The organism is Streptomyces sp. NPDC017890 (assembly GCF_044328675.1).
GTDB lineage: Bacteria > Actinomycetota > Actinomycetes > Streptomycetales > Streptomycetaceae > Streptomyces.
The window spans coordinates 167,709-281,750 of record NZ_JBIRHU010000007.1; the positions used below are offsets into that span (position 1 = coordinate 167,709).

At 72.0% G+C, this 114,042-nt stretch carries 89 protein-coding genes, 1 tRNA gene and 6 pseudogenes (1 of these 96 cut by a window edge); 49 read left to right on the forward strand and 47 right to left on the reverse strand.

The window, feature by feature from the left end:
* Positions 1-109 precede the first annotated feature (109 nt).
* The 3 genes from ACH4F2_RS11565 to ACH4F2_RS11575 all read left to right on the forward strand — a co-directional run bounded on the left by ACH4F2_RS11565 (position 110) and on the right by ACH4F2_RS11575 (position 3,335).
* Positions 110-859 (forward strand): SDR family oxidoreductase, encoded by a 750-nt coding sequence (locus tag ACH4F2_RS11565; protein WP_398132505.1) that lies wholly within the window; start codon positions 110-112, stop codon positions 857-859.
* A 56-nt stretch (positions 860-915) separates the two neighbouring features.
* A complete protein-coding gene (locus ACH4F2_RS11570) occupies positions 916-1,518 on the forward strand; it encodes an NAD(P)H oxidoreductase (RefSeq protein ID WP_398132506.1) in 603 nt (200 codons plus the stop codon).
* 248 nt (positions 1,519-1,766) lie between these two features.
* Positions 1,767-3,335 (forward strand): MFS transporter, encoded by a 1,569-nt coding sequence (locus tag ACH4F2_RS11575; RefSeq protein WP_398132507.1) that lies wholly within the window; start codon positions 1,767-1,769, stop codon positions 3,333-3,335.
* A gap of 159 nt (positions 3,336-3,494) precedes the next feature.
* On the opposite strand, the gene ACH4F2_RS11580 is transcribed toward ACH4F2_RS11575, so the two are convergent.
* From ACH4F2_RS11580 to ACH4F2_RS11595, 4 genes are all read right to left on the reverse strand, one after another.
* A complete protein-coding gene (locus ACH4F2_RS11580; RefSeq protein WP_398132508.1) occupies positions 3,495-5,933 on the reverse strand; it encodes a right-handed parallel beta-helix repeat-containing protein in 2,439 nt (812 codons plus the stop codon).
* Positions 5,934-6,041: 108 nt separating this feature from the next.
* A complete protein-coding gene (locus tag ACH4F2_RS11585) occupies positions 6,042-6,647 on the reverse strand; it encodes a hypothetical protein (RefSeq protein WP_398132509.1) in 606 nt (201 codons plus the stop codon).
* Between the two features lie 203 nt (positions 6,648-6,850).
* The gene (locus tag ACH4F2_RS11590; protein ID WP_398132510.1) at positions 6,851-7,678 is read right to left on the reverse strand and encodes an MOSC domain-containing protein; all 828 of its coding nucleotides are present in this window, start codon (positions 7,676-7,678) and stop codon (positions 6,851-6,853) included.
* Between the two features lie 42 nt (positions 7,679-7,720).
* Complete coding sequence (locus ACH4F2_RS11595) at positions 7,721-8,161, reverse strand: DUF6643 family protein (RefSeq protein ID WP_398132511.1); 441 nt, start codon at positions 8,159-8,161, stop codon at positions 7,721-7,723.
* A 296-nt stretch (positions 8,162-8,457) separates the two neighbouring features.
* Between ACH4F2_RS11595 and ACH4F2_RS11600 the strand changes: the two genes are divergently transcribed.
* On the forward strand, positions 8,458-9,744 hold the full coding sequence (locus tag ACH4F2_RS11600; RefSeq protein WP_398132512.1) for a TerD family protein: 1,287 nt from the start codon (positions 8,458-8,460) through the stop codon (positions 9,742-9,744).
* Positions 9,745-9,765: 21 nt separating this feature from the next.
* Here ACH4F2_RS11600 and ACH4F2_RS11605 read toward each other — a convergent pair whose 3' ends face one another.
* Positions 9,766-10,974, reverse strand: coding sequence for a glycosyltransferase (locus ACH4F2_RS11605; RefSeq protein ID WP_398132513.1), 1,209 nt, complete (start codon positions 10,972-10,974; stop codon positions 9,766-9,768).
* A gap of 39 nt (positions 10,975-11,013) precedes the next feature.
* Here ACH4F2_RS11605 and ACH4F2_RS11610 point away from each other — a divergent pair, with 39 nt between their 5' ends.
* The 6 genes from ACH4F2_RS11610 (at position 11,014) to ACH4F2_RS11635 (ending at position 17,675) form a co-directional block, all read left to right on the forward strand.
* Positions 11,014-11,799, forward strand: a complete 786-nt coding sequence (locus tag ACH4F2_RS11610) for a glutamate racemase (RefSeq protein WP_398132602.1) — start codon at positions 11,014-11,016, stop codon at positions 11,797-11,799.
* A 79-nt stretch (positions 11,800-11,878) separates the two neighbouring features.
* The gene (locus tag ACH4F2_RS11615; RefSeq protein WP_398132514.1) at positions 11,879-12,421 is read left to right on the forward strand and encodes a hypothetical protein; all 543 of its coding nucleotides are present in this window, start codon (positions 11,879-11,881) and stop codon (positions 12,419-12,421) included.
* 137 nt (positions 12,422-12,558) lie between these two features.
* Entirely contained in the window at positions 12,559-14,172 is a 1,614-nt protein-coding gene (lnt, locus tag ACH4F2_RS11620) for an apolipoprotein N-acyltransferase (protein WP_398132515.1), read from the forward strand.
* Between the two features lie 68 nt (positions 14,173-14,240).
* Positions 14,241-14,720 carry an NUDIX hydrolase gene (locus ACH4F2_RS11625; RefSeq protein ID WP_398132516.1) on the forward strand — a complete coding sequence of 160 codons (480 nt, stop codon included), beginning with the start codon at positions 14,241-14,243 and terminating at the stop codon, positions 14,718-14,720.
* A gap of 54 nt (positions 14,721-14,774) precedes the next feature.
* A complete protein-coding gene (locus ACH4F2_RS11630; protein ID WP_398132517.1) occupies positions 14,775-15,575 on the forward strand; it encodes a 3-hydroxybutyrate dehydrogenase in 801 nt (266 codons plus the stop codon).
* A 99-nt stretch (positions 15,576-15,674) separates the two neighbouring features.
* Entirely contained in the window at positions 15,675-17,675 is a 2,001-nt protein-coding gene (locus ACH4F2_RS11635; protein ID WP_398132518.1) for a helix-turn-helix domain-containing protein, read from the forward strand.
* A gap of 45 nt (positions 17,676-17,720) precedes the next feature.
* Here the strand turns inward: ACH4F2_RS11635 and ACH4F2_RS11640 are convergent, their stop codons facing one another.
* Both ACH4F2_RS11640 and ACH4F2_RS11645 read right to left on the reverse strand, forming a co-directional pair.
* Positions 17,721-19,142 (reverse strand): MFS transporter, encoded by a 1,422-nt coding sequence (locus ACH4F2_RS11640; protein WP_398132519.1) that lies wholly within the window; start codon positions 19,140-19,142, stop codon positions 17,721-17,723.
* 1,108 nt (positions 19,143-20,250) lie between these two features.
* A complete protein-coding gene (locus ACH4F2_RS11645) occupies positions 20,251-21,975 on the reverse strand; it encodes a VanW family protein (protein ID WP_398132520.1) in 1,725 nt (574 codons plus the stop codon).
* Between the two features lie 137 nt (positions 21,976-22,112).
* On the opposite strand from ACH4F2_RS11645, the gene ACH4F2_RS11650 reads away from it, so the two are divergent.
* Positions 22,113-22,337, forward strand: coding sequence for a hypothetical protein (locus ACH4F2_RS11650; protein ID WP_398132521.1), 225 nt, complete (start codon positions 22,113-22,115; stop codon positions 22,335-22,337).
* A 123-nt stretch (positions 22,338-22,460) separates the two neighbouring features.
* On the opposite strand, the gene ACH4F2_RS11655 is transcribed toward ACH4F2_RS11650, so the two are convergent.
* Entirely contained in the window at positions 22,461-23,984 is a 1,524-nt protein-coding gene (locus ACH4F2_RS11655; RefSeq protein ID WP_398132522.1) for an alanine/glycine:cation symporter family protein, read from the reverse strand.
* A 616-nt stretch (positions 23,985-24,600) separates the two neighbouring features.
* Positions 24,601-24,987 carry a DUF1330 domain-containing protein gene (locus tag ACH4F2_RS11660; protein ID WP_398132523.1) on the reverse strand — a complete coding sequence of 129 codons (387 nt, stop codon included), beginning with the start codon at positions 24,985-24,987 and terminating at the stop codon, positions 24,601-24,603.
* 859 nt (positions 24,988-25,846) lie between these two features.
* Here ACH4F2_RS11660 and ACH4F2_RS11665 point away from each other — a divergent pair.
* Positions 25,847-28,894: an FAD-binding and (Fe-S)-binding domain-containing protein gene (locus ACH4F2_RS11665; protein WP_398132524.1), complete on the forward strand. Its 3,048-nt coding sequence runs from the start codon at positions 25,847-25,849 to the stop codon at positions 28,892-28,894.
* A 192-nt stretch (positions 28,895-29,086) separates the two neighbouring features.
* On the opposite strand, the gene ACH4F2_RS11670 is transcribed toward ACH4F2_RS11665, so the two are convergent.
* From ACH4F2_RS11670 to ACH4F2_RS11685, 4 genes are all read right to left on the reverse strand, one after another.
* Positions 29,087-30,223: an enolase C-terminal domain-like protein gene (locus ACH4F2_RS11670; RefSeq protein WP_398132525.1), complete on the reverse strand. Its 1,137-nt coding sequence runs from the start codon at positions 30,221-30,223 to the stop codon at positions 29,087-29,089.
* On the reverse strand, positions 30,220-32,064 hold the full coding sequence (locus ACH4F2_RS11675) for a thiamine pyrophosphate-requiring protein (protein ID WP_398132526.1): 1,845 nt from the start codon (positions 32,062-32,064) through the stop codon (positions 30,220-30,222). Before ACH4F2_RS11675 ends, ACH4F2_RS11670 begins: the two co-directional genes overlap by 4 nt.
* A gap of 137 nt (positions 32,065-32,201) precedes the next feature.
* On the reverse strand, positions 32,202-32,612 hold the full coding sequence (locus ACH4F2_RS11680) for a four-helix bundle copper-binding protein (RefSeq protein WP_398132527.1): 411 nt from the start codon (positions 32,610-32,612) through the stop codon (positions 32,202-32,204).
* A 488-nt stretch (positions 32,613-33,100) separates the two neighbouring features.
* Entirely contained in the window at positions 33,101-34,372 is a 1,272-nt protein-coding gene (locus tag ACH4F2_RS11685) for a cytochrome P450 (protein ID WP_398132528.1), read from the reverse strand.
* A gap of 307 nt (positions 34,373-34,679) precedes the next feature.
* On the opposite strand from ACH4F2_RS11685, the gene ACH4F2_RS11690 reads away from it, so the two are divergent.
* Positions 34,680-34,991, forward strand: a complete 312-nt coding sequence (locus ACH4F2_RS11690; RefSeq protein WP_398132529.1) for a hypothetical protein — start codon at positions 34,680-34,682, stop codon at positions 34,989-34,991.
* Positions 34,992-35,402: 411 nt separating this feature from the next.
* On the opposite strand, the gene ACH4F2_RS11695 is transcribed toward ACH4F2_RS11690, so the two are convergent.
* A complete protein-coding gene (locus ACH4F2_RS11695; protein WP_398132530.1) occupies positions 35,403-36,329 on the reverse strand; it encodes an oxidoreductase in 927 nt (308 codons plus the stop codon).
* Between the two features lie 321 nt (positions 36,330-36,650).
* Here ACH4F2_RS11695 and ACH4F2_RS11700 point away from each other — a divergent pair, with 321 nt between their 5' ends.
* Together ACH4F2_RS11700 and ACH4F2_RS11705 are read left to right on the forward strand one after the other, a co-directional pair.
* On the forward strand, positions 36,651-37,325 hold the full coding sequence (locus ACH4F2_RS11700; protein ID WP_398132531.1) for a TetR family transcriptional regulator: 675 nt from the start codon (positions 36,651-36,653) through the stop codon (positions 37,323-37,325).
* Positions 37,326-37,724: 399 nt separating this feature from the next.
* A complete protein-coding gene (locus ACH4F2_RS11705; protein ID WP_398132532.1) occupies positions 37,725-38,744 on the forward strand; it encodes a LacI family DNA-binding transcriptional regulator in 1,020 nt (339 codons plus the stop codon).
* Between the two features lie 163 nt (positions 38,745-38,907).
* Here the strand turns inward: ACH4F2_RS11705 and ACH4F2_RS11710 are convergent.
* Positions 38,908-39,024, reverse strand: a pseudogene (locus ACH4F2_RS11710) (beta-glucosidase); the annotation flags it as partial.
* Between the two features lie 104 nt (positions 39,025-39,128).
* Here ACH4F2_RS11710 and ACH4F2_RS11715 point away from each other — a divergent pair.
* The 5 genes and pseudogenes from ACH4F2_RS11715 (at position 39,129) to ACH4F2_RS11735 (ending at position 45,666) form a co-directional block, all read left to right on the forward strand.
* A complete protein-coding gene (locus tag ACH4F2_RS11715) occupies positions 39,129-39,821 on the forward strand; it encodes a transglycosylase SLT domain-containing protein (RefSeq protein WP_398132533.1) in 693 nt (230 codons plus the stop codon).
* A 16-nt stretch (positions 39,822-39,837) separates the two neighbouring features.
* A pseudogene (locus ACH4F2_RS11720) lies at positions 39,838-40,086 on the forward strand (peptidoglycan-binding protein); the annotation flags it as partial.
* A gap of 111 nt (positions 40,087-40,197) precedes the next feature.
* A pseudogene (locus tag ACH4F2_RS11725) lies at positions 40,198-40,485 on the forward strand (M23 family metallopeptidase); the annotation flags it as partial.
* A gap of 808 nt (positions 40,486-41,293) precedes the next feature.
* Positions 41,294-42,343, forward strand: a complete 1,050-nt coding sequence (locus ACH4F2_RS11730; protein ID WP_398132534.1) for a zinc-binding dehydrogenase — start codon at positions 41,294-41,296, stop codon at positions 42,341-42,343.
* Between the two features lie 269 nt (positions 42,344-42,612).
* Positions 42,613-45,666 (forward strand): amidohydrolase family protein, encoded by a 3,054-nt coding sequence (locus ACH4F2_RS11735; protein WP_398132535.1) that lies wholly within the window; start codon positions 42,613-42,615, stop codon positions 45,664-45,666.
* 93 nt (positions 45,667-45,759) lie between these two features.
* Here the strand turns inward: ACH4F2_RS11735 and ACH4F2_RS11740 are convergent, their stop codons facing one another.
* Positions 45,760-46,857, reverse strand: coding sequence for a LacI family DNA-binding transcriptional regulator (locus ACH4F2_RS11740; protein WP_398132536.1), 1,098 nt, complete (start codon positions 46,855-46,857; stop codon positions 45,760-45,762).
* A gap of 138 nt (positions 46,858-46,995) precedes the next feature.
* Here ACH4F2_RS11740 and ACH4F2_RS11745 point away from each other — a divergent pair, with 138 nt between their 5' ends.
* The 5 genes from ACH4F2_RS11745 to ACH4F2_RS11765 all read left to right on the forward strand — a co-directional run bounded on the left by ACH4F2_RS11745 (position 46,996) and on the right by ACH4F2_RS11765 (position 53,244).
* Complete coding sequence (locus tag ACH4F2_RS11745; RefSeq protein WP_398132537.1) at positions 46,996-48,300, forward strand: ABC transporter substrate-binding protein; 1,305 nt, start codon at positions 46,996-46,998, stop codon at positions 48,298-48,300.
* A gap of 10 nt (positions 48,301-48,310) precedes the next feature.
* Positions 48,311-49,267 carry a carbohydrate ABC transporter permease gene (locus tag ACH4F2_RS11750; RefSeq protein ID WP_398132538.1) on the forward strand — a complete coding sequence of 319 codons (957 nt, stop codon included), beginning with the start codon at positions 48,311-48,313 and terminating at the stop codon, positions 49,265-49,267.
* Complete coding sequence (locus tag ACH4F2_RS11755) at positions 49,264-50,082, forward strand: carbohydrate ABC transporter permease (protein WP_398132539.1); 819 nt, start codon at positions 49,264-49,266, stop codon at positions 50,080-50,082. Before ACH4F2_RS11750 ends, ACH4F2_RS11755 begins: the two co-directional genes overlap by 4 nt.
* Positions 50,079-52,460 (forward strand): glycoside hydrolase family 3 N-terminal domain-containing protein, encoded by a 2,382-nt coding sequence (locus ACH4F2_RS11760; protein ID WP_398132540.1) that lies wholly within the window; start codon positions 50,079-50,081, stop codon positions 52,458-52,460. The genes ACH4F2_RS11755 and ACH4F2_RS11760 overlap by 4 nt, the downstream gene beginning before the upstream one ends.
* A gap of 169 nt (positions 52,461-52,629) precedes the next feature.
* Positions 52,630-53,244, forward strand: a complete 615-nt coding sequence (locus ACH4F2_RS11765) for a DUF6629 family protein (RefSeq protein WP_398132541.1) — start codon at positions 52,630-52,632, stop codon at positions 53,242-53,244.
* Positions 53,245-53,266: 22 nt separating this feature from the next.
* Here the strand turns inward: ACH4F2_RS11765 and ACH4F2_RS11770 are convergent.
* Positions 53,267-53,480: pseudogene (locus ACH4F2_RS11770) on the reverse strand (helix-turn-helix domain-containing protein); the annotation flags it as partial.
* Positions 53,481-53,601: 121 nt separating this feature from the next.
* Between ACH4F2_RS11770 and argG the strand changes: the two are divergent.
* Positions 53,602-55,047: an argininosuccinate synthase gene (gene argG / locus ACH4F2_RS11775; protein ID WP_398132542.1), complete on the forward strand. Its 1,446-nt coding sequence runs from the start codon at positions 53,602-53,604 to the stop codon at positions 55,045-55,047.
* Positions 55,048-55,427: 380 nt separating this feature from the next.
* Positions 55,428-58,811 (forward strand): CARDB domain-containing protein, encoded by a 3,384-nt coding sequence (locus tag ACH4F2_RS11780; RefSeq protein WP_398132543.1) that lies wholly within the window; start codon positions 55,428-55,430, stop codon positions 58,809-58,811.
* Positions 58,812-58,899: 88 nt separating this feature from the next.
* Here ACH4F2_RS11780 and ACH4F2_RS11785 read toward each other — a convergent pair whose 3' ends face one another.
* Positions 58,900-61,140 (reverse strand): hypothetical protein, encoded by a 2,241-nt coding sequence (locus tag ACH4F2_RS11785; RefSeq protein WP_398132544.1) that lies wholly within the window; start codon positions 61,138-61,140, stop codon positions 58,900-58,902.
* Positions 61,141-61,321: 181 nt separating this feature from the next.
* On the opposite strand from ACH4F2_RS11785, the pseudogene ACH4F2_RS11790 reads away from it, so the two are divergent.
* Positions 61,322-61,456, forward strand: a pseudogene (locus ACH4F2_RS11790) (N-acetylmannosamine-6-phosphate 2-epimerase); the annotation flags it as partial.
* A 64-nt stretch (positions 61,457-61,520) separates the two neighbouring features.
* Here the strand turns inward: ACH4F2_RS11790 and ACH4F2_RS11795 are convergent.
* The 3 genes from ACH4F2_RS11795 to ACH4F2_RS11805 all read right to left on the reverse strand — a co-directional run bounded on the left by ACH4F2_RS11795 (position 61,521) and on the right by ACH4F2_RS11805 (position 64,252).
* Positions 61,521-62,966: a glyceraldehyde-3-phosphate dehydrogenase gene (locus tag ACH4F2_RS11795; RefSeq protein WP_398132545.1), complete on the reverse strand. Its 1,446-nt coding sequence runs from the start codon at positions 62,964-62,966 to the stop codon at positions 61,521-61,523.
* Between the two features lie 151 nt (positions 62,967-63,117).
* The gene (locus ACH4F2_RS11800; RefSeq protein WP_398132546.1) at positions 63,118-63,711 is read right to left on the reverse strand and encodes a hypothetical protein; all 594 of its coding nucleotides are present in this window, start codon (positions 63,709-63,711) and stop codon (positions 63,118-63,120) included.
* Positions 63,712-63,925: 214 nt separating this feature from the next.
* The gene (locus ACH4F2_RS11805; protein WP_398132547.1) at positions 63,926-64,252 is read right to left on the reverse strand and encodes a DUF2795 domain-containing protein; all 327 of its coding nucleotides are present in this window, start codon (positions 64,250-64,252) and stop codon (positions 63,926-63,928) included.
* 285 nt (positions 64,253-64,537) lie between these two features.
* Here ACH4F2_RS11805 and ACH4F2_RS11810 point away from each other — a divergent pair, with 285 nt between their 5' ends.
* Entirely contained in the window at positions 64,538-64,939 is a 402-nt protein-coding gene (locus ACH4F2_RS11810) for an SseB family protein (RefSeq protein ID WP_398132548.1), read from the forward strand.
* Here the strand turns inward: ACH4F2_RS11810 and ACH4F2_RS11815 are convergent.
* The 5 genes from ACH4F2_RS11815 to ACH4F2_RS11835 form a co-directional block, all read right to left on the reverse strand.
* Positions 64,936-65,343 carry a MarR family winged helix-turn-helix transcriptional regulator gene (locus ACH4F2_RS11815; RefSeq protein WP_398132549.1) on the reverse strand — a complete coding sequence of 136 codons (408 nt, stop codon included), beginning with the start codon at positions 65,341-65,343 and terminating at the stop codon, positions 64,936-64,938. The genes ACH4F2_RS11810 and ACH4F2_RS11815 overlap by 4 nt on opposite strands.
* Positions 65,344-65,481: 138 nt before the next feature.
* A complete protein-coding gene (locus tag ACH4F2_RS11820) occupies positions 65,482-66,513 on the reverse strand; it encodes a LacI family DNA-binding transcriptional regulator (protein WP_398132550.1) in 1,032 nt (343 codons plus the stop codon).
* Positions 66,510-67,415 (reverse strand): carbohydrate ABC transporter permease, encoded by a 906-nt coding sequence (locus ACH4F2_RS11825; RefSeq protein WP_398132551.1) that lies wholly within the window; start codon positions 67,413-67,415, stop codon positions 66,510-66,512. Before ACH4F2_RS11825 ends, ACH4F2_RS11820 begins: the two co-directional genes overlap by 4 nt.
* Positions 67,412-68,341, reverse strand: coding sequence for a carbohydrate ABC transporter permease (locus ACH4F2_RS11830; RefSeq protein ID WP_398132552.1), 930 nt, complete (start codon positions 68,339-68,341; stop codon positions 67,412-67,414). Before ACH4F2_RS11830 ends, ACH4F2_RS11825 begins: the two co-directional genes overlap by 4 nt.
* Complete coding sequence (locus ACH4F2_RS11835; RefSeq protein ID WP_398132553.1) at positions 68,338-69,654, reverse strand: ABC transporter substrate-binding protein; 1,317 nt, start codon at positions 69,652-69,654, stop codon at positions 68,338-68,340. Before ACH4F2_RS11835 ends, ACH4F2_RS11830 begins: the two co-directional genes overlap by 4 nt.
* A gap of 184 nt (positions 69,655-69,838) precedes the next feature.
* Here ACH4F2_RS11835 and ACH4F2_RS11840 point away from each other — a divergent pair, with 184 nt between their 5' ends.
* From ACH4F2_RS11840 to crcB (ACH4F2_RS11860), 5 genes are all read left to right on the forward strand, one after another.
* Positions 69,839-71,860 carry a beta-galactosidase gene (locus ACH4F2_RS11840; protein WP_398132554.1) on the forward strand — a complete coding sequence of 674 codons (2,022 nt, stop codon included), beginning with the start codon at positions 69,839-69,841 and terminating at the stop codon, positions 71,858-71,860.
* Between the two features lie 40 nt (positions 71,861-71,900).
* On the forward strand, positions 71,901-73,463 hold the full coding sequence (locus ACH4F2_RS11845) for an arabinogalactan endo-beta-1,4-galactanase (protein ID WP_398132555.1): 1,563 nt from the start codon (positions 71,901-71,903) through the stop codon (positions 73,461-73,463).
* A gap of 125 nt (positions 73,464-73,588) precedes the next feature.
* Positions 73,589-73,912, forward strand: coding sequence for an ArsR family transcriptional regulator (locus ACH4F2_RS11850; RefSeq protein ID WP_398132556.1), 324 nt, complete (start codon positions 73,589-73,591; stop codon positions 73,910-73,912).
* 156 nt (positions 73,913-74,068) lie between these two features.
* On the forward strand, positions 74,069-74,545 hold the full coding sequence (gene crcB / locus ACH4F2_RS11855; protein ID WP_398132557.1) for a fluoride efflux transporter CrcB: 477 nt from the start codon (positions 74,069-74,071) through the stop codon (positions 74,543-74,545).
* Positions 74,542-74,916 carry a fluoride efflux transporter CrcB gene (gene crcB, locus ACH4F2_RS11860; RefSeq protein ID WP_398132558.1) on the forward strand — a complete coding sequence of 125 codons (375 nt, stop codon included), beginning with the start codon at positions 74,542-74,544 and terminating at the stop codon, positions 74,914-74,916. The genes crcB (ACH4F2_RS11855) and crcB (ACH4F2_RS11860) overlap by 4 nt, the downstream gene beginning before the upstream one ends.
* Before the next feature lie 113 nt (positions 74,917-75,029).
* On the opposite strand, the gene ACH4F2_RS11865 is transcribed toward crcB (ACH4F2_RS11860), so the two are convergent.
* Positions 75,030-76,088 carry a fatty acid desaturase family protein gene (locus tag ACH4F2_RS11865; RefSeq protein WP_398132559.1) on the reverse strand — a complete coding sequence of 353 codons (1,059 nt, stop codon included), beginning with the start codon at positions 76,086-76,088 and terminating at the stop codon, positions 75,030-75,032.
* Between the two features lie 136 nt (positions 76,089-76,224).
* Between ACH4F2_RS11865 and ACH4F2_RS11870 the strand changes: the two genes are divergently transcribed.
* A complete protein-coding gene (locus tag ACH4F2_RS11870; RefSeq protein ID WP_398132560.1) occupies positions 76,225-77,157 on the forward strand; it encodes a glutaminase in 933 nt (310 codons plus the stop codon).
* Between the two features lie 18 nt (positions 77,158-77,175).
* Here ACH4F2_RS11870 and ACH4F2_RS11875 read toward each other — a convergent pair whose 3' ends face one another.
* The 3 genes from ACH4F2_RS11875 to ACH4F2_RS11885 all read right to left on the reverse strand — a co-directional run bounded on the left by ACH4F2_RS11875 (position 77,176) and on the right by ACH4F2_RS11885 (position 80,387).
* Positions 77,176-78,360, reverse strand: a complete 1,185-nt coding sequence (locus tag ACH4F2_RS11875; protein WP_398132561.1) for a D-alanyl-D-alanine carboxypeptidase family protein — start codon at positions 78,358-78,360, stop codon at positions 77,176-77,178.
* Between the two features lie 122 nt (positions 78,361-78,482).
* Positions 78,483-79,622: a transcription termination factor Rho gene (rho, locus tag ACH4F2_RS11880; protein WP_398132562.1), complete on the reverse strand. Its 1,140-nt coding sequence runs from the start codon at positions 79,620-79,622 to the stop codon at positions 78,483-78,485.
* Positions 79,623-79,985: 363 nt separating this feature from the next.
* A complete protein-coding gene (locus ACH4F2_RS11885) occupies positions 79,986-80,387 on the reverse strand; it encodes a nuclear transport factor 2 family protein (RefSeq protein WP_398132563.1) in 402 nt (133 codons plus the stop codon).
* 79 nt (positions 80,388-80,466) lie between these two features.
* Here ACH4F2_RS11885 and ACH4F2_RS11890 point away from each other — a divergent pair, with 79 nt between their 5' ends.
* Both ACH4F2_RS11890 and ACH4F2_RS11895 read left to right on the forward strand, forming a co-directional pair.
* Positions 80,467-81,054, forward strand: a complete 588-nt coding sequence (locus ACH4F2_RS11890) for a PadR family transcriptional regulator (RefSeq protein ID WP_398132564.1) — start codon at positions 80,467-80,469, stop codon at positions 81,052-81,054.
* A 4-nt stretch (positions 81,055-81,058) separates the two neighbouring features.
* On the forward strand, positions 81,059-81,784 hold the full coding sequence (locus ACH4F2_RS11895) for a methyltransferase domain-containing protein (protein WP_398132565.1): 726 nt from the start codon (positions 81,059-81,061) through the stop codon (positions 81,782-81,784).
* Between the two features lie 18 nt (positions 81,785-81,802).
* Here the strand turns inward: ACH4F2_RS11895 and ACH4F2_RS11900 are convergent, their stop codons facing one another.
* From ACH4F2_RS11900 to ACH4F2_RS11930, 7 genes are all read right to left on the reverse strand, one after another.
* The gene (locus tag ACH4F2_RS11900) at positions 81,803-82,546 is read right to left on the reverse strand and encodes a GntR family transcriptional regulator (protein WP_398132566.1); all 744 of its coding nucleotides are present in this window, start codon (positions 82,544-82,546) and stop codon (positions 81,803-81,805) included.
* A gap of 143 nt (positions 82,547-82,689) precedes the next feature.
* Positions 82,690-83,856: a serine hydrolase domain-containing protein gene (locus ACH4F2_RS11905; protein WP_398132567.1), complete on the reverse strand. Its 1,167-nt coding sequence runs from the start codon at positions 83,854-83,856 to the stop codon at positions 82,690-82,692.
* Between the two features lie 114 nt (positions 83,857-83,970).
* Positions 83,971-84,939 (reverse strand): acetylxylan esterase, encoded by a 969-nt coding sequence (locus ACH4F2_RS11910; protein ID WP_398132568.1) that lies wholly within the window; start codon positions 84,937-84,939, stop codon positions 83,971-83,973.
* Positions 84,940-85,175: 236 nt separating this feature from the next.
* Entirely contained in the window at positions 85,176-85,760 is a 585-nt protein-coding gene (locus ACH4F2_RS11915) for a hypothetical protein (RefSeq protein ID WP_398132569.1), read from the reverse strand.
* 336 nt (positions 85,761-86,096) lie between these two features.
* The gene (locus ACH4F2_RS11920; RefSeq protein ID WP_398132570.1) at positions 86,097-86,873 is read right to left on the reverse strand and encodes a ferredoxin reductase; all 777 of its coding nucleotides are present in this window, start codon (positions 86,871-86,873) and stop codon (positions 86,097-86,099) included.
* Entirely contained in the window at positions 86,866-87,471 is a 606-nt protein-coding gene (locus ACH4F2_RS11925) for a sulfite oxidase-like oxidoreductase (protein WP_398132571.1), read from the reverse strand. Before ACH4F2_RS11925 ends, ACH4F2_RS11920 begins: the two co-directional genes overlap by 8 nt.
* A 92-nt stretch (positions 87,472-87,563) precedes the next feature.
* Complete coding sequence (locus ACH4F2_RS11930; protein ID WP_398132572.1) at positions 87,564-88,058, reverse strand: MarR family winged helix-turn-helix transcriptional regulator; 495 nt, start codon at positions 88,056-88,058, stop codon at positions 87,564-87,566.
* 137 nt (positions 88,059-88,195) lie between these two features.
* Here ACH4F2_RS11930 and ACH4F2_RS11935 point away from each other — a divergent pair, with 137 nt between their 5' ends.
* Entirely contained in the window at positions 88,196-89,263 is a 1,068-nt protein-coding gene (locus tag ACH4F2_RS11935) for a hypothetical protein (protein ID WP_398132573.1), read from the forward strand.
* Positions 89,264-89,435: 172 nt separating this feature from the next.
* On the forward strand, positions 89,436-90,257 hold the full coding sequence (locus tag ACH4F2_RS11940; RefSeq protein ID WP_398132574.1) for a putative protein N(5)-glutamine methyltransferase: 822 nt from the start codon (positions 89,436-89,438) through the stop codon (positions 90,255-90,257).
* 14 nt (positions 90,258-90,271) lie between these two features.
* Here the strand turns inward: ACH4F2_RS11940 and ACH4F2_RS11945 are convergent, their stop codons facing one another.
* A complete protein-coding gene (locus ACH4F2_RS11945) occupies positions 90,272-92,380 on the reverse strand; it encodes a SpoIIE family protein phosphatase (RefSeq protein WP_398132575.1) in 2,109 nt (702 codons plus the stop codon).
* Between the two features lie 256 nt (positions 92,381-92,636).
* Between ACH4F2_RS11945 and ACH4F2_RS11950 the strand changes: the two genes are divergently transcribed.
* The 4 genes from ACH4F2_RS11950 (at position 92,637) to ACH4F2_RS11965 (ending at position 96,734) form a co-directional block, all read left to right on the forward strand.
* Positions 92,637-93,518: a hypothetical protein gene (locus ACH4F2_RS11950; protein WP_398132576.1), complete on the forward strand. Its 882-nt coding sequence runs from the start codon at positions 92,637-92,639 to the stop codon at positions 93,516-93,518.
* Between the two features lie 103 nt (positions 93,519-93,621).
* The gene (locus ACH4F2_RS11955) at positions 93,622-93,990 is read left to right on the forward strand and encodes a hypothetical protein (protein ID WP_398132577.1); all 369 of its coding nucleotides are present in this window, start codon (positions 93,622-93,624) and stop codon (positions 93,988-93,990) included.
* Between the two features lie 113 nt (positions 93,991-94,103).
* Positions 94,104-96,119 (forward strand): FAD-dependent oxidoreductase, encoded by a 2,016-nt coding sequence (locus ACH4F2_RS11960; RefSeq protein WP_398132578.1) that lies wholly within the window; start codon positions 94,104-94,106, stop codon positions 96,117-96,119.
* Between the two features lie 63 nt (positions 96,120-96,182).
* Positions 96,183-96,734, forward strand: coding sequence for a PadR family transcriptional regulator (locus ACH4F2_RS11965; RefSeq protein WP_398132579.1), 552 nt, complete (start codon positions 96,183-96,185; stop codon positions 96,732-96,734).
* Between the two features lie 22 nt (positions 96,735-96,756).
* Here ACH4F2_RS11965 and ACH4F2_RS11970 read toward each other — a convergent pair whose 3' ends face one another.
* The gene (locus ACH4F2_RS11970; protein WP_398132580.1) at positions 96,757-97,308 is read right to left on the reverse strand and encodes a hypothetical protein; all 552 of its coding nucleotides are present in this window, start codon (positions 97,306-97,308) and stop codon (positions 96,757-96,759) included.
* Positions 97,309-97,476: 168 nt separating this feature from the next.
* Positions 97,477-98,481 (reverse strand): fibronectin type III domain-containing protein, encoded by a 1,005-nt coding sequence (locus tag ACH4F2_RS11975; RefSeq protein ID WP_398132581.1) that lies wholly within the window; start codon positions 98,479-98,481, stop codon positions 97,477-97,479.
* A 494-nt stretch (positions 98,482-98,975) separates the two neighbouring features.
* On the opposite strand from ACH4F2_RS11975, the gene ACH4F2_RS11980 reads away from it, so the two are divergent.
* Positions 98,976-99,821, forward strand: coding sequence for a glycoside hydrolase family 75 protein (locus tag ACH4F2_RS11980; RefSeq protein ID WP_398132582.1), 846 nt, complete (start codon positions 98,976-98,978; stop codon positions 99,819-99,821).
* A gap of 178 nt (positions 99,822-99,999) precedes the next feature.
* Here the strand turns inward: ACH4F2_RS11980 and ACH4F2_RS11985 are convergent, their stop codons facing one another.
* On the reverse strand, positions 100,000-100,959 hold the full coding sequence (locus ACH4F2_RS11985) for a bile acid:sodium symporter family protein (protein ID WP_398132583.1): 960 nt from the start codon (positions 100,957-100,959) through the stop codon (positions 100,000-100,002).
* A gap of 549 nt (positions 100,960-101,508) precedes the next feature.
* Between ACH4F2_RS11985 and ACH4F2_RS11990 the strand changes: the two genes are divergently transcribed.
* Positions 101,509-101,582, forward strand: a tRNA-Pro gene (locus tag ACH4F2_RS11990).
* 509 nt (positions 101,583-102,091) lie between these two features.
* Here the strand turns inward: ACH4F2_RS11990 and ACH4F2_RS11995 are convergent.
* The gene (locus tag ACH4F2_RS11995; RefSeq protein ID WP_398132584.1) at positions 102,092-103,171 is read right to left on the reverse strand and encodes a hypothetical protein; all 1,080 of its coding nucleotides are present in this window, start codon (positions 103,169-103,171) and stop codon (positions 102,092-102,094) included.
* 71 nt (positions 103,172-103,242) lie between these two features.
* Between ACH4F2_RS11995 and ACH4F2_RS12000 the strand changes: the two genes are divergently transcribed.
* A complete protein-coding gene (locus ACH4F2_RS12000) occupies positions 103,243-105,063 on the forward strand; it encodes a LuxR C-terminal-related transcriptional regulator (RefSeq protein WP_398132585.1) in 1,821 nt (606 codons plus the stop codon).
* A 19-nt stretch (positions 105,064-105,082) separates the two neighbouring features.
* Here ACH4F2_RS12000 and ACH4F2_RS12005 read toward each other — a convergent pair whose 3' ends face one another.
* Positions 105,083-108,070 (reverse strand): CHAT domain-containing protein, encoded by a 2,988-nt coding sequence (locus tag ACH4F2_RS12005; protein WP_398132603.1) that lies wholly within the window; start codon positions 108,068-108,070, stop codon positions 105,083-105,085.
* Between the two features lie 194 nt (positions 108,071-108,264).
* On the opposite strand from ACH4F2_RS12005, the gene ACH4F2_RS12010 reads away from it, so the two are divergent.
* From ACH4F2_RS12010 to ACH4F2_RS12020, 3 genes are read left to right on the forward strand one after another with little or no spacing between them, the layout of a single operon-like run.
* Complete coding sequence (locus tag ACH4F2_RS12010; protein ID WP_398132586.1) at positions 108,265-109,698, forward strand: S8/S53 family peptidase; 1,434 nt, start codon at positions 108,265-108,267, stop codon at positions 109,696-109,698.
* An 8-nt stretch (positions 109,699-109,706) separates the two neighbouring features.
* Complete coding sequence (locus ACH4F2_RS12015; RefSeq protein WP_398132587.1) at positions 109,707-110,345, forward strand: RNA polymerase sigma factor; 639 nt, start codon at positions 109,707-109,709, stop codon at positions 110,343-110,345.
* Positions 110,342-110,836 (forward strand): hypothetical protein, encoded by a 495-nt coding sequence (locus ACH4F2_RS12020; RefSeq protein WP_398132588.1) that lies wholly within the window; start codon positions 110,342-110,344, stop codon positions 110,834-110,836. The genes ACH4F2_RS12015 and ACH4F2_RS12020 overlap by 4 nt, the downstream gene beginning before the upstream one ends.
* Before the next feature lie 9 nt (positions 110,837-110,845).
* Here the strand turns inward: ACH4F2_RS12020 and ACH4F2_RS12025 are convergent, their stop codons facing one another.
* From ACH4F2_RS12025 to ACH4F2_RS12040, 4 genes and pseudogenes are all read right to left on the reverse strand, one after another.
* Positions 110,846-110,980, reverse strand: coding sequence for a hypothetical protein (locus ACH4F2_RS12025; protein ID WP_398132589.1), 135 nt, complete (start codon positions 110,978-110,980; stop codon positions 110,846-110,848).
* Between the two features lie 25 nt (positions 110,981-111,005).
* Positions 111,006-111,364 (reverse strand): annotated as a pseudogene (locus tag ACH4F2_RS12030) (cytochrome P450); the annotation flags it as partial.
* Positions 111,365-111,500: 136 nt separating this feature from the next.
* Positions 111,501-112,298, reverse strand: a complete 798-nt coding sequence (locus ACH4F2_RS12035) for an N-formylglutamate amidohydrolase (RefSeq protein WP_398132590.1) — start codon at positions 112,296-112,298, stop codon at positions 111,501-111,503.
* 97 nt (positions 112,299-112,395) lie between these two features.
* Positions 112,396-114,042: the 3' portion of an NADP-dependent isocitrate dehydrogenase gene (locus ACH4F2_RS12040; protein ID WP_398132591.1), read on the reverse strand. 573 nt of this gene lie beyond the right edge of the window; only the last 1,647 of its 2,220 coding nucleotides appear in the window; its start codon lies beyond the right edge, outside the window — the gene reads right to left on this strand; it ends in the stop codon at positions 112,396-112,398.

Consider the following 114,042-nt stretch of genomic DNA (forward strand, 5'->3'; position numbering starts at 1 on the left):
CCGGTTCCGAACAGAGCCATAACACCGTCCGAGCCCGATCCGATGCACCGCGTCCCACAGTGTTCCCCACAAGCCACGAGGCACCGAGCCCTTCGAAAGGACCCCCATCATGAACGCGCTCAACGGCAAGACCGCTCTCGTCACCGGCGCCAGCCGCGGCATCGGCCGGGCCATCGCCCAGCGCCTGGCCGCCGAGGGCGCCCGCGTCGGCGTCCACTACGCCACCAACGAAACGGCGGCCAAGGAGACCGTGGCCGGCATCGAGGCGGCCGGCGGCACCGCCTTCGCGATCCGGGCCGAACTGGGCGTCCCCGGTGACGCGGAGGCCCTGTGGCGGGCGTTCGACGAGCACGCCGACGGCGTCGACATCCTGGTCAACAACGCGGGCATCGCCGGCCCCGGCCTGATCCACGAGGTCACCGAGGCCGACTACGACAAGGTCTTCGCCATCAACGCCAAGGCGCCCTTCTTCATCATCCAGAAGGGCCTGGAGCGGCTGCGCGACGGCGGCCGCGTCATCAACATCTCCTCCGGCGTCACCAAGGTCGCCTTCCCCGGCATGACCTCCTACGCCGCCTCCAAGGGGGCCGTGGAGGTACTGACCCTCACCCTGGCACAGACCCTCGGCCCCCGTGGCATCACCGTCAACGCCGTCTCTCCCGGCACCATCGAGACCGACATCCACCCCTGGATGGCCGACCCCGCCGCCAAGGCACACGCCGCGGGCTTCTCCGTCTTCAACCGCGTCGGTCAGCCCGACGACGTCGCCGATGTCGTCTCCTTCCTGGCCTCGGACGACTCCCGCTGGGTGACCGGTCAGAACATCGACGTCAGCGGAGGCAGCGGCCTCGGCATCTGACCTCCGTCGGCACACTCCCGCCCACCGCGCCCCACCCAAGGAGATCGGAGACTCCCATGCGTCACACCCTGCTGGTCCTGGCCCACCCCCGGTCCGACTCGCTGACCGCCCAGGTCGCCGGACATCTGCAGCTGCGCATCAAGGACGCGGGCGACACCCTGGACCTCCTCGACCTGTACGCGGAGGGATTCGACCCGCGGCTGACACCCGTCGACGAACCGGACTGGGAGGACCGGGAGAAGCGGTACTCGCCCGAGGTCCACGCCCACATGGACCGTCTCGCCGCCGCGGACGACATCCTCGTCGTCTTCCCGGTGTGGTGGTACGCACCGCCGGCCGTCGTCAAGGGCTGGATCGACCGGGTGTGGAACTACGGGTTCGCGTACGGTCGCAGCAGGCCCCGGCTCGCCGGGAAACGGATGCTCTGGCTGGGCCTCGCGGGCGGCACCGACGGGGATTACGGGCGGACCGGCCTCGCCGGCGCACTGGACCTCCAACTGCGGGTGGGTGTATCGGAGTTCTGCGGGGTCGCCGAGTCGTCGGTGCGACTGCTGCACGGCACCGAGCTCTCCGGCGTCCCCCAGGCACTGCGGCCCGCACGAGTGGGCGAGGTACTCGAGGCCGCCGACGCCGCGCTGGACGAGCACCTGCCGCGCTGACGCCCACATCGGTCGGCCCACCCCCCTGAACGAGCCCCGTTCGCCGCGCCCCGGCGACCAGATGCCCGGCATGCTCCACCACTGCGCGAAGCGCCGCGGTCACCCCGGTAACCCCCCGGGTGGCCGCGGCGTTCGTCGTTCCCACGCCCCCGACCGGAGATCGGGGGCCAGGGGCGCCCCAGGATCCCCGAACACCACCGCAACACGGTCCGAGCCGAATCCGAAGCGCCGCCCCGCACAGTCGTCCCATGACTTCACCGACCACATCTCAGGCCCCCGGCAGGACAACCGGCACCGGCACCCGGCAATGGCTCGGGCTCGCCCTTCTCCTGCTCCCCGTGACCCTCATGACCGCAGACCTCGGAGTGCTGTGGCTGGCCACGCCGTACCTCACCGCCGATCTACAGCCCAGCGGTGCCGAAGTGCTCTGGATCACCGACATCTACGGCTTCCTGACGGCCGGCACCCTGGTCATCATGGGCACACTCGGTGACCGCATCGGCCGCCGCAGGCTGCTGATGATCGGCTCGGCCGGATTCGTCCTGGCGTCGCTGGTCGCCGCGTACGCCCCGAGCCCGGAGGTGCTGATCGGCGCCCGCGCGGTGCTCGGCATCGCCGGTGCGGCCGTGCTTCCCTCCACGCTCGCCCTGATCAGCCACATGTTCGCCGACCCGCGCCGGCGCGCGACCGCCATCGCGATGTGGGTGACCGCGCTTTCGGTCGGTCTGGCAGTCGGACCGGTGGTCGGCGGGGTGATGCTGGCGAACTGGTGGTGGGGTTCGGTCTTCCTGATGGGTGTGCCCGTCATGCTGCTGGCGCTGGTCGCGGCCCCGATGCTGCTGCCCGAGTACCGTGATCCGACCCCGGGACGGCTGGACCTGATGAGCGTCGCACTGTTCCTGCTGGCCGTCCTGCCGGTGGTGTACGCGATCAAGAGCCTGGCCTCGGCCGCCTCCCCCTGGGAGCCCGCCGTCGCCTTCGCGGCCGGTGGGGTCGGCATCGTCGCGTTCGTGCGCCGGCAGAACCAGCTGGCCGCACCGCTGCTGGACCTGCGGCTCTTCCGCGACCGGGCCTTCACCGGCGCGCTGCTCGCCCTGCTGCTGGGGATGACCGCCCTCAACGGTGTCGAGTACCTCGTCCCGCAGTACCTGCAGGCCGTGGCGGGCCAGTCGCCGCTGGAGGCAGGACTGTGGCTGCTGCCCGGAGCGGCCGGCCTGATCGCGGGCTCCCAGCTGACCCCGGTCCTCGCCCGCAGGTTCCGCCCGGCGTACGTCCTGATCGGCGGCCTGCTGCTGTCCCTCATCGGATACGCCGCCATCGCCCTGGCCGAAGGGGTCCTGACCGTCTCGCTCGGACTCGCCGTGATCATGTTCGGAGTCGCCCCGATCAGCGTCCTGGGCACGACCCTGGCGGTCGGCTCGGCACCGGCCGAGAAGGCGGGTGCCGCCGCGGCGACCGGCCAGACGGCCTACGACCTCGGCCTCGCCCTCGGTATCGCCGTCACGGGCACGGTCGCGGCCGCGGTCTACCGTGGCGAGATGCCCCACGAGGCGCCCGCCGCGGCCAAGGACACCGTGGGTGCCGCGATCGCCACCGCGGAACGCCTGCCCGACGGCGCCCCTCTCCTGGCCGCCGCGAAGGACGCCTTCACCGCCGGGCTCCAGACGGCAGCCACCGCGAGCGCGGCTTTCGCCCTGCTGACGGCGGTCCTGGTGGCGGCACTGCTGCGCCACGTCCCTCCGGTCGGCGAGGTAGCCCCCGACGCGACACGGCAGCCGGACACGGAGGACGCGCGACTGGCCGCGTCGACCCACTGAGGTCGCGTGACGGGAGCGGTCCGCCCGACGATGACGATGCCCGCTCGCCGGACTGTACCGGCCTGCCGCGGTGAGCCGTTCGACGACGACGTCGAACGGCTCACCGCGCCGTTCGTCGTCGTGAGCCGCTTGACGGGCCGAAGGGGAGTCCGGCGCCGGCTACGGCAGCTCCGGCAGGTCCTCGGCGTAGAGCAGCGTCAGGTCGTCCGTGCTGGGGTCGGACAGCTGGGCGACCCGGCTCGCGTGCCGTTCCACCATCGCCTCGAAGGTCTGGCGGGCGGTGCGGCCGTTGCCGAAGGCCGGGCCCTTGGGGATCGCCGTGAAGTACTTTGTCAGCGCCTCGGCCGCGCCCGGCGCCAGCCGGTACTCGTGCTCGTCGGCCTGCTGCCCCACGATCCGCAGCAGCTCCTCTGGGCCGTAGTCGCCGAAGGTGATGGTCCGTGAGAACCGGGACGCCACTCCGGGGTTGACGGACAGGAAACGCTCCATCTCCGCCGTGTACCCCGCGACGATCACCACGACCGCGTCCCGCTGGTCCTCCATCAGCTTCACCAGCGTGTCGATGGCCTCCTTGCCGAAGTCCCGGCCCGCGTCCTCGGGGGACAGCGCGTAGGCCTCGTCGATGAACAGCACGCCGCCGTGCGCCCGCTGGAACGCCTCCTGGGTACGGATCGCCGTGGAGCCGATGTGCTCGCCGACCAGGTCCACCCGCGACACCTCGACGAGGTGGCCCTTGTCCAGGACGCCGAGCGACGCGAGTATCTCCCCGTAGAGGCGGGCGACCGTCGTCTTGCCGGTGCCCGGGGAGCCGGTGAAGACCAGGTGTCGCTTGACCGACGCGGCCTTCAGGCCCGCCTGCTGCCGGCGCCGGCCCACCTCGATCATGTCGGTTAGGGCCCGCACCTCGCGCTTGACGCTGTCCAGGCCGACCAGCGCGTCCAGTTCGCCGAGGACGGCCTTCGAGGTACGCGTCGGTTCCTGCGGCCCGCCGCCAGCGACCAGCGGCTCCTGCTCGGTGCTGCGCTGCCCGGGGATGGAGCCCAGCAGGCCGGGGGAGTGGCTGACCGTCTGCACGACCGGTTCCGGCGCGGCAGGCGGCGTCAGACCACCGCTCTCGTCGCTGGTGCAGTCCTCGACGAGCGGGCCGGAGTCGTAGGCCGTGTCCGGGCCGCCGTCCGCGAACTCGTAACCGCCGCGCGCGCAGCGCTCCGTACGGCACTTCCGCAGCGTCGTACGGCAGCCGTCGATCACATGGAAGCCGTAGCCGGCGCTGCCGGTCACGCGGCAGTTCAGGAAGCTGCCGCGGCCTCCGGCCGACACGTAGACGCCCGCCTCCGAGGGGGAGTCGACCGTGCAGCGTTCGATGGTGGGGTCGGCGCCCTTGGTGACGATCACGCCGGTGCGGTTGCCGTCCAGGGTGCAGTTGTTCAGGGTGCCGCCGCTGCCGTGGTCGCGGAACCACGCGCCCGTGGCCGCGTCCCGGATGCGGCAGTCGTCGAGCTGCGCGGTGGCGCCGTCGCTCACGGACACGGCCGTGTTGCGCACCTGGGACAGATCACTGTCGACGACGTCCGCGCGGGATCCGCGGTCCAGTACGAACAACGCGTCAGGGACGTCGTGCACCCGGCAGGAGTCGAGCACCGCCGTCGCGCCGTCACTGACCCAGACCGCCGGGTAGTCGCCCGTGCTGTCGAAGATCTCGCACTGGTTGGCGTCCACCCGCGTGCCCGGATCCCACACCGACAGGCCGTTGCGCCCGAACTGCCGCACGGTGGTGCGGGTCAGGGTGAGGACGGAGCGGGAACGCAGGTCGACCGCGTTCTCGGGGATCTCGTGGATGCGGCAGTCGGCGAGCGTGAGCACCGCGTCCGTGTCGAGCGTGACGCCGTCGCCGGTGGTGCGGTGCACGTCGCAGTCGGTCATATGAGCGGTGGCCCGGCCGGTGACCTGCACGCCGCTGCCCCGCACCTCGTAGACCTCGCAGCCCACGGCCTCCAGCGCGGAGCCCTCGCCCGTCGCCGTCAGGCCGGAACCCGCGGCGTGGTGGATCCGGCAGCGCTCCAGCCGCGGGTGCGCGCCGGAGCGCACCGCGACGCCCGCCTGACCGGCAGAGACGACCTCGCACTCCTCGAACACACCACCCCCGCCGTCGAGGACGGCGATGCCGACACCGGCGGGATTGTCGACGCTGCAACGCCGCACCGTCGGCCGGGCGCTGCCGCGCACCTCTATCCCGGACGCGGAACGCGTGACCACCCGCAGTCCCAGCAGCTCCGGTGTGCCCTCCTCGACGAGTACCGCGGGCGCCGCCGCGTCCTGGCCCTCCACGTGCAGTTCCTGCACCACCGCCGAGGCGCGCACGGTCAACGGGACGCCGTCGACGGGCGCGATCCGCACGGAACCCTGGGCGCCCTCCGGGCCGCGCAGGGTCACCGCCCGCTGGACGACGAGGTTCTCCCGGTAGGTCCCGGGGGCGATGGTGAGGACGTCACCGTCGGCCGCGGCCTCCAGGGCGGCGGCGAGCGATGCGTACTCACCCGTGCGGCGCCGCCACCGCGAGGTGCCGGTGTGCGTCACCTGGACCGTGCCCTGTGCCATGGCGTTGCTGTGCCCCCACCTCGTCGTACGCGGGTCGTCGCCGATTCGGTTCGGCCGGTCCACCGTAGCGTGCGCACAGGTGGTGAGTTGACCGGAGGCGGAAGCCCGTCAGCTGCCCGCGCCGGTCCTGCCCCAGTCCGGGCCGGCCCGGTCCCACTCCTGCTCCAGGCGGGCGTACCGGCGGCGGACCATGCGCCACACGACGATCCGCCGGGCGGTCTCGACCAGGGCGGCGGCCGCCACGGCGGCGCCAAACCCGGCGAGCGCGGCGTGCGTCGTCGCGGTCCCGGAGTCCAGCGGTCGGGCCACCGTCCGGCCCCGCGCGTCCGTCCATATCGCGAAACGGTCGCCGGTGTCCGGATCGTCGACGCTTGTCATGAGGGGCCCCTCGTGGCGCGAGCCGTCCGGCGCCGTCCAGCCGGCGAGGACACGGCTGCGCAGGTCCCCGGCGGACGCGCCCTCGGGGTCGACGGTCAGCGGGGGACGCTCCAGCGCACGGACCACCGTGGCCGTGACGCGGTGCCGGGACTGGTGCTGCTCGCGCACCGACCGCTGCAGGGCGTCCTGCGCGGCACCGCCCACGAGCGTGCCGATCAGCGGGGCCAGGGACAGGATCAGCAGCAGTCCCGCCAGTGCCACCCAGGCCTCGGCCAGGTCGGTCGCGCGGCACAGGGCATTGTGCCGCCAGCGCCACAGCCCGCTGATCGCCCGCACGATCCGCACTCCCTCCCCGCTTCGCACCGCCCCCGGTCGAGCCGTTCACACGCGGGCCGGCCATGGAGAGAGCGCCGCTCGGCCTCGCCCCGGCTCGCCGCCGGTTGTCTCATGAACGTCTCGTCAAGGATCAACGCGCGGGCCGCGGGCCGGGTTCCCCGGTCCCCGCCGGTGTCCGGAACCCGCCCCGGGAGAGCGGCACGTCACTCGACGATCCGCACCGGGTCGCCGACCCGGACCGTGCCGCGGCCGGCCGGGACCAGGTTCTGCCCGAAGACCAGCTTGCCGTCGACGCGGCGGTGCCTTCCGAGGCTGTGCAGGGGCTCCCTGCCGCGCCCGGCGGTGCCCTGGTCGGTCGTCGTCACGACGCACCGCCCGCACGGTTTGACGACCCGGAAGGCGACCTCGCCGACGATGATGCGGGACCAGCCGTCCTCGGCCCACGGGCCGGTGCCGGAAACGACCACGTTCGGCCGGAAGCGGTTCATGGGCAGCGGGCCCTCGTCCGGGTGCTCGCCCTCGGCGATCAGGGAGTTGAGGGCGTCGAGAGAGGCCGTCGTCGTGAGCAGCAGCGGGAAGCCGTCGGCGAACGAGACGGTCTCGCCCGGCAGCGCGTACCGCGGGTCCACGGGCCGGCGCGTGGCGGGATCGTCCAGGTACACCAGCCGTACGTCCACTCCGAGGAAGGCGCTGCACCAGGCGTGCGCGGCCTCGTCCGCCGCGGGGAGCGCCTCCACCTTGTCGCGGAAGATCTGCACCACGACGGTGCCCGGCCCGTGCGGGACCGGCACCGTGAGCGGTTCCCGGCCGGGCGCGGACAGCCGGACGCCGCCGCCGGGCATGAGCTCGGCGGCGGCCAGGGCGAGGCGCGGCTGCTGGCGTTGTGTGACGACCCTTCCCCCGTCGTCGATCAGCATCCAGCGGCGGTCTCCGGCCAGCCCCCAGGGCTCCACGACGGCTTCCCGGAGCGGCAGGCTCCGGGTCGCCTTGACCGGATGGACGTGAATCGACTGCAGTCGCGCGTTCCCCATGAGGTCATCGTGCCAGGTGGCACCGACAACCCCGAGGGCGGCTCAGTAGCCGCGGTACTGCTGCTGGTTGTACGGGTCCTGATACGGCGCCGGGGCCGGCCGGGGGGCCGTGGGGCGCATCGCCTCGTACCCCGCGGGGCCGGGCGCGGCCGGGCGTGGCTGCTGCGGCTGCTGGGGTCCGGGATACCCGCGTGGCGCGGTCGCCTGGTGCGGGATGTAGGGGGCGGGGGCCTGCTGCAGCGGGGCGGGCTGCGGCGCCTGCTGCGGGTAGCCGTAGGAGGGCTGGGAGGGGCCCGCCGGGAGGGCGGGCAGCGCCGAGGGAAGCGCGGGCAGGTGGCTGCCCGGCGCGTCGTAGGCGGCGGGGACCCGGATCGGGGCGATCTGCGGGGTGCCCCGCTCGGCCACGAGCGAGTCGTAGATCGGAGTGTCCGGGAAGGAGGCGGAGTAGTAGCCGCCGCCATAAGTGGAGCGGGGGGAGGTCATGGAACATAAGTTAAGCCCACGATGTGCTGGTTGGGGAGACCGATAAGAGTGTTGTTTTCCGTGTCCGCGGTGACCAGGGATCCCCAATGCGAGCGAACTTGGCAAAATGGGGCGTCACGACACGCGTTCTTGGGGTAAAAGCCGAGTTCCGGGCGGGTTACCTGCGGTTGTCCGGACGTCTTCCCGCACTCCTTGCGAGGGGCGGACGGCGGGGGAATAGGTTGGGCGCGGACAACTCGGCCGGCCGTCGGGGGCAGGGCCCGGCTCGGTGACACGTGATGGGGGCGGACATGTCAATGTCGAAAGGATCGAACACTCCGGTGCCCACGACGGCGCTGCGGGTGGAACTGGGCTGGCGATCCGGCGTCGGCGTGCCCGACGCGGACGCGTCGGCCCTGCTCCTGGTGGGCGGGAAGGTCCGCTCCGACGCGGACTTCGTCTTCTACAACCAGCCGGCGCACTCCTCCGGCGCGGTCCGCCACGAGGGAAAGCGGGATGCCGGTGGCCGGGTGACCGACAGCCTGCTCGTCGATCTCGCGCGCGTGGAGCCCGCGATCGAGACCGTGATCCTCGCCGCGTCCTCGGACGGCGGACCGTTCGGGCGGATCCCCGATCTGTACATCGAGGTCCGCGACGCCGCGCAGAACACCGTGGCGGCCCGCTTCGACAACCCGGGCGCAACCGTCGAGACGGCCTTCGTGCTCGGCGAGTTCTACCGCCGCCAGGGCGCATGGAAGTTCCGTGCCGTCGGCCAGGGCTACGACAGCGGGCTGGAGGGCCTGGCCACGGACTACGGCATCTCGGTGGACGAGCCGCAGCAGGCGCCCCCGCCGGCACCGGCCGCCCCCACGGTCACCACGCCCCCGCCGGCACCCCCGGCCCCTCCCGTGCCCCAGCCGGCCGCCGCCCCGCCGCCCCCTCCGGCGGCTCCCTCCGCCGAACCGGTCCGCCTGACCAAGGTCACGCTCACCAAAGCGGCACCCTCCGTCTCGCTGACCAAGCAGGGCGGTACGTCGGGCGCCATGCGCGTCAACCTCAACTGGCAGGTGCGCAAGCAGTTCTCCGGCTGGGCCCGCAAGCTCGGCCGCCCGGTCGCCATGCACGACGACCTCGACCTCGACCTGTGCTGCCTGTACGAACTCACCGACGGCAGCAAGGGCGTCGTCCAAGCCCTCGGCAACGCCTTCGGGTCCCTGCACCAGCCGCCGTTCATCCACCTCGACGGCGACGACCGCACCGGCGCGGTGACGACCGGCGAGAACCTCACCGTCAACCTCGACCACAAGCAGCACTTCCGGCGCGTCCTCGTCTTCGTCACCATCTACGAGGGGGCGCGCTCCTTCGCCGACCTGCACGCCACGGTCACCCTCCAGCCGCAGTACGGCGCCCCGATCGACTTCTCGCTCGACGAGTGCACGGTCCCCTCGACGGTGTGCGCCCTGGCGCTGATCACCAACACCGGCAGCGACCTGGTCGTCCAGCGCGAGGCCCGCTACCTGGTCCCGGAACGCGGCGTGAGCCCGCAGCGGACGGTCGACCACGCCTACGGATGGGGCATGAACTGGACCCCCGGCCGCAAGTGAACCCCCTCCGGGCGCGGGCGCTCAGCCCTCCTCGGGCACGGCGCCCGGACGGGCGTAGGTGCGGCCCTTCCAGGCCGCACCGCGCCCCCGGTAGTGCTGCACCGCCGAGTCGACCGTCATCAGGAGGTACAGGAACGCGGTGAACGGCAGCAGCGGAGCGAGCCACAACGGCTGCCGGTAGTAGCGCAGCATCGGCACGTAGGTCCCCGCCATCACCAGCCACGCGGCGGCGCCCAGCACGGCCGTCGCCGTGCTCCCCGTCACCGCCCCCGCGACCACCGCCACCGGTGGCACGAGGTACACCAGGGCCAGGCCGGCGACCGTTCCGGCGAGCACCAGGGGGTTGTGCCGCAGTTGGGCGTACGCGCTGCGCGAGACCATCCGCCACAGGTCGTGCAGCCGCGGATACGGACGCACACTGTCCACCCGGTCGGCCAGGCCCAGCCAGACGCGGCCGCCGCCGCCCTTGACCGCCCGGGCGAGGGCCACGTCGTCGATGACGGCGTGCCGGATGGCGTCCGGGATCCGCGCCCGCTCGGCGGCATCGGTGCGCAGCAGCACGCAGCCGCCCGCCGCTGCCGCCGTTCCCCCCTTTCCGTCGATCCACCGGAACGGGTACAGCTGCGCGAAGAAGTAGACGAACGCCGGCACCACGAGCCGCTCCCACACGCTCTCCACCCGCAGCCGGGCCATCTGCGAGACGATGTCGAAACCGCCGGTGCGGGCCGCCGCCACCAGCCGGCCCAGACTGTCCGGCGCGTGGGCGATGTCGGCGTCCGTGAGCAGCAGGTACTCGGGCTCACGCGCGCGTGCCAGGTCGATGCCGTGCCGCAGGGCCCACAGCTTGCCCGTCCAGCCGGCGGGCGGCTCCCCGGGCGACGCCACGGTGAGCGGCAGGCCTTCCTGTCGCCGGGCCAGCTCGCACGCCAGCTCACCCGTCCCGTCCGTGCTGCCGTCGTCGATCAGGAAGACCTCCGCCCGCCCCGGGTAGCTCTGCGCGAGCAGCGACGGAAGGCTCGCGGGCAGGACCGCCGCCTCGTCGCGCGCCGGTACGACCACGCAGACGGAGGGCCAGGCGGCGGGTTCCTCCCGGGCCGGCAGTCCGACGTCCGTACGCCAGAAGAAGCCCCGGGCGAGCAGCAGCCACAGCCAGGCGGCGAGTGACAGGGCGGACACGACGGTCACGGGGGAAGTCCACGCATCGGCGCTCACGTGCGCAGTCTGCCCCACGACACCGGCCCGCAGCGGCCCATCGACTATGGTGGCCGGGTGAAGATCGCGCTCATGGACTCCGGAATCGGTCTGCTGGCGGCCACCGCCGCGGTACGGCGCCTGCGACCGGACGCGGATCTCATCCTCTCCCTGGACCCCGACGGCATGCCCTGGGGCCCGCGCACCACCGAGGACCTGACCGGGCGGGCCCTCGCCGTGGCCGAGGCCGCCGCCGCGCACCGTCCGGACGCCCTGATCGTCGGCTGCAACACCGCCACCGTGCACGCGCTGCCCGCGCTGCGTGCCCGGTTCGAGTCCGCGCTGCCGGTCATCGGCACCGTCCCGGCGATCAAGCCCGCCGCGGCCGGCGGCGGCCCCGTGGCGATCTGGGCCACGCCCGCCACCACCGGCAGCCCCTACCAGCGCGGTCTCATCGAGGAGTTCGCCGGCGACGTGACGGTCACCGAAGTGCCGTGCCCGGGGCTCGCCGACGCCGTGGAGTACGCGGACGAGAGCGCGATCACCGCGGCCGTCGCCGCCGCGGCCGCCCTGACACCCGACACGGTGACCACCGTCGTCCTGGGCTGCACGCACTACGAACTGGTCGCCGAACGCATCCGTGCCGCCGTGCAGCGCCCCGGCGCCCCGCGCCTCGTCCTGCACGGCTCCGCCGGTGCGGTCGCCGCCCAGGCGCTGCGCCGGATCGGCGCCCGCCCCGATCCCGGGGCCCCGGACAAGGGCACCCTCACCGTGCTGTTGAGCGGGCGTGAGGGCACGCTGCCCGCGCCCGCGCTCGCCTACGACGAGGGCCGGCTCCTGCGAGCGGTCACGCCGGCCCGCTGACCGGCGGGCACGCCCGGTCGGCCCAGTCACCCTGCGCGACGAGGTACGCGCGCAGCGAAACGTGAGTAATCTCGTATGCATGAGGCATCGCCACGGCGAGACCACCCCCCAGCCGGACGTCTGGACGGGACGTGCCACCAACCGGGTCCAATGGCTGCTGGCACTCATCGGCGCCGCCTGCGTGGCGTTCGGCATCGCGCTGGCCGTCGAATCGGCCTGGGAGTCCGGCGTCGCCCCGCTGGCCATGGCGGTCGTCGGCTGCATCGCGGCGGGACTGCTCGTGCTCTTCGGCACGCTGGCGTTCGTACACGTCGCGCTGAGAGTCGACGAGGAGTGCCTCGAGGTGCGCTGTGGCCACATCGGCGTGCCCCGTCGCCGCATCCCCCTCTCCCACGTCGTGGGCGCCGAGTTCGCCCCGCACGTCACCCCGCGCCACTGGGGCGGCTGGGGCTACCGCTGGCGGCCGGAGAAGGGCACCGCGGTCGTCGTACGGCGGGGGGAGGGCGTCATCCTGCGTCTGTGGGACGGACACACCTTCACGATCACCGTGGACGACGCGGAAGCGGCCGTCCAGGTCATCAAGGACCGACTGAGGCCCAAGGCGCCGGGGCCGGCGCACTGAGCGCACTCGGGGGCACCGGACCGGGCCGGGCCGGGCCGGCGACCGCGGCTCCGCCACCTCGTAAACGGGCCCGTGGCCTCGCGGCGACCGCGGACCGTACTGTCGGCGGCGTGGTCACCCGCCGTACACTCCGGGGGGTGACAGCCACCGCAACCTCCGTCGGCGAGTCGGACCGGACGCAGCCGCAGACGACGCCCGCCCCGCGTGCCGCCGCGCGGCTCCTGCGCCTCCTCCCGGCCGCCGCTGCCGCCCTCTCCGGAGTGCTGCTCTACGTCAGCTTCCCGCCGCGCACCCTGTGGTGGCTGGCCCTGCCCGCCTTCGGTGTCTTCGGCTGGGTGCTGCGCGGCCGTGGCTGGAAAGCAGGCCTCGGCCTCGGCTACCTCTTCGGCCTCGGCTTCCTGCTGCCGCTGCTGGTATGGACCGGCGTGGAGGTCGGCCCCGGGCCCTGGCTCGCCCTGGCCGCGATCGAGGCGCTCTTCGTCGCGCTGGTCGGCGCGGGCGTCGCCGCGGTCTCCAAGCTGCCGGCCTGGCCCGTGTGGTCGGCGGCGCTGTGGACGGCGGGCGAGGCCGCACGCGCGCGCGTGCCGTTCGAAGGCTTCCCCTGGGGCAAGATCGCGTTCGGGCAGGCGGACGGCGTGTTCCTGCCGCTCGCCGCGGTCGGCGGCACGCCGGTACTCGGCTTCGCCGTCGTCCTGTGCGGCTTCGGCCTCCACGAGGCCGTGCGCCTGGCCCTCCGGGCGCGCCGCACCGACGAGGTACGGCGGAGCGCGGCGGCGGTGGCTCTCCTCAGCGTGGCCGTACCCGTCGTGGGCGCCGTGGCAGCCCGGCCGCTGGTCAGCGACAAGGCGGAGGACGGCACGGCGACCGTCGCCGTGATCCAGGGCAACGTGCCGCGCGCGGGCCTCGACTTCAACGCCCAGCGACGGGCCGTACTCGACCACCACGCGCGCGAGACGCAGCGCCTGGCCGCCGAGGTCAAGGCCGGCAGGGCCGACCAGCCCGACTTCGTGCTCTGGCCGGAGAACTCCTCGGACATCGACCCCTTCGCCAACGCCGACGCGCGCCTCGTCATCGACCGGGCCGCCAAGGCGATCGGCGTGCCCGTCTCGGTCGGCGGCGTCGTGGAACGCGACGGCAAACTGCTCAACGAGCAGATCCTGTGGGACCCGGACAAGGGCCCCGTGGACACCTACGACAAAAGGCAGATCCAGCCGTTCGGCGAGTACCTCCCGCTCCGCTCGCTCATCGGGGCCATCAACGACGAGTGGACCTCCATGGTCAGCCAGGACTTCAGCCGGGGCACCGAACCGGGAGTGTTCACCATGGCCGGCACCAAGGTCGGGCTCGTCACCTGCTACGAGGCCGCCTTCGACTGGGCGGTGCGCTCCGAGGTCACCGACGGCGCCCAGATGATCTCCGTACCCAGCAACAACGCGACGTTCGACCGCAGCGAGATGACCTACCAGCAGCTCGCCATGTCCCGCATCCGCGCGGTCGAGCACAGCCGGACCGTCACCGTGCCGGTGACCAGCGGCGTCAGCGCGATCATCATGCCGGACGGGAGGATCACCCAGAAGACCGGCATGTTCGTGGCGGACTCCCTGGTCCAGGAGGTGCCCCTGCGCTCCTCCGAGACGCCCGCCACCCGGCTGGGCGTGGCGCCCGAGATCGCGCTGGCGCTGGTCGCGGCCGCCGGGCTCGGCTGGGCCGTCGGTGCCGGTGTGCGCGGGCGACGCGCCCGGAGCGTGTAGCCGTACGCCCGCCGCACGCCCCGCGACACCGCCGGAAGTGACCCGAGGGGCCCGTTAGGGTCGTACGCATGGCTACTCCCGACTTCATCCGCGACCTGCGCGCCTCGGCCGGACACCAGCTGCTGTGGCTCCCCGGAGTCACCGCCGTCGTCTTCGACGACGAGGGCCGGGTGCTGCTCGGCCGGCGGTCCGACAACGGACGCTGGTCACTGATCGGCGGTATCCCGGAACCGGGAGAGCAGCCCGCCGCCTGCGCGGTGCGCGAGGTCGAGGAGGAGACGGCCGTACGGTGTGTCGTCGAGCGGGTGGTCCTCGTCCAGGCGCTGAACCCGGTCACGTACGACAACGGCGACGTCTGCCAGTACATGGACATCACCTTCCGCTGCCGGGCCGTCGGCGGCGAGGCCCGGGTCAACGACGACGAGTCGCTGGACGTGGGCTGGTTCGCGGTGGACGCGCTGCCGGACCTCAGGGACTTCGGGCAGGCCCGGGTCAAGCAGGCGCTGTCCGACGCCCCCACATGGTTCGACCCCACTGGTTCCGTCTGAAGTATGGGGCGTGCCCACATGGGGGCCGGGGCGGACGCTGCCTAGGGTCGGAACATGACCTCGCCCAGTGTCCTCCCGGCCCCCCACGCCCCCTCGCTCGACCTCGGCGGCCGTACCGCCCTCGTCACCGGCGCCGCCGGCGGCATCGGCCGTGCCTGTGCGCAGCGGCTGGCCGCCGCGGGAGCCGAGGTCAGGGCGGTCGACCGGGACGCCGCCGGGCTGGAGGCCCTCGCGGAGAGCTGCGGGGGCCTCGCGGGCAGCGTCGAACCCCACCTCCTGGACCTGACCGACCTGGACGCCGCCGAACTCGCGGCCGCCGGCACCGACGTCCTCGTCAACAACGCCGGGCTGCAACTGGTGCGGCCGATCGAGGACTTCCCGCCCGACGTCTTCCACACCGTGCTCACCGTGATGCTGGAAGCTCCCTTCCGCCTCATCCGCGGCGCCCTGCCCCACATGTACGGGCAGGGCTGGGGCCGCATCGTCAACATCTCCTCCGTCCACGGCCTGCGCGCCTCGGCCTACAAGGCGGCCTACGTCTCCGCCAAGCACGGACTGGAGGGCCTGTCCAAGACCGCCGCCCTCGAAGGCGCCGCCCACGGCGTCACCTCCAACTGCGTCAGCCCCTCCTACGTGCGCACCCCGCTCGTCGAGAAGCAGATCACCGACCAGGCCCGGGCGCACGGCATCCCCGAGGAGCAGGTGCTGACCGACGTACTGCTGCGGGACAGCGCCGTGCGGCGGCTCATCGAACCGGAGGAGGTCGCCGAGGCCGTGGCCTACCTGTGCGGTCCGCAGGCGTCCTTCGTCACCGGCACCTCACTCGTCCTGGACGGAGGCTGGACCGCGCACTGAGCAGGTCGGCGCCCCGCTCGCCGAGCCGGGCGGTGCCCCCGGTGGCCCGGTTTTCCACAGGGCTGCCGGGACGACCGTGCGATGGGGAATCCTGTGAGCATGTCCCGCGATCACGTGCAGTCCGCCGAGCGCTTCGCCCACGATGCCGCAGCATCGGCCGGGGATGCCGGAGTGTCACCCCGCGATGCCGGTGATGCCGTGGCGCCGGCACCCGCCGCCGTCGAGACGCCGTTCCTGGAGCTGCTCGCCCGGGGCGCGTCCGCGGACGCCTACGAGCAGCCGGTGCTGCTCGCCCGCGCCGAGTCAGGACCGGCCGAGCGGATCGCCGCGCTCGAACAGGCGAAGAACCTCGCCCTGCGCGTGCGCTCCGAACTGGAGGGCCGGCGCAGGCGCGAGGCCGAGCTGTCCGCCCTGTTCGAGACGGCCCACGACCTCGCCGGACTGCGCGACCTGGACGCCGTCCTGCGCGCGATCGTGCAGCGGGCCCGTTCACTGCTCGGCACCGACGTGGCCTACCTCAGCCTCAACGACCCGGCCCGCGGCGACACCTACATGCGCGTCACCGAGGGGTCGGTCGCGGCCCGCTTCCAGCAACTGCGGCTCGGCATGGGGGAGGGGCTCGGCGGCCTCGTCGCCCAGACCGCCCGCCCCTACGTCACCGACGACTACTTCAAGGACGCCCGCTTCCAGCACACCCGCACCATCGACGCGGGCGTGAACGACGAGGGCCTGGTCGCCATCCTCGGCGTACCCCTCATGCTCGGCCACCACGTCATCGGCGTGCTCTTCGCCGCGGACCGGCGCGCCCGCGTCTTCGAACGCGAACAGATCGCCCTGCTGGGCTCCTTCGCCGCTCTGGCGGCAGCCGCCATCGACACCGCGAACCTGCTCGCCGAGACCCGCTCGGCCCTCGCCGGCCTGGAACGGGCCAACGAGATCATCCGGGACCGCAGCGGCGTCATCGAGCGTGCCTCCGACGTCCACGACCGACTCGCCGAACTCGTCCTGCGCGGCGGCGGGGTCCACGACGTGGCCGCCGCCGTCTCCCAGGTCCTGGCCGGCACCGTCGAGTTCACCGAAGCCTCCTCGGCACCCGCACGTGCCCTGGAGGCGTCCCGCGCCGAGGGGCACGCGGTGCGACACGACGACGACTGGATCGCCGCCGTCGCCGCCGGCGACGAGCTGCTCGGCGCCCTCGTACTGCGCGGCCACCCCGGGCTCGACCCCGTCGACCAGCTCACCCTGGAACGCGCCGCGATGGTCACCTCCCTCCTCCTGCTCGCCCGGCGCTCAGCCGTCGAGGCCGAACAGCGCGTCCGCGGCGAGCTGCTGGACGACCTGCTCGACGCCCGCGACCGCGACCCGCGCCTGCTGGGCGACCGCGCCCGAATGCTGCGTGCCGACCTGGACGCCACCCACGTCGTACTCGCCGCCCGCCTCGACGCCACCGCACCCGACGCCGACCAGGAGGCGGAGGCGCGCCGACGCCTGTGGGCCGCCGCCTCCCACCTCGCCGCGACCCGGCACGGCCTGGCCGCCGCCCGGGACGGCGGCACCGTACTGCTGCTGCCCCTGACCGCCGGGGACGCTGCCGCGGACCTGGCCCGCCGTACCGCCCGGCACCTCGGCACGGCCGTCCACGAGGCCGTCACCGTCGGCGCCTCCGCCCCCGTGGAGGACCTGATCGCCCACCCGGGCACCGTGGCCGCGGCGTACACCGAGGCCCGGCGCTGCCTCGACGCGCTGCGCCTGCTGGGCCGCTCCGGGGACGGCGCCGCCGCCGAGGACTTCGGGTTCCTGGGCCTGCTGCTGGCCGGGGACCGGAACGTCGCCGGTTTCGTCGAACGCACCGTCGGCCAGGTCGTGTCCTACGACGAGCGGCGCGGCACCGAACTCGTGCGCACCCTCGACGCGTACTTCGCCTGCGGCATGAGTCCCGCCCGTACCAAGGACACCCTGCACGTCCACGTGAACACGGTCGCCCAGCGCCTGGACCGCGTCGGCCGCCTCCTCGGCGACGACTGGCAGAGCCCCGACCGCGCACTGGAGATACAACTGGCCCTCAGACTCCACCGGCTGTCGCTCCCGGCACAGCACTGACCCCCGCACGCACGGGCGTACGGGGGCCGGTGGCAGGGCGGATCATCAGGGGATGCGCGCGCCCGGCGCCCGGGAGGCACCCCCCTGCGCCTCCTCCCTGCCCATGTCCCCGTCCTCGACCCCGTTTCCGTTCCCGTTCCCGGAGGAGGGCATGACCTCGGTGAGGTCCCGGTGGCGGGTCTCCTTCGCCACACCCACGGCGATCAGCGTCAGCACGGCCGCGGCGATGACGTAGAGGGAGATCGGGACGGAGCTGTCGTACTCGGACAGCAGCGCGGTGGCGATCAGCGGGGCGGGGGCACCGGCCACGACGGAGGCGAACTGGGCGCCGATCGAGGCACCCGAGTAGCGCATCCGCGTCGCGAACATCTCGGAGAAGAAGGCCGCCTGGGGCGCGTACATCGCCCCGTGCAGCACCAGGCCCACGGTCACCGCGAGGAGCAGACTGCCGAAGTGCCCGGAGTCGATCAGCATGAAGAAGGGGAACATCCACAGCCCGACACCGGCCGCGCCCAGCAGATACACGGGACGGCGGCCGATCCGGTCCGACAGCGCGCCCCAGGCCGGGATCACCGCGAAGTGCACGGCCGAGGCGATCAGCACCGTGTTGAGCGCGGTCTGCTTGGAGACGTCGGCCGCGGTGGTGGCGTAGACGAGGATGAAGGCGGTGATGACGTAGTAGCTGATGTTCTCCGCCATCCGCGCGCCCATGGCGATCAGCACGTCGCGCCAGTGGTGCCGCAGCACGGAGACCAGCGGAAGCGCCCCGTCGTCCGCCTTGCGCGTCTCGGCCTGCGCCAACGCCTGCTTGAAGACCGGCGATTCGTCGACGGACAGCCGAATCCACAGACCGACCATGACCAGCACCCCGGAGAGCAGGAACGGTATTCGCCAGCCCCAGCTGTTGAACGCGGAGTCCGACAGCGTGGCCGTCAGCAACGACAGCACACCGGTCGCCAGCAACTGTCCCGCCGGCGCACCGGTCTGCGGCCACGACGCCCAGAACCCGCGCCGCCGCGCGTCTCCGTGCTCCGACACCAGCAGCACGGCTCCGCCCCACTCACCGCCGAGCGCGAAGCCCTGGACGAGCCGCAACACGGTCAGCAGCACGGGAGCGGCCGTGCCGATGGTCGCGTGCGTGGGCAGCAGTCCGATCGCGAAGGTCGCCCCGCCCATCATCAACAGGCTCAGTACCAGCAGCTTCTTGCGCCCGAGCCGGTCACCGTAGTGCCCGAAGACCAGCGCCCCCAGCGGACGTGCGGCGAACCCGACGGCGTATGTCAGGAACGACAGCAGAGTGCCGACCAGCGGGTCCGAGTCGGGGAAGAACAGCTCGTTGAAGACGAGGGCGGCGGCGGAGCCGTACAGGAAGAAGTCGTACCACTCGATGGTGGTGCCGATGAGGGACGCGGCGACGATGCGCTTGAGGTTGTTCGGGGCCGGTGGAGCGGTTGCGGGCGACGACATCGGCACCACTTCCTGGGCTGTGACGGGGACGTTTGCGTGTCGCCACACCGTAGGAATCCGCAGGTCAGGAGCACATGTGGCGGGACAACATAGTTCGAGGGTCGGCTATGCGCGCGGCCACCATGCCGGCTGATGGAAGGGCGAGTCAGGGTCCACGGTGGTGGTCGAAACGAGTGCCGTCCAGGACGCGTAGGCCGTACGCTGCATGAGCTCGTAACACGCTCTTGTGGACGCCGGTCGAGCCGTTGTGCCGCCCTGGCCCAATAGGGCGCTGGAGCACGCCCTTTGCGCTGGATGAAGTGGCCGTTCTCGTCGGCCGACCACCACAGGGGCCGGCAGAGCTGCTCGCGCGTGCAGCGATCAGGGCCCGCCATCCCGGGCTTTCGGGAACTTTGGTGCACCAACCGGCGATCTGCCGGCCGAGCGTGTGCGTCGGCAACTTCCATGAGTCGTCCGCTTCGTGCGCTCAGGTGGGATCAAGGGAGGACGGCTCCCATGCTTCGATCTCTTCGAGGTGAGCGTGGAGATGGCTTGCCTCCCCGGTGTTCCAGACAGGAGGTGCCGAGTCCCGGTAACCTCAACTGGACTCGAAAAGTCGTGTAGTTGCTGATTGAGACCGAGCGCCGCGCATGCTCGGGACGAGAGCCGCCCCCATCGCACGAGGGGACCGGGGCGGACCTTCCGGTCTTGCGTGTCGATCCCCTCTCTCGAAAGGCGCTACATGGAACTAGCGGGTTGGGTGACTGTCGCTGTGGCCTCGGTAGCGGGAGGTGTCGCCGTTCTTGGGCACCTCTTCGACCAAGTGCCGGCGCTGTCACAGAAGGTGATCACGGCCATTCGCTCTCTTCGCGCAGTGCGCGATGAAGTGAAGCGAAGCGGCAACAAGTGATCATTGGCCGCGCCGGGCGCATTCCCCTCACGTCCCGACGCGGCCGCATTCTCTGGCTCGACCCGAGATCATTCCTGTAGCCGGTGGTCACGAGGACAGTGGGCGTGAGCGAGGAATCTCTCGCGTGCGTGGTCTCTGGCATCCGTGGGTCGGTCGGGGGTGTACGGGCGAGCGAGGCCGGGATGATGTCTTGCCGGGCAAGCCGACGGGTCGCGTCCTTCAGGGCTGACGGGTGCCCGGCGTCTCTTCGCAGGTGATTTCGTTGCGCGGGGTGTAGTGGGTGCGGAACGGTTCCCGCTTCACTTCCCGTCCGTCGTTGTGGAAAACCCGCTCCACGGTGACGTCGAAGCCCTCGAGCGGGGTCTGCGGCACACACTGTTCGTCGGTGCTCACCTTCGTGTCCGGCTGCTGCACGTCGGTGCGCGGCCCCTTGACCGACGTGATCTCGTCGTACTTCTTCGTGCCGAGGAAGCTGACGGTCAGCGAGGTGTCGGTGGACTCGGCCTGGATGTAGATGGCCTTGCCGGAGTCGTTGGTGAACCTCAGATCGAGGCTGCCCCAGGCGACCGTCGCCTCGCGGCCCTCGGGGTAGCGCTCGATGTAGAAGGAGTGGGCGCCGTACTCGACGGGCTTGACGCCCGCGAAGAACATGGCGTTGAAGACCGTGGTGGCCACGGCGGAGACACCACCACCGGGAGCCTTCCTGTACTGGTCGTCGTAGATCATGATGCCGTCGACGAAGCCGTTGGCCTCGGTGCGCTCGCCGACGGTCCGGTTGAAGCTCCAGGTCTCGTTCGGCATGACGACGGAGCCGTTGATGAGCTCCACGGCCCGGCCGACGTTCGTCGTGCGGTAGGCGGCCGGCTCGAAATTGACGGTGAAGGAGGACATCTTCTCGGTGAGACCCAACCGGGCCGCGTTCTCGCGGGTGACCTCCGGCTGGATCTGCCGCGTGTCCACCGCGCCGGTGCGGGCGGTGCCCGACTCGGTGAGCAGGGGCAGGACGGTCTTGCCCAGGGCCTTGTCGGTGACCTCCACGGCGGGTGTGGCATCGGCGGTCACCACCGCCTTGTCACCCTGGAGTCCCAGCCGTGCGTTCCGGGGCGTGGTGGGGAGGCCGTTCAGGGCGCCGGCCACCGCGGGGGCGGCGCGCAGGCCCCTGCTGTCGAGCTCTGGAGTGAGCCTGCCGGCGTCGTCCGGCCGCATGGTCAGGTACTCGCCGAGCACGGCCGGGGAGAGCGTGAACCGCTTGCCGCCCGCGGTGAGCTTGACCGGTGCCGACATCGCAGGCTGCGCGAACTCGCGCACTGCCCGTCGCACCTCCTCCGCCGTGACCTTCGGCTTGGTCTCGCGTGCGGGCAGCACCGTGACCGAGTCCGCCGCGCCGCGCAGGAAGGGGGTGCGCAGTGAGCCGATCGCGGCGTCCACGTCCAGCGTGTATCCGGTGCGCGGCGCGGTCTGCTCGACACGGCCGTTGCCGAAGGAGACAGCGCCGTCGCGGACCTTCTGGTCGAGCGTCTTCGCCAGCTTCCCGAGGGCAGCATGGGCCTTGTCCTCATTGACCCGCAGGACCGGCTCGATGTCCCCGCCCGAGCGGAACAGCCCGCCGATCACACTGACCGGATCGGCGCCGGTGGACGTCGCCCGGTCCAGGGTTTCCCGGATGTCGAAGGCGAACCCCGCCTGTCGTGGATCGACCGTGCCCTTGCGGTCACCGACCTGTACGGCCAGCTTCCGCGGGCCGGCCTCCGTCAGGTGCTGCTCCAGCTTCCGGGTGGCTTCCTCACGGGTCAGGCCCCCGATGTCCATGCCGCGCACCGTCGTACCCGCCTCGATCTCACCGCCGGTGAGCAGCAGCCCGGCGAGGTACAGGCCGCCGATGCCGACGGTCAGCGCACTGCCCGCCAGGGCGACGGGCGGGAGAGAGGCTATCCGGGGGCGCATGGGTCTCCTGAACGATCGACGTGACGTGCACCTGATATCGCGGTACTGCGTGCGAGAGCAGTTGGTCAGGCTACGCACAACCGGGCCCCAAAGGGTACATCCAAGGTCACACCGGCTGTTTTGGATCATCAACCTGAGTGACGAGCCCGACGGCGTCCGGCATGCTCGGCGTCCGGCTCTTCCCGCGGACGGGCGGCCACTGCGGGGTCGCCCCTGCTCTGAGGGCTCGCACCACTCACAGCAGCACAGACGTGCCGATCGCCAGGATCTTCGACGTGGAGGACCTGACGGGAATTTTTGAGCCGGCGAGCACGCAGTCCCAGGTCCCCGGCCAGGAGGACGGACCTGTCCGCAGGCCGTGAACGCCTCGTTCGCCGGCCGCGACGCAGGTCCGGGAGACGGTCGGGTCACGGCGAACGGGCCCGTGCTCACCAAGGCGCGAGGTGAGTACGGGCCCGTTCGAGGAGCCGGTCCGCGTGAGGCGGTCAGACGGTGGTCTTCACCGACTCCTGGTCTTCGTCGTCGTCCCCGCTGTCCGCACCGGCGTTCCGGGTGCGGACGTACTCCAGGAACGTGTTGAGTTCGCGCTTGACGACGGGGGCGAGGAGGTAGAGGCCGATGATGTTGATGACGGCGAGGGAGAAGAGGACCGCGTCGGCCAGGTCGATCAGCGTCTGGAGGGTCAGCAAAGACCCCGCGATGGCGAAGACGGTGTAGAGGACCTTGTAGGTGATCTCGCTGGTCCGGCTGCGGCCGAAGAGGTACGTCCATGCCTTGAGGCCGTAGTAGCCCCAGGTGAGCACGGTGGAGATGGCGAACAGCATCACCGCGACGGTCAGGACGTACGGGAACCAGGGCAGCACCGTCTCGAAGGCGTCGGAGGTGATGGTGACGCCGCCGATGTCCTCGCCGAGACTGGCCGGGTTGGCGATGACGATGGTCAGCGCCGTCATGCTGCAGATGACGACGGTGTCGATGAAGGGCTCGAGCAGGGCGACCAGGCCCTCGCTCGCGGGGTGCTTGGTCTTGACCGCGGAGTGGGCGATCGGTGCGGAGCCGAGGCCGGCCTCGTTGGAGAAGGCGGCACGCTTGAAACCGATGATCAGCGCGCCGAGGACACCGCCGGCGACTCCCTCGGGGTTGAAGGCGCCCTCGATGATCGACGCGACGGCGTCCGGGACGGCGGTGACGTTGACCAGGATCACGACCAGGCAGGCGACGATGTAGATGCCGGCCATGGCCGGGACGAGCCTGCTGGTGACGTTGGCGATGGAGCGGATGCCGCCGAGGAGCACGATGCCGACCAGCGCGGCGACCAGGATGCCGAAGAACAGGGCACCGGCGGAGGAGCCGACGGCGCCGTCCTCGCCGCCGGCGACCGAGACCAGCTGCGCGTAGGACTGGTTGACCTGGAAGAGGTTGCCGCCGAACAGGCCGAAGAACAGGATCATGAAGGAGGCCAGGACCGCGAGGACCTTGCCGAGCGTCTTGCCGTTCTTGCCGAAGCGTTCGGCGAGTCCCTTGGGGAGGTAGTGCATCGGGCCACCGGACACGGTGCCGTCCGCGTGCACCTCGCGGTACTTCACGCCGAGGGTGACCTCGACGAACTTGGTGGCCATGCCGAGCAGGCCGCACAGGATCATCCAGAACGTGGCACCGGGGCCGCCGATGGAGACGGCGACGGCCACACCTGCGATGTTGCCGAGGCCGACCGTGCCGGAGACGGCGGCGGTCAGGGCCTGGAAGTGGTTGACCTCGCCGGGCGACCCCTTCTCGTCGTACTTCCCTCTCACGACATCGACGGCGAGCTTGAACTTGCGGACCTGGACGAGTCCGAACCAACTGGTGAAGACCAGGCCGGCGATGACGAGCCAGGCGACGATGAGGGGCAGGTCGGTCCCGCCGACGGGAACGGCGTAGAAGACGACCTCCCCGAGCCACTTGGCTATGGGTTCGAAGAATCCGCTGACTGCATCGTCGACGGACTGGGTGACGGAGTCGAGTGACACGGTGGCTACCTCGGTGACGCTGGTGTGGCGGGCGGGGGAGTCCGCCTGGGGGAGCGGTCTCTGGGCGAACGTCGTTGTCCGATGAGCGAACCAGGGCGCACGGTACGGTTTCGGACCGTGATCAGCCCGGGCTGTAGTGGGGGGTACAGGCCAACCCTCCACAGATCGATGGCCGGCCGATCACCTGCGGAGTTGCGCTGTTCTACCACGTCTTTGCTGAATCTTTAGTGACGTATCTCACGTCACGGTTCGTGACGGACGAAAATCCCAGCAGGTGAGACCGGACCGTTACCCGGCTGCCGGAAGCGTGCTGTGTGCACCTATGTGCGGGCAGGGGTGGGAGGGGTCGGCCGAGTCGGCCGGAGGGTCTCAGCGTTCCTCGGTGGGCCGGTCCAGGAGCCCGGCCCCGGGGATGGCGGTCTGCGGCGTGCAAGGGGGAGGCGTCCGTGGGATCGGCATGCGTAAGCTGGTGCATGCGCACCCGCCGTAGTCGAAGTGCGCGGTCAGGGTGTCCGGTACCCCGAATGCCTCCGGCTTCGAGGGCGAGGGTGATGGCGATGCCCGGCCCCTCGAGGCGGGGTGGTGTGGTGGTTCGAGCGGACCCGCTCGGCCTGCTTCAGGACGGTCGCGAGCCGGGCCGAGATGCCCAGGGCGCGGTCGGTTGGAGTACTGCCTCGGAGAGTGCGCGGGTCCGTAGCCCGGTGATCTGCTGGTATTCGGGATCGGTGACCATGCTGCTGAACGCCTCCCGGCTGGGGTAACGCACCAAAAGCACCGCGTCCCAAGTCTGGCCTTCCCCGGCCACGAGGGGCGTAGCGCCGTCGCCTGCGTACAGCAGTTCCCCTCCGTACCTGCTCAGGAGGACGGCTGCCCGGCGGGAGTATTCCTCGTAGGACGGCCGGCCGTCCGGCGTGAACCGCAGAAGGTTCAGCATGACGAACGGCCCATCCGGGCCATGCGTGGCGAAGGTGTCGAGAACCGCCTTGTCGGGGTCGACAGCCATGGGCTTCTCCTGTCGGTCGGCAGAGGGATGCGGGCCGCCCGCCCGCGCGGTCCGGTCGGCACGAGGTTAGGCGGTGACCGGCCCACTTGCATACCACCCGGTCGGTACGCCCTGGCTCTCGACGGCGACTCGTGCGCCTGTACGTCAGCAGGCCTCGCCGTCATCGTGGCGGGCGACGGCTCGGTCGCCCCGGGCTTGGGCGAAGCGGCCGGCACCGGAGCCGCCACCACGGCAGGCACGCAGGGGCCCAGGACGACGGACCAGGGCAGCCGGGGTGACCGGTCATGACCGCCGAGGCCGGCGAGAAGGCGCAGAAGACAGGCGACTTCTGCTGCGCGCACAGTTCGTAGAAGGTGCGGCGTCCGTCCGGAACGGCGACGACCGGGCGGCAGTCGCGCGGGCGCGCCAGGTGGTCCGACGGCCGGGGCCGTGAGACGCCGAGGGCGTCGGCGAGGAGCAGTGGCACGTTGCGGACGAAGTCGTCGACCGTGGTGCCGCGGTGGGACAGCGGCCGCAGCGGCGGGAGGGGACGCGGGCGGGCGAAGAGTGCGGGCCGGGCGTAAGTGCCGCCGAACGGGCCTCCCGGTTTGTGTGCGGGGAGCCCTGGATACACGGTCGGGGCAACGCGGTCGGTGAAGGAGAGGGGCGCCCTCGTGGGTCACGACGGAAACGTCGATGCCGTAGTGCGCATACCGCTGGCCGGCACACTGCCGGCGCCCGGCCCGGGCATGGCGGGACGCGGCCAGGACTGAGGTCGCGCGGCCCCCGTCATCCGGTGGACGGGCCGGCTGCCCCCGGCGTCAGCCGGTGGATACCGACGCATACCGACGCACCCCTCGTCACCCGTGGAGAGTTGTTCATGGACCTGGTCGATCTGCCTCTTCCCGTCGTCAGGCGTCCGCGGGAGCAACCCGATGCGAGCGCCCTGGAGCGGGACCTGCGGTCCCGCGTCGACGGGGAGGTGCGTTTCGACACGGGCACTCGCGCGACGTACTCGACCGACGCCTCCAACTACCGGCAGGTACCCATCGGCGTGGTCGTCCCCCGGACGGTCGAGGCGGCCCGGGAGGCGGTGGCGGTGTGCCGTGAGCACGGCGCGCCGCTGCTGTCGCGGGGTGGCGGCACCAGCCTCGCCGGCGAGTGCTGCAACACCGCCGTGGTCCTGGACTGGACCAAGTACTGCAACCGGCTGGTCTCCGTCGACGTGCGGAACCGTCGCTGCGTCGTCGAGCCGGGCATCGTGCTGGACGACCTGAACCGACAGCTGGCCGGCTACGGCCTGATGTACGGCCCCAAGCCGGCCACCCATCCCAACTGCACGATCGGCGGGATGATCGGCAACAACTCGTGCGGGTCGACAGCCCAGGCGTACGGCAAGGTCGTCGACAACCTGTACCGCCTCGAAGTCCTCACTTACGACGGCGTACGCATGTGGGTGGGCCGGACGGACGACGGCGAACTGCGACGGCTCACAGAGTCCGGCGGGCGCACCGCCGAGCTGTACCGCGGCTTGAAGGCCCTGCGCGACCAGTACGCCGGCCTCGTCCGTGAGCGCTACCCCGACATCCCGCGCCGGGTCTCCGGCTACAACCTGGACTCCCTCCTGCCCGAGCACGGATTCGATGTCGCCGGCCTGCTCACCGGCTCCGAGTCCACTCTCGTCACCGTCCTGCACGCGGAACTCGAACTCGTCCCCGTACCGAAGCACAGCGCGCTGGTCGTGCTCGGTTACGAGGACATCTGCCAGGCCGCCGACCACGTACCGGCAGTCCTCCGGCACGAGCCGGCGGCGCTGGAGGGCGTGGACCACCAATTGATCCACTTCCAGCAGGAGAAGCACCTCAACCCCGACGCGCTGAAGGAACTGCCCGACGGGCGCGCCTACTTGATGGTGCAGCTCAACGGCGACACCCGTGAGGAGGTGGAGAAGCGGGCCAGGGCGCTCATCGACGCCAAGCCCGACGACGTCGACCACACCTGGTACGACGACCCGCGCCACATCGGACAGTTGTGGAAGGTGCGCGAGTCCGGGCTCGGGGCGACCGCGCATGTTCCCGGCAAGCCGGACACGTGGGAGGGCTGGGAGGACTCGGCCGTGCCCGTGAGCAGCCTCGGCGACTACCTGCGCGACCTCAAGCGCCTGTACGAGGAGTTCGACTACGGACACCCGTCGGTGTACGGCCACTTCGGCCACGGCTGCGTCCATACCCGCATCCCCTTCGACCTGGAGTCCGAGGAAGGAATCGCCCGGATGCGGGCGTTCGTGGAACGCGCCGCCGACCTGGTCGTCTCCTACGGCGGATCGTTGTCCGGCGAGCACGGGGACGGCCAGTCCCGGGGCGAGCTGCTGGAGAAGATGTTCGGGCCGGAGCTGATCGAGGGCTTCGAGCGGCTGAAGGGCCTGTTCGACCCGGAGAATCGCATGAACCCGGGCAAGATCGTCGTTCCCTACCGCCTCGACCAGAACCTGCGGCTGGGAGCGGGGTATCTCCCCTGGGAACCGGATACCGTCTTCTCCTTCCCGCACGACGACGGCAAGTTCAGCAGGGCCGCCGCCCGCTGCGTCGGAGTGGGCAAGTGCCGTTCCTCGGAAGGCGGCGTGATGTGCCCCAGCTACCGGGCCACCCGCGAGGAGGAGCACTCCACCCGGGGCCGCGCCCGCCTGCTGTTCGAGATGGTCAACAACGACGGCGACTCCCCGGTGACGGACGGCTGGCGCTCTGACGAGGTGCACGACGCCCTCGATCTCTGCCTCGCCTGCAAGGGCTGCAAGACGGACTGCCCGGTCAACGTCGACATGGCCACCTACAAGGCCGAGTTCCTGCACCACCACTACAAGGGACGATTGCGGCCGCTCGCCCACTACTCGATGGGCTGGCTGCCCGCCGTCGCGCGAGCCGTCTCGCTCGCTCCCCGCACCGTCAACGCCATGGCGTCCGTGCCCTGGTTGGCGCGGGCGGGGAAGGCGCTGGGCGGGATGGCGCCGGAGCGGGACGTGCCGGTCTTCGCCGAGCAGCGCTTCACCGACTGGTGGCGTGAGCGGGGCGGGCCGCGCGGCGACGGGCAGCGGGGGGAGGTCGTGGTCTGGCCCGACACCTTCACCGACCACTTCCACCCTGCCGTCGGCCGCGCCGCCGTCGAGGTCCTGGAAGCGGCCGGCTTCCGGGTCAAGGTGCCCGATCGCGCGGTCTGCTGCGGGCTGACGTGGATTTCCACGGGGCAGTTGGGCGTTGCCCAACGGGTTCTGCGGCACACCCTCGATGTGCTCCGCGAGGATCTGCGCCGGGGCACCCCCGTCGTCGGTCTGGAACCGAGCTGCACCGCCGTCTTCCGCGCCGACGCCGTGGAACTGCTGCCGAAGGACCCGGACGTGGAGCGGTTGCGCGCCCGGACCAGGACGCTGGCCGAACTCCTCGTGGAGTGCGACTGGCGGCCGCCCCGGGTCGACGCCCGGGCGGTCGTCCAGCGCCACTGCCACCAGTACGCCGTCATGGGCTTCGACGCCGACCGCGAGATCCTCATGCGCGCCGGAGTCGACGCCGACGTCCTGGACGCCGGATGCTGCGGACTGGCCGGCAACTTCGGTTTCGAGAAGGGCCATTACGACGTGTCCATGGCCTGTGCCGAGGCCGGGTTGCTGCCCGCCGTACGACAGGCCGACGACTCCACCCTGGTGCTCGCCGACGGCTTCAGCTGCCGTACTCAGGTCGACCAAGCCGGCACTGGGCACGCCCCGCTGCACCTTGCGGAGATCCTCGCGGCCGGCCTGCATGGGAGGGAGCCCGTGGCCGACCGGCCCGTGCCCCCGGGGCGACGCGCACTGCTGCCGCTGGCCGGCGCGGGCGCAGCCCTGCTCGCGGCCGCCGTCGGAGTCCGGCGTGTCCGGGCGTCCCGTGTGACCTCATGAAGAGGGATGTGCGCCAGCGGGTGCCGGGTGCCGGGTGCCGGGTGCCGGTGGGGTCGGTGGAACTGGAACCGCCGTGGGGCGGATGTGCCGAAAGTCGCGGCGGACACGTGCCGGGGCAGCCCTTGCACCCGACTGCGGCTGGTCCGGCCACTCACCGGGGCGTAACCGCATCGTCGGTCGCGGCGGGCCGGATCATGCGATGCGGTAGGGGCCGGCGGCCGTCCGGTTCAGGGCGAGTCCGTGGCCCGGTTCGCCGGAGGCGCCGGGCGTGACGTTGCCGCCCCGCGGGTCGAGCGTGCCGTGGAACAGCATGTTCTCGATGCGGACATGGTCGTGGAACCACTCCAGGTGACGGGTGTTGGGCACGGCTGCGGCGACGTGGGCGTGCAGGTGCGGGGCGCAGTGGCCAGAGATGTGCAGCCCGAGCCCTTCGGCCACGGCGGCGGCGCGCAGCCAGACGGTGATGCCGCCGCAGCGGGTGACATCGGCCTGGAGGCAGTCGACGGCCCCCGAGGCCGCCATCCGGGCGAAGTACGGGAGGTCGTAACCGTACTCGCCCGCGGTGACGTCGGCGGCGACGGCGTCGCGCACTTCGCGCAGGCCGGTCAGGTCCTCGGAGGAGACGGGTTCCTCCAGCCAGGTGACGCCCGAGTCCGCCATGGCCGCTGCCACGCGTACGGCCTGCTTGCGGGTGTAGCCGCCGTTCGCGTCGACGTACAGTTCGGCGGTGTCGCCCACGGTACGGCGGGCCAGCGCAGTGCGGTGCAGGTCGCGGGCCTCCTGGCGGCCCCAGGACTCGGCGACCTTGATCTTCACCCGGTCGATGCCCCGGTCGGCCCAGCCGCGCAGTTGCTCTACGAGCTGGGCGTCGTCGTACGTGGTGAGGCCGCCGCTGCCGTACACCGCTACCTCGTTGCGGGCGGCGCCCAGCAGACGCACGAGCGGCAGGCCCAGGAGGCGGGCTTTGAGGTCCCACAGCGCGGTGTCGACGGCGGAGACGGCGCCGGCGGCGATGCCGGGCCGGCCGGCGTTGCGCAGGGCGCGGCTCATCCGGTCGTTGGCGGCGGGGACGTCGAACGCGTCGTGCCCGACGACGAGGTCCGCCAGCTCGTGCTCGACGACGGGGGCGGTGGTGGGCGAGCCGTAGGTGAAGCCGAGACCCGTCACGCCCGCCGCGACGGCCTCGACCAGCACTATCGTGGTCGTGTCCCAGGTCAGGGTCGCGTCACCGCCCGGCAGATCCGTGGGGATCCGGTAGACGGAGACGGCCAGGTTCTCCACGGCCGGGCTGCCGCGGGGAACCTGACCCGGTGATGCCGCCTGGGTCACTTGTTCCCTTCGGTGCTGTCGTGCGGGCCGGCGCCGGGGCGGTCGTCGCGGTGGCGGCTGCCGGGCAGCATCTCCTGGACCTTGGCCTTGAAGCCCTGCTTCACCATGGAACCGCGGTCGCTGTCCCCCTTGAGGATCGCCGTGGCCGCTGCCTCGATCTGGTCCAGCTCGGCGTGCGGTGGGATCGGCGGGACGGCCGGGTCGGTACGGAAGTCGATGACGAAGGGCCGGTCGGCGGCGAGGGCCTGGTCCCAGGCGGCCTCGACGTGCTTGGGTTTCTCCACGCGGACGCCGTCCAGGCCGAAGGAGCGCGCGATGTCGGCGTAGGGCAGGTCGGGGATGTGCTGGGACTCCTCGAACTGGGGGGCGCCGGACATGGCGCGCATCTCCCAGGTGACCTGGTTGAGGTCGCCGTTGTTGAGTACGGCGACGATCAGCCGCGGGTCGGACCACTCGTGGTAGTACTTCGCCGCGGTGACCAGCTCCATCATGCCGTTCATCTGCATGGCGCCGTCGCCGACCAGGGCGATGGCGGGCCGGTCGGGGTGGGCGAACTTGGCGCCGATGGCGTACGGCACGCCGGGTCCCATGGTGGCCAGGGTGCCGGACAGGGAGCCGCGCATCCGGCCGCGCAGCCGCAGATGGCGGGCGTACCAGTTGGCGGCGGAGCCGGAGTCCGCGCTGAGGATGGCGTCGTCGGGCAGCTTGCCGTCCAGGGCGTGGACGACGTACTCGGGATTGACCGGGTCGGCGCTGACGGCGGCGCGGCGCTGCATGACCTCCCACCAGCGGGCGACGTTCTTCTCGGTCTTCTCCCGCCAGGCCCGGTCCTCCTTGCGGTGCAGACGGGGCAGCAGCCGTTGCAGGGTCTCGCGGGCGTCGCCGACGAGGTTGACCTCGTTGGGGTAGCGCAGGCCGATCATGTGCGGGTCGATGTCGATCTGCACGGCCCGCGCCTGGTCCAGCTCCGGCATGAACTGCGTGTACGGGAAACTGGAGCCGATCATCAGCAGGGTGTCGCACTCCTGCATCAGCTCGTAGGAGGGGCGTGTGCCCAGCAGCCCGATGGAGCCGGTGACGTAGGGCAGGTCGTCGGGCAGGGCGTCCTTGCCGAGCAGGGCCTTGGCCACACCGGCGCCCAGTACGTCGGCCAGCCGCTCGACCTCGGCGCGGGCGCCTCGGGCGCCCTGTCCGATCAGGACGGCGACCTTCTCGCCGGAGTTGAGCACGTCGGCGGCCCGCTGGAGGTCCTCTTCGGCGGGAACGGGCGCGTAACGGCCCAGTCCGAGGCTGGAGGGCACCATCTTGAAGGAGTGCGTGGGCGGGCTGTAGTCCAGCTCCTGCACATCACCGGGCAGGATGATCGCCGTCACGGTGCGCTTGGCGTACGCGGTACGGAAGGCCCGGTCGATCAGGTTCGGCAGCTGCTCGGGGACCATGGCCGTCTCGCAGAAGTCCGAGGCGACGTCCTTGTAGAGGCTGGCCAGGTCCACTTCCTGCTGGTACGAGCCGCCCATCGCACTGCGGTTGGTCTGTCCGACCAGGGCCACGACGGGAACGTGGTCGAGCTTGGCGTCGTAGAGCCCGTTCAGCAGGTGGATCGCGCCGGGTCCGGACGTCGCCGCGCACACCCCGACCTTTCCGGAGAACTTCGCGTAACCGACGGCCTGGAAAGCGGCCATCTCCTCGTGCCGGGCCTGGACGAACTTGGGTTTGTTGTCCGCGCGTCCCCAGGCGGCCAGCAGCCCGTTGATGCCGTCTCCCGCGTAGGCGAAGACGTGGTCGACGCCCCAGTCACGCAACCGCTGGAGAATGTAGTCGGACACCTTCGTGCTGGCCATGCAAGCTCCGTTTCTGATCGCGATAGTGAACGGCTGTCCCCGGCGTCGGGACGCGTGGGGGCACGACATCCCATGGGTAACCGCCCGGCTGCACGGGAAACGTCGCCCCCGTGGGGCCCGGCTCGGTCGCGCGGGCGTCAGCCGAGGGAGGCGAGCAGGTCGTTGCACGCCTGTTCGCAGCGGCGGCACGCCTCGGCGCAGACGCGGCAGTGCTCGTGCCGCTCGGCGTGGCTCGCGCACTCGTCACCGCAGGCTTTGCAGACGGTGGCGCACGCCGTGAGGACGGCCCGGGTGATGTTGGCGTCGTAACCCGTGTGGCGGGTCAGGACGGCGGCCGTCGCGGCGCAGATGTCGGCGCAGTCGGCGTCGGTCCTGATGCACTTGGCCAGCCCGGCAACCATCTCCTCCGACAGGCAGGCGTCCGCGCACGCCGTGCACGCTTGAGCGCAGGCGACGCACTCCTCGATGCAGAGGGCGAGCTTGTCACGGTCCACACCGCCCAGGTCGGCGGGGTAAGCGGCGAGCATGTCCCGGATCACAGTGTTCATGCGGACTCCAGTGAGTGCGGTGGGGTTCGGAGCGCGGGTGGGCCCTGACCCTTGAGGCGTAACACCGGACAACTCTGGACAAACCCGTCCGCACGCGAAGGCCCCCGGGGCTGCGGGCCCTCCCCGTCGGAGAGTGGGCCCGGAGACGGTGTCTCCGGTCCTCGCCCGGGGCGTGGCGGTGGCTCCAGCAGGCCGGCGGCGACAGTGTGTTCCGGGCTTCCCGTCCTCATCAGCCACCAGCAGGCCCAGACCCCTCTCGACGAGGGCGACGGACGGACGCGGACAGTCCCCTCCCGAGGGGAACCCGCCGTGGCGGCGTACGAGGGCCCGGGCCGCGTGCTCCGGTTTCCGTTGCCCGGCGGGAGCGCACCGCCCCCTGACGGGCGCGGAGGGCGCAGTCGGCGGTATGGAGCGCACGACCGGCGTACCGCTGACCGGTCCGAGGGAAGGCCGCCGGCGGGAGGCTCACCCGCCCAACGGTGCGGAACTCACACGGGCGTCGGCGTGCGCTCGCTCGTCGTCCGCAGGTTCCGTACGGCGAAGCCGCTGCGCACTCGCGCCGGGATGCGCCGCAGGGAGATCCTCAGGTCCTGGTCGGGGACGGTGTGTTCGAGGCCGGCAAGACGAACTGCCAGAGCCTCGAGCAGCCCGATGGTCAGCCCTTCCCCGGGGCAGCGGTGACCGGTGCGTGGCTCGCCGCCGCCCTGCGGGACCAGTTCGTCACGCTCGACGGCGTGCTCGAGGAACCGCTCGGGGCGGAAGACGAACGGGTCACCCCACAGCTTCTCGTCATGGTTCTGGCCGAAGACGTCGAGCAGCACCATCCCGCCGGCCGGCAGCGAGACGCCACGCCAGGAAAGGTCGCGGACGGCGAGGCCGCCGAGGAACGGCACGAACGGGTAGAAACGGCGCACCTCGTGCACGAACGCGGCGGCGTAGGCAGTGCCGCCGCCGCGCAGCCGTTCCCGCTGGTTGGGCTGCAGATGCAGCGCGTGCGCCGTACAGGCGACGAACCAGCAGACCGCGACGGTGGGGCGGACGACGTTCAGCAGCTCGACGGCGGCCGTGTGCGGGGAGAGCAGTTCGCCGTCGGCCTCGCGGTGCTCGCACACAGCGGCGAGCACCGACCCGTCAGGGGCGGCTGCCCCGCCGGAGCGCACGCCCTCTACCAGCTGGGCGAAGCGCTGTTCCCGGCGGCTCCGGGCACGCCGCGCACGCCAGTGCCGGGGCCCGGCGGTGGCGAAGCCGTCGACCATGGCGACCAGGTCACGGGCGAGGTCCTCCGTTCCCCCGGCGCCGTCGTCGAGCGGCACGCCCGCCCAGCGGCACACGCCGCGGGTGAGCACCACGCTCGCCGCGTCGAACAGCACGACCTGCTCCGCCCCGCTCCACTCGCGGACCGCGTCGTCCCACGCGGCGGTCACATGTTCGACCAGGCCAGCGATCCGGTCGGGGTGCAGCAGCGGCAGGAAGAACTCCTTGCGGGCGCGGTGTGCTTCGCCGTCGAGCGTGTGGACGGCGTCATGACCGAACAAGGTGCTCAGCACAGGCCCCGGCAGGGCACCGTCGCGGCGTACGTTCTCCTCGTCGTAGAAGAACCGCACCGCTTCCGGCCCACGCACGACGAGCGCCGGCTTGCCCAGCACCCGAGTACGGGCCACGCCGTCGGGACGTTCGCGCAGCAAACCGGGCAACCAGTCGTACCCCTGGACGAGAGCCGGCAGGGAGCGGTCGATCAAGGGCGCGGTCGGCATCTGCATGGGCACCGGGTGCCCTCGCCCGGAGCCGGGACACGTGGTGGTCGATACACGAGGGGTGAACAGTGAGACGCCGGGGGCGTGGGTCGGCCGATCCCCCTGCGCGTGGGCTGAAGCGAGCGCTGTGCCTGCGCGCCGGTGACATCGTCACCGCCGATCGGAGCACGCCCCGAAGGGTGGGCGTTGTGGGAGACCTGGGCCGGTCACCGGTCACCCCGGTCGAGCTCGACGCCCACTGGCACTTCTGACGGACGATCGCCCGGCGGCAGCGCATCGGCGCCCTCCCCACCGACCGCACCGGGCTCGCCTCGTGGGCGACCGGTGGGGAGCGGGCCAAGTACGCACCGAGCCCGAGACCCGCAAGGGCTGGATCGCCACCCTGAGGGAGATCCAGAGCCGCAACCCCCAAGTCGTCGTCGCGTCCCACCGCAAGGCCGACGCCGTCAACGACGCCAGCCCGCTGGCCAAGACCATCGAGTATGTCGAGCTCGGCGACAAGCTGCTGAGCGCCGACCCACGCCCGAGCCTGGCCGATTTCGTCGCCCAGATGGTCGAGGCCGACCCGACCCGCGCCAATGTCACGACGCTGATCTACGGCGGCGCCGTCCAGGGCCTTAAGTGACACCACAACCGGGTCGCGTCGATCCGGGCGGGAGACGGGGATTGCCGACCTGAACGCGGCCGAAGGGAAGTGTGGTGCTTTCGCCGTGGCGGAGTCGCTGTGCCGGCGTCTGCTGGGTGCTGGTGGACCACCGGAACGAGGTGTGGAGCTCCCTCCGGGCGAATCCGGGATGTGTGATGAGCTGTGAGACTTGTTCGGGGCGAGCCCCACGGAACCCGTGGAGGGCTTGCCACGGGTCTCCGACCAGAGTGTGCGCGGTGAGGCGAGCGCCGAGGGCCCCCAGTACCCGCGGCGGACCCGCCGCGGCCCGTGGAATGAGCGGAGCGAGTAACTCTCATTCCTCATCGGTGAGTTCATGACGGCATGCCACGCCGCCGGAATCCGCCATCTGGCGGCCTGTGAAGACGGACCCTAGATGGCGGCCCCGGCTTCGAGGTCGAAGGGGACACCTGTGAGCTGCTCGCTCTTCGTCCACAGCCGCCTGCCCTCCGCGGGGTCATCGGCGCCTGTGGGGAGTTTGGCGGTTTTGGGGGTGCCGGAGGTCTGGTCCCGTCCGGCGGGGCCGATGAACGTGCCCGACTGGACGTACGGGCTGGTCGCCGCGTACAGGGAGGGCCAGGCGGCACCCTCGGCCGAGCCCATGAGCAGGCGTGCGGCGATCGGGGTGACCATGCGGCTCAGGGTGCCGTTGCCGTGCTGCTGCAGGCCGGTCATCGCCGACCCGGGGTGGACGACGAGCGCCTCGACGGGGCTGCTTGCGGTGCGGCGCGCGAGTTCGAGGGTGTAGACGACGTTGGCGCGCTTGGACTTGGCGTACGCGCCCATGGGGCGGTAGCTCTTTTCGCTCATCAGGTCGTCCAGCCTGCCCATCGGCCACCGCGCCGCGATGGCGCTGACGGTGACCACGCGCGGTGCGGACGAGCGACGCACGGCGGGCCAGACCTGGGCGTCGAAGGCGAAGTGGCCGAGGTGATTGGTGCCGACCGTCATCTCGAAGCCGTCGTGGGTGGTCCGACGCTCGGGCAGGTTCATCACGCCGGCGTTGTTGAAGAGCAGGTCGACCGTCTCGGTCTCGGCGATTCGGGTGGCCGCGTCGCGGACGCAGGAGAGGTCGGAGAGGTCGAGCACGAGCGTGTCCGTCCGGGCCTCGGGGGTCGCGGCGCGTATGGCCTCCGCGGCCTGGTCCAGCTTGGTCCGGCTGCGGCCGGCCAGGATGACGCGGGCCCCGTGCCGGGCGAGCGCGCGGGCGGTCTCGAGTCCGATCCCGCCGTTCCCGCCGGTGATCAGCGCGGTGCGGCCGGTCTGATCGGGGATGTCATCGGGAGTCCAGTGGTTCACCGTTGTCACGTTCCTCGGATTCGTTGGTGTGTGCTCGGTCGTGCGGGGCTCGGCTGCTTCGTGCTGCCGAGCTGGAAGGGCATGCCGGGGATGTCATCGGCGAAGGCGGCTTCGGCGACGACCTCGATGACGTCCAGGCGCATGCCGCTGGAGGCGCCGGCGGCCCTGGGTCGCCATGAACTCTCTGCTGCACAGGCGTCGGTCCTGGTGTGCAGCCCAGGACGCTGCCACCTTTTCAGACCAGTGGTCTGTTCGCCTGTGACCCAACGTAGAAGACCACCGGTCTGATGTCAAAGGACCGGCAGTTTGTAACCTGAGGGCATGACGAACTTCCAGCGCGCGCGCAGTGAGGAGCAGCGTGAGATACGGCGCCAGGCCATCCTCGACACCGCCGCCGCCATGCTCGAGGAGATGTCCATCGGCGAGATCAGCCTGAACGAGCTGAGCCGCCGCGTCGGACTGGCGAAGTCCAATGTGCTGCGCTACTTCGAATCGCGTGAGGCGATCCTGCTGGAGTTGCTCGACCGGGCCTGGCGGCAGTGGGCGGCCGACTTGCCTGCCCTCGTGCACGCCGGCATCGACCAGGACGCTCCGGTGAGCCGGCGTGCAGAGCAGTTCGCCGCAGTCATCGCGGGCTCCCTCGCCGGGCGCCGGGTCCTGTGTGACCTGCTGAGCGCGCAGGCGGGCGTACTGGAACACAACGTTTCCCCGCAGGTGGCCGCCCGCTACAAGCACGCGGCCGTGGCCAACGTCGCCGACATCGCGGCGTTGGCCCACCAGCACCTTCCTGAGCTGGGCGACAGCGCGCCGCAGTTGACCGCAGCCCTGATCATGGCCGTCGGCGCTGTGTGGACACACGCACGGCCCTCCCCGGCGATGCTCGCCGCCTACGAAGCCGACCCCTCACTCACCGCGTTCAAGCTGGACTTCGTGACTGCCCTGCAGGAGATGCTGGCCACGCTCACCGCGGGGACCATCGCCCGCGCCTCCGCCTGAGCCCGTCCGGGAAGCAACCTTGGGCCGGCCCCAACCGCGCCCGTCCGGGAAGCAACCGTGGGCCGGGCGCGGTGGCCGGAGCACGGCCATCCCTGAGAAGGCCTCGACACGAATCCGGTTGAGTCGGAGCATTTGATCGGTCCGACGTAGACCGTCGGGCCTGTCCTGTGCCGTGCGTTCCGGACGCCGGACGAACCGGCGAAGGTCTGCTGCTTGTTGTCTCTGTGGCCCGGCTTGTCGGCAGGTACTGGGCGATTTCGGTGCCGGCTCAGGCGAGGTCAGCCGGCCTGCGGCTCCAGTGCGTGTGAAGGACCGCGCCGACGGTGGACGGGCGGGGGCGCGCCGGAGGACTGTCTGCCGTCCTGTGTCCGTGGGAGCGCCCGGCATTAGAGTTCCCCCATGAACAGGCAGGCCCCGACGCTGGAGGATGTCGCGCGGGAGGCGGGGGTCTCCCGCGCCACCGTGTCGCGGGTCGTGAACGGCGTGCGCAACGTCGATCCCAGCATCCAGGACCTGGTCCGCAGCGCGATCGAACGGACGGGGTACACACCGAACCGCGCAGCGAGGACGTTGGTCACCCGGCGCACCGGAACCGTGGCCCTCATCGTCTCCGGCGCAGGCGACACCTTCGCGGGCCGCGTGTTCGCCGACCCGTTCTTCGGCCGTGTCGTCAACGGCGTCGTGGGGTATCTCCGGGCTCGCGCGATGCAACCGGTGCTGCTGTTCGCCGAGTCGGAGACGGCGAGGAAGCAGGTCGTCGACTACGTGCGGCAGGGCAGTGCGGACGGCGCGCTGGTGGTCTCCGTGCAACCGGACGACCCGCTGCCGGACATGCTCCTGGCGGCCTGTGTCCCCGCGGTGCTGTTCGCACGTACGGCCCGGACGACACCGGTCGGTTGCGTCGATCTGGACCACTACGCGGGGGGACGCCTGGCGGCAGAGCATCTCCTGGCTCGCGGCTGCCGCCGTATCGCGGCGATCAGCGCTCCGCCGGATCTCAGGGCCGGCCGGGAACGCCTCGCCGGGTTCCGCGACGCCCTGGCTCGCGCCGGGCACGACCGCCCTCCGGCGGCCGAGGGTTCCTTCACCCTCGACAGCGGGGCGACGGCCATGGCCGCACTGCTGCGGGACCACCCCGCGGTGGACGGCGTGTTCGCGGCCAACGACCTGATGGCCCAGGGCGCCTGCCAGGTCATGCGGGAACTGGGCAGGCGCATACCGGAGGACGTCGCCGTCGTCGGGTTCGACGACTCGAGCGTCGCCGTGACGTGCAGGCCACCGCTGACCACCGTGCGCCAGCCGGTGGAGGACATGGCGGCGGCCATGGCCAGGATGCTGGACGAGCAGGTCCAGGGCACCCGTACCGAACCTCGCACCCTGGTTTTCGCACCGGAACTGGTCGTACGCGAGTCCGCCTGACCCGGCGATCCTTCCGCAGGGCGGACACCACCGGCCCTGCCGCCGGGCGTGCCGAGAGGCAGGGCCGGGCGGCGGGCACCGGGTGCCCGCCGGGGTCAGGCGAGGGACTCCCGGTGGGCACGGATGATCTCCGCGTACCGCAGGCCGCTCGTCCTGACGGTCCGCACCCTGGGTCGCGCAGTCGACGCGGACGGGTGACGCGGTCGCCGAGGCGGCGGGCCACGACGGAGGCGTAGTCGGCGAGGTGTTCGGCGGTGTCGCGCACGGTCCAGCCGCCGCGGTAGCTTGCGCCTGCCTCACAGGGGGCGCATGGTGGAAACAGGAGTGACTCTGGCGGCCAGCGGACTCACATTCACCGGCCTCTGAATCGTCAGAGGAGGCACGATGGTTACTCTTTCCAACGTGCGTTTCGGCAAGCGCAATGACGAGGTGAAGGCAACCCAAGCCGCTCTTGTCGCGATGGGTATGAGCCTTCCCTCGGGCGCCACCGGATTCTACGGCGAGCAGACGAAAGCGGCCTACGCTGCGTGGCAACGCACGCTGGGGCTCACCGGCCCGGCCGCTGACGGTTTTCCCGGATGTTCGTCACTGAAGAAACTCGGTGAAAGAGCCGGGTTCGTCGTGGACTGCCGTCATCCCGGGGCGATCCCCAAGATTTCCGTAGGCTTCTCGCAGAACGAGGGCGTTCCCGCCGACAAGGACACGGCCCGTGCGATCGCCGAGCAGGCCTGCGACGTGACCGGCGCTCCGAGGAGTTGGGTGACGGGAGTCGGTAACGGAGCGAACCTGCTGACTCTCATGTTCCGTGAGTCCTCCTTCAGGTCGAACGCCGTGAACCAGAACGATGTGAACGCGACAGGTCCGGTGCAGACGGACGGTGCCAGGCTCAACTGCTCACGCGGCTATGCCCAGGTCATTCCGGATACGTTCGCGGAGAACCACCAGGCGGGGACATCCGTCCGGATCTACGACCCGGTGGCGAACACCGCCGCAGCAATCAATTACATCTGGCGTCGGTACGGGGATGTCTCCCGTGTTCAGCAGGCGAACCCGAACCGTGATCCGGCGCCTTATTGAGAGGAGATGAGCCATGCCTGCGCAGGCACCGTTCCCAGGAACGGAATTCTTCCACAAAGGACAACGCAGTCCCCTGATCGCCGCGATGGGCCGACGCCTGGTGGCGGAGAAGTGCGGCAAGTACCGGACGGGCCCTGGTCCCGAGTGGACCGAGGCCGACCGGCAGTCGTTCGCCGAGTGGCAGCGCAAGCTGCACTTCGAGGGAGCCGACGCCGACGGTATCCCTGGAAAGGAGTCCTGGGACCGACTTCGCGTTCCGACGACCGCGGGTTCCCCGGCCACCGGTACCCGCGTCGCGTCTCCCGTGCCGGGGCACGGCATCACGACCCCCTTCCGCAAGAAGGGGCGGCACTGGATCCTGGGCCATCACACCGGTGTGGACTACGCCGCCGCGCACGGCACGCCATGTGTCGCGGTGCGCGACGGTTCCATAGCCCGCAGTGGAAAGGACCCCAGTTTCGGCAGCTTCCTCGTGCTGCGCGTCGGCGGATTCGACTTCTACTACTGCCACCTCTCCGAAAAGACTGTGGACAGGGGTTCTGTCCGCGCCGGTCAGAAGATCGGAGAAGTCGGCTCCTCCGGGAACGCCACAGGCCCGCATCTCCACTTCGAGAAGCGCCCGGCCCGCGGCGGCTTCGGCACCCATGTGAACCCCGACTGGTAGCCGGGAACGGGACCGGCGTCGATGGACCTGCTACCGGTGGAGATCAAGGTCACCAGCGAGGGCGACACGGCGGCGGCGCTGTCCGCCCTCGGCGGGGCGAGCCGCGCGATGACGGCCGGTTCTCAGCCCCGTTCGACGCGGAGCCGTTCACGTACGGGATCGAGGAGGACTGGACGGGGGACCGCCGTGTACTGGCCGCGTCCCTGGCGCGTCGTCACGCGCCGGGGAGGTTGTCTGTCGGACGCTCCACTTGGCCCAGTTCGTAGGCGGTGAGCGCCATGGCGACCGCGGCCGCGTAGTCGTCCAAGGCGCCCGGAACGCCGCACAGGTGGGCGCTGACCGCCTCACCTGCAGAGGGCGGTGAGAATCCCCTGGGAGGAGAGGGGGGCGAGGGTGAGCGCGGCGTCTCCCGCTGCGATCCAGCCCTCACCGTGCACCGGCTGGAGGCGAACGGTGCGCAGGACACCCGACCCCCCAGGCGGAGAGGTTGCCGTGACACGGCAGGTGCCCACTGGTCAGGACGGTGTCGGCGACACCGAGGGCGCACAAGATCAGACGTGCGACCGGCACGAGGGCCGCACCGGTCCTCGGCGGACCGGTGGCGGAGTCGGCCACCAGCACGGTACGGCGGCGGAACAAGGGGCGCGGCTCAGGCCGTGTGCTCTCGACTTCCCTCCCTTCGATGCTCGCAGACCGGCCGAAGGTGCGCAAAAGGTGGGTGTGTGCTGGGGAGGGGCGTCCGGAATGTGGTGCCGCGTACCGTGGGTGGCGGTCCGCAGAGCAGTAGACCCACGAGGAGGTCCAGACGATGGGTGTGCCCGAGTTCATGCGCGCGGTGCGAATCACGGGGCACGGGGGACCGGAGGTTCTCGAGCCGGCGAAGGTGGCCGTCCCGGCCCCGCAGGCGGGAGAGGTGCTGGTCCGGGTCGGCTCGGTGGCGCTGAACAACACCGACCTGTGGACCCGCGAGGGCGCCTACGGCCGCCCGGGAGACCCGAAGACGCTGTCGGGCTGGCGGGGCCCGATCGGCTTCCCGCGCATCCAGGGCGCCGACGTGGCAGGCCGGGTCGTGGCGGTCGGCGCCGGCGTGGGCGGGGGACTCGTCGGCCGGCGGGTGGTCGTCGACCCGGCGATCTACGACACCGACGGGCCGGATGCCAACCCGGTGGGGCTGATGGGCAGTGAACGCGACGGCGGCTACGCCGAGTACGTGACGGCGCCGGCCGAGCGTGTCCACGACGTGACGGAATCCCCGCTCACGGACGACCAGCTCGCGACGCTGCCGACCGCCTATGGCACGGCGCTGGGCATGATCGAGCGCGGCCGGCTGCGGAAGGGCGAGACCGTCCTGGTCTCCGGGGCGTCCGGCGGCGTCGGCCTCGCACTCGTGCAGATCGCCCGTGCACGCGGCGCGCGGGTGCTCGCCATCAGCAGCGGACCCAAGATCGATGCGGTGCGTGAGGCAGGCGCGCATGAAGTCGTCGACCGCGCCGAAGACGTCGCCGATCAGGTTCGCGCCGTCGCTCCCGCGGGCGTCGACGTCGTACTCGACGTCGTGGCGGGCGACTTGGTGAGTGAAGGGCTGCCGCTGCTGCGTGAAGGAGGCCGGTGGGTCATCGCAGGTGCACTCGGCGGCTATGACGTGACGTTCGACGTGCGCCGCCTCTACCTGCACAACGCGCAGGTGATCGGCTCATCGATGCACACGCCCACCCACTTCGGTCAGCTCATGGACCTGGCTCGCAGGGCCGAGGTGCAGCCCGTCGTCGCCGCGGTCTTCCCCCTGGACCAGGCCGCTCGGGCGCAGGAGGAGCTCTCCCGCAGGGGGCACGTGGGAAAGATCGTCATGCACCCCTGAGTTCCGCCCGACGGACTCAGGTCCGACGGCTGATACCGCGCGTGCTGAGTAGCACCGGCGTCGGAATCCCGGTAAACCCTTCGGCCAGGGACAGCAACTCATGACTCGTGGCGCCCGGTGGCGGGCGCCACGGCGTACGGCTGGAGGGATGTGCTGTGGACGTGTCGGATTCTGCGACATCACCGGACGACGCGGGAGCCGGCCGACGGGTGAGGCCGGCCCCGGTCTCCCGTCGTGGGTTCCTGGCGGGTGCCGGGGCCGCGGTGGCGATGACCTCGTTGGCCGGCCCGCGGGCCGCCGCGGCGGTTCCCCGCACCGGCGGCAGCGACGACCTGCGGCTGGGCACGGGCACCACGTTCGGGGCACGGGTCTCGCCCGACGGCCGGTGGATCGCCCTGGACCTGTTAGGGGTCCTGTGGGTGATGCCGGCGTCGGGCGGGCAGGCGCGACGACTCACCAGCGACCTGTTCGACATCGCGCAGCCCGACTGGTCCCCGGACGGCGGCGAGTTGGTCTTCCAGTCCTACCGTGACGGTGTCTTCGACCTCTGGACCGTACGGCCCGACGGCAGCGGGCTGCGGCAGCTGACCCAGGGGCCCTTCGACCACCGGGAGCCCCGGTGGTCGCCGGACGGGCGCACGATCGTCTTCTCGTCCGACGCGTCGGGCAGCTACGCGATCCACACGTACGACGTCGGCAGCGGACGGGTCGACGTACTCGCCGACGGTCCCGGCGAGGAGTACGAGCCGGCCTGGTCGCCGGACGGCAAGCGGGTGGCCTTCGTGGTGGACAACACCCGTATCGAGGACGTGGACCGCACCACCGGCCGGCGCAGCACCCGTGCCACCGTGCCCGCGGGCCAGGTGATCCATCAGCCGCAATGGACTCCGGACGGTACCGGCCTGGTCCACCACCTGACCTACGACGGACGTTGCCACCTGATGATCGGTGACACGCCCCTGGTGGACGACCAGGAGACGTTCCCGTTCAGGGTGTCGTGGCTCGACCACGAGCGCTTCCTCTACACCGCGGACGGCCGGATCCACGTGCGGTCACGCCACGGCTCCGGCACCCGGACCATCGGCTTCTCCGCCGCCGTCACCACCCGCAGGCCGAGGTACACCAGGCGCCGGCCGGACTTCGAGAGCACCGGGCCGCGGCCGGTACGGGGAATCGGGAGCCCGGTGCTGTCCCCCGACGGTGAGCACATCGCCTTCCGCGCACTCAACGACATCTACGTCATGAAGACCGGCCGCGCACCGCGGCCGTTGACCCGCGACCACTGGTGGAAGTGCGACCCCGCCTGGTCGCCCGACGGGAAGCTGCTGGCCTATTCGACGGACCGTGGCGGGACACTCGACATCTGGATCAGGGATCTCGACACGGGCCGGGACCGGCAACTGACCGACCTCGGTACCAGGGCGGCGGTGTCGGCGGCGTGGTCGCCCAGCGGTAAGGAGATCGCCTTCCTGGACCAGGACGGCGCGCTGTGGACCGCCGACGTGACGAGCGGCGACGTGCGCCGTGTCTTGACCGCGACGTTCGAGCCCGGAAGACCCACCTGGTCCCCCGACGGCGGGACGATCGCCCTGGCGGCGGTGAAACCGTACTCGGCGAGATTCCGTGAAGGGCTGAGCCAGATCCTGCTCGTCGACCGGAGGACGGGGCAGGGCAGATACGTCGAGGCGGTGGCCGGCCGCTCGATCCAGACCCGGGGGGACGACGGACCGGTCTGGTCGCCCGACGGCAGGCGCATGGCGTTCGCGGTCGCGAGTGTCCTGTACACCGTGGACGTCGCCACGGACGGAACGCCGGTCGGGGAACCCCGGCAGATCACCGACGAGGTGACCGACGCGCCGTCATGGAGCGGCGACTCGAAGCACCTCCTGTACCTCAACAACGGCAGGCTGCGCCTGGTCCCGGCGAACGGCGGACGTCCTCGCACGGTCGCCGTGCCGCTGACGTGGACCGCCGTCCGGCCGCCGGCGCGCACGGTGGTCCACGCGGGCCGGATGTGGGACGGCGTCCGCCAGGAGATCCGGCGCGACGTCGACATCGTCATCGAAGGACACCGGATCAGGGCCGTCGAACCGCATGCCGACGGCCGCGTGGGCCGGCGCGTCGACGCGCGCGACCGGCTGGTGATGCCCGGTCTCGTCGACATGCACCACCACCGGGAGATGCAGGGCTACGCCTATGGCGACCGGCAGGGGCGGCTCTGGCTGTCCCTTGGCGTGACCACCACGAGGTCACCCGGAAGCCCCGCCTACCACATGGTCGAGGAACGCGAGGCCACCCGGTCCGGTGCCCGGATCGCACCCAGGTACTTCGCGACCGGCGAGGCGGTCGACGGGCCGCGGATCTACTACAACTTCATGCGCCCCACGTTCAGCGACGCACAGCTGAAGCTCGAACTGGAGCGCGCGAAGAGCCTGGAGTACGACCTCATGAAGTGCTACGTCCGCCTGCCGGTCATGTGGCACAAGCGCGTCGTCGCCTTCGCGCACGGCATCGGAATCCCGGTCACCTCGCACTACCACTACCCGGCCATGGCCTTCGGCGGTGACGGGACGGAACACACGGGTGCGACGAACCGCTTCGGCTACTCGCGTACCGTGACACCGCTCGGCACGGGCTACTCCGACGTCACGGCCCTCTTCGTGGCATCGGACATGGCCCGGACACCGACCCTCTTCGGCTCCACCACGCTGTACCGGGAGGACAGGTCCCTGGTCGAAGACCGTCGTGTGCGGACACTGAACCCGCCGTGGCGGACGGCCGCCCTGAGGGAGAGCGCCGACGCGGCGGGCCGGACCGACCAGACCGCGCGGCGCGCGAACCTCCGGGCACAGGTCCGGCAGGCCCTCGACATCTTCCGCGCGGGGGGCCGCGTCGTGCTCGGCACCGACGCCCCCATCGACCACGCGGCGGTCAGCCTGCACATGAACCTGCGTGCGATGGTCACCTACGGTTTCACCCCGTACGAGGCGCTGGTGACCGCGACGAGCATGGCGGGCGAGACGTTGCGCGAAGACCTGGGCCGGATCGCACCCGGGATGTACGCCGACCTCGCCGTCGTCGACGGTGATCCCCTCACCGACATCAAGGACACCGCCAACGTCGAACAGGTACTCGTGTCGGGCGTCGCGCACACCGTCGCTTCCCTGTTGCGGCCGTTCTCCGCGGCGTCGGTGGCCGGCTCCCGGAAGCCGGAGGGCACCACCGTGCTGCCTCCCGTACCCGACCACCCGGACAACAGGATGTACTGGTGGCACGGGCACGAGTACGTCGAGAAGGCACGGCACGCGTGCTGCAGCGGGTGAGAGGGGCGGTCCGGTCGGCGTTCCGGCCGGGTGTCGACAGCGGAAGCACCCGGATTCGTCTTACGGCGGCCGGGCAGTGACCGGCACGTCTTCTCACGCGCCCGCGCCGACGGTCGTTCCCGGCGTCCCTTCCTGTCCCAGGGGCGCCGGCCGGGCCGGATGCCGTCCGGGCCCTCCTTGCGGTGGCGCCGTGCTCTGCCGGACGACGAGGTGGGTGGCCAGTTCGATGCGCTGGGCGGCCCGCCCGGGGTCGTCCGGGCGGAAGAGCATGCGGGCCGCCTCCTCGGCCATGTGGAGCAGCGGCTGGTGGACCGTGGTCAGAGGCGGGCTCGACCACTGGGCCAGCGGTACGTCGTCGTAGCCGACCACCGAGAGGTCCTCGGGCACGCGCAGGCCTCTGACCCGGGCCGCCTCCAGTACACCGAGGGCCTGAAGGTCACTGCCCGCGAAGATCGCCGTCGGACGGCCGGGGCCGTCCAGCAGGTCCGTCCCGTGCGTGAAACCGCCCCGCACCTGGAAGTCGCCGAAGCGGACGAGGCGCTGGTCGACCGTCAGGCCCGCCATGGTCATGGCCGAGCGGTACCCGTCGAGACGGGCCAGCGAGCACAGCATGTCCTCGGGACCGGTGATGATCGCGACGCGTTCGTGCCCGTGGTCGGTGAGATGGCGGGTGGCCGCCAGGCCTCCGGCCCAGTTGGCGCAGCCCACGGACGGGACGTCGGGGTCCGGGTCGCCGGCCGGGTCGACGATGACGAAGGGTATGTCCCGTGACCGTAGGCGGTGTTTCATCTCCGCGGGGAGCGAGGAGAAGACCAGCACGACCCCCAGCGGCCTGCGCCGGAGCACCCCCTCGATCCAGTCGGACGCGGGTGCGTGCCGTGTGCCGCTCCTGGTGAGCACCACGGTCGTCCGGTTCGCCTTGGCGACGGTCTCCACACCCCGGACGAGTTCCATCGCCCAGACGCTGTCCAGCTCGTGGAAGACGAGTTCGATGAGCGGGGAGCGCGGCGCGTTCGCGCTCCGGCGACGGTAGCCGTGGACCTCCAGCAACCGCTCGACCCGGTCCCGGGTGGCACCGGAGACATCCGAACGACCGTTGAGGACCTTCGAAACTGTCGAGGGTGATACTTCGGCTTCTTTCGCCACCTCGGCCAGGGTGACCCGGGCGCCCACCTCAACTTCATCGTGCATGCACGAAGGATAGGTCATGCGATCGATAACGTTTTGAGACGGCACGCGCAGGCCCATTGACCAGAAATCCCGTCGGACTTTACTGTCCGACCAGCATGGACTTTCGGTGATGGCGCCGAAACTTTCGAAAGGCGAACGATGAAGACACGTGCGCGCTTGCCCAGACTGGTCGCCACCGGTGCGACGCTCGCCCTGGCCCTGAGCCTCTCGGCCTGCGGCGACGGGGACGGCGGGGCGTCGTCGGACGACGGCAAGATCCATGTCCTGGTCTACGGGGACGCCAGCAACAAGGTCGAAGAGCAGATCGTCGAAACCTTCAACAAGACGTCCGACGTCAAGGTGGTCCTCGACACCATCCCCGGCGCCGACTACCAGAAGAAGCTCCAGACGATCATCAGCACCCCGCAGGCACCGGACGTCTTCTTCAACTGGGGAGGCGGCAGCATCAAGCCGTTCGTCGAGGCCGACCTGCTGCTGCCGCTCGACGACTTCATCAAGAAGAACCCGGACCTGGAGAAGAAGTTCCTGCCGAGCGTCTTCGAGAGCGCGGTCGTCGACGGCAAGCCGTACGGCATTCCGATGCGCGGCACCCAGCCGGTCCTGCTCTTCCACAACAAGAAGGTCCTCGAAGAGGCGGGCGTCCAGCCGCCGAAGACCTGGGACGAGCTGCTCGACGCGGTGGACAAGCTCAAGGACGAGGGCGTCACGCCGATCGCGCTCGGCGGCGGCGATGTCTGGCCCACCCAGATGTGGTTCCAGTACCTCTACGACCGGATAGCCGGCCCGGAGCTGCTCGCGAAGGCCGTCGGGGGCGACAAGAGCGCCTGGGAGAGCGCGGACAGCAAGAAGGCCCTGGGCATGATCAAGGAGCTCGTCGACTCCGGCGCCTTCGGCAAGAACTACGACTCCGTCAAGTACACCAACGGCGGCTCGGTCCAGCTGGTGGCCTCGGGCAAGGCCGGCTTCGAGCTGATGGGCTCCTGGTACTACTCCCAGCAGCTGACGGACCACAAGGCCTTCGCCGAGAAGGACCTCGGCTACACCGCCTTCCCGACCGTCGAGGGCGGCAAGGGCGACCCGGCCAACGTCGCCGGCAACACCAACAACTACTACTCGGTGATGAAGAAGACCAAGCACCCCGAGGCCGTGGCCGAGTTCCTGAAGCTCATGTACTCCGACGACTTCGTCAAGGCTCAGCTGGACATCGGCAACCTGCCGACCACGACCAACACCGACAAGTTCATCGAAACCTCGGGCACCCCCGAGTACTCGCGCTTCCAGTACGACCTCGTCGCCGACGCCCCGTCGTTCCAGCTGTCCTGGGACCAGGCGTACCCGCAGAAGGCGAGCTCGGACATGCACAAGGCCGTCCAGCAGTTCTTCAACGGACAGCTCGACACGGACGGCTTCATCAAGGCCATGCAGGCCCTCCCGACCGAGTGACGAACGGCTCATGACCACACAGATCACGAGCGCCCGGCCTGCCGCCGGCCCCCGCAAGGGGGCCCGGCGGCGGCCGCCCGCCTCGTCCGCAACGAAGGTAGGCCGCCCCGGCTTCGCCTGGGCGCTGCCCGCCGCAGTGTTCTTCGCCCTCTTCGCGATCGTCCCGCTGATCATGGTGGCGGTGCTGTCCTTCATGAGCTGGGACGGGATCAGCTCGCCCGAGTTCGTCGGCACGGACAACTGGTCGCGCCTCATCGACGACCCGGTGATGCTCAAGAGCATCTGGCTGACCCTGCTGCTGACCGCTCTCGGCGTGGTCCTCCAGACCCCGCTGAGCATCCTGCTCGGCGTCTGGGCCGCCGGTCACCAGCGCAACCGCGCCGTCCTGTCGGTCATCTACTTCATCCCGCTGCTGCTGTCCGCGACGGCCGTGTCCGTGCTGTGGCGGGCGCTGCTCGACCCGAACTTCGGCATCCCGGCCGAGGCCGCGTGGCTGTTCGGCGACGGCAACCTGTTCGGTGAACAGGCCACCGCCATCGGGGTACTGGCGTTCGTCAGCACCTGGCAGTTCACCCCGTTCCACACGCTGATCTACCAGGGCGCCGCCCGCGCGATCCCGCCGGTGCTGTACCAGGCGGCGGAGATCGACGGGGCGGGCCGCTACCGGCAGTTCTTCCACATCACACTGCCGCAGCTGCGCACCCCCATGGTCACCTCGGGGATCCTGATGATCGTCGGCGGCCTGACCACGTTCGAGACGGTCCTCATCCTGACCCAGGGCGGCCCCGGCACCGACACCACCATCAGCGCCTACTACATGTACGACAAGGCGTTCAAGAGCTTCGACTACGGCACCGGCTCCGCGATCGCCCTGGCGCTGGTCGTCGCGGCCACGGTCATCTCGTTGATCGTCGTCCGGGTCTCCGGCTACGACAAGATGCGCAGCTCCATGGAGGGTGTGTCATGAGGCGCCGCCCCAACTACCTGGCCGGCGCGGGCTCCCTGGTCTGGCTCTTCCTGGTCGGCCTGCCGCTGTACGTGATGCTCGCCGCCACCCTGCGCACCCGCGAGGACTACGCCGAGAACGGCCCGGTCTCGATCCCGGACAGCTTCACGCTGGACAACTACACCGGCGCCTTCGACTCGGGCTTCGGCCAGTACTTCCTCAACACGCTCGTCGTCACCGCCAGCGTGATCGGCATCGTGCTGCTGCTGGTCCCGCCGCTCGCCTACGCGATCGTGCGCAGCCGCGGCAGGGCCACGTCGGCGATCTTCCGGCTGTTCCTGCTCGGCCTCGCCATCCCGGCCCAGGCCGTCATCGTGCCGATGTTCTACCTGATCAGCGAAGCCGGGCTGTACGACAACCTGCTCGGCGTCATCCTGCCCACGGCCGCGTTCTGCCTGCCGATGTCCGCCCTGATCCTCAGCGGCGCGATGCGTGACATCTCCCCGGAGCTGTACGAGGCCATGGCGATGGACGGCGCCAACCCGCGGCGCATGTTCTTCCAGCTCGTCCTGCCGCTGTCCCGCGGCGGGCTGTCCACGATCGTGGTGTTCTCCGCGCTCCAGGCATGGAACGGCTTCCTGTTCCCGCTCGTCCTGACCCAGTCCGAATCCACCAAGGTGGTCACCCTGGGCCTGTACAACTTCCAGACCGCGCACGGCATCGACATCCCCGGTCTGCTGGGAGCCGTGGTGCTGTCCATGGTCCCCATCCTGCTCGTCTACCTGTTCGCCCGTCGCGCCCTGATCCAGGGACTGATGGGTGTCGGAGGAAAGTGACTGCCAACGTGGCCGTAGAGACCACCCCCGAAATCCCTCTCTGGAACGACCCCGCCCAGTCCCTCACCGACCGGGTGTCCGCGCTGATCGAGGCGATGACCCTCGAGGAGAAGATCGCCCAGCTGTACGGCGTGTGGGTCGGCGCGTCCAACGAGGGCGGAGACGTCGCCCCCCATCAGCACGACATGGAGGAGGCCGTCGACTTCGACGCGCTCCTGCCCACCGGGCTGGGCCAACTCACCCGTCCCTTCGGCACCGCCCCCGTCGACCCGGCGCTCGGTGCGCTCTCCCTCATGCGCACCCAGGCCCGCATCGCCTCCGAGAACCGCTTCGGCATCCCCGCCGTCGCGCACGAGGAGTGCCTGGCCGGCTTCGCCGCCTGGGGCGCGACCGCCTACCCCGTCCCGCTGTCCTGGGGCGCCACCTTCGACCCGGACCTGGTCCGGCGCATGGCACTCGCCATCGGCCGCGACATGCGGGCCGTCGGCGTCCACCAGGGTCTCGCGCCCGTCCTGGACGTGGTGCGCGACGTCCGCTGGGGCCGGGTCGAGGAGACCATCGGCGAGGACCCGTACCTCGTCGGCACCATCGGCACCGCCTATGTGCGGGGCCTGGAGGACGCCGGTCTCGTCGCCACCCTCAAGCACTTCGTCGGCTACTCGGCTTCCCGGGCCGGACGCAACCTCGCCCCCTCGCCCATGGGTCCGCGCGAGCGCGCCGACGTGTTGCTGCCCCCCTTCGAGATGGCGATCCGCGAGGGCGGCGCCCGGTCGGTGATGGCCTCCTACACCGACACGGACGGTGTGCCCGCCGCGGCCGACGAGGAGCTGCTGACCGGGCTGCTGCGCGACACGTGGGGCTTCGACGGCACCGTTGTCGCCGACTACTTCGGCATCGCCTTCCTCAAGACGCTGCACGGCATCGCCGCCGACTGGGCGGGAGCCGCCGGCGCCGCGCTGCGGGCGGGCGTGGACGTCGAACTGCCCACGGTCAAGACGTTCGGGGCGACCCTGGTCGAGGCGGTCGTCGACGGCCGCGTGCCGGAGTCGGTGATCGACCGCGCCCTGCGCCGGGTACTCACCCAGAAGGCGGCGCTCGGGCTGCTCGACCCGGGCTGGGACCCGGTGCCGTCCGCGCTCGACGGCGCCGACCTGGACGACCCGGACGCCCTGCGCGGCAGGATCGACCTCGACGGCCCGGAGAACCGCGAGCTGGCCCGCACGGTCGCCGAGGAAGCGGTCGTACTGCTGAGCAACGACGGCACCCTGCCGCTCGACCGGCCTCGCCGCATCGCCCTGATCGGCCCCAACGCCGACGAGCCCACAGCCGTGCTGGGCTGCTACTCCTTCCCCCAGCACATCGGCGTCCACCACCCCGAGAACCCGGTCGGCATCGAACTGCCCACCCTGCGCGACACCCTGGCAGCCGAGTTCCCCGACGCGGAGGTCACTCTCGTGCGCGGCACGGGGGTCGACGACGGGGACGTCTTCGGCATCCCCGAGGCCGTCCGGGCGGCCCGCGACGCGGATGTCGTCGTCGCCGTTCTGGGCGACCGCGCCGGGCTGTTCGGCCGCGGCACCAGTGGAGAGGGCTGCGACGTCGAGTCGCTCGCCCTGCCCGGCGCCCAGCAGCAGCTCCTCGACGCGCTGCTGGACACCCGCAAGCCGGTGGTGACGGTGCTGCTCGCCGGCCGGCCCTACGCCCTGGGCCGCGCCGTGGCGGAGTCCGCGGCGATCGTGCAGTCGTTCTTCCCCGGTGAGGAGGGCACCGCCGCCATCGCCGGTGTGCTCAGTGGGCGCATCAGCCCCACCGGCAGGCTGCCGGTCAGCGTGCCGCGCGGAGCGGGCACCCAGCCGGCCACCTATCTCGGGGCGCGGCTCGCGCAGGCCAGCGAGGTGTCCAACATCGACCCGACACCGGCCTTCGGCTTCGGGCACGGCCTCACCTACACGACGTTCGCCTGGAGCGATCTCGCGGTGGACACCGAGGAGGCGCCCACCGACGGCGAGTTCCGACTGGAGCTCACCGTCCGCAACACCGGTGAACGGCACGGAACCGAGATCGTCCAGCTCTACCTGCACGACCCGGTCGCCTCCGTCGTCCAGCCGGTGCAGCGCCTCATCGGCTACACGCGGGTGCCGCTGGCCCCCGGCGAGGCACGCCGCGTGCGCGTCACCGTCCCGGCCGATCTGGCGTCCTTCACGGGGCGCGACGGCCGCCGCGTCGTCGAGCCGGGCGACCTGGAACTGCGGCTCGCCGCCTCCAGCACCGACCCGCTCCTGACGGCGGCGGTGACCCTCACCGGTCCGGAACGCCATGTCGACCACACGCGGCGGCTGCACGCCGTCTTCGGTCAGGGGGCCACCGCCGACGCCTGATCCGGCGGCGGGTCCCACGGGCGGTGCCACCCCGGCGACCCGGGGGGCACCGCCCGTTCCGGGGAGCGGGCCGCGGAGGCGGCTGTCGCCGGCGGCCGTGTCGACGCCCGCCGTGCCCCACCGGATCGGTGAGGATGGAGGGCCCGTCGGCCGACCCGAGGACGCAAGGATGTGCTGGAGCGCGGAGGCCGACCTCGTGGCGGGCGTCGGGGTCGCCGCCGTCGGCGCGGCCTGCGTGGTGCGGGCACGCGGTGGCCGTGACCTTCCGCTGGCCGCTCTGCCCTTGCTGCTCGGCGTCCACCAGACGGTCGAGGCGGCGGTCTGGGCCTCGGACGGAGGGACCGGTCCGGCCACCCTGGCCTGGACGGTCATGGCCCTCCCACTGCTCGCCCTGTGGGTGCCGGCGGGCGTGCTGTGCGCCGCGCCGGGGTCCGCGCGGCGCAGGCTGACCGTGCCCCTCGCCGCCGGAGCGGCGACGGCGACGGTGCTCTCGTACGTACTGGCCACCCGTCCCGTGCGGGCGGAGATCCGCGGTCACACCATCGGCTACGTGGTGGACCTGCCCCGCGCCGAGCTGCTGGTCGCGGGCTACCTGGTGGCCACGGTCGGCTCCCTGCTGCTGTCCGGCGACCGCGGCCTGCGCGTGCTGGGGTACCTGGCCGGGGCGGGCGCGCTGATCTGCTGGGCCCTGTGGCGGCTCGAGTTCGTCTCGACCTGGTGCGCGTTCGCGGCGGTGTGCTCGGTGGTCCTGTTCGGCTGGGTGAACCGACGCCGGGCGCGGTGAGCGGGTCGGCGGCCCCGCAGGCGTCGAGTGCCTGCAACGCCACGTGGAGCTCCCGTGCGCTGCTCGCCGGACTCGAGGTCACGGCCGAGCAGCCGTTCGATCGTCCGTGGCCGCTGGTGGACGGTCTCCCGGGACAGGCCTCCGGACCGAGCGGCGACGGTCTTGTCGCCGATCCCCGTCGTCCCCAGCTCCTCGGCGAGGCGGGTCCCGGCCCTCGCGGTGTCCTCCCGCGCGGGGACGTCCTCGAGTACGGATCGAGGACGTCCTGGAGTACCGGTACGCCCCGATGCCGGCCCGGTGACGGAGTCATCCCCGATCGGCTTTGCATGGTCATGCGTAATCATGCATACTCTTCCTATGTCCAAGGTCCTCACCTCCCTCCCCACCGGCGAGCGCGTCGGTATCGCCTTCTCGGGCGGCCTCGACACCTCGGTCGCGGTCGCGTGGATGCGTGACAAGGGCGCAGTCCCCTGCACGTACACCGCCGACATCGGTCAGTACGACGAGCCCGACATCGCCTCGGTGCCCGACCGTGCGAAGACCTACGGCGCCGAGATCGCCCGCCTGGTCGACTGCCGTGCGGCGCTGGTCGAGGAGGGCCTGGCCGCGCTCACCTGCGGGGCGTTCCACATCCGCTCGGGCGGGCGTGCCTACTTCAACACCACGCCGCTCGGCCGTGCCGTCACGGGCACGCTCCTCGTCCGGGCGATGCTCGAGGACGACGTCCAGATCTGGGGCGACGGCTCCACGTTCAAGGGCAACGACATCGAGCGGTTCTACCGGTACGGCCTGCTGGCCAACCCGCAGCTGCGGATCTACAAGCCGTGGCTGGACGCGGACTTCGTGACCGAGCTCGGCGGCCGCAAGGAGATGTCGGAGTGGCTCCTCGCCCACGACCTCCCCTACCGGGACTCGACGGAGAAGGCGTACTCCACCGACGCCAACATCTGGGGCGCCACCCACGAGGCCAAGACGCTGGAGCACCTCGACACCGGCGTGGAGACCGTGGAGCCCATCATGGGCGTGCGGTTCTGGGACCCGTCGGTCGAGATCGCCGCCGAGGACGTCACGATCGGCTTCGACCAGGGCCGCCCGGTGACGGTCAACGGCAAGGAGTTCGCCTCCCCGGTCGACCTGGTGATGGAGGCCAACGCCATCGGCGGCCGCCACGGCATGGGCATGTCCGACCAGATCGAGAACCGGATCATCGAGGCCAAGAGCCGCGGCATCTACGAGGCGCCCGGCATGGCCCTGCTGCACGCGGCCTACGAGCGCCTCGTCAACGCGATCCACAACGAGGACACCCTCGCCCAGTACCACACCGAGGGGCGGCGTCTTGGCCGGCTGATGTACGAGGGCCGCTGGCTGGACCCGCAGGCGCTGATGATCCGGGAGTCGCTGCAGCGCTGGGTCGGCTCGGCGGTCACCGGTGAGGTCACGCTGCGGCTGCGGCGCGGTGAGGACTACTCGATCCTCGACACCACGGGCCCGGCGTTCAGCTACCACCCGGACAAGCTGTCGATGGAGCGCACCGAGGACTCCGCGTTCGGCCCGGTGGACCGGATCGGCCAGCTCACCATGCGCAACCTCGACATCGCCGACTCCCGCGCCAAGCTGGAGCAGTACGCCGGGCTCGGCCTGATCGGCACCGCCAACCCCGCCATCGGTGCCGCGCAGGCCGCCGCGACCGGGCTGATCGGCGCCATGCCGGAGGGCGGTGCGCAGGCCATCGCCTCCCGCGGCGAGGTCTCCGGCGACGACGAGCTGCTGGACCGCGCCGCGATGGAGTCCGGCACGGACTGACCAGTCCCCCGGGGGACTCCTCACCGGCAAGGGGCCGGCTCGACGCCTACGGGCGTCGGGCCGGCCCTTCTGTTTCTCGACTTGATGCATGACTTGCGTGCGGTGTGAGGTTCGACAGGCGCTCACACGCTCCTGCGGTACTGATTCACCAGGTCATCATGAACGCAAGCAGCCCGCAAGTCTCGCAAGCTGTTTACGTGTCAATTCCCGTCGGAACAGAGACTGTTGACAAACCGGTGACGCGCTAGAAATCTGATGACGCACTTTCCGCAAAGAATCGACTGTCCTGCTCAATTGGCGCGCATGGTCGGTGCGTCGGTGCTTCCCCCTCCCCGCCGGCCCGTCGCGCTCCCCGACTCCCCACGGAACAGAGGACCCCCATGAGATGGAGACCCCTCGGCCGACGGTCGCTGACGGGCGCCGTCGTGGCCGGGCTGATGACGGTCGGGCTGCTCCCGCTGCCCTTCGCGGCCGGCGCGCACGCCGCGACGGCCGCCTCCGACGTCAACCTCGCCCTCGGCCGCCCGGCCACGGCGGGCGGCTCGCACAGCGCCTACCCGGCCGGCAACACCACCGACGGCACCCAGGCGTCCTACTGGGAGGGCCCGGCCGGCTCCTTCCCCCAGTGGGTACAGGTCGACCTCGGCGAGGCCCGGAACGTCGAACGGGTGGTCCTCAAACTGCCCGCCGGCTGGGAGAGCCGCAGCCAGAGCCTCTCCCTCCAGGGCAGCACCGACGGCTCCACCTTCCGCACCCTCGCCGCCTCGGCCGCACGGGCGTTCGGCCCGGACCGCGCCAACACCGTCGCCGTCGGCCTCACCTCCCCCTCCGACGCCCGCTACGTCCGCGTCCACGTCACCGGCAACACCGGCTGGAACGCCGCGCAGCTGGCCGAACTGGAGGTGTACGGCGAGGAAGTGGTCACCGAGCCGCCTCCCACCGGCACCAACCTGGCCCGCAACAAGCCGGCCGAGGCCACCTCGTCGGTCCACTCCTACGTCGCGGCCAACGCCACCGACGACTCCACCTCCACCTACTGGGAAGCGGCCGGCCACCCCGCCGACCTCACCGTACGGCTCGGCGCCGACGCGGACATCAGCGCCGTGGTCGCCAAGCTGAACCCGGACCCCGTCTGGGCCGCCCGGACCCAGAGCATCCAGGTGCTCGGCCGTGCGCAGGGCCAGAGCGACTTCAGCTCGCTGCGCGCCCGCGCCGACTACTCCTTCAGCCCGGGCACGGACAACACGGTGACCATCCCGGTCACCGGCCGCGTGGCCGACGTCCGCCTCAGGCTCTTCTCCAACACCGGTGCGCCCGGTGGCCAGGTCGCCGAGTTCCAGGTCGTCGGCACCGCCGCCCCCGCGCCCGACCTGACCGTCACCGGCCTCGACTGGTCACCCGCCACCCCCTCCGAGCGGGACGAGGTCACCGTGAACGCCACGGTCCGCAACGCCGGGACCGCGCGTTCGGCCGCGACGACCGCCGAGGTCACCGTGGAGGGGACGGCCGCCGGCAGCGCCGAGGTGCCCGCGCTCGACCCCGGTGAGTCCGCCGAGGTCGCCGTCTCCACCGGCACCCACGCGGCCGGCGGCTACGCGGTCGCCGCGGTGGTGGACCCGCGCGGCACGGTCGCCGAACTGGACGACTCCAACAACAGCCGCGCCGCCAAGGACCGGCTGGTCGTCGACCGGGCTCCCGGTCCCGACCTGGAGGTGCGCTCCATCACCAGCGACCCGGCCGGCCCGGCCGTGGGCGCCCGCGTCTCCTTCACCGTCGCCGTGCACAACCGCGGCACGAGCGCCGTGGAGGCGGGCTCGGTGACCCGGCTCCAGGCCGGCACCACCACCCTGAACGGCACGACCGGCGCAGTGGCCGCGGGTGCCACGGTGAACGTGCCGATCAGCGGCGTCTGGACGGCGACCGGCGGTGGCGTCACGCTCTCCGCCACGGCCGACGCCACCGGCGTAGTCGCCGAGACCAACGAGGACAACAACGTCCTCGCCAAATCCCTCGTCGTCGGACGCGGCGCCGCCGTGCCCTACACCGAGTACGAGGCGGAGGACGGCCGCCACAACGGCACGCTGCTCACCACCGACGCCAAGCGCACCTTCGGCCACACCAACTTCGGCACCGAGTCGTCCGGCCGGGAGTCCGTCCGGCTCGACTCCACCGGCGAGTACGTCGAGTTCACCTCCACCGCACCCACCAATTCCATCGTGGTGCGGGGCTCCGTCCCCGACGCCCCCGGCGGCGGGGGAGCGGATGCCACGATCAGCCTCTACGCCGACGGCGCCTTCGTACAGAAACTGACCTTGTCGTCCAAGCACAGCTGGCTGTACGGCGACACCGACGACCCCGAGGGCCTCACCAACCGGCCCGGCGGTGACGCGCGGCGGCTGTTCGACGAGTCCCACGCGCTGCTGTCCAAGACCTTCCCGCAGGGCACCGAGTTCCGCCTCCAGCGCGACGCGGGCGACTCGGCCGCCTTCCACGTCATCGACCTGATCGACCTGGAGCAGGTCGCGCCCCCGGCGCCCAAGCCGGCGAACTGCGCCTCGATCACCGAGTACGGGGCCGTCCCCGGCGACGGACTCGACGACACCGACGCCATCCAGCGCGCCGTCACCGCCGACCAGAACGGCCAGATCCCCTGTGTGTGGATCCCGGCCGGGCAGTGGCGCCAGGAGCAGAAGATCCTCACCGACGATCCGCTCAACCGGGGACAGCACAACCAGGTCGGCATCCGCGACGTCACCATCCGCGGCGCGGGCATGTGGCACTCCCAGCTGTACACCCTGACCCCGCCGCACGAGGCCGGCGGCATCAACCACCCGCACGAGGGCAACTTCGGCTTCGACATCGACCACAACACCCAGATCTCCGACATCGCCATCTTCGGCTCCGGCACCATCCGCGGCGGCGACGGCAGCCACGAGGGCGGCGTCGGGCTCAACGGCCGTTTCGGCAAGGACACCAAGATCAGCAACGTGTGGATCGAGCATGCCAACGTCGGCGTCTGGGCCGGCCGAGACTACGCGAACATCCCCGAGCTGTGGGGCCCCGGTGACGGCCTGGAGTTCACCGGCATGCGCGTCCGCAACACCTACGCCGACGGCATCAACTTCGCCAACGGCACCCGCAACTCCACGGTCCACAACTCCTCCTTCCGCAACACCGGCGACGACTCGCTCGCGGTCTGGGCCAGCAAGTACGTGAAGGACACCTCCGTGGACGTCGGCCACGACAACCACTTCCGCAACAACACGATCCAGCTGCCGTGGCGGGCCAACGGCATCGCGGTGTACGGCGGTCACGGCAACACCATCGAGAACAACGTCATCTCCGACACCATGAACTACCCCGGCATCATGCTCGCCACCGACCACGACCCGCTGCCCTTCTCCGGGCAGACCCTCATCGCGGGCAACGCACTGCACCGGACCGGGGGCGCGTTCTGGAACGAGGACCAGGAGTTCGGCGCCATCACTCTCTTCGCGCAGGGGCAGGACATCCCGGGCGTGACCATCCGGGACACCGACATCCTCGACTCGACCTACGACGGCATCCAGTTCAAGACGGGAGGCGGCGCGATACCGGACGTGAAAATCGACAACGTCCGCATCGACAAGTCGAACAACGGCTCCGGCATCCTCGCGATGGGCGGCGCCCGCGGCAGCGCCACCCTCACCGACGTCACCATCACCGACTCGGCCGAAGGAGACGTGACGATCGAACCGGGATCGCAGTTCAAGATCAACCGGTGAGACCGGCCGGCGGTCCGGCACCGCCGGCAGCACCCGCCCGGCGACGCGAAGCACCATCGCGTCGCCGGGCGGCGCGCCGTCGCGTTCCTCACGCGCCGGGGAGCCTGTCCGGTGACCGTCCGGCGGGGAAGCGGGAATCGTCCCGCCGGCGTTCGGCGTTGAGCTCGTCGACCGCGCCGAGCGCGTCGCCGATCGTCGCGTAGTCCACCGCGATGAAGTTGACCGGTCTGCCGCGCCGCCGCTCACAGGTGCGCGCCCGCTCCAGCACCCGCTGCCGTGAGTTGACGATCCCGGCGTCCAGCCGCCGGCCACCGCCCGCCGTGACGAAGTGGTTGAGCAGGAACAGCCGCTTGTCCGCGCCGCCCCGGTTCGGCAGACAGGACATCTCGTCCGGGCTGCGGAACGCGAACGGCGTCTCCATGCCGTACCGGTAGAAGTTCCGGTACCACGGCGCGGGTCCGTCGGCCTTCTCCGCGAAGACGACCAGGCGCCGGCCGCTGTCGATCATGTCCTCGAGTTTCGGCCACGGGCGGTCCGGGTCAGGGTCAGGCTCGTACAGCAGGTCGGAGAGTCCGGCCCGCTCGAAAGCGCTCTGGCTCTCCACGGGACCGACGCCGTCCTGGAGGATCAGGGTGACGATTTCCGTGGGGTTCGCGCGCAGCCACTCACCGATCTGCCGCAGTGCGGGCTCCAGCTCGATGGCTCCGGCACCGCACACCGAGTGGCACAGCCACAGGCCCGGGTGGGGAGGGTTCACCCGCTCCAGGATCCCGGTGAGCCGCCGGCGCAGCGAGGGGGAGAAGTCCGAGGTGCTCAACCGGTCCGCGACCTGCTCGGGCCGCTCCCACCGGTGGGTGTCGAGGAGCAGGACGCGTGCCCCGGCGCCCAGCTGGCCGACGATGTCGGGGTCCTGGAGGGGGCCGATGAACCGGTCCGCCGTCGTGGCCATGGCGTTGTGCGACGCAAGCTGGGCGATCTCGTCGTAGCGGGCGTCGCACAGCTCGACGCTGCCCTGGCAGACGCGCGGTGCGGAGCCGGTGATCGCCACCGGTGCCAGCATCGTGCCGACGAGCGCGCACGCCGTCACGGCGAGGGTCAGGGGCGGGCCGTGCCGAGGATCGGTGAGGACCGGCACACCGGGCCTGGTCTGCCAGACCCACCCGACGGTGATCAGCAGGGCACCCGCGGCCAGCAGGATCACCGCGACGACGGTGGCGGTGGTCAGGAGCCGGTCGAGAGCGGTCGCCTGGATGTCGCCCAGGAGGGACGACGCCGCCGGGGGCCATGACGACGGGGTGCCGAACAGCGCGTCGCCCAGTGTGAGACGCAGGAGGAGCACCGTCAATGCCATCAGGGACGCGGAGGCGGCCGGCACCCAGCCGAGCGGCATCAGCCTGCGCTTGGCGGGGGAGGGCGTGGAGAACCACAGCAGCGTGAGCGCGGCGGCGCAGAGCACGGCCGCCGCCGGTTCCACCACCTCCTGGAAGAGGCGGGTGACGTGACGCGCGCGCTCCACCGGAGCGAGCGCCTCCCGCTGGGAGCCGAGATCGACGGTGATGACCCAGGTGCCCTCGTTCGCCTCCCGCAGCAACTCCGCGGCGGCTGCCCGGACCCGGTCCGTCAGGGCGACCGGCGCGAGTGCGGCCAGTGCCGCGGCCAGGTCTCCCCGGTACAGCGCCGTCTCCACGGTGGGCCTGAGGCCGGGGCGCGCGGCCGACGGCGCCAGTCGCATCAGCGTGTCCGTGGCCGCGACCGCCTGGCTGTGGGAGAGCGGCAGCGACGGCAGGCCCTCCAGCGGCGCCTCACCGGCCACCACCTGTGCCGCCAGTTCGGACAGGCGCTGCACGAAGGCCTGGAAGTCGGGTTCCGACCTCTGCTGCAGGGCGGCGACGGCGTCGCCGAAGTAGGCCTGGCTGAGCCGGTCGACGTTCGCGACGACCGGCTCCAGGTCGACCGTGACCCGCAGCCGGTCGCGGTCCCCTTCCAGGTAGTGGATCACCTCGGCGATCTGGCGGTCCCCCATGGCCCGCAGCGTCTCCGGCGGGATCACGACCTTGAGGTTCGAGGTGATGGTGGACTGCGGAACGGGCAGCCGGTCCAGCAGTTCCTGGGCCAGAGGTGTACTGGCCGGGTCGACCAGCACCTCGTCGTAGAACCGCTGGTAGGCCCGCTCGTCCTCCAGCACCTGGCCGTAGAACTCCGGATCGAGCACGGTGCTGCGCACGACGGCGGCCGCGGCCAGGACGGTCAGGCTCAGCACCGCGACGCACCAGATCAGCGCCTCGGCCCAGGGCGAACGCCGGGGCGGACGCCGAACCAGTTCGTCCATGGCCCCATTCTCGTTCCGGCCGACCGTCGTGCGACACGGCGTCCGAGCACAGAACGCCATCACACGCATGCCCCGGACCTGCCGGCCGATGCCGGCCGGGTCAGCCTCCGCTCAGGACCTCCTCAGCGGCCATGTCCTGCTGAGGGTGTACGCAGTGCGGCGATGTCCGCCGGGGCGGTCCGTCGCCGCCGGGGTCGCGACGCCGAAGCAGGCCGCGCGGGCCCTCGCGGCGGGCGCGCACAGCGTCGTCGTCGGCACCGCCATCACGGCACCGACCGCGCTGACCCGCCTGTTCGTCGAGGGCCTCACGTCCTGTCCCGGCATGCGGGAGGGGCGGTGGGAGAAGACCTCCCACCGCCCCGCGCCGCGTACTGCCGCGATCAGACCGCCGGGGCCGGGTACGTCGGGTACTCCACCCCGGAGACGTGCTGGACGACGCGCACGACCTGGCAGGAGTAGCCGAACTCGTTGTCGTACCAGAGGTAGAGGATCGCGTTGTCGCCCTCGACCTTCAGCGCGCCGGCGTCGACGATCGAGGCGTGGCGCGAGCCGATGAAGTCGCTGGAGACCGCGTCGGGGGCGCTGATGAAGTCGATCTGGCGCTTGAGCGGCGAGGTCAGCGACACGTCGCGCAGGTGGTCGAGGACCTCTTCGCGGGTGGCTTCGCGGGCCAGCTGGAGGTTGAGGATCGCGATCGACACGTCCGGTACGGGCACGCGGATCGAGCTGCCGGTGATCTTCGCCGTGAGGTCAGGGAGAGCCTTGGCGACGGCGGAGGCGGCACCCGTCTCCGTGATCACCATGTTCAGCGGCGCGCTGCGGCCACGCCGGTCGGACTTGTGGTAATTGTCCAGCAGGTTCTGGTCATTGGTGAACGAGTGGACCGTCTCCACGTGGCCGCGCAGCACACCGTACTCGTCGGCCATCGCCTTCAGCGGCGGGACGATCGCGTTCGTGGTGCAGGACGCGCAGGACAGGATCCGCTCGTCCGGCTTGATGGTGTCGTGGTTGACGCCGTGGACGATGTTGGGGACGTCGCCCTTGCCCGGCGCGGTCAGGACGACCTTGTCGATGCCCGGGCGCAGGTGCTTCGACAAGCCCTCGCGGTCGCGCCACTTGCCGGTGTTGTCGATGAGGATGGCGTTCTTGATGCCGTACGACGTGTAGTCGACCTGCGTCGGGTCGTCGGCGTGGATCACCTTGATCGCGTTGCCGTTGGCGAGGATCGTGCTGTTGTCCTCGTCGACGGTGATCGTGCCCTGGAACTGGCCGTGCACGGAGTCGCGGCGCAGCAGCGAGGCGCGCTTGACGAGGTCCTGCTCGCCGCCCCCGCGGACGACGATGGCGCGCAGCCGCAGGCCGTTGCCCGAGCCGGCCTTCTCGATGAGCAGGCGGGCGACGAGCCGGCCGATGCGGCCGAAGCCGTACAGGACGACGTCGCGGCCCTCGCGCCGGTCGATCTTGTTGGCGCCGGTGGCCCCCGCGACGGCGTCGGCGGTGAAGGCCTCCACCGTCAGCCCGCGGTCGTCGCTCTTGTAGGTCGCGGCGAGCATGCCGATGTCGATCTGCGAGGGACCGAGGTCGAGCGTGGTGAGGGCCTGCAGGAAGGGCATCGTCTCGGTGACCGAGAGCTCCGCGCCGGCGATCTGGCGGGCGAAGCGGTGGGTCTTGAGGATGCTGACCACCGACTTGTTCACCAGGGAGCGGCTGTGCAGCAGGACGGTGACGTCCCGCTCACGGTGCAGCTTCCCGATCATCGGGATCATCGACTCCGCGATCTCCTCGCGGTTCTTCCAGTTGGTGAACGAGTCGTCGTTGGCAGTCACGTCTCATCTTTCGAGCTAGGCGGCGCTCATATGGTAACCCGACCGCCCTTCTGATCGATCAAGTGGGCCCCCTGCTGATCAGATGAGTGCCAGTGCGCGCCGGTGGAGACCGGCGCGTGCCCGGAGCGGGGCACTGCCGGGCTCCCGGTGTTCAGCGCGTCCCGCTCCACGAGTGGGCGACGTCCACCACGACACGGCCGTCCAGTGCCAGTACCCGGAAGGGCAGCCGGGTACGGACGCCGAGCCCGATCTGTGTCTCGCCCTCGAAGCTCCCGGCGAACCGGGTGTCCCTGAAGGTGCGGTAGCCGGTGAGGTCCACACCCGGCAGGGGCCGGTCCGCCCGGCCGGGATATGTGGCGGCGCCGGTCTCGGGGCGGTAGCCGGGTGCGGCGATCCTGATCTCCAGGACCGCTCCGCCGCCCATCGCGATCGGGCGGCCCGAGCCGTCCTGGTGCAGCCGGTCGACGTACCGGACGAGGTAGCCGAGACGGCCGGCGCTCGCACCGGGTACGTCGACGACCAACCGGTCGAAGCACGCGTGGTGCGCGGTCCTGACGTCCTTCACCGGGGACGTCGTCCCCGCGACGCGGGTCTTGTCGAGGCTGCCCCAGCCGGTGGGGCATGCCGTGGTGTGTGTGGTGCCGCGCGCGTCGGTGCCCGGGGCCGCGTCGGCCGAGACCGTGGCCGTCCCCAAGGCGGCGCCCGCGAGTACGGCCGCCACCCATGCTGTTCTGCTTCGTCGCATTGTGTCCCCCGGTGTGTGCAAGTTCGGGTATATGGGTGAGACGAGCCGATTGACCGAAAGGTTGCGGGCGCGTTGGGTGCTTTGGGTTTGTTTCGGGTGTGCTCCGGGGGTACCGAGGGGGCGCACGCGACGCTGTGCGCCGACCGGGAGCCCGGCCGGCGCAGGACGAGGACGGCGGGCCCGCGCGCCGGGCCGGGCCCCGTCTTCCGCGTCGTCAGCGGTCCCGGTCCAGTTCCTCCTCCACGGGCGGCTTCGGCACCTCGCGCAGATGCTGCGACTGGCCCGGTTTGCCGCCCGCGCGGGCCTGTTCGGCGCGCTGCGCCGCAGACGTGCCGAGGTCGGAGGCGGGGTCCACGCGCACCGACCGGGCCACCTCCTCGCGGTTGGCGTAGCTCTCGGGCGGGATGCCGCGCAGTGCGGCGACGGCGTCCTGCGAGGCACCCGCCTCACGCGCCGCCCGGATCAGGTCGTCCTTGCCCGCGGGGAAGTCGACGCCCTTGATGGCGTCGACCACCTCACGGGCGCTGGTGGTGTGGGACATGAGCACTTCTCCCGGTCGGTGCCTCGACTCCCGGAATCTCCGGGAGTCCTCGGAGACCTGCCGGGTAACCGCATGAGCACCATCACTCACATCTCCGGCACACCGTGCGGATCTCCGGCATACCTTGCGGTTCTCGAACTTCTCGATCGAACCCGACCGAATGTGAGTACTTCTACGCAGGGCGTCGAACAGGATTGCGCCGTGGACGATCGGGTACGCGAGGCTGGACCGTCCCGTGCCGATCATCGGGGCGGGCCCCATCACCGCCGCTACCAGGGACCAGTCATGGAAACACCCGCGAACGACAACTCCGTCTCGCCCGCCCGGCGCGCGCTGGACACACTCGCCGAGAACACCGAGGACACGGCGGCGCTCGACACCCTTGCGGGCAGTGATGTCCTCATCCCGGTGCCCGACGACGCGAGCGAGCAGGACGCCGCCGACCCCGGGATGCTGGCACTGCCGGTACTGGAACAGCAGGGCGGCCGTCAGGTGGTGCCCGTGTTCACCTCGGAGCTGGAGATGGCGGACCTGCTGCCGTACGTCTCCCGCTACCGCATGGTGCCGCTGGGCGCCCTCGCCGCGCAGTGGCCGGCCGACGACCTGTCGCTGTCCATCGACGCGGGCTCGGAGCACCGCCTCACGCTGACGTCGGACGGCGTCCGTACCCTGCTGGCCCGTCCCTAGGGGTGGGCGGGCTCGTCGCCGCCGAGCATGCGGGCCAGTACGGCCCGCTGCAGCGGCAGGACCTCGGCGTGCAGATCGCGGCCTCTGCGGGTCAGCGCGACGTACACACCGCGCCGGTCCTCCGCGCACATCGTGCGCTGCGCCAGCCCGTCCTTCTCCAGCCGGGCGATGAGCCGGGACAGGGCGCTCTGGCTCAGGTGGACCCGGCCGACCAGGTTCTGCACCCGGCACTGGGCGGCCTCCTCGGGCCCCTCGGCCACGAGGAGGTCCAGCACCTCGAAGTCGCTCGCCCCCAGGCCGTGCGGGTGCAATGCGCGGTCGATCTCGCACATCGTGCGCGCGTGCAGCGAGAGAATCTCTCGCCACCGTTCCTCGAGCCGCGCACCGGCCGTCATGACTGCCATACGTGCACGGTAACACCGAAACCACTGTTCATTGACTGTGCAACTAGTGCGCGCGCAAGGAACGAGCGGAGGACGCCCTCGGACAAGCCCTCAGGCAAGCCCAGGGACACACGCGAGGAAGACACGGGGAAACACGGATCAGGCCGAGTCCCGCTTCACCAGCTCGGTCGGCAGGATCACCGCCGCCGGGTCCTCCCCGCCGATCTGGGCCAGCAGTACCCGGACCATCTCGGCGCTGATCCGGTCCCAGGGCTGGCGGATGGTGGTCAGCTCGGGACTGGCGGCGACCGCCGCGGGGGAGTCGTCGAAACCGCCCACCGCCACGTCCTCGGGCACCCGCCGACCGGCCCGTTGCAACGCGGCCAGCACACCCTGCGCCATCAGGTCGGACGCCACGAACACGGCGTCCATGTCCGGGGTCCGCGCCAGCAGCCGCTCCGCCCCCGCCTCGCCGCTCGCCCGGCTGTAGTCGCCCGAGACGACGAGCCGCTCGTCGAACCCGACGCCCGCCTCGCCGAGCACCTCCTTGTAGCCGGCCAAACGCTCCACTCCGCCCGGGGTGTCGAGCGGACCGGTGACCACACCCACCCGCCGCCGCCCCAGCGACAGCAGGTGGCGGACCATGTCGCGGGCGCCGTCCCGGTCGTCGGCGGCCACGTAACTCACCTTCGAGCCCAGCCCGATCGGCTTGCCGCACGCCACCAGCGGTACCCCCGCCGCGCGCAGTTCCTCGGCGACCGGGTCCCCCGAGTGGCTGGACACCAGCAGCACCCCGTCGACGTGACCCGCCGTGATGTACCGCGTGATGCGCCGGCGTTCGTCCTCGGTCCCGGCCAGCATCAGCAGCAGCGGGACGTCGTGCGCGGCCAGCGCCTGGGTGCAGCCGCGCAGCAGGACGTTGAAGTTGGGGTCCTCGAAGAACCGCTCCTGCGGCTCGGTGAGCAGGAAGCCCACCGAGTCCGACCGCCCGGTGATCAGCGACCGGGCGTGCCGGTTGACGACGTAACCCGTCTTGCGGATGGCCGCGTTGACGGCCTCCTGCGCGGCCGGACTGACGTAGTGCCCGCCGTTGAGCACCCGTGACACCGTGCCCCGCGACACTCCCGCCTCGCGCGCCACGTCGTGGATCGTAGGCGGTCGCCGCCGGCCCCCCGTGTTGCTCATGGTCACGACTTTACGGCCCCGGAGAGCAGGTCGAGGCTCCAGAACCGCTGGACGACCAGGAAGAGGGCGACCAGCGGAAACACCGCGAGGAAGGCACCGGTGATCACCAGCGTGTAGAGCGCGGGCGTGTTGGCGCCCTGCTCCAGCAGTGTGTGCAGACCGAGCGTGATCGGGAACTTCTCGTCGTCGCTGAGCATGATGTACGGCAGCAGGAAGTTGTTCCACACGGCCACGAACTGGAACAGGAACACCGTCACGAGTCCCGGCACCATCATCGGCAGCGCGACCCGGGTGAAGATCCGCCACTCGCTCGCCCCGTCCATCCGCCCGGCCTCCACGACGTCGGCGGGCACGGCCGCCGACGCGTAGATGCGCGCCAGGTAGACACCGTAGGGGGAGAGGATCTGGGGGAGCAGCACGGACAGGTACGAGTCCGTCAGGTCGGCCTCGGCCAGCAGCAGGTACTGCGGGACGGCGAGGATCACCGGAGGCATCAGCACGCCCGCCAGCAGTACGTTGAACAGCGTCTCCCGGCCGCGGAAGCGGTAGATCGCCAGCGCGTAACCGCTGAACGCCGACACGACCGTGGACAGCAGGGCGCCGAGACCGGCGTAGAGGGCCGAGTTGGCCATCCACTGCCAGTAGACGCCGTCGCGGTAGGCGCTGAGGTCGCCCACGTTGTCGGCGAAGCCCGTGCCCGGCAGGAAGGTGAAGGTGGAGAACAGTTCGCTGCCCGACTTGGTGGCCGCGATCACCACCCAGGCCACCGGCAGCAGGCAGTAGACGGCGCCGAGCAGCAGTGTGAGCGTCGGGACCAGCGCGATACGGCGGCGCAGCGGGGGCCCCTGGGCGGTGCCGGGCGTGGTGCCCGCCGCCGGCTGTGCCTTGCGGACGGCAAGAGAACTCATCGTGCTGCCTCCTGCTTGTTGCGGCGGTTGGCGGCCCGCAGGAACCCGAAGGAGAGCACCAGGGTGACGAGCGCGATGATCGCCGCCTGGGCCGCAGCCGCGTGGATGTCGCCCTTGCCGAAGGCGTCCTGATACACCTTCATCAACGGACTCCAGGTCGTGGAAACGGAGTTGGTGAGCGGTTTGAGGGTGGTCGGTTCGCTGAACACCTGGAGCGTGGCGATGATCGAGAAGAAGAACGTCAGCACCAGCGACGGCGCCACCATCGGGATCTTGATGCGCAGCGCGATCTGCAGCGGGGAGGCGCCGTCCAGCTTCGCCGCCTCGTACACCTCGGCCGGGATGGCCTGCAGCGAGGTGTAGATGACGATCATGTTGAAGCCGGTGCCGCCCCAGATCGCGATGTTCGACAGGGCGAGGTAGAGCGGACCGCCGTCCAGCAGGTCCGGCTGCGGCAGACCGAGCCGCTCGAGCACGAAGTAGAAGGGACTGACGTCCGGCAGGTACAGGAACCCCCACAGCAGTGCCGCCACCACGCCGGGAACGGCGTACGGCAGGAAGATCGCGAGCCGGGTGACCGCGGTGAACCGGACCTTCTCGGAGTCGAGCATCAGCGCGAACAGCAGGGCCAGGCCCAGCATGACGGGCACGACGACGCAGCCGTAGGCGAGCACGCGCAGTGCTCCGTCCAGCAGCTCGTTGTCGCCGAGGGCGTCGGTGTAGTTCTGGAAGCCGGCCCACACCTCCTGCCGGGCACCGGCGCCGAGGCCGAGCCCGGAGACCTCCACCTTGCGGAAGCTGAGGTAGACGGCGTAGCCGATGGGCAGCGCGAAGAAGAGCAGGAACAGGGCGACCGCGGGGAGGAGGAAGGCATAGGGGGCGCCCTTGACCCCGTACGGCCTGCGGCGTGCTGTCGTGCTGGTCACCGGGCGACCTCGAAACCCTGCTTCTTCAGGTCGGCGACCGTCTCCTCCTGCATGGTGTCGAGGGCGGCGGCGAAGTCCGACTTGTCCTTGGCGGCGGCGCCGAACGTGTCCTTGAAGGCCGTGTAGGCGACGTTGACGTTCGGTCCCCAGGCGGCCGGCGCCGTCGTCTCGGCGATGTCGGCGGCCTTGGTGTAGAAGTCCGGCTGGTTGGAGAAGAACTCCGGCGGGCTGGTGAAGGCGCCGCTGAGCTGGGCCGAGGTGGAGGCCGGGTAGATGCCGCCCTCCTTGGCCAGGGCGTTCAGCGCGTCCCGGTCGGTGTTCAGCCACTCGGCGAACTTCGCGGCCGCGTCCTTGTGCTTCGAGTCGGTGGTCACGCCGGTGGAGGAGCCGCCCCAGCTGCCGGTGCGGCTCTCGCCGCCGGACCACTGCGGAAGCGGGGCCATGGCCCACTTGCCCTTGGTGTCGGGCGCGGCGGTGGTCAGCGTGCCGGGCGCCCACACGGCGCTGACCCAGGCGATCTGCTTGCCCGTGTTGAGCGCCTTGTTCCAGGCGGGCGTGTACATCGGCTGGTTGTCGACGGCGCCCTCCTTGACGAGACCGCCCCAGAACTCGGCGACCTTCTTCGTCGCCTCGTCGTTGACACCGACCTTCCACTTCTCGCCCTCGGTCGACCACCACTTGGCGCCGGCCTGCTGGGCGAGGCCGGCGAAGAGGCCGGAGTCGTTGGCGGAGAAGGTGGTGAGGTCCTTGTCGGGAGCCGCCTTCTTCAGCTTGCGCGCGGTCTCGGCGAACTCGTCCCAGGTGGCCGGGACGTCGAGGCCGTACTTCTTGAACAGGTCCTCGCGGTAGTAGAACATCATCGGCCCGATGTCCTGCGGTACGGCGTAGACGGCGTCCGTGCCCAGGGTGGTCTGCTGCCACACGCCCTCGGCGAACCTGCCCTTCACGTCGCCCACCTCGCCCGATATGTCGGCGAGTGCGTCGTTGCTGACCAGTGTGGGCAGTGCCTGGTACTCGGCCTGCACCAGGTCGGGCCCCTGCCCGGCCTTGTGCGCGGTGAGGATCTTGGTGACCAGGGTGTCTCCGGAGGCCTGCTTCTTCACCGTGACGGTGATCTGCTGTTCCTTGCCCGGGCCCTTGTTCCACAGGTCGACGACCTTGTCCATGCCGGGCGTCCAGGTCCAGTACGTCAGCGAGACCGGACCCGACTGGGCGTCGCCGTCGTCGGACGAGCCGCAGGCGGCGAGGGTGGTGGCACCGAGTGCGACGGCGACGGCGGAGGTCACCAGGCGGCGGCGCTTCGTGTACGGCATGGAACTCTCCCCTGACCTGGGCCTCCGCCTGCTGCGGAGACCTGCCATGCTTCTGTGAGCGTTCACAGTAGAGAAACATCCCGGACACTTGTCAATGGTTGTTGCTGTGCGGTTATGTTGGGCTCGCACCGCTGAAGGTGTGTGTGCACGTTCCCAATTGATCGATCACAACGGGAGACCAGCCATGCCGGAGACCACCCCCAGGGGCCTCACCGGGCTCGCCTTCGGCGGGGACTACAACCCCGAGCAGTGGCCCGAGGACGTCTGGCAGGACGACGTCCGGCTGATGCGCGAGGCCGGCGTCACGATGGTGAGCGCCGGGATCTTCTCCTGGGCGCTGCTGGAACCCGCCCCGGGCACCTACGACTTCGGCTGGCTGGACCGACTGCTGGACCTGCTGCACGAGAACGGCATCCGCGTCGACCTCGGCACGCCCACCGTGGTCCCGCCCGCGTGGTTCTACCGGGCCCACCCCGAGGCCCTGCCCGTGACCGCCGAGGGAGTGCGGTACGAGTTCGGCTCCCGCGGCGCCATCTGCCACAGCAACGCCGACTACCGCGCCGCCGCCGCGAACATCACCACCAGGCTCGCCGAGCGTTACGGCGCCCACCCGGCGCTCGCACTCTGGCACGTCCACAACGAGTACGGCGTTCCCGTCTCCGCCTGCTACTGCGACTCCTGCGCCGCGCACTTCCGCCGCTGGCTGGAGACGACGTACGGCACGGTCGACGCCGTCAACGAGGCCTGGGGCACCGCCTTCTGGGGCCAGCGCTACGCGGACCTCGGCCAGATCAATCCGCCGCGCCTGACGCCGACGGTCGGCAATCCGGCCCAGGCGCTCGACTACAAGCGCTTCGCCGACGCCACCATGCGCGAGAACTTCCGCGCGGAGCGGGACATCCTGCACCGCCTCTCACCCGGCGTCCCCGTCACCACCAACTTCATGACCGCCCTCAGCCAGTGCGACTCCGTCGACTACTGGGCCTGGGGCCGCGAGGTCGACCTCGTCACCAACGACCACTACCTGATCACCGACGGCCGCCGCACCCACGTCAACCTCGCCATGGCCGCCGACCTCACCCGCTCCGTCGCCGGTGGCGCGCCCTGGCTGCTGCTCGAACACTCCACCTCGGGCGTCAACTGGCAGCCCCGCAACCCCGCCAAGGCCCCCGGCCAGATGGCCCGCAACTCCCTGTCCCACGTGGCCCGCGGCTCCGAGGGCGCCATGTTCTTCCAGTGGCGGCAGTCGCGGCGCGGCGCCGAGAAGTTCCACTCGGCGATGCTGCCGCACGGCGGTACCGAGACGCGCGTGTGGCGCGAGGCGGTCGAACTCGGCGCCTCCATCGACTCACTGAACCCCGTCCGCGGCACCCGCACCGAGGCCGACGCGGCCATGGTCTGGGACTGGCACTCCTGGTGGGCGCAGAACCTCCAGTGGCGGCCCAGCGAGGACCACGACCCGCGCGAACGCGCCGACGCCTTCTACGAGACGCTCTACGACCGCCACCTCACGGTCGACTTCGCCCACCCGGAAGCCGACTTGTCGGCCTATCCCCTTGTCGTCGTCCCGGCGCTGTACCTGACGACGGAGGCGGCCGGGAACAACCTCAGGGAGTACGTCGAGAGGGGCGGCACCCTCGTCGTCTCGTACTTCTCCGGCATCGTCGACGAGCACGACGCCGTCCACGCGGGCGCTTACCCCGGCGTGCTCAGGGACGTGCTGGGCCTCACCGTCGAGGAGTTCTCGCCCCTGCTGGCGGGTGAGCAGGTGCGGATCACCGGCCCGGACGGTTCCGGGCTGAGCGCCGACGTGTGGACGGAGTTCGTCGTGCCACGCGGCGCCGAGCCGGTGTGGACGTACGCCGACGGCCTGGCCGCGGGCCGGCCCGCCGTCACCCGGCACCGCCTCGGCGAGGGCACCGCCTGGTACGTCTCCACCCGCCTGGGCGTGGAAGGCCTGGACGCCGTCCTGGGCCGGGCGGCCGAGGACGCGCGCATCAGCCCGCGCACCGACCTGCCCCGTGACGTCGAAGTCGTTCGCCGCACCGGCGAGTCGGGCACCTACCTGTTCGCGATCAACCACACCGCCTCGGACGCCAAGGTGCCGCTGGACGCACCCGGCACCGAACTGCTGACCGGGGAACGCGCCGCGGGCCGTCTCGCGGTCCCGGCCGGCGCCGTCCGGGTCGTACGGCTCGACGGCTAGCCACCACTCATCCCCTACGTCGAAGGGACGACGGACGACGATGTTCCATCCCAGACGCACCCTCAAGGCCCTGCTGCCGCTGCTCGTGGCCGGGCTCGCCCTCACCGCCCTGCCGGCGCAGACCGCCCGGGCGGCGAGCACCCTCACCAACGGCGGCTTCGAGGCCGACACCGGCGGAGCGGCCACTCCCACAGGCTGGTCGGAGTACGGCTCGACCGGCGCCTCGTACACCGAGGCGGGCGGCCACGGCGGCGGCAACCGCCTGAGTCACTGGTCCTCGTCCGCGTACCGGGTCGAGACGTATCAGTACCTTTCCGGGCTCACCGACGGCAGCTACCGGCTGACGGCCTGGGTCCGCTCCGGCGGCGGCCAGAACGCCGCCTGGATAGCCCTGAAGAACTGCGGCGGCACCGAGCAGCGCACCGGCCTCCCGGTGTCCGCCGGTGGGTGGATCCGGATCGTCGTACCCGTCGACGTCACCGGCAACCAGTGCACCATCAGCGTCAACAGTGACGCGAACGCCGGCAACTGGATCAATGTCGACGACCTGACCTTCACGCCGGGCACGTCGGCCGGACTGCCGGTCAAGGGGGCCGACGTCTCGTCCCTCGCCAAGAGCGAGGCCAAGGGCGGCGTCTACCGCACGGCCTCCGGCGCGAAGGGCGACGCGCTCGGCATCCTGAAGTCCGCCGGCATGAACTACGCCCGCCTGAAGGTCTGGGTGAACCCGGCCGACGGCTACAACAACAAGGCACGTGTGCTGGAGACCGCCAGACGCGTCAAGGCGCAGGGCATGAAACTCCTGGTCGACTTCCACTACTCGGACACCTGGGCCGACCCGGGCGCCCAGAGCAGGCCCGCCGCCTGGGCGGGGCACACCTACGGCCGGCTCAAGACGGACGTGTACCGCCACACGTACGACGTGCTGGGCGCGCTCAAGGCGCAGGGCACCGGCGCCGACATGGTCCAGGTCGGCAACGAGATCAACGGCGGCATGCTGTGGAACGAGGGCTCCACGGACAACTGGCCACAGCTCGCCGGGCTGATCAACAGCGGATACGACGCGGTCAAGAGGGTCGACGCGGACACACCCGTCGCGCTGCACCTCGCCAAGGGCGGCGACCTGGCGGGCACCCGCTGGTGGTTCGACAACGCCGTCGCGCACGGCGTCCGGTTCGACGCCATCGGCCTGTCGTACTACGGGTACTGGCACGGTCCGCTGTCCGACTTCCAGACCACCCTGGACGACGCGGCCGCCCGATACGGGAAGCCGGTGTTCGTCGCCGAGACGGCCTACCCGTTCCGGCTGGACAGCGAGGACGCGCACGAGAACATCATCGACGTCGCGGGCGAGCTCGTCCCCGGCTACCCGGCGACCCCGGCCGGGCAGAGCGCGTGGATGAACACGGTGGCGGACATCGTGGAGGCCGTCCCGAACGGCCGCGGTCTCGGCGTCTTCTACTGGGAGGCGACCTGGACCGCCGTGGAGGGCAACGGCTGGGACCCCGCCGACCCGTCCTCCGGCAACGGATGGGAGAACCAGGCCCTGTTCGGCTACGACGACAGGGTGCTGCCGGCGGCGGCGTGGTTCCGCCACCGCTGACACCTTCCGTGCGCTTCGCGCACCTCCCGCACCGGGCAAGGCGCCGGAGACCCGGACAGCTGGGCCCCGGCTGCGGGACAGTGGAAGGGCACGGTACCGCCGGGACCGGGCGGAGGGAGGACGGGATGCTGAGGATCCCCGTGCACGGCACGCGTCTCGTCATCCTGGAGTGGCTCAAGGACCCGGCCGCACACTTCCCGCCGCAGCACCACGCGGACGTCGTCGCGCACGGCGTCCGCGTGGAGCTCGTCGCCGCGAAGCTCCGTGTGTCCCGGCGGGTGGCCGGGACGCACCTCGAACTGCTGGCGCGGCTCGGGCTGCTCCAGGCCACCAGGATCGGCCGCCGGACGTACTACCGGCGCGACGACGTGCGGATCGCCGAGGTGGCGCGGATGTTCGAGAAGGGCTGGTCAACCGGCGCCTGCGAGGCGCCCTCCCCCGAGAGGTGACCGGGGGCGCACCGGCGTTAAGCTGGCCGTCGGCCGCGGCCCGGAGGCGCGCGGCGCGGCGGTGGGCCCGCCGTACCCGGACCGCGGCACAGCCGCCAACGGTCCCCGCGTGCGAACGGGGAACCCGCTGCCCGGCGAGCAGGAGACGTACGGCCCATGACAGCCCCGAACACCGAGAGCGCCGCCGTCCGGCCCGCCTGGCGCACCCAGGCGCCGGTCGTCGTGGCGGTCTCCCTCGGCGGCGGCACCGGTGCCGCCGCCCGCTACGCGGCCTCCCTGTGGTGGCCGACGCAGACCACCGGCTTCCCCTGGACGACCTTCTGGGTCAACGTCGCCGGCTGCGCCGTGATGGGTGTGCTCATGGTGGTCGTCACCGAGGTGTGGGACGCCCACCGCCTGGTCCGGCCCTTCCTGGGCACCGGCGTGCTCGGCGGCTTCACCACCTTCTCCGCCTACGCCGTCGACATCCGCCACCTCTTCGCCGCCGACCAGCTCCGCACGGGCCTGGCCTACCTCGCCGCGACGCCGCTCGCGGCTCTCACGGCGGTGTGGCTCACCACCTGGGCGACCCGACGCCTGCTGGCACCCGGCACCGGCGGGCAGACGGACCCGCGGGGCAGGAGGCCGTCGTGAACTGGCTGCTGGTCGTCGTGGGCGGCATGGCCGGTGCCCCGCTTCGCTACCTCACCGACCGCGCGGTGCGGTCCCGGCACGACTCGGTCTTCCCCTGGGGCACCTTCACGGTCAACGTCGTCGGCTGTCTGGTCCTGGGCCTGCTGACCGGCGCGGCGCTCGCGGGAGCCGCGGGCTGCGACCTGCGTCTCCTGCTCGGGACCGGGCTCTGCGGTGCCCTCACGACGTACTCGACCTTCTCCTACGAGACGCTCCGGCTGGCCGAGACGGGTGCACGCCTCCTGGCCGCAGTGAACGTGGCGGTGAGTGTGGCGGCCGGCCTGGGAGCGGCGTGCGCGGGGGTGGCACTGGCCGACGTGCTCTGGGCATGAGGCGAGGCACCGTCCTGCTGTTCGGGCTGTTCGGGCTGTTCGGGCTGCTCGGCGCGGGCGGGCTGCACAGCCGACCGCCGCACGCCGAGACCTGGCCGGCACGCACCCGCCTCTCAGCGGGCGTCGCGCAGCGGCTCCCCGACGCTCCTGAGGTGCCGCAGCGCCTGCCCGTACGAGGCGAACAGTCCCGTCTGGCAGTACGGCACGCCCAGCTCGGCGCAGTACCGCTCGGTGATGGCCTGGGCCCTGCCGAGGGCGGGCGTCGGCATGCTGGGGAAGAGGTGGTGCTCGATCTGGTAGTTGAGCCCGCCCATGAAGACGTCGACCAGCGCACCGCCCCGCACGTTGCGTGAGGTGAGGACCTGGCGGCGCAGGAAGTCGAGCCGCGTGCCTTCCTCGATCATCGGCATGCCCTTGTGGTTGGGCGCGAAGACCGAGCCCAGGTAGACCCCGAACAGGCCCTGGTGCACGGCGATGAAGGCGAGCGCCTTGCCGGGGGACAGGAGTGTGAACAGCCCGCCGAAGTAGAGGACGAAGTGGGCGACGAGCAGCGTGCCCTCCACGACCGGACGCTTCATGTGCGGGCTGCGCAGCGCCTTGAAGCTGTTGAAACTCAGATTGAGGCCCTCCAGCGTCAGCAGCGGGAGGAACAGGGCGGCCTGGTGTTTCCCGACGAAGGCGGGAAGCCCCTTGGCCTTGCTCGCCTGGCGCTGCGACCAGACCAGGATGTCGGGCGAGACGTCCGGGTCCTTCTCCTCGTGGTTGGGGTTCGCGTGGTGGCGCGTGTGCTTGTTCATCCACCAGCCGTAGCTCATGCCCAGCAGCAGGTTGGCCACCAGGAGGCCGCCGGCCTCACTGGGGCGGCGGCGGGAGAAGACCTGCCGGTGGGCCAGGTCGTGTGCCGCCAGCGCGAGCTGGCCGAAGACGGCGGCCAGCGCCACCGCGACGAACAGCTGGCTCCAGTTGTTCCCCAGCGTGAGAAGGGCGGCGACACCGCCCGCGAGCGCGAGGGCGACGGCGCCGAAGCGCACCGTGTAGTACAGAGGGCGGCGCCGGAGCAGCCCCGCGGCGGTCATTCGCCGTGAGAGTTCGGAAAAGTCGCTTCCCTTGTCGCGTCCCTTTTCCTGTTCGCGCGGGGGCAGGCTCTCGATGAGCACCGTTGGATTAGCCATGTACCTCAGTATGGGCACGGCTTCCCGGCCGCAGAATGACGTCTGCCCCCGAAGCGGGGTGCGGTTAGCCCCACCCCGGCACTGCGGTCCTCGGCATCACCGCCCGGCGGTGCGGCGGGACCGGCCCGGAGGAAGAATGGTGATCATGAGTACGCGGACGACCTTCCAGCCGGTCCTGGAGCGCATCGCCGAGGAGATCGAGCGGACCCCCGGGAGTGGTCGGCCCGCCGACTACATCCCGGCGCTGGCCGCCTGCGACCCGCGCCGCTTCGGCATGGCCGTCGCCGAGCCGGACGGCACGGTGTACGGGGTGGGGGACTGGCGGGAGCCGTTCTCCGCGCAGTCCATCACCAAGGTCTTCACCCTCGCCCTCGACCTGTCCCGGGAGGGCGACGCCCTCTGGGAGCACGTGGGACGCGAGCCGTCCGGCAACCCGTTCAACTCCCTGGTGCAGCTGGAGTACGAGAACGGCATCCCGCGCAACCCGTTCATCAACGCGGGCGCCCTCGTCGTCACCGACCGGCTGCACACCCGTACCTCGGACGCGGCTGGCGAACTGCTGGCCTTCCTGCGTGCGGAGAGCGGCAACCCGGGCCTGACCTACGACGAGGAGGTCGCCGCCTCCGAGACCGCGCACGGGGACAGGAACGCCGCCCTCGGCCACTTCATGGCGTCGTACGGCAACATCGACAACCCGGTGCCGGTGCTGCTGGAGCAGTACTTCCGCCAGTGCTCCATCGCCGCGTCCTGCGCCGATCTCGCCCTCGCGACCGGGTTCCTGGCCCGGCACGGCATCCGCGCCGACGGCACCCGGCTGCTGAGCCGCAGCCAGGCCAAGCAGGTCAACGCGGTGATGCTGACCTGCGGGACGTACGACGCGGCCGGCGACTTCGCCTACCGGGTGGGTCTGCCGGGCAAGAGCGGGGTCGGCGGCGGCATCATCGCGGTGGTGCCGGGCCACTGCACGCTGTGCGTGTGGAGTCCCGGCCTGGACGAGCGGGGCAACTCGGTGGCCGGGGTGGCGGCGCTCGACCGCTTCACCACGCTCACGGGACTGTCCGTCTTCTGAACGGGTGGCCGGAAGGCGTCAACTCCCTCTGTTCCGAACCGGCTTGAGCCGCAGTGCCAGTGCCACGACTCCCGCGCCGAGCCCGGCGACGCCGACGATCGCGCCGGTCTGCGGCCAGCCCGGGTCGTCCTGCGAGGGGCGCGCCGTCGTGACCGCCGCGGGTGCGGCCTCCGGTCCCTGCCGGGGCCGGACGTCCCCGGGCGCGAGGGTACCCACCGGGTCGACGTTCCCGGTCGCCTCGAATCCCCAGTCGAGCAGCGAGCGGGCCTCCTCGTACACGGTGTGGCCGCCGCCCTCCTGCGGGTTCATCACGGTCACCACCAGGGTCCGCCCGTCACGGCGGGCGGCGGCGATCAGTGTGTTGCCGGCGTTGCTGGTGTAGCCGTTCTTGACGCCGATCAGCCCCGGGTACGGCTTCACGCCGTCCTCCCCGGTGAGCAGCCGGTTGGTGTTCACGATCCCGTACGAGTCCCCGTTCCGGCCGGGGAACATCGCGTCGATCTTGGCGCAGTACCGTGCGAAGTCCGGGTTGCGCAGCCCCGCCCGGCCGAAGACCGCCAGGTCGTACGCCGACGACACCTGGCCCGGCGCGTCGTAGCCGTCGGGTGAGCGCACGTGTGTGTCGTGGGCGCCGAGGGCACGGGCCTCGGCCTGCATCCTGGCCGCCGTGGCGCTCCAGCCGCCGGTGAGCGACGCCAGGACGTGGACGGCGTCGTTGCCGGAGTTGAGGAAGACGCCGTTCCACAGGTCGGAGACGCGGTAGGTGCGGCCCGCGACGACACCGACCAGGCTGCTGCCGGGGCCGACGCCGGACAGCTCGTCCGCGCTCACCTCGTGGCGGATGCCGCCCGGCAGGACCGGCAGCACCGTGAGGGCGAACAGCGTCTTGAGGGTGCTGGCCGGCGGCAGCCTGCGATGCGCGTCGTGCGCCGCCAGCACGTCGCCGCTGCCCGCGTCGGCCACCACCCAGGACAGCGCGGAGACATCGGGGACCCCGGGCGCTCCGGGCCGGGGCCGGACCTGCGTGCCGGACCGGTGCAGCAGCGACGGCTGCGGCGCCGCAGCCGCCCGGGGCCCCCCGGGCGGGCCGGGGTCCGGCATCTCGGCACGGGCGGCCGCGGCGGCGGGCATGAGCGTCAGCAGTCCCGCGACACAGAGTGCCCAGGTGGATCGAGCCGCCCGGAGCGAGAATCCGATAGTCACACCGCAAACGTAGGAACGGACCCACGGACCGCCGCGCTGCCCGGGCCGAGTCGCGCGCGCAAGCACCCGGATGCCGCAGGGGAGGCCGGACGCCGGGGCGCCGTCGCCCGGCGCGCGGTGCGTCAGTCGGCGGGCAGCGTCGGCTGGACGTGCCGCAGGAACGTGGCGTTGTCCGGCGTCCGGCGCATCCGTTCCAGCAGCGTCTCCAGGCCCGACTGCCCGTCCCGGGCCGTCAGGGCCCGCCGCAGCCCGCGTACGGTGGCCGACTCGGCGCCGGACAGCAGGAGTTCCTCGCGGCGGGTGCCGGAGCCGGTCATGTCCACGGCCGGGAAGACCCGGCGGGAGGCGAGCTCCCGGCTCAGCCGCAGTTCCATGTTGCCGGTGCTCTTGAGCTCCTCGAAGTAGAAGTCGTCGGCACGCGAGCCGGTCTCCACCAGGGCGGTGGCGAGGATGGTGAGCGAGCCGCCCTCCTCCGCCTTCCTGGCCGCACCGAAGAACCGCTTGGGGCCGAGCAGCGCCCCGGCGTCGACACCGCCGCTGAGGGTACGGCCGCCGGAGGAGGCGGCGTTGTTGTGCGCCCTGCACAGCCGGGTGAGGGAGTCGAGGAGGATGACGACGTCCTCACCGGCCTCGACCAGCCGCTTGGCCCGCTCGATCACGAGCTCGGCCAGTGCGATGTGCTGTTTGGCGCTCTGGTCGAAGGTCGAGGCGTACACCTCGCCCCGCACGGACCGGCGCATGTCGGTGACCTCCTCGGGCCGTTCGTCGAGCAGCACCACCATCAGGCGGGAGCCGGGGTGGTTGCCGGCGACCGCGGCGGCGAGCTGCTGGAGGAGGACGGTCTTGCCGGTCTTCGGCGGGGCCACGATCAGGCCGCGCTGGCCCTTGCCGACCGGGGCGATCAGGTCGGCGACCCGCCCGGTCAGACCGGCCGCCGGGTGTTCGAGGCGCAGCCGCTCGTGCGGGTGCAGCGGTGTCAGGTCACGGAAGTGCCGTCGGGCACCCTGCCCGTCGGGCGCGCGGCCGTTGACGCGGACGACGTCGGTCAGGGTGTGCCGGTCGCCGCGCACGCCCTCGACCAGGTCGCCCTTGCGCAGGCCATGACGGCGGATCAGCGCGGGGGAGAGGGAGGGGTCGGACGGTTCGGGCTGGAGGCTCCTGCCCCGCAGGTGCCCCTTCCCGCCCGCGTCGATGTCGAGGACACCGTGCGCGATCTCGGCCGGGGACTGCTGCACCGGGGGATGTTCGAGTGTGGTGGTCATGGAGTTCGGTCCTTTCGAGGACACGGGCAGGGGCCATGCGGAAGGAAGGGGGAGAGAGAAACCGTGCGAGGGGTCGGGACGACACGCCTGCGGACGGCGGGAACAGCACCTCGGACACAGTGGGAAAGACCCTGCGCACAAGGTTGCGCTGAGAAGCGGACGCGCCGGTCGCAACAGGACGGGCGGGTCGGCGAACCGTAGGAAAAATCGCACCGGCGCCCCGATGGGGCGTACACAAGTGCTCTATGCACCGTACCACAGGGAGTGCTGCAATGGCGGTGGGGTGGGACGCCGCATGCGCCCCGCCCCGTCAACGCGGCCGCTACGGAGCCTGTTCCGCCTTCCGTACGCGCAGGCCAGGACTCAGCCGCCCGACCGTGCCTGGACCTCCTGGGTGATCCGCTCGAACTGAGCGCTCATCGCCGCCTGCAGCGCCCGCGCGCCCGACAGCGGGCGCACCATCACGGTGAGTTCGTCGATACGGCCCCACTCGTCGAGGTGCAGGATGTCGCAGCCGCTGATCTCGCGGTCGCCCACCCGCGCCGCGAAGAGAAGCGCGTGGTCGCTGCCGTCCGCCTCGCCGATGGCTCGCTCGTAGCGGAAGTCCTCGAAGACGCGGGCGACGGCGCGCACGATCGCCGCGGTGATCGCCTTGCCGTGGTAGGGCTTGAAGACGACGGGGCTGGTGAAGACCACGTCCTCGGCCAGCAGTGCTTCGACCGCGTCGAAGTCCTGTGCCTCGATCGCCGAGCGGAATGCCTGCATCTCGACTCCTCAAGTGAGTGATATTAAACTAATTGAATAGGTGCAGAGTAGACTAGATGCCGCTTGCTAGCGTGTCGACATGTCTCTCAAGTACGCCGTCCTGGCCGCCTTGCTGGAGGGCGAGGCCTCGGGCTACGAGCTGTCCAAGGTGTTCGACGTCTCGCTCGCCAACTTCTGGCCCGCCACGCCGCAGCAGCTCTACCGGGAACTGGAGCGCCTCGCGGGCGACGGACTCATCGAGGCGCGGACGGTGCCGCAGGAACGCCGGCCCACCAAACGGCTGTTCTCGCTCACGGAGGAGGGCCGGGAGCAGTTGAGCGCCTTCGCCGCCGAGCCGACCCGGCGCCCCACCGCCATCCGCGACGAGTTCCTGATCAAGATGCAGGCCATGGACGGCGTCGACCCGGTCGAGGTCCGCGCACTGGTGGAGGAGCGCAGAGCCTGGGCCCTGGGCAAGCTGGCCCGCTACGAGCGGGTCCGTGAGCGCCTCCTGGACGGCCGGACGGAGGACGAACACCTGAGGGAGTCGGACCGCGTCGGGCCCTACCTCACGCTGCTCGCCGGGATCACCTTCGAGCGGGAGAACGCCCGATGGTGCGAGCGCGTGCTCACGGTGCTGGGGGAGCGGCGCGCCCCCACCGGGCCCACCGGACAGGCCCTAGGCTGACCGGATGTTCAGCCCCGAAGGCCCCACCCTGCGCGAACTCGCCGTCCAGGCACTGTCGTCGGTCGAGCGCGGCTACGACCTGCTCGCCCCGAAGTTCGACCACACCCCGTACCGGACGCCGGACCGGGTGCTCGACGCCGTGGCCTCGGCGCTGGCGCCGGCGGGGCCGTTCGACGCCGGACTCGACCTGTGCTGCGGCACCGGCGCGGGCGTGGACGTGCTGGCGCGGCTGTGCCGGGAGAGCGTGACGGGGGTCGACTTCAGCGCGGGCATGCTGCAGGTCGCCCGGGAGCGCACCGTGCCGGGAGGTCCGGCGGTCTCCTGGGTGCGCGGGGACGCCCGCGCCCTGCCGTTCGGTCCCGCGTTCGACCTCGTGGTCAGCTTCGGGGCGTTCGGGCACTTCCTCCCCCGCGAACTGCCGGGCCTGTTCACCCAGGTGCGTTCCGTGCTGCGGCCGGGCGGCTGCTTCGCCTTCCCCGTCGCCGCGCCGGCCCGCCCCGGCTCCCGGGGGTACTGGACGCTGCTCGGCTTCGACACCGCGATGCGGGTGCGCAACGCGCTGTGGCGGCCGCCGTTCGTCATGTACTACCGGACCTTCCGGCTCGGGGACGTGGGCCGGGAACTGGCCCGCGCCGGTTTCCGGACGGACCTGCACGCCCTGCCCGAGTTCGGGCGCCGGCCCGACGGCAGCCCGCGCGCCCGGCTGGTCGTGGCCCGCCGGCTGCCGTGAGGGTGTGCGCGGACGGGGTCAGCCGGCCGCCGGCAGCGTGAACTCGTAGACCAGCGCGTCCTGCCGGGCGTCCACGAGAAGGTCCGTGATCTCCAGGGGCCGCGCGTACTGGTCGTGCACCCGCCGGACGACCCGCACCGACGGCGTGTCCGCGAGCCGGGTGATCGTGTCGCGGTGGTGCAGGGTCAGGCCCGCCCTGCGCATCCAGTCGTAGGTGCGCCTCAGCTGCGCCGAGGCGGCGCCGTCCGCGCGGTCGCGGTACCGGGCCAGCTCCTCGACCTCGGCGAGCGCCACGGTGGAGAACGAGGTCACGGCCGTCCGCCGGGCGCGTCCGTCGGCGGTCGCGGAAGTGTAGCGGTGCACCAGGGTCGGCCGGTCCGGCGCCAGTCCCAGTGCCGCGGCGTGCTCCGGCGGCGGAGCCTCCCAGGTGACGGTGGCCCGGTCACCGGTGCACGGCTCCGCGGCCCGGGCACCCACCGGGAAGGTGAGGGACGCCGGGCTCTGGGCCGGCGGCCCGGGCAGGGTGACGTGGCTGCCCCGCCGGTCGGTGGCGAGCAGGCCGTCCCGGCGCAGCACCTCCAGGGCCTGCCGTACGGTCTCCCGGCTCACCCCGAAGTGCTCGGCCAGCCGGCGTTCGCCCGGCAGCCGTTCGCCCGGTGGGACGGCCCCGTCGCGCAGCTCGCCGAGCAGCTGTGCGGCCACCCGCCAGTACAGGGGCCGTCCGTCGGTGAGGGGGTGGTCTTGCGGGGTGGTGCGGACCATGCCGCGCCCTCCTGGTCGGTGACGTGTGGTAGCCGCGCGGGCTCGGTGCGCCACCAGAAGTACCATTGGTCTAAACCAGTAGGGAAGAGTGGTCCGCCGGTTCGGCCGAAACCTCACCCGCGCGTCGACCGCCCGTCACCGTGTCACAAGGCGCCGTACAGGGCGTCGACCAGTGCGGTCTTCCGTGGATCGTCGGCGATGTGCGGCCCCATGCGGTTCATCACGTAGCCCATCGACACCCCGGCGTCCGGGTCGGCCAGTCCGCAGGAGCCGCCGAACCCGTCGTGTCCGAAAGCGCGCGGATCGGGGCCGTAGGAGCCATGGGGGCCGCTGAGCCACAGCCCGAGTCCGGTCTCGGTCTCGTGCGGGAAACCGGCGCCCAGGACCAGGTCCCGGCAGGCGCCCTGCCCCTCGCGGACCCGCTCGGCGGCCTCGGGGGACAGCACGCGGTGGCCGCCGTACGAACCCCGGCCCGCGAGGATCCCGTACAGCGCGGCGACCGCCCGCGCGGTGCCGTGCCCGTTGGCCGCCGGTAGCTCGGCGGCCCGCCACGCGGCGGTGTTGGCCTCCGTGGCGCCCACCGGGGGGTTGGCGAGCGCGGCCAGTGCCTCGGGTGCCAACCGGGCGAAGACCGCGGCCTGCGCGCTGTCGGAGGCCACCCGCGGACGCACCAGCTCGGCCGCCCGTCCCGCCTCCTTCTCCGGCAGTCCGATGGTGAAGTCGATCCCGAGCGGCCCGGTCACCTCCCGCTCCAGGAACGCTCCCGGCAGCAGCCCCGACACCCGTCGCACGACCTCCCCGACCAGGAAGCCGTAGGTGATCGCGTGATAGCCGGACCGCGTGCCCGGCTCCCACCAGGGCTCCATGGCCGCCAGCCGCCGGGTGGTCAGGTCCCAGTCGTACAACTGCGCCACCGAGTGCGGCTCCCGGAACCCGGACAGGCCGGCGCGGTGCGACAGCAGATGCCGTACGAGGACCTTCTCCTTGCCCGCCGCGGCGAACTCGGGCCAGTACGCGGCCACCGGCGCGTCGAGGTCGAGCAGGCCGCGGTCGGCCAGGACGTGTGCGCACAGGGCGGTCGGGCCCTTGGACGTCGACCACACGTTGACCAGCGTGTCCCGCTCCCACGGCCGGGTGCGGGCCGCGTCGGCCCACCCGCCCCACAGGTCCACCACCGTCGTGCCGCCGACGGTGACGGCCACCGCGGCGCCCAGTTCACCCCGGTCCCGGAAGTTCTCGTCGAACGCCGCGCGCACCGCCGCGAAGCGGGTGTGGCAGTGGCCGTGGACCTGTGGTTCCTGCTCGGACATGGGCCCTCCGTGGTACGCCGGGAGCCGGGCGGCGGCAGTGCGGCCCGGCGCTCCGAACGTACCGACCGGTCGGACCGGGCGGAAGTCCGCCGCCGGCCCGTCCGGCGACCGGGACTACATGTACGAGCCCAGCCACCGCACCTTGGCGGCCTGCTGGAAGGGCCCGCCGCCCTCGTGGTCGTTGAAGTCGTACACCTCGATCGCCTTGTCGTCGTGCGCCCAGGCGTTGAACGCCGCGAACACGGTCGACGGCGGACAGGTCTGGTCCTCCAGGGCCGCCGAGAACAGGGCGGGCGCCCGGCCGCGCGCCGCGAAGTGCACGCCGTCGAAGTAGGACAGCGTGCGCAGCGCGTCCTCGGTGCGGCCGCGGTGCGTCTTGAGGTACAGGCCGATCTCCCGGTAGGGGTGCCGGTCGGTGAGCTTGGTCGCGCGCGGGAAGTCGCAGAGGAACGGTACGTCCGGCGCGACGGCGGTCAGGTCCGGCACCAGGCCGCCGACGGCGATCGCGATGCCGCCGCCCTGGCTCCCGCCGAGGGCGACGGTGCGCGAGGAGTCGGTCAGCGGGTGCGAGCGGGCCGCCTCGACCGCGCGCACGGCGTCGGTGAAGACGCGGCGGTAGTAGTAGTTCTCGGGAGCGTCCAGGCCGCGGGTCATGAAGCCCGGGTACGCGGGCGTGCCGCCCACGGGGTCCGCGGTCCCGCCACCGCCGCCCCAGGCGCTGCCCTGGCCGCGGGTGTCCATCACGAAGTGCGCCCGGCCCGTCGACGCCCACAGCAGGTGCTCGTGCGGCAGTCCGCGCCCGCCGCCGTACCCGACGAACTCCACGACCAGTGGCAACGGTTCCTCCGCCGCGGCCGGCAGAATCAGCCAGCCCTTCACCGGGTGGCCGCCGAACCCGGCGAACGTCACGTCGTGCACCCGCACCGTGGACAGTCCCGTGTCGACCGCTTCGAAGCGGGCGTCCAGAGCGTGCCCGCGGGCTTCCTCCAGAGTCTTGCTCCAGAACGCGTCGAAGTCCTCGGGCTCGGCCGACGCGCTGCGGTACGTGCGGAGTTCGTCGAGCGGAAGGTCGAACAGGGCCATCGAGAACCGCCTTTGCGGAGGGACAGTGCCGGACCGTACGGATGATCACACCGTACGTGAATGGTCGGAGGTCTCGCCAGATCCCCACCGGGAACAGTCGGCGCTCGACATAGTTCTCACCGGCGTTCGATCCGTCGAACCGCAGGTCAAGGGAGTGGCCTCTCGCTCACGGGCGGACGGGGAAGCGAAGGGCCGTCAAAAGGCCGGACCAGGTGGTCGGGTCACAGGCGCCGCCGTCAGGCCCGGCGGTGCGTCCACTGCGGCTCGGTGAGGGCCCAGTCGCGGTCCCACTCGGCCATCCGGCGCCGAAGCGCCACCTTGCGTACGCCGCAGTGTGCGAGGAGTACCGTGAGCGCCGCCCCGATCGTGGTGCACGCGCCGACGGCGACGCTGCGCTGCCGGACCGCCGAATCGTCCGCCGGCGGCGGCACGCTCCGGCCGCGCGTGTCCAGCCACACGTCGACCGTGTCACCGTGCCGGGTACCGGCCGGGACACGGGCCGTGATGCTCCGCTCACCGCCGTCCGGCGTGCTCCAGCGGACCGTCGCGCGGTACGAGTGCTGCCCGCCCGCCTGCACCGACGGCAGGGTGTCGGGAGTTCTGCCGGTCACCGCGGCGCGGACGCGATGCCGCTCCGCCCGCTGCTCGGCCGCGACCGCCTGTGCCTGGCCGTGGCCCCACCAGGCGGCGGCGGCCCCGAGCAGCGGCGCCCCCACGAACAGCAGCACGGCGACGGCCGGCGCGGTCCACGCCTCGACGACGTCCGACCGGCGCCGCAGCGGATTGCGCCGCAGGCGTCGGCCACGCACCCGGGTTCGCATGTCGACCTCCTCGCGGTCATCGCGACCGGAGGGCCGGACGGACGGCCGTACGGGAGCGGGGCCGCCGTGTCTCCGTGTCGCGCCACGCGTGCGAGTGCCCGCACAGTTCCGGTACCCCGTGCGGTGGCCCTCGCTCACCATGTCGCCCACCCCACGACGCCGGACGACTGTTCCGCGCCGCGGACAGGTGCCCGGCGACGCCCCCGGGAAACCCGGGCCGGGCGTGGCGTGCTCGCGACTGCGGGCGCGTCGTGGTCGGGCGCGGCCGGGCCGCGGGACGACACGGCCCCGCCGCGCCCCGGGGGCGCTCTCCACCGGCCCGCTTCGAGGCGCGGGTCAGCCGAAGCGCTCGATACGGATCAGGTGCACCGGCTGGCCGGCCGCCACCAGCAGCCGCGAGGCGTGCTCCGCGAAGGAGTTGGAGCCGCACACGTAGGCCTCCCAGCCGCCGGCGGGCGGCTCGGACAGGAGCGGTGCCAGGTGTGCGGCCGTCATCCGGCCGACGGGCGTCCCGGCCGGCGCGCCGCGGGTGAACACGGGCGTCGTCTCCGCGCCGAACTCGCGGGCGTAGATCAGCTCCTCGGGGCTGCGCGCCGACACCAGCAGGCGCAGCGGCACCGTCAGTTCCCGCGCCCGGTGGTGCCGCACCATGGACATCAGCGGGACGACACCGGAGCCGGCGCCCAGCAGCAGGGCGGGCCGGTCGCCGGGCCAGGCGAAGAAGCCGCTCAGCGGGCCGCGTACCTCGACCCGGTCACCGGGCCGGGCCACCGTGTGGAACCACCCCGACACCTCCCCGTCCGCGACGTGGTCCAAGGTCAGCTCGATGTGCCCGGAGTCGTCCGGCGCGGACGCCAGTGAGTAGTGGCGCTGGGCCGTGTACCCGTCCTCGGCGGACAGCCGCAGCATCAGGTGCTGGCCGGGCAGGTGGCCCGCCCACCCGGGCACCGCGAACCGGAAGGTGGACGCCCGGGGCGTCTCGCGGCGGATCTCGGTGAGTGTGGCCGTCTGCCAGGTCCCGGCCACCCGGCCGTTCACCTCGATGCGCCCGGGCACGGCGAACCGCGTCGGGGGAGTGAAGGGCCCTGCCGTCTGTGTCGCTGTCTCAGTCACCGGAGTACCGCTGCTCCTGCCAGGGGTTGCCGCGCGCGTGGTAGCCGTTCTGCTCCCAGAAGCCCGGCTCGTCGTGGTCGAGGAGCTCCAGGCCGGCGATCCACTTCACGCTCTTCCAGAAGTAGAGGTGCGGCACCACCAGGCGTGCCGGACCTCCGTGCTCGGCGGCGAGCGGCTGCCCGTCGTACTCCCACACGATCCAGGCGCGCCCGCCGGTCAGGTCCGCGAGCGGCAGGTTGGCGGTGTAGCCGGTGTGCGCGTAGGCGACGGCGTGGGTGGCGGACGGCAGTGGCCGCGCCGCGTCCAGGAAGGCGTCCAGGGACACGCCCCCGAACCGCACGCCGAACTTCGACCAGCCGGTCACGCAGTGGATGTCGCCCGCGTACGCCGACGCCGGCAGGCGGTGGGCCCCGGCCCAGTCCCAGGAGCGGGGCTCGGTCACCAGCCCGCCCACGCGGAAGGTCCAGTCGGCGGGTGACAGGTCGGGCGTGACCTCGGCGGACAGCACGGGCCAGTCGTCGCCGGCGTCGTACTGGCCGGGCGGCAGCCCCGGGCGGTCGGCGCGCGGACGCCCGGTGAAGCCTCGGGTGATGTTCATGCGGTGGGGCCTTTCGGGCCGCCGCGAGGAGAGCCCGCGGCCGGCGTGATCAGTGCGTACCCGGTCAACCGTACGTGCCCCGGGCGCGGTCCTCAGCCCCGGACCTCGTCGGGGGCGGCTTCCTGCCACGCGTTGTACCGCTCCAGATACGCGGCGAAGCGGATCAGGTCCTCCTCGGGCCAGTCGGCGAGCCGCTCCCGGAAGGCCGTCCGGCGGCTCTCGGTGACCTGGGCCAGGATGTGCCGCCCGGCCTCCGTGAGGTGCAGCACCTGGACGCGGTGGTCGTCGGGGGCGACGCGCCGCTCGACGAGGCCGGTGCGCTCCAGGGCGGAAACCTGGCGGCTGACGGTGGACTTGTCCAGGGCGTAGTGGGCGGCAAGGTCGGTGGCCCGGCAGCCGCCCCGCTCCTCCAGATGACCGAGCAGCGTGTACGACACCAGGGAAAGCTCAGGGTGCATACGGCCCGCCGAGGCGCGGGCGCGGCGGGCGAAGGCCGTCATCTCCCGCTGAATGGTCTCCACGGCCGCGTTCGCCGGGCGGTCGCCGGGGGTGACAGTCGTCTCATCGGGCGTCTCGGCTGCCGTCACGGGTCCTCCTCCACATAGCTAGTTGTATAGTACAACTTGATGAGAGAGTTGTATAAGCCAACTATCGGCCGGGTGTCGGCCGGCTGTCTGGCCCTTCCTTCCACGCCCGCTGAACCACTCATTGGAGGATGTGAGCGATGAGGTCGCCCGCCCTGCGCCACGTGCTCACGCACCTGATCACCCCGCTGCTGATGTGCGTCGGCATGGGACTCGCGTACATGGGGGCCTTCGTCACCCCCGAGCCGAACCATCTGCCGGTCGCCGTCGTCGGCTCCGGGCCCGAGGTGAAGGTGCTCGCCCAGTCGGTCAAGGACAAGGCCGGTGACGATCTGGACGTAACGACCGTCGCCACCCGCGCCGACGCCGTCGACCTGCTGAAGGCCCGTGACATCACCGGCGCCTACGTGCCGGACGGCCGGGCGCCCGAGGTCGTGGTGGCCACCGCCGCCTCCGACATGGGCGCGATGGCCGCGGAGAAGGTCTTCACCCCCCTCGCCGAGCAGCGGGGCGTCCCGCTGAAGGTGACCGACGTGGCCGCCCCGGCCGAAGACGACCCCACCGGCCAGGGCCTGTTCTTCCTGCTGATCGCGGTCAGCATCGGCTCCTACGCCTCCGTGGCCGCCCTCGGCGCCGCCGGTGCCGCTCTGCCGATGCGCGTCCGGGCCCTGCTCACCCTCGGCGTCTCCGTCGTCGTCAGCGGTGTCGGCGCCCTGCTCGCCGGGCCGGTGTTCCACCTCGCCCACCACGATCTCGCCGCTGTGTGGGGCATGGCCTGGCTCTACGCCGCGGGCATCCTGTTCGTCGGGGTCGGCCTGCACACCTTCCTCAAGCGCTGGACCACGCTCGCCATGATGGTGCTGTTCGTGATGCTCAACTTCACGAGCTCCGGCGGGTTGTTCCGGCCCGAGCTGCAGAACGGCTTCTTCGGCACCCTCCACGCCTTCTGGAACGGCGCCGGCTTCGTCGAAGGCGCCCGCAGCCTGCTGTACTTCGACGGCGACGGACTGGGCCGCAGCGTCTGGACGCTGGCCGCCTGGCTGCTGCTCGGCCTCCTGGTGACGGCCCTCGCCGCCCTCCGGGAACGGGGCACCGCGGCACCCGTGCCGGCCACCGTCCCGAAGCACGCGCGGCCGGACGAGCGGAAGGCAGCGTCCGCGGCCGAGGGGGAGGCCGCGGAGGAGGCCGAGGAGGCCGTCGGCGTGTGATCGTTGGGGTAGTGTGACCGTCGGCCGCGGACAGTCCCGGCCGCCTGACGCCCGGGAGGTGAGACCCATTACCGCTGTGTCGGCCCGGGTGCTCTCACCTCACGGCAGTGCGGCCCCCGCCAACGGGTGACCGTGAGAGCGCCCTTCGGTTCTCGAAAGGCTCTCGGCTTCCATGCCTTCACTGTTCTCCGCGTCTCCCTTTTCCGCCCCCTTCTCCGCCTCGTTCCCCTCCCGTGACTCCGTCGTGGCGGCGCTCCGCGCCGCGGGCTGCGTCTTCGCGGAGGACGAGGCGGAGTTGCTCCTCGCCGCGGCCCGCACCGCCGAGGAGCTGACCGCCCTGGTGGACCGCCGCGTCGCCGGCCTGCCCCTCGAACTCGTCCTCGGCTGGGCCGAGTTCCGCGGCCTGCGCATCGCCGTCGCCCCAGGTGTCTTCGTCCCCCGCCGCCGTACCGAGTTCCTGGTGACCGAGGCCCTCGCCCACGCGCCGGACGCGGCCGTCGTCGTGGACCTGTGCTGCGGCTCCGGCGCCGTCGCCGCCGCCCTGGCCGCCGGGCTCGACCGGCCCGAGGTGCACGCCGCCGACGTCGACCCGGCCGCGGTGCGCTGCGCCCGCGGCAACCTCGTGGCCGCCGGTGGCAGGGTGTACGCGGGTGACCTGTTCGCCGCGCTGCCCGACGCGGTGCGCGGCCGGGTGGACATACTCGCGGCCAACGTGCCCTACGTCCCCACCGGCGAGGTCGGCCTGCTGCCCGCCGAGGCCCGTGACCACGAGCCGCTGGTCGCCCTCGACGGCGGCACCGACGGCCTCGACGTGCTGCGCAGGGTCGCCGCCGAGGCGCCCCGCTGGCTCGCGCCCGGCGGCTGCCTCCTGGTCGAGACGAGCGAACGGCAGGCACCGGCGGCCGTCGACACCTTCGTCCGCGCCGGTCTGACGACCCGCCTCGCGGTCTGTGAGGAGCTGTACGCCCATGTGGTGATCGGCGTCGCGGAGTGACGGCGCGGTCCCCGTCAGGACCTTTCCGGCGGTGTGGCCCGGGCGATCAGCAGGGCCACGTCGTCGGAGTTGTCCGGCTCGTGCAGGGTGCGCAGGAGCAGGTCGCAGACCTCCTCCAGGGGGCGGTCCGGGCCCTCCAGCAGGGCGAGGAGCGCGTCCAGCCGCTCGTCGAGCGGGTGCCGGCGCGTCTCGACGAGACCGTCCGTGTAGAACACCAGCCGGTCGCCCGGGTCCAGGTCGACGGTGGTCGTGGCGAAGGCGACCCCGCCCACCCCGAGCGGCACCCCGGTGGGCAGGTCCAGCAGCTCCGGCGGGCGGCCGGCGCGCAGCCGGACCGGCGGCAGGTGCCCGGCGTTGGCGATCCGGCACTGCCGCCGGTGCGGGTCGTGGACGGCGTAGACGCAGGTGGCGATGGCCTGGTCCAGGCCGGCCGTGGTCCGGTCGAGGTGTTCGAGCAGGAACGCCGGATCGAGGTCGAGGGCGGCCAGGGTGTTCGTCGCGGTGCGCAGCCGCCCCATGGAGGCCGCCGCCGCGATGCCGCTGCCCATCACGTCGCCCACCACGAGCGCGGTCTTGCACCCCTCCAGCTCGATCACGTCGAACCAGTCGCCGCCGACCTCGCTGGTCGCCTCGGCGGGCTGGTAGCGGGAGGCGACCTCCAGCCCGCCCGTCACCGGCGGATGGCTCGGCAGCAGGCTGCGCTGGAGGGTGAGGGCGGCGCCGCGGGCGTTCTGGTACCAGCGTGCGTTGTCGATCTGCACCGCCGCGCGGACGGCCAGCTCCCGCGCCAGCAGCAGGTCGTCCTCGTCGAACGGCAGCGGGTTGCCGACCCGTTTGAGGTCCAGGGCGCCGAGCACCTCGCCCCGCGCGATCAGCGGCACGGCCAGATAGGAGTGCACACCCGCCCGGCGCAGCAACCCGGCCGCCTCCGGTGAACGGGCGATCCGCGGCAGGTCCTCCTCCGTCACCCGCGCGATCATCACCGGCCGGCCGGTGCGCACGCACTCGGTGACCAGCCGGTCCGGGCCGTACCGGGCGACCTCGCCGGGTGGATCGGCGGCCCGCAGCGCGCCGCGGGCGTCCTGCGCCTGGACGGCCAGCGCCCTGAGCAGCGCCGGCTCCGCGGGGCCCAGGGCGCTGCGCCGGCCCTTCACCACGGCCTCCAGGAGGTCCACCGCCGCGATGTCGGCGAGGTCGGGCACGGCCACGTCGGCCAGCTCGTGCGCGGTACGGTCCAGCTCCAGTGTGGTGCCGATCCGTGCGGAGGCGTCCGCCACAGCGGCCAGCCGGCGCCGGGCGGCCTCGGCCTCGACGCCCGCCCGGTACTGCGCGGTCACGTCCACGACCGAGACGGCGACGCCCAGCACGGCACCGACGGCGTCCTCCAGCCGGTACAGCGACAGCGACCAGGTGTGGTCCTCGTCCGGGTCGGCGGGGGTACGTCCGGTCGCGGACCGGTCGAGGAGCGGCCGCCCGGTCTCCAGCACCCGGCGCGCCGCCGCCTCCAGGGCGTCGGCGTCCACGTCCGGCAGTACCTCGCGGACCGTCCGGCCGAGGTGGTCCTCGGCGGGGACGCCGTTGATCCGTTCCAGGGACGGGTTGACCGAGACGTACCGCAGCTCGGTGTCCAGGACGGCCAGCCCGATCGGGGACTGCCGGATCACGCGCGTGGACAGCGCCACGTCGCGTTCCAGCCGGCGCACGGTCGACCGGTCGGCCGCGAGTCCCAGCGCGTAGACGTCCCCGCGGTCGTCCAGGAGGCGCATGTTGCGGAACTCCACCAGCCGGGTGCTGCCGTCCTTGCGGCGGATGGGGAACGCCCCGGCCCAGCTCCGGCCGGTCTTCATGACGTCGGCGAACAGCCTGACGACCAGGTCGAGATGCCGTTCGTGGACCATGATGCGGGCGGCGTACCGCCCCAGCGCCTCCGGCGCGCGGTACCCGAACAGTTCCTCGGCCTGCGGGCTCCACAGCACGATCCGGCCTTCGGCGTCCAGCACGACCGAGGCCACGTTCAGCACGTCGAGCAGCCCGCTGGGCCGCACCGGTCCGCGCGGCGACGCGTCGCCCGGGTCCGGGGGTGACGCGTCGCCCCCGGACCCGGCAGACCCGGCTGCACTCATCCCACGCCCCGCCTTCGCCGTTCCACGCGGCACGCCCTTTTGCTGCCGGCTCCCTTGTTCCACTGCGTTCCACGCGTTCCACCGCGTACAGGGCCGCTTCTCGGAGGCCTCTGACGTCTTCTTCCAGCATCACCCGGCACGGCGGTGACCGCCGCACGGAACACGGCCGAGGTTGGTCTGTACATGACCTGAACCGTCGGGCCAGACTGTGCGTCGAGTGCGTATCCCCACCTGTTCCCCACCTGGGAGCCCGCCCATGCCCCTGCGTGCCCGGCAACGTTGTCACGCCGTCCTGACCGGCCTCGCCGCCCTCGCCCTCGCCGTCGGCCTCGCCCCTCCGGCCGCCTCGGCGGCGCCGACCGCCGGCACCTGGACCGAGGTGGGCTCCGACCGCGCCGACCCGCTGACCGAGAGCCAGGGCCTGACCTCGGTCGAGGTCCCGGCCGGCAGCCCCAACCGGTACACGGGCATCGGCACCATCCCCCTGGGTCTCAGCGGTCGCGGCTGGAACCACGTCGGCGATCCCGACGCCTCCCACGACGGCCACTACGTCGAGCCGTACCAGCGGGACGACGGGAACACGAAGATGTTCCGCGTGCAGGCGCCGGACGGGCGCTGGTCGGAGTACGTGCACACGCTGAGCCCCGGCGAGGCGCTGAACAACTCCTGGTCCGCGATCTCCCCGGACGGCCAGTGGATGCTGGCGGGCGAGTGGGGCACCATGAACCGGCTGCTGGTCTTCCCCACACCCGGCGTCAACGCGAGCACCTCGCCCTCGGCGAACCTCCCGCAGGCGGCCACCGTCCGCCTGGACCACGCGGTGCGTGACGTCCAGGGCTGCGACTTCCTCGACGCGACCGCGCTGCTGTGCTCCTCGGACGATCCCGAAGGGACCCTCTTCGGCATCACCAAGCCGCTCCTGCGCATCGACCTGTCCGCGGCGCCGAACGGCACCGCGGACGTCACCGGCCACGTCACCGTCCTGCGGCAGCTGCCGCTGCGCAGCTCCTGTTCCGGCAGCTTCGAGGCGGAGGGCATCGACTACGACCGCCGGACCGGCACCCTGCGCGTGATCGTCGTGTCGCCGGGCTTCTGTGTGCTGACGGACAGCAAGACGTACCGCTTCACCCGGGGCTGACCCGCTCACGGCCACCGGCGCGGCCACGGCCGGACCGTGCCGGTAGTGCTCCGCCACGAGTGGTGCTTTTCTGGTGGTATGGGCCACGAGAGGAGCGATCACGATGGACGCTGAGCGACTGCATCCGGAGTCCGTCTCGGTCGAGCTGAGCGGGTGCAGCAAGGAGGACGCCCGGACCGTGTTCGACGCCTTGTGCACGTGTTTCTCGTCCGACCGGCGGTCGGACGAGGTTCCCCGGGACTACGACGATGTACGCCCCACCGTGTGGCTCGGCACCTTCGACGTGGCCGAGGCCCGGGGGGAGTGCGACCCCGCCCGGCTCGCGGCGTCCGTGGAGGCCGACGTGCAGGGCGGCTACTGGGCGATCGAGCGGTTCCGCACCACCCTGGACTCCCTGTTCACCGTGCACGACCTGAGCACGGCCTCCGGGGACCAGGAGCGGGAACTGCACGTACGGCTGGAGAGCCACTGACCGGGGCCCGCCGGTGCGGGGGTGTGGCGTGCGCCGCCTTCTTGTGCAACTAGTTGCACAAGAAGGCGGCCGTCCTCTACAACAGAGGCACCACACCGCGCACGGAGGGCCCGATGAGCCGCTACCCCCACCTGCTGAGCCCGCTCGACCTGGGCTTCACCACGCTCCCCAACCGGGTTCTGATGGGTTCCATGCACGTCGGCCTGGAAGAGGCCGAACGCGGCTTCGAACGCATGGCCGCCTTCTACGCCGCCCGAGCCCGCGGTGGCGTGGGCCTCATCGTCACCGGCGGCATCGCCCCCAACGACGAGGGCCGACCGTACGAGGGCGGCGCCAAGCTCACCACCGGGGCCGAGGCCGAACAGCACCGGACCGTCACCGACGCCGTGCACCGCGAGGGCGGCCGGATCGCCCTCCAGATCCTGCACTTCGGCCGCTACGCCTACCACGCCGACCTGGTCGCCCCGAGCCCCCTCCAGGCGCCGATCAGCCCCCACGTGCCCCGCGAGCTGACCGACGCCGACGTCGAGCGCACCATCGACGACTACGTCCGCACCGCCCGCCTCGCCCGGGAAGCCGGGTACGACGGCGTCGAGATCATGGGCTCCGAGGGCTACCTCATCAACGAGTTCATCGCCGCGCGCACCAACCACCGCACCGACCGCTGGGGCGGCTCCTACGAGAACCGCATGCGCCTGCCCGTCGAGATCGTCCGCCGGGTGCGCGAGGCCGTCGGCGAGGACTTCATCGTCGTCTACCGCCTGTCCATGCTCGACCTGGTGCCCGGCGGCTCCACGCTCGACGAGGTGATCACCCTCGCCAAGGCCGTCGAGGCCGCCGGAGCCACCATCATCAACACCGGCATCGGCTGGCACGAGGCCCGCATCCCCACCATCGCCACCTCCGTGCCGCGCGGCGCCTACACCTGGGTGACCAAGCGACTGATGGGCGAGGTGAAGGTCCCGCTCGTCACCACCAACCGCATCAACACTCCGGACACGGCCGAGCGGTTGCTCGCGGAGGGCACGGCCGACATGGTGTCCATGGCCCGGCCGATGCTCGCCGACCCCGAATTCGTCGCCAAGGCCGCGGCCGGCCGCCCCGAGGCGATCAACACCTGCATCGGCTGCAACCAGGCCTGCCTCGACCACACCTTCAGCGGCAAGATCACCTCCTGCCTGGTCAACCCGCGCGCCTGCCACGAGACCGAGCTGGTCCTCACCCCGACCCGGCGGCGCAAGCGCGTCGCGGTCGTCGGCGCCGGACCCGCCGGGCTGGCCTGCGCGGTCAGCGCGGCCGAACGCGGCCACGAGGTCACCCTGTACGACGCCGCGAGCGAGGTCGGCGGCCAGCTCAACGTCGCCCGCAAGGTCCCCGGCAAGCAGGAGTTCGACGAGACGCTGCGCTACTTCCGTACCCAATTGGCCGCGCACGGCGTCGACGTACGCCTGAACACCCGGGTCGGAGCCGACGACCTCGCCGGCCACGACGAGGTCGTCGTCGCCACCGGCGTCACCCCGCGCACCCCGGACATCCCCGGCGTCGACCACCCGAGCGTCGTCGGCTACCTCGACGTGCTCCGCGACGGCGCCCCCGTGGGCGACCGCGTCGCGATCCTCGGCGCGGGCGGCATCGGCTTCGACGTCGCCGAGTACCTCACCGACGGCGGCGACAAGGCGCACGAGAACCCAGAGGCGTACTTCCGCCTCTGGGGCGTCGACACGGACTACCGCGCCGCCGGCGGCCTCGCCGCGCCCGAGCGCCCCGCACCGCCGCGCACCGTGCACCTGCTCCAGCGCAAGACGTCGAAGGTCGGCGCCGGCCTCGGCAAGACCACCGGCTGGATCCACCGCACCGAGCTGAAGCACCGCGGCGTCACCATGGTCCCCGGCGTGAGCTACGACCGGATCGACGACGCCGGTCTCCACGTCACCGTCGGCGACGAGTCCACGGTCCTGGAGGTGGACACGGTCGTCCTGTGCACGGGCCAGGAACCCAGCCGCGGCCTGTACGACGACCTGGTCGCCGCCGGGCGCAGCGCGCACCTCATCGGCGGCGCCGACGTGGCCGCCGAGCTGGACGCCAAGCGCGCCATCAAGCAGGGCACCGAGCTGGCGGCGGCGCTGTAGCGGGCGCGTGGGCCGCAAGGCGCGGGGCGCCGGAAGGCGCGGGACCGTCCCTAGGATGAGCGCATGTCACTCCCGCACGCGATCCTCACCGCCCTGGTCGAAAAGCCGTCGTCGGGGCTGGAGCTGACCCGCCGCTTCGACAGGTCGATCGGCTACTTCTGGTCGGCGACGCACCAGCAGATCTATCGTGAGCTGGGAAAACTGGAGACGGACGGCCTGATCCGCGCACTTTCCGGACAGCAGCCGGCCCGCGGGCAGAAGAAGTCCTACGAGGTCCTGCCCGCGGGCCGCGCCGAACTGGCCCGCTGGGCCGCCGCGGCCCAGGACCCCAAGCCCCTGCGGGACACGATGCTGCTGCGGCTGCGGGCCGCCGCGGTGGTCGGCACCACCGGCATCGAGGCGGACCTGCGCCGCCATCTGGAGTTGCACGAACGCCAGTTGACCGAGTACGAGGAGATCGAGAAGCGGGATTTCCCGCCCGGGAAGGACAGTGCCGAGGACCGGCTGCGGCACCTGGTGCTGCGCGCCGGCATCGACCTGGAGACCTTCTGGACCCAGTGGCTCAGGCACGCCCTGGCGGAGTTCGCCGAACTGCCGGGGGACGAGCCGGCCTGACGGCGCCCGGGAGCGCGCCGGTTCAGAACCGGTACGGCTTCCGGCGGCGGCGCAGGAACCACGCCGCGGCGATGACGCCCGTGCCGGCCAGCGCGCCGCCCGCCACGAGGGTGGGCGTGCCGTAGTCCTCGACGGCTCCGCCGAGACCGCCCATGACGCCGCGCGGTGACGCGGAGGGAGAGGGGGAGGGGGAGCGGCTGGGCGAGGGGGAGGGCGCCGCGGAGACGATGACGGCCTGGGTGCCGGCGGTGCTGTTGTTGGAGCACATGACGACGACCGTGTACGTACCCGGGCTGATGCCGGACCAGCCGGCGGTCTGTCCTGAGCTCGTTCCGGAGAGCGCCACTTGGCGCCCCTCGGCGAAGTCCCCCTGGCTGCCGGTGATCAGCGAGGCGGTGCCCCAGCTGCCGCCCAGCTGAGCGCAGGCGGTGGTCGTGACCGACACGTTGGTCCCGGTGGTGCTCACGGAGATGCCCGGGCCCGCGGAAGCCGGCCCGGAAGCCAGGGCGACGGGCAGCACGGCAGCCGCTGCCACGGTCAGGCCGGAGCGGAGAAGTGGCGATGAGATGCGCATGTGGACTGCCCTCCGGCAGCACGGTCGGCGGTACATCCCTTGCGCCGCCGAGATCGGGAACGCCCGCGCTGCCTCACGGGCAGCCAACAGGGCGGCGGCCGTGCCCGCATGCCGAGCGCGACCGCCCAGGTGACACACCGGCCCGCCCGGCGCACCGCTGCCCGGGCGTCACCCGTCGCCGCCCGTGGTGACCTTCCGCTCGTCGGAGAAGCCGCCCCAGGTGCCGTCGGACAGCCGGGCCCGGACGCGCACCCGGTGCGTGACGCCGGCCCGGCTCCCCGCGTAGAAGCTGTACTCGGCCCTCTCGCGCGGCGCGTCGCCGCCGTAGACGAGGGAGGTCGCAGGTCGGCCGTCCAGGTGGATCTGGTACTCGGTGATTGCACCGTCCGTGCGCGGCGGGACCCAGGAGAGGTCGATGTAGTACGCCCCGTCCGCGTGGTGGGAGGCGGTGCGCAGGGCGGTGGGCGCGGTGGCGCGGCCGTCGTCGGTGCCCGGGGTGGTGAGCCGGACGGTGGCGCTCGCGGGGGAGACGTTGTCGGCGGCGTCCCGCGCCCGGATCGTGAACGAGTAGCGGGTGCCCGCGCGCAGCCCCGTGACGACGGCCGCCGTCTGCGCGCCGCCGACGCTGTGCACCTTGGTGTCTCCCTGGAGGATGTCGTACGACACCACACCGCGGTCGTCGGTCGCGGCGGACCAGGTGAGCTGCGCCGCCCGGCTGCCGGCCGCGCGTCCGTGGGCACTGCGCGGGCGCGTCGGGGCCGCGTCGTCGGCGACCGCCGTGGGGGTCGTCGCCCGCACCTCCCGGCTGCGGGGGCCGAGCCGCCCGGCCGCGTCGCGTGCCCGCACGGTGAAGGCGTAGCCCGTCGAGGGGCGCAGCCGGGTGACGTCCACCATGCGGTCGGACGCCGGCACCTTCTTCACCAACGTGCCGCCGCGATAGATCTCGTACGTCTCGACCCCGTCGACCGCGTTCCACATCACGTGCACGGTCGTGGCGCTGCCCGCCTGGGCGCTCACGCCCGTCGGCGCGCCGGGCATCCCACCCGTGTCGTCGCTGTCGTCGCCCGTGCCCCAGCCGCAGGACGTGACCAGGACAAGCGCTCCGCAGAACAGGGCGCAGCGGCGCAGGACGGAGGCGGGGGCGGGAACGGCGGGGGCGGGAACGTGTCGCACGGCGCTGCCTCCGGGGCGGCTCGGATGGGGCGGCAATGGTCCGGACCAATATGGTGCCGTGGCGCGATCACATCAAGAGGGCGGTCGTTGGCAGCCACCCGGGAGCCTTACGTACGCCGGCTCCCCGCGCGGCCGAATCCCCGCGGGCGTCGGGGACTTCGGGCCCATGGTGCGGACCGCTGTCGTCGCTGAGGCCGCGCCGGTGCGGGCGGCCGGGCGGGCCGGATCCGGCGCCCCGGTCGTGTGAGCGGATGCGCACCGCCCGCACCGCCCCGGTCACGTGAGCGGACACCCACCGCCCGCACCACGCCGGACGTGTGAGCGGACACCCACCGCCCGCACCACGCCGGACGTGTGAGCGGACACCCACCGCCCGCACCACGCCGGACGCCATCCGGGCGCGCGCCGTCTGGCCCACAGAAGGTGGCCGCGTGAGCGATTCGGGGACAGATAGCGCCGAGTGACCGTCCATGTCCCCCAGGAGAGGCCACAACGTGCGTGTCCAGTCGCTGACACTGGTCGCGGCCAGCGCCGCCCTGCTCGCCCCCACGACCTTCCCCGGCGCTTCGCCCCAGCCCCGCCCCGGTCCCCAGATCCAGCTCCGGTCCGGTCCTCAGCCCCAGGCCGACCCGGTCCGGGCGGGCAGGTCCGGTCACCGGATCGGACCGGTTCCGCGGTCCCGGCCCGGGCCCGTACCGCCGACCCGGACCGGGCCCGGCTCCGAGGCCGGCGCCCGGGGGGAGGACAGCGGGCGCGAGGGCCCCGTCCGCGCCGAAGACCTGCTGGACAAGGTGCGGGACTGTGATCCCGTATCGAACGGGCGCTACCGCACCGACGCCGGAGCGCCGGCGGACATCCCGGTCTGCGGTACGGAAGACGCCGTGTACTGGAAGGCCGACCTGGACGTCGACTGCGACGGCCGGCCCGGCGACCTCTGCAACAGCAGCACCGACCCGTACTTCACCCCCGCCACCGCCTACGCCCAGTCGGACGGCCGCCCGCTGGACGCCGAAAGCCTGCCCTACGTGGTCGTGCCCCAGCCCAGTGACATCTGGGACCACCGCGAGCACGACGTCCAGGGCGGATCGGTCGCGGCCGTCGTCCACGGGGACCGGGTGCGGTACGCGGTCGTCGGCGACATCGGCCCGCGCGACCTCATCGGTGAGGCCTCCTATGCCGCCGCGCAGTCGCTCGGCATCCCGGCCGACCCGCACGGAGGCGGTGCCGCGTCCGGCGTGACGTACATCGTCTTCAAGGACAGCGAGGTGGAGCCCATCGAGGACAAGGACGCCGCCGAGGAGACGGGGGAGCGGCTGGCGCGGGAGTTCGCGGGCGACTGAACCACTGACGCGCCGTGCGCGAAGAGCGCCTCGGGCGGCCGCCCCCGACCGAGGAGCGCACGGCCGGGATCCCGGCCGGTGGCCGAAAAGCGCGGGCCGGGCGGCCCGGCCGGCGGTCGACGCGCACCGGACGGGTCCGTGCCGGAGCGCCCCGCTCAGCCGGCCGCGACGGCCCGGGTCACCGTCCCCGGCGGGAGAGCCACGCGGCGGTCACCGCGCCGGAGACGTTGTGCCAGACGGAGAACACCGCGGCCGGCAGGGCCGCCAGCGGGCTGAAATGGGCGGTGGCCAGGGAGGCCGCGAGGCCGGAGTTCTGCATGCCGACCTCGAAGGCCATGGCACGGCTGGCCGGTTCGCCGAGCCGGCCGAGCCTGCCCGCGCCGTAACCGAGCGCCAGCCCCAGGCCGTTGTGCAGGACCACCGCGACGAACACCAGCCCCGCGGCCGACTTGATCGCGTCGGCACTGCCCGCCACGACCACCGCCACGATCACCGAGATCGTCAGCGCGGACAGCCAGGGCAGCGACGGCAGCGCCCGCTCCACGTACCGCCCGGCCAGCAGCCGTACGGCCAGGCCCGCGAGGACCGGCAGCAGCACCGTCTTGAGGATGTCGGTGACCATGGACCCGGCGTCCACCGGGAGGTACTCGCCGGCCAGCAGCAGCGTCAGCGGCGGGGTGACCAGCGGGGCGACGAGCGTCGAGACGGTCGCGACGGAGACCGACAGGGCGACGTCACCCCGCGCCAGGTACGTCACCACGTTGGAGGCCGTGCCGCTGGGCGCGCAGCCGACGAGGATCACGCCGGCGGCGAGCTGCGGCGGAAGGTCGAGCAGGTGGGCGACGGCCCAGCCGAGCCCCGGCATGATGACGTAGTGCGCGCCCAGGCCGAGGGCCACCGCCCAGGGCCGCTTGGCGACCCCGCGGAAGTCCTCCGGGGTCATGGTGATGCCCATGCAGAACATCACGACACCCAGCAGATACGGCACCGACTCGCTCCACCCGGTGAAACTCCCGGGGAGCAGCAGGCCGAGGGCGCCGGCCGCGAGGACGAGGATCGGGAAGACGGTGACGGCGCGCCGCGCGGAGCGGTCACCGGTGGCGTCGTTGCTGACGTGATCAGGTCGTTCGGTTCGCACCGTGTGAGGAAACGCCTGGTGGGCGGCGCGACGCAACGCCGTCTCGTAATGTGATCATCGGGACGGTTCGCGGCAGTGACCGCCGGCGTCGAGGAAGGTACCCGGCCCCGGCCGGCCGAGCGGGCGAGGATGTCCGGACAGGACGGCCGTCGACGCCGAGGACGGCACCCCGCCGCCGGCGGCCGTGCCACGGCCGCTGGGTGGCGTCAAGGGGCTCTGGCCTGTCACTCGCCCTCGGGCTGCTCACCCGCGTGCTCGTCGGCGCGCCCATCGTCTCCTCCTTCCACCGTCGGGCAGCACGGAGGAATTCACGGCTGCCGTTCACGAGACCCTCGCCACCGTGAAGGGGCTGCCCGCAGCGGAAGGTGCCGACCGTGCGCCGGAAACTCACGCGGGGGGCGGCAGGGTGCGGGAACACGCCGTACGCGCCCGTGTCGGACGACTCGGGTACGTCGCCGGCGTTGCGGGAGGGGACGGCCGGTGGCTCCGACCCACTCCGCAGATGAGGTAAGGTTGACCTGCGCGATCACACAAACGTGGGACGCGCGACGGGACGTGGCGCAGCTTGGTAGCGCACTTGACTGGGGGTCAAGGGGTCGCAGGTTCAAATCCTGTCGTCCCGACTCGTGAGAGTCGTAGGTCAGGGCCGGTTTCGGAGACATCCGAGGCCGGCCTTCGGTCATTTCCGGGGGCAAGCCGGGGACCGGGGCCGTTGACCGGTGTCAGCGCGTGACGACGGTCGGGCCAGGTGGTGCGTGCGGCGCGCGGACCCGGACTCGCGCGTCGGCGAACCAGGCCGGTCCGGTGTGCCAAGTGACGGCGGCGCAGGGGTTCGTGGCCGAATTCGGAGACACGGGGCCCCAGTGCGGGAGGCCGCCGCGTCGGTCCGGCCCGCCGTGGGGCCCGCGCCCGCCGACGCGGCCTGAACCTCCGGCCGCTTCTCGGACAACGCGTAAGGCGGCTCCGTGGGACGGAGCCGCCTTACGCGCGTACGCCGGTCGGCGCCCGCCGACCCCCGTGCGGCGGGCGCCGCGTGGCCGGAGACGTCACCCTCCCCCAAAGGTGGCGTCTCCGGCCGGATCCCCCGGCGCCGGACTGTGGCCGATCGTGGCCCGGTGCGTTCAGCGGGCGGTCACCAGCACATGACCGCCGTCTCGCCCGCCCCCCACGAGGAGTACAGACGCACCCGGACGACATAGCGGCGGCCCCTGACGAAACGGGCCTTGAGCGTGGCGTTGCGTGACGTTCCCCCGTCGTCCAGACCGGCGAGGTAGCGGGGTACGCCGTCCCGCTCCTCGAAGATCACGACGACGGCGTCGCTGTCACCGAAGGTGCCCACGGTGTACTCCCGGGTCTCCGGCGGATCCACGCGGAAGTCGGCCTGCTCGCCCGGCCCGAGCCCGAGCGGCACCGACCGGAACGGCACCAGCGGCCCCGGCCGGGTGGCGGGCGGGTACCAGCGCAGGGCGAACTCCTTGTCGGCGGCGGAGAGGGTGCCGGGCGGATGCAGGCCGGAGCGGTAGTGCTCGGGCTCCAGTATCAGCCCCGACGGGAAGGGATACTCCATGATTGACTGCGGGTCCCAGACCGGGCCGTTGACCTCGTCGGTATCGAGTTTGCGCAGGATGTTGTGGAAGGTCCGCTCCCGGCTCCAGTGGTTCGGCGGGCCCGCCAGTTCGGCGTAGACGGCCTCGTCGTCCCAGAGGATGCCGGCGAACGGGCTCTGGTGCTCGTGCAGCATGCCGAGCGCGTGCCCGATCTGGTGCAGGGCCGTCGCGCGCTCCCCGGGGGCGGTCAGGTCCCAGCCGAAGTTCATCGTACGGTCGTTCAGACCGACGCGGAGCGCGTCCTTGCCCACCGTCGACCAGGACCCGTCGCCGGGCTGGAAGCCGATGCGCAGCTCGGCCTCCGAGCGGTCGCCGACCTCGGTGAGGACGAGTCCGATGCCGAGGTCCTGCCACTCCCCGAAGCAGTCGCGCACCACGTCCCGCTGCTCGTCGGTCCCCACCCACGACACCCGCCGCGGTCGGCCGGTGCCCGGCATGGGAACGACCGAGGTGTCGGTGTCGCCGCCGAGGAAGCAGTAGTGCAGGACGGTGCCGTTGACCCACATCCGCTGCCCGCCGACGAGCGCGGCGAGGCGCTCGGCGGCCAGCCCCGGCGTGAACGCGGGGTCAGGCTGCTGCGCGAGCGAGCAGTAGCGTGCGGTCATGGCCCCAGACTGCCGTCCGGCCCGGTCCCGGCGCCTGAGTCGGGGGCTACTCAAGTCGCCCTGTATCAGGGATGAGTATGCCGACTCATGTTGCCGTGACGACTTCTCTGCGGGACGCGAAGACACTTCGGACTCCCTGGCCGTTCACCGGGCGTGCGGACGAACTGGAGGCGGTGCGCCGGTCGGTGACAGCCGGACGGAACGGCATCGTGGTGACGGGCCCGGCGGGCTGTGGCAAGACCAGGCTCGTGACGGAGGCCGTCCGCGGCACCGACTGCGCCAGGGCGGCCGGGACACCCGAGACCCGGACGATCCCCTTCGCGGCCTTCGCCCACCTGCTCCCCGAGAGCGTCACCCTGCACCGCGCGGTACACCTGCTGTCCGGTGTGCGGCTGCTGCTGATCGACGACGCGCACCTGCTCGACGACGCCTCCGCCGCCCTCGTGCACCAGCTCGCCGTGCACGGACGCACCCGGCTGCTGGTCGCCGCCACGGAGGGCGTACCCGTGCCGGGCGCGGTGTCCCGGCTGTGGTCCGGGGAGTTGCTGCCGCGCCTCGTCCTGGAGCCGCTGCCCCGCGAGGAGACCGCCGAACTGCTCGCGGCCGGCACGGCCACCGCCCTGGAGCCGCTCACCGTCGACCGGCTGCACCGCCTGGCCCGGGGGGACCTGCGGCTGCTGCGCGAGCTGGTGACCGCCGTCGGCGAGCAGCGGCTGCTCTCACCGGTGCCGGACACGCACCAGTGGGCGTGGCGCGGGCCGGTGCCCGTCACCGCGACCGTGCGGGAGCGCACCGCCCACGTTCTCGACCGCCCCCGCGTCGAGGAGCGCGAGACGCTCGAACGCCTCGCCTTCGCCGAGCCCCTTCCCCTCGACGTGGACGCCTTCGACGTAGGGACCCTGGAACGCCTGGAGGCCGAGGGCCTGGTCGCCGTCGACGACCACGGCGCCACCCGTCTCGCCCACCCCCTGCACGGCCCGGTGCTGCGCGCCGCCGCGGGCCGGCTGCGGGCCCGGCGGCTGGCCCGCACCCCGGACCAGTGCGGCCCCGCCCTGGCGGGGGAGAGCGACGCGCTGACGTTGCGCGTCGAGCAGGCCGACGTACGGGCGCTGGAGACGCCCGTGGGGGAGTGGCTGGTGGCCGAGGGAGCGCCGCTGCCGGCCCGGTACGCGGCGCTGCGTGCCCGGTTCGCGCGCCTGCGCGGCCGACTGTCGGAGGCCGCGGCCTGGGCCCGCGAAGGCCTGCGCACCAGCCCCGACGACATGCCCTGCCTCGAGGAACTCGCCCTGGCCGCAGCCCAGTCGGGCGACGCGACGGCGGAGAGCCACGGGGCGGCCGCGGCCTGGGCCGCCGCCGCACGCGGCGACATCGACGGGGCGCTCCGGGCGGTCGCTCGGCTCGGGGACCCTTACGACGCCGTGCGCCTCGGTGCCCCCGAGTGCGCGGCCGGCCGGCTGACCGGCGTCTTCGCCGGGCACGCCGACGCCCTGGAGGGGGGCGACGGACCGGCACTGGACCGGGTGGCCGAGGAACTGGAGCGGCGGGGGTTCCTGCTGTTCGCGGCCGAGGCGCACGCCCAGGCCGTACGCGCCCACCGCGACCCGGGCGCCGCCCGCACCGCCCGCACCCGGGCCGTCGCCCTCGCCCGGCGCTGCCAGGGCGCCCGCACCCCCGCCCTGTCCGGTCTGGTGTTCGGCGAGCTCACCGCCCGCCAGCGGCAGATCGTCACCCTGGCCGCCGCCGGCCTGAGCAACCGGCAGATCGCGGAGAGACTCACCCTCTCCGTCCGCACCGTCGGCAACCACCTCTACGGCGCCTACACCCGCCTCGGCGCCGGCGACCGGGGCGCTCTGCCCTGCCTGATGGAGCTGCCCGAGCCGCAGCCCGCCTGACGGCGCGGCGGACGTGCCCTCAGGCCGCCCCGAACGCGGAGAACGCCCACCCCGTCGCCTGGTGCACCGCGTCGCCCGGCAGCGAGGCCCGCGCGTCGCGCAGCGCCTCCGCCAGGGACAGCCCCGCGTCCAGGCCCTTGTGCAGCGCGAGCATCAGCGGGACCACGGCGGCGTCGTTGACCGGCGCGCTGCACGCCACCACCCCGGCCGTGCCCAGCGGCAGCAGTGCGGTGACCAGCCCGAGCAGCTCGTCAGCGCCGACCGACGCGAACCGGGCGGTGTCGCAGCAGGAGAGGATGATCCGGTACGGGCTGCGGTCCAGGCGTTCGAAGTCGTGCACGATGAGCGGCCCGTCCGCCATCCGCAGCGAGGAGAACAAGGGGCTGTCCGCACGGAAGGTACCGTGCGCGGCGATGTGCGCCAGTGCCGCTCCGTCCAATTCCCGCAACACCCGCGGCACCCGCACGGCGTCCCCCTCCAGCACGGTGGGCCCCGCACGCCGGCCACCGGACGGCGGCTCGGCCCCGGGCCCGTACGAGGGATCGTCCTGCTCGTACGTCCCCCGCGCGCCGCCGGTTTCCGAGTGGACGGCACCAGCGTCCCGGCCGGCGGGCCAGGGCGCTCGTGCCGCGCCGTCCGGGGCGCCCGGTGAGTCCGGGTCGTCGCACGGAACGACCGCGGCGGTCCGCGGTGCGTGCGTCGCGCCGTCCCCCGCCCCGGTCCGTACGCCGGAGCGGCCGGTGACCGGCGACGCGTGTGTCCCGTGTCCCACCGGCACGTCCGGCGCGCCTGGCCGGCCGGTCGGCCGGGGTGCCCGCGCGGGTCCGCCGTCCGCCCCGGCCGGTTTCCCGCGCCCGCCCCCGGGTGACGACACCCACGCCTCCTGGCTCCCCGGCGTCCGCGGCGCCGCCCCGTACCGGTCGGCGAGTTCCGGCACCTCGGCGCCGCCGCTCGCCAGCCCCGGGCCGCGTACCAGGACCTGGCGCCCGCCGGGCGGCGGTACGGTCTCCTTCGCCCGGAGCCAGCTGCTCGCCGACGGCGAGACGCTCAGGACCCGTTCGCGCAGGGCGGGCAGCAGCGCCCACGGCACCCGGTGCAGCCGGCCCGGCGGGACCACGACGACCGGGCCGGAGCCCAGGTGCGCCGCGGCGGGCCCGAGCAGGAGCTCCTGGAGGCGCGCCCCCGCCGCCTCCACCAACGGCAGCCGTGCCTCCGCCCCCGGGTGGGCCAGCCGGCGCAACCCGGCCTGCACGTGCTCGGCCTCCCGCTCGGCCTCGGCCAGCAGCCCCGCCTCGAACCGCCGCACCCGGCCCCGCCCGCACAGCAGTACGTGCACGCGCCCGTCGAGCACGGCCAGCTCCACCAGCCGCACCTCGTCACCCAACCGCTCCAGCAGCCGTCCGACGTCGAAGCGGTCACCGTCGCCGGGCGCCTCGCCCCGCATGTGCAGGGTGCGGGAGCGGATCTCGCGCTCCAGGCGCCGCTGTTCGCGCTCCAGGGCGGGGACGGGCCGGCCGCCGTCCGTCCGGGCCTCCTCCGCGCGGGCGGCGATCTCACGGAACGCCGTCATGCCGCTCAGCAGCGCGGGGTCGGCCGGCGGCCGGGTGGGCGGCGCGGACAGCACCGTCGCCCGCCAGCGTTCGCTCCACACCAGCAGCCGTCGCGGCCCGCCCGAGACCAGGCTCGCCCGCTGCGCCAGCGCCGCCAGCTCCGCGCCCTGTGCGGTGGCCCGCGCCCGCAGCTCGGAGGCGCCCAGCGTCATCCGGTGGTCGTCGAGGACGTCCAGGCCCCGCCGGCACGCCTCCAGCACGCCCCGTGCCGACCCCGCTGCCCGCGCCCGCAGTGCCTGCGCCGCCCACCCCGTCATCCGCGCGAGCGGAGGCCCGCTGTGCCGGCTGCGCGCGGCGACCGCCAGATGCCGTTCCGCGTCCGCCGTCCAGCCGAGACCCAGTGCGATCCGGCCCGCGAGCAGCGACGCCTCCGGAGCGGCAGGCGCCCCGAAGGCGGCCAGCCGCTCCGCCACCGCCGCGGCGTCGGCGACCAGGCGGCCCGATCCGCGCCCCGTGGCGACCCGCGCCTCGATCAGCACCAGCCGGGCGTGTGTCTCGTACCAGGTGCGCCGCTGCCCGGCGAACAGCCGTACGGCGACGGCCGCGCGCGCCAGCGCGGTCTGCGGATCGCCCGCCAGCCGCGCTGCCCGCGCCGCGACCAGCAGCAGCTCCGCCTTGCGGGTGGACTGCCCGCCGATCCCGTCCAGCGCGGCGATCGCCCCGTCCGCCTCGGTCAGCGCCTCCGGGGCCAGCCCCGCCGCCATCAGCACCTCGCAGCGCCGGATGGTGAGCATGAACGTCGGCGTGCCCAGCTTGGCGTACCGCTCCTCGGCCTCGTCCAGCAGCCGCAGCGCCGCCGGCACGTCACCGGAGCGGAACGCCGCGAGCCCCCGGCTCTCCACCGCGTCGGCCTTGTCGTGCTCCTGGCCGGTGGTGTCCCACAACGCCTCCGCCGCGGCGAAGTCGGCGTCCGCCCGCTCCACCGCGCCCAGCGCCAGATGGACGGTGGCCCGCAGGGTCAGCGCCCGCGCCGTCCAGATCACGTCGTCCACCTGCCGCAGCACCTGGATCGCCCGGCGCACGTCCTCCAGCGCCTCGCTGTGCCGGCCCAGCACCCACCAGACGTACGCCCGCCGGTACAGCACCCGCGCCCGAGTGTGCCCGGTGCCGCGCGCCACCCCCTGCTCGAACGCCGCGAGGCCCTCCCGGGTGCGGCCGGAGTGCACCAGAGCCACCCCGAGGGTGGCCAGTACGTCCGCCTCCCGGTCGGCCGAGTCCGCGCGGGCCGCGAGATCGCGGGCGCTCCGCAGATGGGCCAGGGCCCGCCGGGTGTCGCCGAAGTCCCGCTGCCAGATGCCGATCACCTGATGGGCGATCGAGGCGTGCAGCGGTGAGGGGTCGGCCCCGAGCAGCTCCTCCGCCCGCGCCAGAGCTTCGTTGGGGGCGGCGAACACCATCGGCAGCAGTTGGAGAACCGAGTCGTTTCCCGCTGTCACCCCACGGATGGTAGTGCTCCGGAACCACGCCACACAGGTTCGAGTCTGTATCAATCAGCCACCCCCGGACTCTGATTGACGACCGTCGCCGAGACCGTTGACGAGACTGTCGCCGCGACCGCCGCCACCACCGCCGTCCCAGTGGAGGAAATGCCATGGCACCACAGAGATTCCGCGAGCAGTTCGACCAGATCCAGCGCTCGATGCCGGACATCCCGCTGGCGATGGGACCGGACGACTCCGCCGAGTTCTTCTACGAGAAGGGCGTCGTCCTCGCCCGCGACGGCGAGGAGGCCCGCCTCGTCGAGGACACCGTGCGCGACCACTTCACCACCATGGCCGGCCTGACCCCGGACCACGTACGCCGGGCGGGCCCCGAGACCAACCGCACCGGCATCACCCGCATCCGGGTCGCCGACCCCGGCGAGGGCGACCGCGGCGGCGACCCCACCGTCGCCCATGCCATGCGTTCCCTCAGGACGATGGAGGGACGCGCCGGCCGCCGCCTGATCAGCCGCAACCACGTCGTCTCCATCGCCGTCAACGCCTGCCCCGGCGACGAACCCGTCCCCGTACCGATCAGCGAGCCGCCGAACCCGGCCGCCGCCGAGACGCCGTACGACGCCGGCACCGCCGTCGGCGTCCTCGTCATCGACACCGGCCTCATGCACGACTACCGGTCCTCCCCCCTGCTGGCCCACACCGACGGCGACGCCCAGATCCAGGAGTGCGACGACGACGGCATCCTCCAGCAGTACGTCGGCCACGGCACCTTCATCGCCGGACTCGTCGCCGCCGTCGCCCCCAACACCGAGGTGACCGTCCTCGGCACCCTCAACGACGCCGGCGCCATCCTGGAGTCCGAGCTGGGCGAGAAGCTCTTCGAGGCCGTCGACCGGGACGGCTGGCCCGAGGTCCTCAGCCTCTCCGCCGGCACCTCCAACGGACGCACCGACGGCCTGCTCGGCGTCCAGGCCTTCATGGAGGAACTGCGCGGACAGCGCACCCTGCTGGTCGCCGCCGCCGGCAACAACGCCAGCGCCACGCCCTTCTGGCCCGCCGCCTACGCCGACCTCCCCGGCTGGGAGGACTCCGTGCTGTCGGTCGGCGCGCTGCGGGCCGACGGCGAGTTCGGCGCCTGTTTCAGCAACCACGGCGGCTGGGTCAAGGTCTACGCCCCCGGCGAGCGCCTCACGAGCGCCCTCACCGGCTTCCGGGCACCCGTGCCGTACGTCTACCAGCACTCCACCTACGACGCCTGCCGGTACGGATTCGGCTACGCCTGCACCTGCCAGTACCCCCGGCACAACGGGGTGCTCAGCGAGCCGGGGGAGACCCCCGCCAAGCCGGACCAGGTGATGTTCGAGGGGCACGCGCAGTGGAGCGGCACCTCCTTCGCCACCCCCGTGGTCGCGGGCCTGGTCGCCTCCCACATGACGGCGCACAAGGAGAGGGACCCGCGCGCGGCCCGCAAGCAGCTGCTGGCGGCCAACACCGAGTACGCGGAGGTGCGCGGGGCGCACGTACCGGCGCTGCTGCCGCCCACCTGGCGCCCCGTGTCCACCGACCCGCCGGCCGACGGGGCGTGAGCGGCCCGATGGCGGGCGGAACCACCCACTCCACGGCGTACGATGGCGTGTCGTACACGAGGGGTGGGACCGTGGACCGTGCAGATGTCGGGGTGCTCGTCCAGTTGGCGGCCGACGGGGACGCGGCGGCCTGGAAGGCACTGGTGGACGGGCTGGGCCCGCTGGTGTGGTCCGTCGTGCGGGCCCACGGGCTGTCCGACGCCGACGCGCACGAGGTGTACCAGACCGCCTGGTTCCGGTTCGCCCAGCACCTGGGGCGGATCCGTGAACCGGAGAAGACCGGCTCCTGGCTGGCGAGCACGGCACGGCACGAGTGCCTGAAGGTGATCAGGGCGTCGAAGCGGTGGACGCCGACCGACGACGCGCAGCTGCTCGACCGGCCGAGCGAGGACCGTACGCCGGAGGAGTCGGTGCTCGACTCCGAGGAGGCCGCGGCGCAGACCGAGCGCGTGCGGCGGCTGTGGCAGGAGTTCGAGGAACTGGGCGAGCGGTGCCGCCAGTTGCTGCGGGTGCTGATCTCCTCGCCGCCGCCCAGTTACCAGGAGGTGTCCGCCGCGCTGGATATCGCGGTGGGCAGCATCGGGCCGATGCGCCAGCGCTGTCTGCGCAGGCTGCGGGCCCGGCTAGAGGCACGGGGGACGATATGAGCGACATGCACGACGACTTCGGGGACGAACGGCCTGACGGGGGGCTGACGGACGACGAACTGGGCGCCGGTCTGCTGGAGGAGGAGCTGCGGCAGGCCGCCGCGATCCTGGACCCGGTCCCGGCCGAGCTGCGGCGGATCGCCGTCGACGCCTTCGCCCTGCACGACCTGGACGCGCGCGTCGCCGAGCTGACCTTCGACTCGCTGGTCGACGCCATCCCGGTCAGAGGAGAGACGGACCCGCCGCGGATGCTGACCTTCCGCGCGGACGAGGTGACCGTCGACGTCGAGGTGACCGCGGACGGCCTGATCGGGCAGGTGCTGCCGCCGGGGCCGGCCCGGATCGAGGTGCTGAGCGGCCCGCTGGCCCACGCGCGGCTGACGGCGGACGAACTGGGCCGGTTCACCGGCGGCGCCCCGCCCACGGGCCCGTTCGCGCTGCGGCTGCGGACCGGCCGGGAGGTGGTCGTGACGGAGTGGATGCGTGCCTGAGCCCGCTGCCTACCAGGCGCGGGGCAGGGTGCGCGGCCAGCGGATCATGGTCTTGCGGCGCCAGGCCATCTCCTCGGCGGGGACCGCGAGCCGCAGCCCCGGCAGCCGCTCGAGCAGGGTGTCCACGAGCAGTTCGGTCCGCATCCGGGCGAGGACGGCGCCCGTGCGGGTCCGCCGGCGGCCCGTCCCGCACGACCCCGTCCACCAGGCCTCCGGCCGCCCCGGGCCGCAGTCCCTTCGTCGCGCCCACGGTGAACGCCCCCGCGACCGCACGCCGCAGCCGGTCGTGGTCGGGCCGGTCGGCGAACGCGAGGGAGCCGGGGCGCGGCCCGAAGCGCGGGGCGAGCCGTGTGACCTGCCGCTACGTCACCTCGGTCCGCCCGAACCGCGGATCGCTGGTGATCGCCTTCACGTCGCCGTACCGGGTGACCGGCCACGCCCAGCCCTCACCGTGCGGCAGCCGGACCCGGGTGAGCGGTCCCTGGCGCATGAGACCGGCGAGCACCGGCTCGAACTCGGGCCGTCCAGGTCGAGGGCGGGCCGGTCCCGTACCGGGGGCGGGCACTGGCCGGTCGGCGCGGTGGGCCTGCGTCATGACCCACCCACGCGGCGCACCCGGGCGGCTGTGGCGCGGGAGTGCGCCGGCCGGTGGGCGGTCCGGTGGTCAGCCCGATACGGCGTCGACGAGCGCCGCCAGCGATGCCGCGAGGCGGGACAGCCCGGGCCCGGCAGGTCCGCCCGGCTCGCTCATGTAGGTGTCCCGGCGGATCTCGACCATCAGCGCGCCGACCTCAGCACGCTTCCCGTAGAAGTTGAGCGGCACGTACGTCCCGCTGAACGGGCTGTCCAGCCCCGTCTCCCCGCACGGGGCGAACGCCTCCCGGGCGGCGGCGAGCAGCTCGGGCGGCGTGTGGAACGCGTCGGTGCCCAGGCAGACCGGCGGGCGCGGGCCCTCGCCGTGCAGCTCGTAGGGGAGCGGCTCGGTCGGGTAGGAGTGCACGTCGATGATCACGGCGCGCCCCGTGGCGGCGAGCCGTTCGGCGACCGCCTCGGTCATCGCCCGAGCGTACGGCCGGAAGTACCGTTCGATCAGCGGCTCCGGGTCGGCGGGCTCGGACCGCAGGACCTCTCGGTGCGACGTCCGCGTGTACACGGCGCCCATCCCGACGGCCGTCATCTCCTCCCGCTCGTCCGGGAACCGCTCCGGGTCGACAACCAGCCGCGACGCCCGGTTGACGAACCGCCAGGGCGTGAGGCCGGCCAGTGCCGCCGCGGCCTCGGCGATCCGGGCCGTGTGCGCGTCGGTGATGTGGTCCAGCTCCCGTTCCAGCGCGGCGTCGTCCAGGACGATGCCGGGGCGGACGTCGGCGGGTATCTCCCGTGAGGAGTGCGGCACGTGGAGGACCACGGGCGACGCGGGGGCGCCGGGGACGATCTGGAAGGACGCCGGGGCGTCGGTCATGAGGGTGCTCCGCGAGAGTGTGGGCAGGAGACAGACGGGCACCCCGCCTCCGCGGGGACGGAGACGGGGTGCCGGGTGCCTTCGGGCCGGGTGAGGATCAGGCGAGGGACGCCAGCGCCTCGTTCCAGGTGGCCGACGGGCGCATGACCTCGGCGGCCTTGGCCGGGTCGGGCTGGTAGTAGCCGCCGATCTCGGCCGGCTCGCCCTGGACGGCGTTCAGCTCGCCGATGATCTTCTGCTCGTCGGCGGTCAGCTTCTCGGCGAGCGGGGCGAAGGCCTTCGCCAGGTCCGCGTCGTCGGTCTGCCCGGCCAGCTCCTGCGCCCAGTAGAGGGACAGGAAGAAGTGGCTGCCGCGGTTGTCGATGCCGCCGACGCGCCGGGTCGGGGACTTGTCCTCGTTGAGGAAGGTCGCCGTGGCGCGGTCGAGGGCGTCGGCGAGGACCTTGGCGCGGGTGTTGCCGGTGACCTCGGCGTACTGCTCCAGGGACGGCACCAGGGCGAAGAACTCGCCGAGGGAGTCCCAGCGCAGGTAGTTCTCCTTGACCAGCTGCTGCACGTGCTTGGGCGCCGAGCCGCCGGCGCCGGTCTCGAAGAGGCCGCCGCCCGCCATCAGCGGGACGACCGACAGCATCTTGGCGCTGGTGCCCAGCTCCAGGATCGGGAACAGGTCGGTCAGGTAGTCGCGCAGCACGTTGCCGGTGACGGAGATGGTGTTCTCGCCGCGGCGGATGCGCTCCACCGACAGCTTGGTCGCCTCCACCGGGTTGAGGATCCGGATGTCCAGGCCCTCGGTGTCGTGCTCCGGCAGGTACGCCTCGACCTTGGCGATCAGGTTGGCGTCGTGGGCGCGGCCCTCGTCCAGCCAGAAGACGGCCGGGTCGCCGGTGGCGCGGGCGCGGGTGACGGCCAGCTTCACCCAGTCGCGGATCGGGGCGTCCTTGGTCTGGCAGGCGCGGAAGATGTCACCGGCGGAGACCGTCTGCTCCAGGACGGCGGTGCCGTTCTGGTCGACCAGGCGGACCGTACCCGTGTTCGGGATCTCGAAGGTCTTGTCGTGGCTGCCGTACTCCTCGGCCTTCTGCGCCATGAGGCCGACGTTCGGGACCGAGCCCATGGTGGAGGGGTCGTAGGCGCCGTTGGCGCGGCAGTCCTCGATGACGGCCTGGTACACGCCGGCGTAGGAGGAGTCCGGGATGACCGCGAGCGCGTCCTGCTCCTGGCCGTCCGGACCCCACATGTGACCGGAGGTGCGGATCATGGCCGGCATGGAGGCGTCGATGATGACGTCGGAGGGCACGTGCAGGTTGCTGATGCCCTTGTCGGAGTCGACCATGGCCAGCTCCGGGCCCTCGGCGAGCTCCGCGTCGAAGGAGGCCTTGATGTCGGCGCCCTCGGGCAGGGACTCCAGGCCCTTGTAGATGCCGCCCAGGCCGTCGTTCGGGGTGAGGCCGGCCTTGGCGAGCGCCTCGCCGTACTGGGCGAAGGTCTTCGGGAAGAAGGCGCGGACCACGTGGCCGAAGATGATCGGGTCGGAGACCTTCATCATCGTGGCCTTCAGGTGCACGGAGTACAGGATGCCCTCGGACTTGGCGCGGGCGACCTGGGCCGTGAGGAACTCGCGCAGCGCGGCGACGCGCAGCACGGAGGCGTCGACGACCTCGTCCTTCTTCACGGGGACGGACTCGCGCAGCACCGTGGTGGTGCCGTCGTCGCCGACCAGCTCGATCCGCAGCGTGCCGTCCTC

What these genes read in the sequence shown, in the direction of transcription:
- ACH4F2_RS11595 (WP_398132511.1), bottom strand. Translation starts at nt 8,161, where the DNA reads ATGACCTCCCCCCGCTCCACTTATGGCGGCGGCTACTACTCCGCCTCC.
- ACH4F2_RS11615 (WP_398132514.1), top strand. Translation starts at nt 11,879, where the DNA reads ATGAGGCATCGCCACGGCGAGACCACCCCCCAGCCGGACGTCTGGACG.
- ACH4F2_RS12015 (WP_398132587.1), top strand. Translation starts at nt 109,707, where the DNA reads ATGGCGGGCGGAACCACCCACTCCACGGCGTACGATGGCGTGTCGTAC.
- ACH4F2_RS12005 (WP_398132603.1), bottom strand. Translation starts at nt 108,070, where the DNA reads ATGGTGTTCGCCGCCCCCAACGAAGCTCTGGCGCGGGCGGAGGAGCTG.
- ACH4F2_RS11660 (WP_398132523.1), bottom strand. Translation starts at nt 24,987, where the DNA reads ATGGCTGTCGACCCCGACAAGGCGGTTCTCGACACCTTCGCCACGCAT.
- ACH4F2_RS11765 (WP_398132541.1), top strand. Translation starts at nt 52,630, where the DNA reads ATGTGCTGGAGCGCGGAGGCCGACCTCGTGGCGGGCGTCGGGGTCGCC.
- ACH4F2_RS11895 (WP_398132565.1), top strand. Translation starts at nt 81,059, where the DNA reads ATGTTCAGCCCCGAAGGCCCCACCCTGCGCGAACTCGCCGTCCAGGCA.
- ACH4F2_RS11840 (WP_398132554.1), top strand. Translation starts at nt 69,839, where the DNA reads ATGCCGGAGACCACCCCCAGGGGCCTCACCGGGCTCGCCTTCGGCGGG.
- ACH4F2_RS11905 (WP_398132567.1), bottom strand. Translation starts at nt 83,856, where the DNA reads ATGTCCGAGCAGGAACCACAGGTCCACGGCCACTGCCACACCCGCTTC.
- ACH4F2_RS11635 (WP_398132518.1), top strand. Translation starts at nt 15,675, where the DNA reads ATGTCCCGCGATCACGTGCAGTCCGCCGAGCGCTTCGCCCACGATGCC.
- ACH4F2_RS11815 (WP_398132549.1), bottom strand. Translation starts at nt 65,343, where the DNA reads ATGGCAGTCATGACGGCCGGTGCGCGGCTCGAGGAACGGTGGCGAGAG.
- ACH4F2_RS11955 (WP_398132577.1), top strand. Translation starts at nt 93,622, where the DNA reads ATGGACGCTGAGCGACTGCATCCGGAGTCCGTCTCGGTCGAGCTGAGC.
- ACH4F2_RS12010 (WP_398132586.1), top strand. Translation starts at nt 108,265, where the DNA reads ATGGCACCACAGAGATTCCGCGAGCAGTTCGACCAGATCCAGCGCTCG.
- ACH4F2_RS11750 (WP_398132538.1), top strand. Translation starts at nt 48,311, where the DNA reads ATGACCACACAGATCACGAGCGCCCGGCCTGCCGCCGGCCCCCGCAAG.
- ACH4F2_RS11735 (WP_398132535.1), top strand. Translation starts at nt 42,613, where the DNA reads ATGACCTCGTTGGCCGGCCCGCGGGCCGCCGCGGCGGTTCCCCGCACC.
- ACH4F2_RS11960 (WP_398132578.1), top strand. Translation starts at nt 94,104, where the DNA reads ATGAGCCGCTACCCCCACCTGCTGAGCCCGCTCGACCTGGGCTTCACC.
- ACH4F2_RS11810 (WP_398132548.1), top strand. Translation starts at nt 64,538, where the DNA reads ATGGAAACACCCGCGAACGACAACTCCGTCTCGCCCGCCCGGCGCGCG.
- ACH4F2_RS11805 (WP_398132547.1), bottom strand. Translation starts at nt 64,252, where the DNA reads ATGTCCCACACCACCAGCGCCCGTGAGGTGGTCGACGCCATCAAGGGC.
- ACH4F2_RS11885 (WP_398132563.1), bottom strand. Translation starts at nt 80,387, where the DNA reads ATGCAGGCATTCCGCTCGGCGATCGAGGCACAGGACTTCGACGCGGTC.
- ACH4F2_RS11625 (WP_398132516.1), top strand. Translation starts at nt 14,241, where the DNA reads ATGGCTACTCCCGACTTCATCCGCGACCTGCGCGCCTCGGCCGGACAC.
- ACH4F2_RS12020 (WP_398132588.1), top strand. Translation starts at nt 110,342, where the DNA reads ATGAGCGACATGCACGACGACTTCGGGGACGAACGGCCTGACGGGGGG.
- ACH4F2_RS11685 (WP_398132528.1), bottom strand. Translation starts at nt 34,372, where the DNA reads ATGCAGATGCCGACCGCGCCCTTGATCGACCGCTCCCTGCCGGCTCTC.
- ACH4F2_RS11925 (WP_398132571.1), bottom strand. Translation starts at nt 87,471, where the DNA reads ATGAACATCACCCGAGGCTTCACCGGGCGTCCGCGCGCCGACCGCCCG.
- ACH4F2_RS11680 (WP_398132527.1), bottom strand. Translation starts at nt 32,612, where the DNA reads ATGAACACTGTGATCCGGGACATGCTCGCCGCTTACCCCGCCGACCTG.
- ACH4F2_RS11935 (WP_398132573.1), top strand. Translation starts at nt 88,196, where the DNA reads ATGAGGTCGCCCGCCCTGCGCCACGTGCTCACGCACCTGATCACCCCG.
- ACH4F2_RS11910 (WP_398132568.1), bottom strand. Translation starts at nt 84,939, where the DNA reads ATGGCCCTGTTCGACCTTCCGCTCGACGAACTCCGCACGTACCGCAGC.
- ACH4F2_RS12035 (WP_398132590.1), bottom strand. Translation starts at nt 112,298, where the DNA reads ATGACCGACGCCCCGGCGTCCTTCCAGATCGTCCCCGGCGCCCCCGCG.
- crcB (WP_398132557.1), top strand. Translation starts at nt 74,069, where the DNA reads ATGACAGCCCCGAACACCGAGAGCGCCGCCGTCCGGCCCGCCTGGCGC.
- ACH4F2_RS11575 (WP_398132507.1), top strand. Translation starts at nt 1,767, where the DNA reads ATGACTTCACCGACCACATCTCAGGCCCCCGGCAGGACAACCGGCACC.
- ACH4F2_RS11940 (WP_398132574.1), top strand. Translation starts at nt 89,436, where the DNA reads ATGCCTTCACTGTTCTCCGCGTCTCCCTTTTCCGCCCCCTTCTCCGCC.
- ACH4F2_RS11755 (WP_398132539.1), top strand. Translation starts at nt 49,264, where the DNA reads ATGAGGCGCCGCCCCAACTACCTGGCCGGCGCGGGCTCCCTGGTCTGG.
- ACH4F2_RS11970 (WP_398132580.1), bottom strand. Translation starts at nt 97,308, where the DNA reads ATGCGCATCTCATCGCCACTTCTCCGCTCCGGCCTGACCGTGGCAGCG.
- ACH4F2_RS11850 (WP_398132556.1), top strand. Translation starts at nt 73,589, where the DNA reads ATGCTGAGGATCCCCGTGCACGGCACGCGTCTCGTCATCCTGGAGTGG.
- ACH4F2_RS11965 (WP_398132579.1), top strand. Translation starts at nt 96,183, where the DNA reads ATGTCACTCCCGCACGCGATCCTCACCGCCCTGGTCGAAAAGCCGTCG.
- ACH4F2_RS11705 (WP_398132532.1), top strand. Translation starts at nt 37,725, where the DNA reads ATGAACAGGCAGGCCCCGACGCTGGAGGATGTCGCGCGGGAGGCGGGG.
- ACH4F2_RS11915 (WP_398132569.1), bottom strand. Translation starts at nt 85,760, where the DNA reads ATGCGAACCCGGGTGCGTGGCCGACGCCTGCGGCGCAATCCGCTGCGG.
- ACH4F2_RS11700 (WP_398132531.1), top strand. Translation starts at nt 36,651, where the DNA reads ATGACGAACTTCCAGCGCGCGCGCAGTGAGGAGCAGCGTGAGATACGG.
- ACH4F2_RS11870 (WP_398132560.1), top strand. Translation starts at nt 76,225, where the DNA reads ATGGTGATCATGAGTACGCGGACGACCTTCCAGCCGGTCCTGGAGCGC.
- ACH4F2_RS11600 (WP_398132512.1), top strand. Translation starts at nt 8,458, where the DNA reads ATGTCGAAAGGATCGAACACTCCGGTGCCCACGACGGCGCTGCGGGTG.
- ACH4F2_RS11665 (WP_398132524.1), top strand. Translation starts at nt 25,847, where the DNA reads ATGGACCTGGTCGATCTGCCTCTTCCCGTCGTCAGGCGTCCGCGGGAG.
- ACH4F2_RS11715 (WP_398132533.1), top strand. Translation starts at nt 39,129, where the DNA reads ATGGTTACTCTTTCCAACGTGCGTTTCGGCAAGCGCAATGACGAGGTG.
- ACH4F2_RS11785 (WP_398132544.1), bottom strand. Translation starts at nt 61,140, where the DNA reads ATGGACGAACTGGTTCGGCGTCCGCCCCGGCGTTCGCCCTGGGCCGAG.
- ACH4F2_RS11800 (WP_398132546.1), bottom strand. Translation starts at nt 63,711, where the DNA reads ATGCGACGAAGCAGAACAGCATGGGTGGCGGCCGTACTCGCGGGCGCC.
- ACH4F2_RS11590 (WP_398132510.1), bottom strand. Translation starts at nt 7,678, where the DNA reads ATGGGGAACGCGCGACTGCAGTCGATTCACGTCCATCCGGTCAAGGCG.
- ACH4F2_RS11900 (WP_398132566.1), bottom strand. Translation starts at nt 82,546, where the DNA reads ATGGTCCGCACCACCCCGCAAGACCACCCCCTCACCGACGGACGGCCC.
- ACH4F2_RS11945 (WP_398132575.1), bottom strand. Translation starts at nt 92,380, where the DNA reads ATGAGTGCAGCCGGGTCTGCCGGGTCCGGGGGCGACGCGTCACCCCCG.
- ACH4F2_RS11865 (WP_398132559.1), bottom strand. Translation starts at nt 76,088, where the DNA reads ATGGCTAATCCAACGGTGCTCATCGAGAGCCTGCCCCCGCGCGAACAG.
- ACH4F2_RS11995 (WP_398132584.1), bottom strand. Translation starts at nt 103,171, where the DNA reads ATGACCGCACGCTACTGCTCGCTCGCGCAGCAGCCTGACCCCGCGTTC.
- ACH4F2_RS11745 (WP_398132537.1), top strand. Translation starts at nt 46,996, where the DNA reads ATGAAGACACGTGCGCGCTTGCCCAGACTGGTCGCCACCGGTGCGACG.
- ACH4F2_RS12000 (WP_398132585.1), top strand. Translation starts at nt 103,243, where the DNA reads ATGAGTATGCCGACTCATGTTGCCGTGACGACTTCTCTGCGGGACGCG.
- ACH4F2_RS11630 (WP_398132517.1), top strand. Translation starts at nt 14,775, where the DNA reads ATGACCTCGCCCAGTGTCCTCCCGGCCCCCCACGCCCCCTCGCTCGAC.
- ACH4F2_RS11780 (WP_398132543.1), top strand. Translation starts at nt 55,428, where the DNA reads ATGAGATGGAGACCCCTCGGCCGACGGTCGCTGACGGGCGCCGTCGTG.
- rho (WP_398132562.1), bottom strand. Translation starts at nt 79,622, where the DNA reads ATGACCACCACACTCGAACATCCCCCGGTGCAGCAGTCCCCGGCCGAG.
- ACH4F2_RS11825 (WP_398132551.1), bottom strand. Translation starts at nt 67,415, where the DNA reads ATGAGTTCTCTTGCCGTCCGCAAGGCACAGCCGGCGGCGGGCACCACG.
- argG (WP_398132542.1), top strand. Translation starts at nt 53,602, where the DNA reads ATGTCCAAGGTCCTCACCTCCCTCCCCACCGGCGAGCGCGTCGGTATC.
- ACH4F2_RS11890 (WP_398132564.1), top strand. Translation starts at nt 80,467, where the DNA reads ATGTCTCTCAAGTACGCCGTCCTGGCCGCCTTGCTGGAGGGCGAGGCC.
- ACH4F2_RS11565 (WP_398132505.1), top strand. Translation starts at nt 110, where the DNA reads ATGAACGCGCTCAACGGCAAGACCGCTCTCGTCACCGGCGCCAGCCGC.
- ACH4F2_RS11845 (WP_398132555.1), top strand. Translation starts at nt 71,901, where the DNA reads ATGTTCCATCCCAGACGCACCCTCAAGGCCCTGCTGCCGCTGCTCGTG.
- ACH4F2_RS11730 (WP_398132534.1), top strand. Translation starts at nt 41,294, where the DNA reads ATGGGTGTGCCCGAGTTCATGCGCGCGGTGCGAATCACGGGGCACGGG.
- ACH4F2_RS11740 (WP_398132536.1), bottom strand. Translation starts at nt 46,857, where the DNA reads ATGCACGATGAAGTTGAGGTGGGCGCCCGGGTCACCCTGGCCGAGGTG.
- ACH4F2_RS12025 (WP_398132589.1), bottom strand. Translation starts at nt 110,980, where the DNA reads ATGCGGACCGAACTGCTCGTGGACACCCTGCTCGAGCGGCTGCCGGGG.
- ACH4F2_RS11570 (WP_398132506.1), top strand. Translation starts at nt 916, where the DNA reads ATGCGTCACACCCTGCTGGTCCTGGCCCACCCCCGGTCCGACTCGCTG.
- ACH4F2_RS11835 (WP_398132553.1), bottom strand. Translation starts at nt 69,654, where the DNA reads ATGCCGTACACGAAGCGCCGCCGCCTGGTGACCTCCGCCGTCGCCGTC.
- ACH4F2_RS11645 (WP_398132520.1), bottom strand. Translation starts at nt 21,975, where the DNA reads ATGCGCCCCCGGATAGCCTCTCTCCCGCCCGTCGCCCTGGCGGGCAGT.
- ACH4F2_RS11580 (WP_398132508.1), bottom strand. Translation starts at nt 5,933, where the DNA reads ATGGCACAGGGCACGGTCCAGGTGACGCACACCGGCACCTCGCGGTGG.
- ACH4F2_RS11950 (WP_398132576.1), top strand. Translation starts at nt 92,637, where the DNA reads ATGCCCCTGCGTGCCCGGCAACGTTGTCACGCCGTCCTGACCGGCCTC.
- ACH4F2_RS11675 (WP_398132526.1), bottom strand. Translation starts at nt 32,064, where the DNA reads ATGGCCAGCACGAAGGTGTCCGACTACATTCTCCAGCGGTTGCGTGAC.
- ACH4F2_RS11640 (WP_398132519.1), bottom strand. Translation starts at nt 19,142, where the DNA reads ATGTCGTCGCCCGCAACCGCTCCACCGGCCCCGAACAACCTCAAGCGC.